This window comes from Streptomyces lasiicapitis (assembly GCF_014646335.1).
Taxonomy (GTDB): domain Bacteria; phylum Actinomycetota; class Actinomycetes; order Streptomycetales; family Streptomycetaceae; genus Streptomyces; species Streptomyces lasiicapitis.
The window spans coordinates 4,532-89,112 of the sequence record NZ_BMNG01000026.1 but is presented as its reverse complement, the minus strand read 5'-3'; the positions used below and the strand labels follow the sequence as shown (position 1 = coordinate 89,112).

Below are 84,581 nucleotides of genomic sequence, written 5' to 3'. Positions count from 1 at the left end.
AGGCCCCGGTGGAGTCGCTGATGCCGCTGCGCCTGGCGCGCTACGGCGTCCCCCTCGCGGAAACCGCCCCCGCGGGCCTCGCGGCGGCCGGCATCGAATCGCCCGTCCAAGCCGCTGCCCACCAGCCGGAGATGACGAAGGCCGAGTCGGCCAAGGCCGAGCTGCGCCAGCCGGAGGCGGCGCAGCGGGAGTTGCCCCAGGACCAGCCCGCCACCGCGGCCACGCCTGCCGCCCTCGTCAAGGATCCGGCCGCCGAGCCCGGGGTCATCCCGGAAGCCGCCCAAGAGCCCCCGGCCAACCACGCCAGCCCCTGGTTCGCCGCCCAGCACCCACCTCAGCCCCACACCGGCGAGGGCCCGGTCCTGTACGACCCGGAGGCCCCGTACGACGAGTGGTACGAGGATCAGCGGGCGTATGAGGAGCAGCACGTCCCTGAGCCCGCCGAGCAGCAGGCGAACACGGACGCGCAGCGGCGCCCGTCCGCCGAGCAGGAGCAGTACGCGCGGCAGCGCGGCTACGAGCACCCCGAGGAGCAGTTCGCGGAAGAGCAGTACGGACAGCAGCTGCACGGCCCGCAGCGGTACGCCGACCAACAGGGTGACGACCCGCAGCAGCGCGGACAGGACCGTGCGGAAGCGGCCGCGGACGGGGGAGCGCTGCAGCGCGACGTGCCGCATTCCAACCCGCACTGGAATTGGAACGATGCTCGGGGCACTGCAGAGCTGCAGGTGGAACATGGCCCCTCGTTCCAACAGCCCGACTCCGAGCGGGCCGGGGCGTCCGCCGACCGCACCGGAGGCAGTGGCCGCACCGTCGTGCAGATGAGGATCTCCGGCGACTCCGAGGCCGAGGCACCCCACAAGGAGCGACCGGGGGAGACGCCGAGCGGTGCCACAGAGCCGCAGGACGGCGAACCTGACGAGGCCGAACCGACGGTGCCGCCGAGCTCGCTCAAGGGGGTGGAGCTGGTGGCGCATCACTACCGCGCGATGCCGCAGGAGGTCGAGCAGATGTCAGCGAACGAGCTGGCCCCTGAGCTCGCCAAGCTGACCGGTTACAAGGTAGGCACCGTCCGCAAGTACATCGGGCAGATCCGCGCACAGGCCTCCGTCCGGGCGTGAGCCTCACTCCGGCACGCTCATTCCAAGACCGCCCGACACGGTACGCACAGCAGGACCCGAGGCGTTGGAATCGTCGGCCCACCTGGAGTTGGAAGCGCTGACCTGCGATTTTCCAACTAGAGAGGGACCTTGTAGATGAGGAGCGGCCTGGCCGCTCGCAGCCCCTGCAGCCACGCGGACGGGTTGATCCAAGCCGTCACACGGCAGCGGAACGCCGACCGTTGGGGCTGTGGCCGGGCGACCATGGGCATGAGGTCGATCGTCGTTGGAACGCGACCGGGCCCCGGGTTGGAATTCCACGGCCGGTGACACGCCCACGGCACCGGTCACCGGCCGTGCCCGAAGGCCGCCGGGGCGAAGCCGCCGCCTGTGATCGACCTGCACCGGCCGAGCACCGCTCCTCTCAGGTGCTGACCGGGCGGCCATATTCCGGTGCTCGCGCCTGACGTTCGCGAGCCCACTGGCCGAGCTTCCGTGTTCCCCGATCCACGCTGTGCGCTGCCTCGCGCTTGTGCCCTCGGGGGCCTCCTCGGCGGCGTGACCGTCACCGCCATCAGCCCGGGGGGAAAAAGAGAGAGCCCGCTGCCGCGCGGGCAGTAGGCGAGCCCGGCACCGGCGCTGACCTGCGGTGGTGAACAGGCGGATGGCCGCACTTACCACCGCGAGACCTTCCTTCCGCTCCACTTACCACCAGGCCATGGGCACTTACCACGCCTGGTGGCGCCAGGAGTTATGGCCCTGTGACGGTCACCGGGCCCTGGTGGCAAGCGAGGCGGTAAGGGACGCGTCGAAGAGTGACGGCACCACCTCTCATCGGTACTTCGAGGAGCCGTCCATGCCCGTCCCTGTCCCGCGCCGATCACGGCGCGAACCCCAGCCAGACGAATCGCCCGGTGCCCCGGGCCCACGATCGCTGCCCGTGCGCCGTACCCAACTGGTGCGCCTGGCGGTATGGGTGGCGGTGGCCGCCGGACCGCTCGCTCTCGTCGCCAGCTGCGCCCGCCCCGATGCGGTGGTGCGCACCCGGCCGGCACCGGTCACGCAGGCCGACACCGCGACGGAGCCCATGACCGATCCGGGCGGCTACGCCGAGCTGGTTCTCGACGTGTGGCTGCGTGCCGGTCACGGCGAGGAGAGCGCTGCCGCGCGGCAACTTCGTGCGATGGCGCCGTCCGTCCAGCCGCCGTCGTGGGGCGAGCACGCCCCGGCCGCCGAGCGTCTGACCGTGGTGCGCAGCGTGCGTCAGGGCACTGCCGCATGGTCGGTCACGGTCGCCGCCCGGTTCAAAGCGTCGGCCGGTCACAGCGGAAAGAGCACTGCGGCCGAAGGGACGGACGGCCTGCGGTACTTCGCGGTGCCGCTGATCGTGAAGGACCTGGGCACCGCCTCCGCGCCCGGCGCCGCCCGGGGCTTCGTCGTTCCTGCCGCGCCGATGGAGGTGGGTGCGCCGAGCACGCTCGAGGAGCCGGACTCCCCGTATGGCACCGAGGTGCCCGCCGAATCGCCCCTGGCGGTGACGGCCGGGGAGTTCCTGACCGCCTATCTGGGGGCGGCGGAGGGCGCCGACCGCTACGTCGCCCCCGGCATCTCGCTGCCCGCCCTGCGCGGCTCGGCGCCGTTCGAGGAGGTCCGGGTCGAGGAGGTCCGGGCGCAGCAGCAGACGGATGGCCAGGCCGGCACTGACGGGGCCAGGGCCCGGCTGCTGGTGCAGATCACCGCGAGCGATGTGGACGGCGGGCAGTGGCCGCTGTCGTACGCGCTCCAGCTCAAGGCTCGCGACGGCCGGTGGGAGGTCCTCGCCCTGCAGTCCGGGCTTGAGGACGCCACCGAGGAGAGCAAGCACCACGCCAAGCCCACCGGCTCTGTCTCGACCACGGCCGTCCGTCCCGTCCGGGAGTCCGGCGTACGAACCCGCACCGTGAACGCGGCCGCTCAGGAGGCGCAGCGATGAACACGACCACCCTGGCCGCCGAGTTCTCCGACATCGGCGACAACCTCTTTGACGTCGGCACCAGCTGGGCGACCCAGGGCCTGAAGCTGGGGCTGCTGGCGATCGTCGTGATCACGATCATCCGGAAGTTCAGTCTGAAGGCCGGCATCGGCGCCTTGATCGGGCTGGTCGTCGCCACCGGCATCTACAACGGCCGCAACGACTTGAGCGAGGCGTTCACGAACGAGCTCCTCAGCGTCGGCGCACCGGCCGTGCACGCACCGCAGTACCCCGGCACCGACCCGGGAGCGGCCTCCTCTGCGGGTGGTGGGCGCGCATGAGCAGCCCCACCGCCATGGTGCGTATCGGCCGCACCTATACCCGCGCCCGACGTCACCCCTGGGTGCTGGGCAAAGTCGGGGACTGGACGCTGCCGCTGGGCCCCTACACGCCGGCCCAGTTGACCATTGCCGCCGTCGGAATCTTCGCTCTGATCAAAACCTTCTCATGGTGGGCGGCGAGCCTGGGGCCCGTGCCGGTGGTCGGACTTGGGGTCGCGGTCTGGCTGGCGCGCGCCTCGCGCGTGGGGGGCCGGGCCCCGCTGTGGGTGGCCTACGGCTGGGCCCAGCGTGCGCTGCAGCCTGCGAGCGGTCGGATCAACGGGCGGACCGTGCGTCCGAGCGGCCAGCGTGCCCTGCACGGCACCTTCCTCATCGAGAACACCACCGCGCCCGCGGCCGCCGAGCCCGCCACTGCGGCGTCCCGCAGCCGCCAGGTGCGCGGTGCGGCGGGCGCTCCGGCGAGCAAGAGCACGACGCGCGGCCGCCGCCGGTGGGGACGGGGACGGACGGCCCGGCCCGCGGCACCCGTCGCGCGTCCGGCGCCGACGGCACTGCAGCAGTTGCTGCGTGAGCGGCAGGAGGCGGGGCGATGAAGCTCGCGATCCGGCACATCGTCGACAACATCGTGTGGACCAACGCAGGCACGGTCTGGGCGATCTGGGCCGTGCCTACGCAGGGCTCGCGCTACATGGCCGAGCGCTCCCGCGAGGAGCTGCAGCACCGCATCACCTCGCTGGTGCGCTCGCTGCCGGGAGCGGCCCGCCTGTACGGGCTGTGCGCCCGCACCGATCCGGGCGAGGTCGTACGGCACACGATCGCCGGAATCAACCACCACAGCCGGCCGCACTGGGCCGAGATCGCAGGCGCACAGTTGCGCCTGCTGGCCGGGGAAGACCTGGCCCATCCGGTGGAGATGCACCGGCGCACCCTGTGGCTGGCCGTGCCGCTGGAAGTTGGCGGGGCGCGGGCGGAGCTGTCCGCGGCCGTCGCCTCGGCCTGGGGCGAGCTGTCGACGATGCTCGGGCTGCCGCCGGCCCCGGTGCCCGCCCACGAGGTTGACGAGCACCAGCAGCGCGCCCGTCAGGTGACGGCCGAGCTCGGCGGCGGCTTGGAGCTGGTCCCGGCCCGCCCAGCCGAGATTGTGTGGATGCACCAGCACGCGCTCGCGCGAGGACTGGACGAGCCGCTCCTGGCGGAGTCGGAACGCTCCTCCTTGCGCGGCAGCCGTCTGGTGAGTGGTGTCCTGCGGGCCCCCTCGCACGCCGACCTGGGCCAGGTGCGGCTGCTGGAAGGGGGCCAGGACGAATCGGCCCTGGGCTCCGGGGCCGCGAAGAAGCCCGCCCGCCCGCGCGGCAGGCGCGGCAAGGGGCGTGCTGGACATCAGGTGGGGCGCCGGTGGCTGCAGGTCGAGTCCGAGGCAGGCACCTCCTATCAGGCGCTCCTGGCGCTGGCGGAGATGCCGCGACGATTCTCCGCCGCGAGCGGCGACTTCCTCGCACAGATGGACCGGATGCCGTTCGGCGTCGACTGGGTGGTCGACCTCAAGTTGGTGCCGACTGAGAAGGTCGTCGAGGAGGTGCGGAAAAAGAAAAGGGACTTGGTCGACCAGGCCGAGCAGTACTCCGCGCAACGCGCCACTGGCCTGCCGGAGGACATCCACGATGCCGCCGAGGATCTCGGCGACCTCGGGGCGCGCGCCTCCCGCACCAGCGTGGAAGTCGAGGTCCAGTCCGTCACCGTCATGACGGTGTGGGCGGACACCCCCGCCGAATGCGACCGCCGGGCTGGCGCCTTGCAAGCCCGCCTGAAGGGTGCCAACTACCGCTTGGTGCGCCCGGTCGGCGGCCAGGAGGAGCTTTTCACGCTCACCCTGCCTGCCACCGCGACGCCTCCTGCCACCCGCCAGTACGTCCAGCACCAGCTCGGCGAGGACTGGGCGATGCACGGCGCGATCACTGGCCATGCGTTCGGCGATCCCACCGGCGTGATGGTCGGCTTCAGCCAGGACGTCGGCACCGTCACCCCCACCCTCCTGGACATCGCCAACGCCCCCCGCGCGAACGCGTCCGCGTCCTTCGGGGTCGCGGGGGACCTGGGCGGCGGCAAGAGCGTCCTGCTCAAGCTGATCGCGTCCGCCATCGTCGACCGCGGCGGCCGCGCTATCGCTATCGACCGCACCAAGCGCCGTGAGTGGGCGACCTTCGCGGCCGCCGCGGCCGCCGGGCGCAGTCAGGTGGTGGATGCGGCGAAGGCGGAGTTGTCCATCGACCCGCTGCGGGTTTTCGCCGACCCGGACGTCGGGGCGCGGTACGCGCTCAGCTATCTCACGGTGCAGCTCGGGGTGGGGCCGATGACCGAGCACGGCGCGCTGCTGAAGGCTGCCGTCAAGCAGGCCGCTGCGGCTGCCGTGCCGTGCATGGCCGAGGTGGTCGTCGCCCTGGAGGAGATCGCGGTGGGGGAGGGGCCGCGCGCTCTGCGGGCCGCCTCGCTCGTCGAGTGGCTGCAGGTCGCCGCCGACGAGCCGCTCGCCGCCAGCATCTTCGACCCCGAACTGCCCCCGCTCGATCTGTCCTCTGATGTCTCCAGCGACTTCGTGGTCATCACCACGACCGGGCTGACCCTGCCGCCCCGGGAAGCGGTGACCAACCCGGAGCTGATGCGCAACCAGCCACTGGAGGCTCTCATCGGCCGCGCCGTGCTCTACCTGATCGCCGCCATCGCCCGCGAAACCGCGTTCACCGACCCCCGGTTCACGCTGATCCCGCTGGATGAGGCGTACTGGCTCACCTCCTCCGCCGAGGGCCAAGCCCTGGTCGACGAGGTGGTCTTCGACGGCCGCAAGCACGGCGCAGGGGTGGGCCTGGGCTGCCATGACGTGCGCGAGCTCGGCACGAGTACGGGCCGCGGACTGCTCGCCTACCGGTTCCTGTCCCGCACCGCCGACCCGGAGCTCGCCGCGCGCGGCCTGGAGTGGCTCGGCCTGCCCGGCGACGACGAGGACCTCCTGAGCATGGTCACCACCAACCTGTCCCCGTTCGGCAAGACCGAGCGCGCCGGCGAATTCCTCGGCCGCGACCCGCGCATGCAGATCGGCCGCTTCAAGGCCCTCGTCCCGAGCGTGGACCGCCTCCTCGAGGCGATCTTCACCACCCCCGAGGACGCCAGCCCGCCGGACCAGGCGCGGCCGGACTCCCCCTTCTCTGACCTGTCCGCCCTGACGACCGTCGGGAGCCCGCGATGAGCGACACCTTCGCCACCCGCCCACTGCGCCACTGGGCCGGGAACCTGATCGTGGCCCTGGCGCTGGCCGCCATGGTGAGCGGCGTGATGCTGCTCCCGATGCTGCTGATGCACCAGATCCAGGCCTTCACGGCCGCTCCCGCACGGCCCGCCGCCACGCAGCAGCCCGCCAGGGACAGCGACGCCTGCGACTTGATCGTCGGACCCGCGAAGGACCACTGCCGCAGCCACAGCCGGGACAACACCGACGCTGCCCCGCCCGCGGGGGACGGGTTCGGTGTCGCGAGCGCGGTCCTGTTGGTGCCTGCGCTGCTTGGTATCGCCGTCGTGCTGGCGGGCCGCCGGAGCACGTCATGACGGCCGCCCGCCGCCGCTGGACGACGGCCGGGACCGTCGCCGCCCTGACCGTGCTGCTGCTCGCCGTCAGCAGTACGCCGTCCTTTGCTGCCGACGGCGGCGGCTCCTCGGGCGATCTGCTCAGCCCGCTCGACGTCACCACGAGCGAGGGCGTGCCGATCTCACGCTATGAGCTGACGGCCACCGAGGACGGCCCGATCGATACCGTCATGAAGTTCATCTTGAGCGGTACGTTCGCGGGCTCCCGCACTGTCGTCGGCTTTGCCAGTTGGCTGGTCGACTGGGCGTACCGGTTCCCGGTACTGGAGAAGATGGCCGGACCGGCGCAGAAGATCTCCGACGCGTACGAGACCAACGTGCTCGGCCCGCTGGGCATGGCCGGCACCTTCCTGGCATGGACGTTCGTCTTCGGCCTCATCCTGATCATGCGGGGGAGAGTCGCGCGGGGAGCGGGTGAGATCCTGTTGACCCTGCTGATCGCCGCGCTCGCCGCGAGCACCCTTCTCCGCCCCGCCATGCTGCTCGGGCACAACGGGCCGATCCAGCAGACCCAGCGCGCCGCCCTGGAAGCGGCCTCCATCACCGCCAACGGCGGCGACAAGCGCAAGGGCGCCGATCCGTGCGACCTGCTCGCCGGGCCCGCACAGAACACCTGCCGGCAGACGGATTCCGACTCCGGTGCCTCGGCGGCCGAGAAGAACAAGCAGCGCAAGCAGGCCTGCGACGCCGTCGCCGGCCCGGCCCACGACACCTGCCTGCGCGGCGAACGGCCGCTGGCCGCCGCGGATGTGTCCAAGCCCATCACCCGCACGCTCACCGACACCCTCGTCGTACAGCCCTACATGCTGCTGCAGTACGGCCGGAGCATCGACAAGAACAGCCCCCTCTACAAGGCCCACAAGAAGCTGATCAAGCCGCCCAAGGGCGAGGGCGAGGATGACCCCTGCGGCCTGATCATCGGGCCTGCCGAGGAGCACTGCAAGAAGGGCGAGTCCGAGCACGGCGCCCAACGCGAGCTGGACAAATTCGGCAAGGAAGGCAAGGCGGCCGCCGACTATATGGAGACGGTCACCTGGGAGCGCCTCCTGGGCGCCCTCCTGATCCTGGTCGTCGCCGTCATCATCACCATCGTCATCATGGCCATGGTCCTGGCCCTGATCGTCGCCCAGTTCGGCTGCGTGATCGCCGCCGCGTGCGCCGGCGTTGTCTTCGCCTGGGCCATGCTGCCCGGCCCCAACCGGGCCGCGCTGTGGAAGTGGGTCGGCTACTACGCCTCGGCGTGCGTCGTCCTGTTCGGCGTCGCGGTCTTCATTCCCCTGTTCGGCGTTGCCGCCCGCGCTCTGCTGGCCGACAACTCCACCCCGATGATGGAGCGGCTGCTCATCCTCGTCGGGCTCGCCGTCACCGCGCTCGCCGCGCACCGCATCATGCTCCGCAAGGGCAACGGGATCGGGCGCCGCTTCGCCGAGCGGATGCGCTACGCCCGCATCGGCGGCAGCCACACCATGGGCGACAACGCCGCCGCCACCGCAGCCGCGATGTCCTCCCTCGGCTACAGCGGCGGCATCGGCGGCAGTTCACCCGCGCACCAGTCCTTCCTGAGCCGCCACGCCGGACTCTCGCTCGGCCTGCGCGCCCTGGGCGATCCCACCGGCCTGCCCGGCCACCCCGGCGCTCTCCTCGCCGAAGCCCGCGCCGAAGGCCGCCGCGCCCTGGCCCCACTGGCAGTTGGCGCGCGTGCCGCACACGCCGCCCTGATCGGCCCGCCCCGCACAGCGCAGCAGCCCACCCGGCCCGGAGCCAAGCCGCCCGCACCCAACACCTGGCCCGGCAGAGAAGGTCCGGCGACCCCGACGGTGATCGACGGCCGTACCGGACGCATCATCAGCCGCGGCACCCCGCCACCCGACTTCACACCCTTCGGCACCCGCCTGGAAGCCGGCCTCAAGCGCACCCGCGGCGGCCGCGTCCTGGTCGGCACGACCAAGGCCGCCTACTACTCCACCGTCGGCCTGCCCGCCACCTGGACCCGGGCCCGCCGCGCCACGAGCACCCTGACCGGCGACCTGCACCAGGAACTCGGCCGCCAGCGCGCCCACTACGCCGACACCGCCACCCAGTGGACCTTCGACACCTACGACGGACTGCGCGGCCCCACGACGAGGCGCCGCCCCGACGAAGCCACCGCCCACGTCCCGCTGTTCGACGCCCGCTCCGAGCCGTACGGGGAGCGCGCCCACGGCGAGTCCCCCTACGGGGAACGCGGCTACTCCGAGCCGCCGGTTGTCAGCGAGCCCCGCACCGATCCGGTCAGCCGCTACCGCGACCGGTTCGAAGACACCGACGCCGCCTTCGCATGGTTGGACGCGAGGGACGAAGAGGACCGACGCCGCAGGGACGCTGCGGGCACCGACGCCTCCGGGGCGGACAGCGCGCAGCCGCCCCTCAACTTCCGTCCCCGGCCCGACGAGGACGGGGGAGAGGGCCGGTGAAGAAGAGGTTCGGCTGCGCCACCCTGCTCCTGGGCCTGCTCGCGGCCCCGGTCCTGCTCGTCCTGGTCGTCGCGGCCCGCGAGCCCGCCGCACCGCCGATGGAGACCGTCGGCGAGGTCTCCGGCATCCCGACGCGGATGCTGGCCGCCTACCAGACCGCCGCCAGCCGCCTGCCCGACGAAGTCCCCAAGTGCACGGGCATGCGCTGGCCGATCCTGGCGGGCATCGCCAAGATCGAGTCCAACCACGCCGGGGGCCGCAAGATCAGCGCGGGCGGCGACATCAGCCCCCGCATCCTCGGCGTCCTCCTCAACGGCTCCGGGGCTGGCGGCAACACGTCGATCTTCAGCGACACCGACAACGGTCGGTGGGACGGGACCAGTTCAGGGGAGCGAGCGGTGGGTCCTTTCCAGTTCCTGCCCTCCACCTGGAACGGATCGGGCCGCGACGCCAACGGCGACGGCGAGAAGAATCCGCACAACGCCGACGACGCCGCGCTCGGCGCCGCCGTCTATCTGTGCGGCAAGGGCCGCAACCTCGCCGACCGCTCCCAGCTCAAGAACGCGATCTTCCAGTACAACCGCTCCGGAGCCTACGTCGGCGACGTGCTGTCCTGGATCGACCGCTACAGCCAGCTCGGCAACGGCACCATCCGCATCGGCCAGAACGTCAAAGGCGACGCCCGCACCGTCATCAACACCGCCCTCAGTGAGAAGGGCACCCCCTACTCCTGGGGCGGTGGGACCGCCAAGGGCCCGAGCCGCGGCCACTGTTGCTCGCCGAGCGGCAAATCCGGGGCCGGCGTCACCGGCTATGACTGCTCGGGCCTGACCACCTACGCCTACGCCCAGGTCGGCATCAGCCTCCCGCGCACCGCCGCCGCCCAAGCCCAGCGCGGCAAGCGCATCCCCGCCAGCCGCGGCATCGGCGCGCTACGGCCCGGCGACCTGGTCTTTTTCGGCTACGGCAGTGACAGCACGATCTACCACGTCGGCATCTACCTCGGCGACGGACAGATGATCAACGCAGCCCGACCAGGAACCAAGGTCCGCACCGAAGCGATCTGGGACCACGGATTCGCGGGGGGAGCCCGCCTGCTGTGAACGCCAACCCCGACACCCCGAAGAGCTCTTCCGCGAGGTGGCCGCTCCTGGCGGCCGCCGTCTGCGCCCTGATCGGCCTCGTTCTGCTGCTCCCCGCCGACGGCCCGAACACCTCCCCGCGCAATGCGGCTGCCCCCACGCGCCCGGCACCCATTGCCGCCGACGGGACATCGGAGAAGACCACGCCCGCGCCCGAGCCGGACACCGGCAGCAAAGCACCGGCCACAGATGACATCCCGGTCCCGGGGGACGGCCCTGGGGGAGACCACGCGGTCCAGCATCTGCTGGACCGCTCCTCACCCACCGACTTGCCCCGACGAACCGAGAAGCAACTCGTCGCCCTGGCCTCACGCGTCTGGACCGCCGAGATCACCGGCGCCGAACGCTCCCAGTGGCCCGCCTACTTCGCCGAACAGCCGCTGCGGGCCCCCTACCGCGACGTACGGATCCAGGCCGGGATCGCCCGATCGGCCGGCGGCCGCCCCGACCGCGCCCGCGTCCGTCTGGTCTGGGCGGGGACCGACCCCGCCGGACAGGCCCAGGACGGCCGGCCCGCCCACGTTCTCCTGGCCCGCCACAACTCCCGATGGGAGCCCATACGGTGACCACCACGCCGACTCGCACAGCCCAAGACCTCCCGGAAGAGGCAAGCCGAGAGCTGCTGGCCTCCGAGACCGCCGCCCATCTGCGCACGCTCACCCCCAGCGACGTTCCCGGCCAACAGCTCGTCGCGCGGCTGCTCGCCGACACCGGCATCTCCCGGTCCATGGTCGAGGACCCCTTCCTTGCGGTGGGGACGCGCCTCGAGCGACTGGAGGTCGCCCTCTCCGGCGCGCGCGTCGACCTGGAGGAGGGATGCGACAGGGAAGCCCTCGACTGGAACGCCATGGTCCTGGCGCAGGCTGCAGCGCCCATCCCGCAGGTCTGCCGCTGCGGGCACCCGGCGCAGGAGTGCACCGACCGCGGCCGGATGGGGCAGTTGATCGATCCGGAGCAGCGGGTGCAGGAGGTGCCGCTCTGCCGGATCCGGGGTGAAGGGTGAGCGACACCGCTGACGCGACCTCGGTCGGCGCGGTGCTGGTGCCCTCATCAAGCGCGCGGCGGGCACGCCGCCTCCTGACGGGGTACTTCGCGGGCCAGGGCGTGATGATGGCGACGTGGGCGACGCGCCTGCCAGCCGTGAAGGAGACCGCCGATCTCACCCCCGGTCGGCTGTCCTTCGCGCTCCTGGCGGCATCAGCCGGGATGATCTCCATGCTGCTGGTCAGCGGACGTCTCGCCGAGCGACCTCACGGCACGGGTCTGCTGCTGGTCGGCGCGGCGCTCGTCCTCGGCGCGGCGCTGGTGGTGTTGGGCCAAGTTCGTTCCTTCATCGCGCTCGTGGTGGCCGCGGCGTTCTTCGGCGCGGGGCAGGGGCTGTTGCTGGTGCCGATGAACGCGGCCGGCGTCGAATGCGAAGCCCGGTACGGGCGGCCCGTCATGTCGAGCCTGCATGGGGCGTACAGCATTGGTGCGGTCTGTGCTGCCGGTGTCGCCACGGCCACCGCCACCGTTCCGCACGGGATCGTGCTCGCGATCGTGGGCGGCACCGTCATCGTCGCCGCGCTCCTGGCCGCGCCCGTCACCGTGTCGCTTGCCCCGGCGCAAGCGCCAACTGCCACTGAAGATCCGAAGGTTCGCACCACATGGGTGGTGTGGCTGTTGGGCGGCATGATCGCCGGAGGACTCATCGCCGAGGGCACAGCCCTGGACTGGTCCGCGGTCCATGTCCGCTCGCTCGGCGCCTCCGCCACCACCGCTGCCGCCGCCTACTGGCTATACGGCGCAGGCATGGCCGCAGGCCGGCTCATGGGTGACATCCTCACCTCACGGCTCGGCCCGCAGACGCTGCTGCGCACCGGAGCCGTGGTCGCCGCCGTCGGGTTCGGTGTCGGGCTCGCCGCCACCAACACCCCCGCGGCGACTCCCGCCGCGCTGACGGGCTGGGCCCTCCTGGGGTTTGGACTGTCCCCGATCGTCCCGCTGCTCTACTCGGCCACTGCAGGTTCGTATGGGCCCCGCGCTGTCGCTTCCGTGAGTCTGATCGGCAATGTGGGCCTGTTGGCGGGGCCGGTGGCGGTGGGCGGGATCGCCACTGCCACCAGCCTGCCGCTCGCCCTGCTTGTGCCGGTCGCTCTGGTTGCCGCACTTGCCCTCGCGTCGGGAGTGGTCACGCCGTCTCGGTGAAGGCGTGATGCGAGGCCGTCAGGCGGTGACTCGATTCTGAGTCTGCTGGCGCTCGTATTCGGGGGTGCTCATCGGGCGTCTGCGGTGTCGCTGCCGCCGTGTGTGACGGGCTTGCTGCTGAGGATGTCGTGGGCGATGCCGCGCTGGGTGGCCGCGCTGCGGCGGTGTTCGGTGCCCAGGGGGGCCTCGGCGGCGGCGAGCCGGTCGTACGCACTGGCCTGGTCGAGGTGATTGGCGGCCCAGGCGGCGCGTTTCTCGGTGGCGCCCGCGGTGCCGATTGCCTCGCAGGAGGCGTTGTACACCGCGGTGTTGGCGGTCTTCAGGGCCTGGATCTCGGCGCGGAGCCGGTCGGCCTCCTCGCGTCGTTCCTGGGCGGTGCGGCGCGCGCCGGGGTCGGTGAAGGAGGCGAGGGTGGTGCTGATGGCGTGCGGCCGGTCGGGGTGGAGTTCGGCGTACCAGTCGTCGAGGTTCGCAGCGACGTCGCCGGAGGAGCCGCCGGTGGTGATCCCGGTGCGGTGGCGGCCGGTCAGGGCCCAGGCGCCGACGGCCGCGCCCCACCGGTCGTGGGCGGACTGCCGGGAACTGCCCGCGTGCTCGCCGATGGTGGCCCAGCTCGCCCCGCGTTCGCGTTCGACGACGACCGCCTCGCGCAGCAGCCTCTGGGCGAGGTCGAGGAGGTACTGCGCGCCGCCGATCAGGTCGGCGCTGCCCGCGGCGGGCTGGGTGAGGTCTTTGAGGGCGGCCTCGGCGATCTCGGCGAGGGTTTCGGCGCGGGCGAGGTGGGCTTCGTCGAGCGGGGCGAGCGGGGCGAGCGGCAGTGCCCGCTCCGCGTCGATGATCTTGTGATCACTCTCAGGCATGCTGTCAGGCTAGACCTGACAGCATGGGGTTGTCAGGGAAACCTTGACAGGCGGCCGGTTTGGGGGAGACGAGGCCGGAGGGACGGGGTGCGTGAGGGTACTTCGATGACGTGACGGCTGCTCGGCCACGCGCGTACCGTTCTAACAGGTCAGATACAGAGCGGAGTTGAAGCGCGTATGCCGCAGGATCGTGATCCTCAGGCCAGGCTGTACATGCACCGACTGATGTGCGGTCACGAGCCCACCCCTACACATGCGGAGCGGCCGGCGCGAACACGGCCCAATCCCTCTCAGGTGCGGGAGGGGCGCCTGCACATGTACCGGCTCATGTCCGGAGGCGACGTGCCGGAGGGGCGGGGTGCGTGATTGGCAGGAGTGGTCCGGCTACACGAACGGGCAGCGGATCAAGCTCCTTCGCGGTAAGGCCATCACTCAAGCTCAGCTCGCGGAAATGACTGGCCTGTCCATCGTCACGATCCGCAAGGCCGAGCAGGACCAGGCCATGACCCTGCCCACCGTGTCGAAGGTCGCGGCCGCGCTCGGCGTCAGCGTGTCGACGGTGCTCGGGCAGACGACACCACACCGCGGAGCAACATTCCAGGAGCGGCAGCTCATCCGCCGCCTGTCGCACGCGGTGCATGATGCTGCGGCGGGAGATCATCCGCTCACGGTGGAGCCGGCGGATCTCAGCACCATGGGCCGGGTGATAGACGACGCCTGGGATCTGTACGGGGCGAGCAACTACGGTGAGCTCGGTGCGATCCTGCCCCCGCTCCTCCACAGCGTGCAGGCCGCCGTCGACGTCGCGAACGTGACGCAGCTCGAGCTGGCGACGGGTGCACTGTCCGACGTCTTCCTTCTCTCCACGTATCTGTCGAATCAGCTCGAGGCCCGGGACGTTGCCTATGCCGCTGTCTCCCAGGCGCGGGCTCTGGCGAAACGCTCGGCGGACCCCTTGCGCCTTGCGCGAGTGGAGGCGGCCCGCTCCTGGGTGTTCCGCAGGGACAACCGGGCAAGGGAGTCATTCGAACTCGTGACAAGGGCGGCAGCGGAGATCGAGCCGTCGTACTCGAATACGACGACGGAGCATCTGACGGCGTACGGAAACCTGGTCAACCACTGTGCTGTTGCCGCATCGCGGCTCGGCCAGCACCACGCCTCGACCGCCCGGGACTACCTGTCGCAGGCGCACGCGGTCGGCGCGCGGCTGGGGCAGGAACACCGCATTCACGGGGGAACGTTCGGCCCGGCCACCGCGACCGTGAAGGCCGTCGACGTGAAGCTCTACACCAACGACGTCGCCGGGGCGCTGAAGCTCATCAAGTCCCATCCGGATCTGTCGGGACTGCCGCCGACCGTGCGGGACCGGTACTTCCTGGACGTGGCGCTGGCTCAGTGCCGGGCCCGGATGTGGGACGCATCGCTCGACACCCTGGAGGAGGTGTGCCTGCGATCACCGCAGTGGGCCACGCACCAGGCCGTTCCCGCGTTGATCATCCAGTCCATCGGTGCGGCCTCAACGTCCCGTATCCGGCGCATCGCATCCGTGGTCGGTGTGCAGGCAATCCCCCGCGCCTGATCAGCAGTAGTGATACGCGGCGTATCACTACGTACTGACCAAGTGTCAGTAGTGATACGCCTGCTGCCTTCCACCCACCCTCCGCGAGCGGAAGGGTGTTGGCCATGCAGAGCAGCACGGGAGATCAAGCGAGCACACGGCCGACCAGCACCGTGTCCGGCGTGCAGCCCGCCGGCGTCCTCCTCTACCTGAACGTGTACGGCATCGAGGACATAGCTGACCGTCACACGTACATGCACGCGAGCTACGAGTACGCCCAGGCCCTGGACTGGCACATCATCGACGCCGTCAACGACAACGCCGCGACCGATGCTCCTCACGGCGACCGCCCGGGCTGGCGGGCCATCGTGCAGCACGTCGAGAACCCCGCGACGGCCGTCGACGGAATCGTCTTCCACAGCCTCGACGACCTGGTCCAGGACCCCGCACAGCAGGACGAGGTGCGGGCCTGGGCGGCCCGCCACGGGTGCTTCATCAGGTCCCTCCTCGCCACCGAGTCCGACGCCGCGGCAGTCGGCGACGACGGGGGTGAGTCGTCGTGACGGACGAGACCGCGTTCGAGGTGAACGTGGGCGCCACGATCCGGCGGTGCGGCAAGGCCTTGGACCTGGTCAACCCGAACGATCCGACGCAGGTACAGGCCATGGCCGACGCCCTGTTGGTGGACCTCAGCACGCTGTACACCTCTGATGTGCTGCAGCGGTCCACGCACCCGGACGTGCAGGACCAGATGCGGCGCGGGGGCCGATTCCTCCTCGACAATTCCAGCCCGCGCCTGACGCAGTCCGCACATGACCACCTGCGAGAACTGGCCTGGCAGGTGCGCTGCCTGGCATACATGCACCGGACCGAGACGGACAAGCCGCGCGCCGGGCGGGAAGAGCCGTCGTGAGCACGGCAGGCCGGCACCGGGCGCAGCGCGGCGACCCCCTGGAACGACTGCTGTACGGGGTGTCCACGCTGATGGGTCTCGGTGCCGTCGTCCTGCTGTGCGTGGTCGTGGACGACGAGGTCTCCGACGGCGACGGCGTTGCCGTCGGTCAGCATCCCGGACCGCGTCGTGGACGCGGTCGTGGACCCGTGACTGCGCCCGCTCCGCTCTCCCGGAGAGCCGAGCGGGCGCACCCGGGTGAACGAGCAACGAGCTGTTGCGAGGCCTCCCTTCGCGTAGGAGGTCACGCACGTGAGGAGCGACATGGCCGCGACCAAGGGCCCACGGCCGGACCCAGAAAGCAACGCACGGGAGCCGACACCGGACAGAGGCGCCATCGCCGACTGGTTCGCCAGAACACACCCCGTACCGCGTCAGGCCGTATCGGAGTGGTCCAACCACGGCATCACGCTCCTGCCGCTCGGCGAGCGCTTCGACGCCATCCGCGTCCCCGGCCGCCTCATCCACGCCGCGGTGGGCAGCAACCGGGCGGACGTGGTGGAGCAGGCGCTGGACGACTGGCTGCACGGCCCCGTCGTGTGCGACACGCGCACGGGCAGCGGCTGTTACTACGTACTCGTGGCACCGGACGCCGTGTGGGAAGGGCCCGGTGACCGGCTCAGGACTGGCACGTACCTCGCCGTGCCGCGCATCGGCAAGAAGGTCTCACCGGTCACGTACTGGGCAGTGCCGCCGCCCCGCCGCGGGCAGTTGTGCGACCCCGCGCACCTCGCCGCGCTGCTGTCCACGGCCGAGGCACTGAAGGCGATCGAGCCATGACCACCACCGACCACGCCCTGTCGCGCAGCGAAGAGCTGCACCGGCCCATCCTCCGCCACATCGACGACTGCCAGGCTCACAACGCCATGAAGGACAGCGAGACAGGCACCCTCCCGCGCCGCGCCCGGCGCACAGCCCAGGAGAGGACGCCGCGATGCACTCCATGAAGGACACCATGCGCATCCTCGTCGTGCCGACCGCCACCGCCCTCACCATCCAGCAGAACGCCGGCAACGTGTGCGTGTGGTGCCCCCGCCCGATCTTCCCCAGTGAAGGCGTCGACCTCGGCGGCGCCCGCGGCTGGGCGCCTCACGCTTACCGGACCTGCTACCGCCTCCAGACGCGCGCGCTGGTCACCTACTTCGACTGGGTAGACCACCTGCACGGCTGCGTGCCCTGCCGAGCCGCCCTGTGCGACACCTCCCGCAGCCACCTCCGAGTACACCTTGAAGCGCGGGAGAAGGCCAGGCGGCCCGCCCCGTACTGCGGCTGGTGCCGTCACACCGTGAGCCAGGACCGGCTGTTCATCCCCTACGTGTGGCGAGGCAACTCGAGGCCGATGCTCAGCTACGCGCACGTCCCGGACTGCTCCCTGCCCGCCGACGCCTGAGGCGAGGGCGGGCACAGGCCCTCGGCCCGCCCAAGGCACCACCGGCGGTTGGCACGACGCCCCCACATCGGGGCATCAACTCCCGTCACACCTGCGCGCGGACGTCACAGTCACAGGAACTGCGCGGGATCAGCTCCCGTTTACCGATCAAGAAAGACGCTGCCGACATGACGATGCGACACGTTCATTCCGATTCCGAGTGGTTGGCAGCGGCGCGTGCCGTCCACGAGCGGCCGGCGGCAGTGCGTGACGCGGTGCCGGACGTGCCCGTGGCGAGCGGCCCGGGCGACTACATCCGGTGCGTCCGGTGCGGCGGACGGGAGGGCGACTGCGTCTTTCCACAGGCAGGGACGCCACACCAGCTGGCCCCGCCCAACCGGCAGGGCATGGCTCCGCACTGCCGTACGGATTCCCCGGAGCCATACCGCAGCCAGGCGCCAGTCGAGTAGCGTCGACCTCAGCGACGAGGAGGTCACCGTGACCGCACAGCCCGACCACTCGGCCAGCCGGCCCGGCTTCACTCCGCCTATGGGCACGCTCTCCGATCTGAGGGAAGCCCTCGGCAATTGGGGGTTCCCCGGCGACCTTCGCCGGTTCGAGGAGGAGCTGGATGCCATCGACCTCGACGACCTGGCCGCCGTGCGCGAGCTGACCCAGGCGTACCGGCACCGCGTCCTGCTCCGGTACGACCCCCAGGGCATGGCTGCGCTCGCTCGGAGCACCGAGGACGTCACCGACGAACTCCGCCGCAAGCTGGCCGACCGGTGACCCATGCCTTCTACTCCGACACCGCCGAGAAGATCCGCACCGAACTGACGCTCGGTGAGCGGGCCGCCGTCGAAACTGTCCGCCGCTCGCTCGAGGACGACCCGACGCCCGAGCACGCTCGCGGACTGCCCGACGCCGACCCGAACAGCGAGTCCTACGCGATCGAGCTGCTTCCCGAGCGGACCGGCGGCCGCGGCATCTCAGTGGTCTACCGCCACAACCAGGACATGGACGCGTGCCTGATCTTGTGGCTGATCGCTGGTCCGTAGATGGACAACGCGATGTCAGCTCCCCGCCCTCGACGGCGTGAGGACGTCTCTGTGCGCCGGAGCGGTCGCCGATGTCATCGAACCTGGCCAGGGCGGGGCCGATCCCGCCGGAGAGGCCCAGGACGGTCGGCCCGCCCAAGTCCTCCTGGCCCGCCGCAACTCCAGATGGGAGCCCGTACGGTGACCACCGTGTCGACTCGCGCAGCCCAAAGCCTCCTGGAGGGGGCGCTGTGGGTTGTCAGCCGAGGCGTGCCGCGCCCTCTGGCCACACGACATCTACGGGAGGCCCGCCTCACGCGCTTCGAGGACCGTGTCAGCGGTGCCGCCGCCCTTGCCCGTGGGCGGCTCGCCGTTCCAGACCGCCATCAGCCGGTCTGCGCGCTGCAGCAGTGTGCGGTTGCGTCCTCGTATTCCGTCCGGCTTGCGGTCTCGTTGGGGAGCACCAGCACCTCCTCGGCAGCCTCCTGAGCCGGTCGAAGGTGTGCGCGTGATCAGGCTTGACCTTGTTCTCGCGGTAGTCCTGTGAGGGGATCACAACGGCCCCGCCACCAGGCGGCCGCCGAGCACGGCTTCCGCGAACAGAGAGTCGGAACCTGAGCAAGGCACGAGACTCCGACCAAGCTGCCGTCCGTCCAGGGCTTCAGAGCCGAGCGCAGGGCTTCTCGTACCAGCGCAACGCCGGCTTCGGTCAGGTCCATATGCCCGGTCACGGCGATGGTGGTCACATCTCTCCCTCAGCTCGACAGTAGGTCGCGGATCATGGTGCGTGCCTCGCCGACCGCCTCGACGAACAGCATGGCCAGGCCGCCGAACCGGGACCGCCCCATCACAGCCCGCCGGCGGTCGCGGCTGGTAGGCCTCCGGGCCCTCCGTAGCAGTGCCGCTCCGCCGATCTGATCGGCTGCAGCGTCATGGGTTTTCCCGTTGCTCCACAGCGCGGCCGATGAATTTGCGGCTCCCGGACGGTCCAAGCTCGTGACACCCCAGGAAAGGACACCGCCATGTCGGAGCTTCTCGTCGACTTCATCACCTCCCTCGACGGCCACGCATCGGGAGAGGGATGGCCCGGGTTCTGGGGCCTCGAGGGACCGGAGTACCTCGCATGGCTCGGCGAGCAGCCCGAGGCCACCTACCTGATGGGAGCGAACACCTACCGCCTGATGTCGGGCTTCGCCGCAGGCCAGGTCCCAAAGGGCCAAGACGAGTTCAGGCCCGAAGAAGAGGCGTCCGTCGACGAACTCACGCAAGCGTCCAAGGTGGTGTTCTCCTCCTCACTCGAGGAGCCACTGACGTGGGCCAACTCCACGCTCGTCCGCGACGACGCCGTCGAGGCGGTCCGCGCCATGAAGTCGAGCGGCTCGGGGCTCCTCAGCACGATCGGCAGCCTCAGCCTGTGCCGGTCCCTGCTACGTGCCGGACTCGTCGACCGCTTCCGTGTCGTGATGTTCCCGGTGATCACCGGGGCCACGGGCGAAGAACGCATCTACGACGGCTATCCGGACGTTGCCCTCGAGATGATCGAGCACCGCACCTTCGACGGCCGCACCCAGCTGGTCGAGTACAAGCCCCGCGTGCTCGAACACCCGCCGCTCGGCGTCCCTGCGTGACGTCGCCCGCCGCCAGGCTGGCGCCGACGAGCGCGGAGCAAGACCTCATAGGGGGCGAACGACCAACGCCAGGACGCCCGGCCACCGATCGCCGCCATCGCTCACCCCGAACAGCCTCGAACAGACCCCGGAAACGACGAAGATCCCGCTCGATCATGAAGATCGACGGGATCTCGTCAACCGAAAACGGACGCACCTGCACGTGGGTCCATGCATCTACCCGTTCCTCTCACCGCGTGGTGGGGAGGCCGGCCCGCATCTGGGCTACGGCCGTCGGCCACTGTGCCCTCCACCTGCCGAGGGCTGAGAGCCGCCGAAACTCTGGCGGTAAAGGGAACGTGTGCGCTCGAGGTTGCCAAGGAGAACTCCTGATCCGGCCGTGAGGATGGCGTCTGTGGCGCTGGCCTCCTGTGACCGGCAGAGTTAGGGCCGCCAGCTGCGCAGGTGTTCGGCGATGCGCGCGGCGGTGCACCGCGGGTCGTACAGCTCATGTGCCAGGGCGGTGAGTTGATCCCGTGTCGGGTCGGCGGCGATACCGCTGGCGTTGAGGTACATGACTGCGACGGCGCAGGCCACGGTGAGGTTGGAGCGCTCCAGCCACCGGCAGCGGCCGAGGGTGTGCACGAGGGCGGCGGCGCGGGCGTAAGGGCCGCCGTATACGGGCTGGTCAAGGAGTTCAGCTCGGTGGCGTGCGACGGCGGCGATCGGGACGCCGAGGTCGTCGGGGGCGGGGTCGCGATGGCCGGCACGCTGGGCGACTTCGAGGATCCAGGAGAGATCGACGTGCAGGGACATGCTCACGCAGCGGCGCCCCGGCTCGGAAGTGCCGGGGCGTGCTGCGCGTCGAGATCGGCCTCCAGGCCGACGAGGAAATCTCCGTGGGTGTCGATGAGGCGCTGGGCGGCGGCCATGCCCGCCGCGCGGGCGCCAGTGGTGTCCTCAGCAATGAGGCGCTCGACGTACCGGTTGAAGTCCAGGCCGCGCGCGGCAGCGGCGTCCTTGCCAGCGGCCAGTATGTCGGCTTCCAAGCGCACCTGGGTCTGCTTCCTGCTGCTCATGCCTTCAAGGTAGCAGGGTGGTAGCAGGTGGGACAGTGCCTCACAGTAGGCCCCACCAGTTGTTCAGTGGCTCCCTTCGTGCGGGTGGCTGATCGCAGGGAGATACACGGCAGGGGCACGATCGTGGTGAGGTGATTCGGTGCGCTGAGGGTCTGTGGGCGGTGTCTCGACGGCCGGCGGCCGCGGGTTCCCGTGGACCGAGCGGGCCGCGCGCAACCATTCCGGGCCCGCATGCATGTCGCTCAAGGGCATGTGTCCGCTCCTTCGGGGCTGTTGAGGCGACCGTGGCCGTCTCGCTCTTGGCGCGCTGGAGCGCAGTTGTGGAGGCAGGCCAGGCAGCGTGTCACCCAGGCCAGCTCCCGCAGGTGGTCCCACGCCGCTGTCTCGCCGATGTGCGGGGTGTCGCGCTGCAGGACCGCTCGGGCGCGCCGCAGTTCGCTGCGAACCAGGTCGTTCTGGCTGTCCCGCAGGGTCTGTGAACCGAGGAGTCCGGACAGGTCGGCCCGCAGCCTGTCACGGAGCTCCACGAACCTCTCCGGGTCGCACGGGTCGGGCAGGTCCAAGGCTTCTTTGACGCTCAGGAACGTCTCTTGCACGTCGAGGCTGTGAGTGACCGGCTCGGCGCGTTTGTCCAGGTCCACGGTTTCGGGTTCCTCGAGGTCCTCTTCTGGTATCCGGGGAGGCAGGCCACAGTCCACGAGGGCGCAGCGGTGACGGGCGGCCCAGGCTTCCAGGTCTTGGCGGTGCTCTGGCGGCCCGAGGTCCTCCGCGTCCGCGTAGATCACGGTGTCCACCGGCGACTGCGGTGCTTCGACGAGTTTGGTGAGACTGCGCCATCCCGACCGCGGCCGTGCCGTGAGGGGGACGTGTGCCGCGCAGTCATCCAGGTGGCACCGGCCGACGGTCAGGCCCTGGTCCTCGGCGACGGCGTATACATCCCTGATGCGGGTGCGGCGCTCGGTGGCGTCCAGGCCATACAGGTTCACGTAGAGCACCGCCACGGTGCCCCCGGCTTCCCGTACTTCGCCGGTGGGGTGCGTCATGACGTGGGCCTCTTTGCCTCGCGGCTGGCGATCTCAGCGACTCGCTGCAGGTGCGGGTCCAGGTCGCCGGCGCGGGGGAGTGGCTGACCTGGTTCGGGTGCGGTGTCCCAGCGCGTTTGGTGGCTGGGCGGCAGGGCGACCCACCCGTGTGTCCCGCTGCGCACCGTCACGCCCGCATACCCGCTCAGCTCCCGGGCGGTGCCCGGGGAGACGAGCAGGGAGGCGCGGGCTTGGCCGGTCATCAGGCAGGGCGTATGGACGGGCAGACGATCCAGGCGGACCATCAGGCCAGCTCCCAGGAGGTAGGGCAGGGTGATGACGTCGAAGAGGCCGCAGGCGGCGATGATGCTTGCGCCGGGCGCCTGGTCGAAGGCGGTGGCCACAGCGTCGGCCGCGAGAGGCTCGACGGGAATGGCCCGGGGATGTGCCCCGGGGGCCGGGCAGAGGCCGCCGGGGTCGGTGTCCTGGCAGGTGCAGCCGCCGGTGCGGCGGTAGCGGTGGCCGACGGCGATGGGCCAGTCCAGAACGCTGGCGTAGGTCATGGCGCATCCAGTGAGATCGCGGCTGTGGAGGGCGCGCACGCTCTCACCTCCCGATGTAGTCGTACTCTCACGGTCTGTGATGTACGAGGGAGGCTGGCCCCACAGCGCGACGGCGACCCCCAGGAATCCTGGGAGCCGCCGAAATGGCATATGCGCAAACGGTGTTGGCAGGGCCTACCCCGCGAGGGTCATGCCCTTGACCAGGCCGGACAGGGCGGCTGCCCGGGACGGGATGCCGATGCGCACCATGTCTCCGACCAGGGCCCGGGCCATGGGGTTGGCGTACACGTAGTGCGGGGCGTGCACGGCCGCCTGACGCAGCGTGGTGACGGCCGCGGCCTGGCGGCCCAGGCGCCAGAGCGAGCGGGCCTCGTCGATCCGGTAGTGGGTGACGCGCTCACGCGAGGGCGTGGCCGCCACGTTCACGTCGGGGACGAAGCCGAGCCCCTTGTCGGGCTCGTCCACCTCCACCCCGGCCTCCGTGGCGTGCACCGCCACGTTCGCGCGGCCAAAAACGGTCTGGTGCTCCAGGTCGTTGAAGCCCTCCGGCAGGCGCTCCGCCACCTCCAGGGCGTCGCGCAGGTGTGCCCAGGCCTCTTCCTTCTGCCCGCCGCGGGCGGCGGCCACGGCGTTGCGCAGGATGAGCGCCCCGTGCAGCGACAGCGCCGTCGCCCCGCCCTCTGCGACCGCGGGCTGCAGGTCCGTCAGGGCCGCGGTGACGATCGCCTCGGTCTCGCGCATGGAGCCCTGGTGCAGCATGGCCCCGCAGCGATCCCAGGCCACGGCGGCCTTGCAGATCGGGTCGTCGAGCTCGGTCGCAGCCCCCGCGGCCACTTCCGCGGCCACCCACGCGAGGTCGGGGTAGCCGAGCACGTTGAGGGTCTGGCGCGCGTTGCGGGCACCGTCGACGAGCAGCTGCAGCGCATGGGCGCGTTCCCGGCCGCTGCTGTGGGCCAGCAGTGTGGTGTTGAGCTCCTCCAGCAAGGCAGGCAGCGCCTCGGCGGCCGCCGGAAGGGCAGCGCCCTGGCGGGCCCGGTTGACCGCGGTCGCCTTCTCCCTCATACGCTCCATGTCGGCCGGGGGGCAGGAGGGGACCAGTCCGGGGTGCCCGGAGAGGATCAGGCCTGAGCGCCGCAGCACCGCGCGCAGTGCCGGTACGAAGGAGTGGGCGGCCGCCGCGCCCGTGCTGTTCAGGCAGTAGGGCTGGCCCAGCAGCCACACCACATCGACGTCGCATACGTCCGCGAGCGCGCAGATCATCGAGTAGCGGTCCAGGCCCAGACGGCCCGCCTCGATGTCCTCGATCCAGTGGGCGGAGCGGCCGACCAGGCCGGACAGCTCCCCCTGAGAGAGACCTGCGGCAATCCGCGCCACGCGGACCCGCCGCCCGATGTGCTGCTCCTGCCGGTCCTGCATGGGGCACTCCGTTCTGAGCTCGACACAACCGGAACGGTACGCGCGGTAGCCGCAAATCACACAGCGCCTCAGCTCGGCAACGTCTCGTCGGGGTCCCCTCGACAGTGCGAGCCCGTCAGCTTGCCAACGCTCGGGAGCGGCGAGCGGGGCGTACGTCGTGCGCTGAGGGCAGATCAGCGGACGAAGGGGTCGGCACGCTGACGAGGAGGAGCGGCGTCTCTCCGGTCGTTCGTGGCAGGAAGTCACCTATGCACAGAGCAACTTGTCGACTCCTGTACCCCAATGTGACCCGGTTCGACCCTAGTTGCGATCGATTACTTCTGATGGGAGCTGGGAACATGGCTGGCATATGCGTAACCTCATGGCTACTAAATGCGCATCAGTGCAGCTCGGCCAGGCCTAGGCGAGGGTATTGACAGGGCGTGCCCGCGCCGGCCGTCTGACCCCACGCGCCGAACGGGAGAAATGTGACACGCCACCACAGCACGGCTGTTCGCCACCGTAATCTCCTGGCTGCTGCCGGGGTCCTGGTTTCGCTCGGTCTGCTGACCGCCTGCAGCGACTCCGACGACGGGGCCACGTCCGCGAAGCCGTCCGTGACGGCTGCTCCGTCGACGTCGAGCACGCCCACCAAGGATCCCCAAGAGGCCGACAAGAAGGCCGCGCTCGCCGTGTACGACTCGTTCCTGACCGAGCAAGCAAAGGCGTACAGGAAGGCCTCCGCCAAGGGGACCGACTTGGAGAAGTACGCGAGCCTGGACGCGTTGAGCAAGGTCGAGGTCGACCTTGCCAACATGAAGAAGGCCGGGACGGTCGTCCGCGGCGAACTCGGCCACGAACCAGACGCGAAGCTGGACAGCAAAGCGGAAACACCGACGGCCACCATCAAGGACTGCGTCGACCTGTCGAAGTACCGGATGTACGACACCAAAGCGAAGAAGGTGAAGCCGCTTCCGCCCGAGCAGCCGTTGAAGTACATCACGACGGCGAAAGTCGAGCGCTGGGACGGCGGCCGCTGGATGGTGACCGACATCAACCCGCAAGGCGGGGCGGAATGCTAAGGCGCGCCGCCCTGGCCGCGGCCATCCTCGTGGCAGGCGTCGCACCCGTCGCGTACGCCGACGGCAAGAAGAGCAGCGGCCTGTGTGACGGTGCCGTGATGTGGGTCAAGGTCTGCGCCGAGGAGCCCGGTCGCGAGCCCGGCACGGGCGGCGGCGGAGGTGGTGGGGGTGCACAGAGCTCGGCGAAGGGCGGGAAGTCGGGACCGAAGTGCACGTACACGAAGGCCAAGCCGCAGCCTCCGGCGAACAACCTGGCGATGAAAGACGGCAAGCGCCGGGGCGGCAAGGGCGCGGTCTACCGCGTGACGTGCCCCTCCACCGGCCGCGTGGGAGTCGTGTGGATCCCGGACGCCGCCGGCGCTCCGGACGTACCGGCCATCGACCCGGAAGTCGTGGCGCAGCGCGCCGTCGACCAGATGAAGCTGGCCGGACCCGACATCGCGAGTCCGCGTGCTGCCGGGAAGTACGTGGTCGGGGTGCCGATGTGGCTGTGGGTGCGCAAGACGCCGACCACCTTCGGGCCGAACACGGCGACGGCCACGGCGGGCGGGGTGACAGTGACGGCGACCGCGAAGGTGAAGAAGATCGTATGGCGGATGGGGGACGGCGGCACGCAGACGTGTGCCGGTCCGGGCACGCCCTACAAGGAGTCGTACGGCATGAAGGAGTCACCGACCTGCGGCCACCGCTACACCAAGACGTCGGCGAAGGCTGCGGGCGGGAAGTTCGCGCTGACGGCCACCTCGACCTGGTCGATCGACTGGCAGGTCACCGGTGGTGGCGGTGAAGCAGGGGAGCTGACCGAGGTCCGCCAGAGCCAGGCTCAGGTGGCGGTCGGCGAAGTGCAGGTCGTCGGATAGCCCTTCCGAAGGGGAACGAACGTGAGCAAGACGAAAGACCGCGCCGCCGGGCCCGCCATGAACGGCATTCCGGCACAGGGCCCGGCCGGGCCGGTCGCACCGCCGCGGGTGTCCGCCCGTCGGCGCAGGCCGGGGCTCATCGCCTTGTCGCTGGCGCTGATCGCTGCGGGCGGTGCGGGCGTGGTGGTCCTGGTCATGCAGAGCGGCGATAGGACCGAGGTGGTCACCGTGACCCGGGACGTTCAGGTCGGAGAGGTGATCACGGAGGCCGACTTGGGACGCGCGTCCATGGCCCTGGACCCGGCGGTCAAGGCGGTGAACGCCGATGACCTCGGTTCCGTGGTCGGCAAGCGGGCCGCGGTGCAGTTGCGCCCCGGATCGCTGCTTGCCCGTTCGCAGGTGACCTCCCGCTCCCTGGTCAACGCCGGTGAGCAGGTGGTGCCGATCGGGCTGAAGCCCGAGCAGGTGCCCGCCACCGCGCTGACGCCGGGCCAGAAAGTGAGCCTGGTGCACGTACCGGCCCAGGGCGAGGACACCCCGTCGAAGCAGGACTCGACGCCGGAATCGGTGACCGCCCGGGTCGTCAAGGCGGGCAAGGCCGCACCGGGCACCGGCGTGGTCGTCGTCGACGTCGCCGCGCAGGCCGACGATGGACCGCGCCTGGCCGCCTGGGTCTCCTCGGAGACGGTGCGCCTCGTGCTCGATGCGCCGGGCGGCCGCAAGTGAGCGTGATCGCGCTGGCCGGGTGCAGCGGCGCGCCGGGGGTGACCACGAGCGCGCTCGCGCTGCTGCTGTCCTGGCCGCTGCAGCCGGGCCGCAAGCTGGTCCTGGCCGAGTGCGACCCCGACGGAAGCGGCGTGCTCTACGGACTGCTGCAGGGCAGCGTCGGCGACCGGTACGGGCTGCGGAATCTCTCGGTGGCCTCCCGCAAGGGCGAGCTGGTCGAGGCGTTCTGGCGGCAACTGATCGACGTGAGTGCCGAAGACGGCCGACAGGCATCACCGCGCGATCGGCTGGTCCTGCCCGGGGTGACCGACCCCGCGCAGTGGGCCGGACTCGGCCCGGCCTGGGAGGACCTGTCCAAGCTGTTCACCGGGATCGGGAATCAAGGCGCGCAGGCTCACGACGTGTTGGTCGACCTCGGCCGCAGCGGCGCCTTCGGCCCCTCGGCAGCGCTGGCACAGCGCGCGGACGCCCTCGTCGTCGTGGTCCGCAACACGATGCGTTCGGTACAGGCGGCGCAGATGCGCGTGGAGGCCCTGGAGGAGAAGGTCGGCAACATCGGCGTGCTGATGATCGACGAAGGCCCGTATCCCGCGGGCGAGGTGCAGCGCCTGCTGAGAGTCCCGGTGGTGGCCACCCTGCCCTATGCGCCGCGTGAGGCCCGGGTGTTGTCGGACGGCGCCGAGCAGCCCCGCAACTTCACCAGGTCGGCGCTGATGAAGGCGGCCCGCTCGGCGAGCACGGTGCTGGAGCAGCGGGCCGCGCTGCGCCGCGCCCGCCTGGCGCCCCGCTACGCCGGGCCGCCCGGAGGGGAGATGTCCCATGCAGGGTAGGCCGGTCCACGCCGACCCGACGGTGCGCCCGCCGGCCGGCGGGCACCCGCTCAGCGAACGCCTCCAGGCGCACGCCCAGGGCCGCCCGCACTCCGGGCACGGGTCGGCGACGAGCACGCCCGCCCCCGACGGCGCGGTGCCGCAGGCCACCGTCGACTACCGGGTGGCCCAGCACATCAAGTCCCAGGTCGCCAAGCAGCGCGAGGAACTGCTGAAGACCGACCCGACGCTGGATCGGGCCAGCGAGGAGCAGCGCTGCCTGGGCTGGATCAACGAGGCGGTGGCGCTGTGGTCGAACGCCGCGGCCGCCGAGCGCGGCGTGAGCCCGACCGCGGCCGAGGACCATGCGCTGCGGCGCGCGGTCTACGACCTCCTCTTCCGCGCGGGACGCCTGCAGCCCTACCTTGATGACCCGCGGGTCGAGGACATCTTCATCAACGGACCGAAGGACGTGTGGCTCGACTACGGCGACGGCGAGCGCCGCAAGGTCGGAGCGATCGCGGACTCCGAGGAGGAGCTCCTGGAGATGCTGCGCGAGCTCGCCCGCGACTCCGGACACGGCGAGCGGACCATCTCCACCGCGAACCCGCTGCTCGCGCTCTCCCTGAAAGACGGCTCCCGGCTGCAGGCCATCACGGACGTCGGCCCGACCACGTACGCGGTGATCCGCCGCCACCGGGTCCAGAGCGCGGACCTCGACGGCATGATCGCGCTCGGTGCCATCGATCCGATCCTGGCGGAGTTCCTGCGGGCCTGCGTGCGGGCCGAGAAGAACGTGATCATCGCGGGGAAGCAGAAGGCCGGCAAGACCTCGCTGATGCGCTCCCTGCTCAAGGAGCTCGACCCCGACGAGCGGTTCGCCACCATCCAGACCGAGGACGAACTTTTCGCCCACAGCAACGGCTACCACCGCCAGGCCATCTCCCTGGTGGCCCGCGAGGGCAACGGCGAAGTCGGAGCCGGCGGGCGCAGCGCCGGCGAGGTCAGCCTCCTGGACCTGATGCACCCGGCGCTGCGCATGTCGCTGGAGCGCATGGTCGTCGGAGAGGTCCGCGGACCCGAAGTCGTCGCCATGATGCAGGCGCTGACGAACGGCGCGGGCGGCAACCTGTGCACCATCCACGCACGCCGCCCCGACATCGTCTTCGACCGGATCGCCGAGCTGTACGCGCTCGCCCAGAACAACCTGTCCGAGCAGCTCGCCTACCGGCAGATCGCCAACGGCCTCGATTTCATCGTCTTCGTCTCGATGATCGACGAGACGAAGATCGGCGGGAGGCGGCACCGGTTCGTCTCCCACATCGTGGAGATCACCGGGGTCGGGGAGTCCGGCCGTCCGGCCACCAACGACATCTTCGCCCCCAACCGGGAGGTGGGGGAGGAGCGGGCCGTGCCCACCGGCACGCACCCCGAATGCATCGACGAGCTGCGCCGCGTCGGCTTCAACTCCGAGCTCCTGCAGCACCCGTACGGGGCGTGGGCGCAGCCGCTGCCGCTGAAGGTGGTGAGCGGCACGTGACGATGCTGTGGGCCCTGCTCAGCGGGATGACGGCGATGGCCGGACTGACCGCCCTGGTCTGGGGCGTGGTGGGCACCACCGAGCCGAAGAAGGACCGCCGCACCACTTGGCGCGGCCAGGGCCTCCGGGACTGGTTCGCCGGCTCGCACGAGAGGCGGATGCGGCGCCGCACGCAGGCAGGTGCGGCCGCCGTCCTGTGGGTGGGCATCTGGCTCGTGACCGGAAACTTCGTCGCGGGCCTCCTGATTGGCGTGGCCGTCCTGGGAGTGCCGTGGCTGCTCGCCCCGGTACAGGCCACCAAGGTCCGCATCCAGCAGCTCGAGGCCCTGAGCGAATGGACGCAGCGGCTGGCCGGACTGCTGCGCCTCGGCATGGGCCTGGAACAGGCGATGATCACCAGCCGGAAGGGCGCCCCCGAGGCGCTCGCCGAGCAGATCACCACGCTCGCGGACCGGTTGAACATGGGCTGGCGCCCCGAGGAGGCCCTGCGGGCGTTCGGCGACGAACTCGACGACATCACCGCAGACAAGATCGTGGCCGCGCTCATCCTGTCCGTCGCCGACCGCGGCCCCGGCCTGGCCCAGGCCCTGGAAGACCTGGCCGCCACCGTCCGCGCCGAAGTCGCCAAAAAGCGTGACACCGAAGCCGACCGGGAGAAGCCCCGCACCACCATGCGCTGGATGACCCTGATCACCCTCGGCGTCGTCGTGGCCGGGTTCTTCGTCCCCTCCTACACCGCCCCCTACTCCACCCTGCTGGGCCAGTTGGTGCTCGCGATGCTCACGACCGGGTTCATCGGCACCCTCGCGCTGATGCGCCACCTCGCCCACTACCGGCGCATCCCGCGCTTCCTCAGCCGCGACCCGCGCAGCACCGTCCGCCTCCCGGTCGCGGCCGCGACTGTGGCCGGGGAGCTCGAGCACGAGACGGCGGGTGCCCGATGAACCTGATGCCCATGGTCCTCACCGGCGCCGCCGTCGGCGGCGGCATCGCCCTGCTCACCCGCGAACTCCTGCGCCCCCAGCCCGCCCTGGCCGCCGCCCTGCAGCGCACCGAACAGAGCAGCCTCACCGCGCTGCCCGAGCCGGACCTGGACCGCGACGAGGTGTGGGGACGCTGGCTGCTGGCCCGCCTGGGGCGCCTGCCGGGCGTACGCATCCCGGCCCAGAACCTCGCCCTGCTCGGGCAGGGCCCGGGCCGCTTCATGCTGCTGAAGACCGCGCTCGCCGCGCTCGGCCTGCTGTGCCCGGTCCTGGTCTCGATTCCCTGGATCCTGGCCGGCATCTCCCTGCCCTTCTACGTGCCCGCCCTCTTCGGACTGCTCGTGGCCGGACTGCTGTGGATCACCCCGGACCTGTCCGTACGCGACCAGGCCAAGCGCGCCCGCGAGGAGTTCGCCCACGCCATGTCCGCCTACCTGGAACTGGTGGCCCTCAAGCGGGCCTCGGACGCCGGCCCCACCACCGCCCTGGAGAAGGCGGCCGAGGTCGGCCGCGGCTGGCCCTTCGTCTACGTCCAGGGCGCCCTGCTGCGGGCCCGCCTGGAGAAGATCCCGCCCTGGCAGGCCCTGACCGACCTGCGCGACGAGTACGACCTGCCCGTCCTGGGCGACATCGCCGAGATCATGCGCGGCTCGTCCACCGACGGCGCCGCCGTCTACAAACAACTCCGCTCGCGCAGCGCCGCCCTCAACCCCGAACTGCTCGCCGCCCAGGCCGCCGAGGCGAACGCCGCCAGCGAGAAGATGACCGCCCCCGGCGCGCTCCTCGCGGTACAGGTGATGCTGCTGATGGCCTTCCCCGCAGTGATCCGCATGCTCACCACCTGATCACCCCATTTTGGAGCACGTCATGAAGTACACCGCCCACCACACCTACCGCCTCCTGCGGGCCTGCACCGCCCATCTGGAGTCCCGCCTGCAGGAGATGAGGAAGCGCCCGGACCAGGGCGACATCAGCATCACCACCGTCATCATCTGGGTGGCCTCCATCACCGGCGCCCTGGTCATCGCCGGGACCATCGCGGTCATCGTCGCCAAGTACAACGGCAAGCTGAACGGCATCTGATGCCCCGGCGTATACCGCAGCTCGCCGCCTGGGTGCGCAGCCGGCCGTGGCGGGAGGACCGGGGGGATGCGTCCATCCAGATGGCGATCATCTACCCGTTCGTCCTGCTCCTCGCCGTCGCCGTCATCCAGGCCTCGATGTGGTACTACGCCCGCGAGATCGCGCTCACCGCAGCGCGCGAAGGACTCAGCGAGGCCCGTACCTACAAGGCCGGGCCCGGCGACGGAATCCAGCGAGCCCGCGAGGTCCTCGACCGCACAGCGGGCGACAGCCTGCTCAACTCCAGTGTCTCCACGGCAGGCAGCACCGGCCAGCGCATCCGGATCCAGGTCTCGGGAACGGCTCAGTCGATGCTGCCGGGCGTGCCCGGACTGCGCATCACACAGTCGGCGTCGGGAACGGTGGAGCGCTGGACAGTCCCAGGGGAGTGAAGTCGGTGTTCCACCAAGCCCGTTGCGCGCCCCGCGATGCCGGGAGCGCCGCGATCGAGGCGGCGATCGTCCTCCCGGCGCTGCTCGTCTTTGTGTGCATGGCGATCGCCGGCGGCCGCCTCGTCATGTCCGGCTCCAAAGTCGACGCGGCCGCGCAGGACGCCGCCCGCGAGGCCTCCATCCACCGCACCGTGGAAGCCGCCCAGGCAGCCGCGCGCAGCGCTGCGACCGAATCGCTGTCCGATCAGGGCGTCACATGCGCCAACACCAGCGTGTCCGTCGACACCAGCGGCCTGAACGTGCCCATCGGCCAGGTGGCCACCGTCTCCGCGACCGTGCGCTGCACCGTCAACCTCTCCGACCTTCTGCTTCCCGGAGTCCCCGGAGCCCGCACGCAGGAAGCGACCGCCACCTCAGTCGTTGATCAGTACAGGCAGAGGGGCGGACAATGACGCGCGCAACACCCCGCACCCGCCGCCTCGACGACCGCGGCGGCATCACCGTCTTCGTGGCGATCTGCGTCCTCGCGCTGCTCAGCATCATCGGCCTGGCCGTCGATGGCGGCGGCAAGATGCGCGCCACCGAACGCGCCGACTACATCGCCACCGAAGCCGCGCGCGCAGGAGGGCAGGCCATCGACCCGGCCCAGGCCGTGCCCGGCAAGACCATCACCGTCGACCCGCAGGCCGCCCAAGCAGCCGCCCAGGCCTACCTCAACGCCGCCGACACCACCGGGACCGCCACCGTGTCCGCCGACGGCAAGACGCTGACCGTCACCACACACGGCACCTACGACACATCGTTCCTGTCCGCAGTGGGCATCGGCTCCCTGAACGTGACCGGCCGCGGAAAGGCCAGCCTCCTGCACGGCGTCACCGCACCCGAAGGACCCTGAGATGCGCACCCCAGCCCCCACCGGCCCAGGCCGCACCCCCGTCGCAGTACTGCGGGCACTCGCCAGCCTCGCCGTCCTGGCGGCCGCTGTCGCAGGCCTGCCGCTGCTGCTCATCAGGGTCACCCCCGTGGTGTGGGACACCAGTCACGACGACCTGACCCACCTCCTGGACCGGCAGGACACCGGCGGCGCCTTCCTGCTCCTGCTCATCGCCATCGCCTGGATCGGCTGGGCGCAGTTCACTCTCTGCACCCTGCGGGAGATCCCCGCCCAACTCCGCGGCCGGACCTGGAAGGCACCGCGCGGACTGGGCTCCTCCCAACGCCTCGCCTCGGTCCTGATCGGCAGCATCATCGTCCTCCTGCCCACCGGCACCGCCCTGGCCAACCCCGCCACCGCAGCCCCGGCCGCCACCGCCTCCCTCCACCCCCAACAGGCCCCGCAGACACCCCAGCCGGGCCCCACGGAGCACACCGCACCAACCACGGCTGACGACACCGCATCCACCTACACCGTCCGCGACATCCGCCCGGCGGAAAGCCTGTGGAGCATCGCCGAGAGCCAGCTCGGCGACGGCGAACGCTGGCGCGACATCGCCCAACTGAACGACGGCCGCACCATGGCCGACGGAAGCACCTTCCACGCCAGCACCTTCCTGCAGCCGGGCTGGCAACTCCGCATGCCCGACACCCCGGCAAGCCAGAACAACGCCCCCGCACCGCAGGGCGAACGCACACAAAGCGTCACCGTCCGCCCCGGGGACACCCTGTGGAAGATCGCCGAGGACGAACTCGGCGACGGCACGAAGTACGGGCAGATCTTCGAGGAAAACCGGGGCGCACCCCAGCCCGGCGGCACCACGCTGACCGACCCGGACGACATCCGTGCGGGCCTGAAACTGGATATCCCCCACCCCGCTGCCCCCGCTGCCCCAAAGACCCCGTCCGACAAGGCCAAGCCAGACGCCGCCCCGCCCCGCAGCGGCGACCGGGACGACACTGAACGCGGCTCCGCATCGGGCGGCACGGGAGAAGCCTCCAAGGCTCCGAAGGAAGAGCACGAGGAGCACGACCGCGGACAGCAGCCGCCGCCGCCCGCGAAGCCGGACACGGCCGGGCCCAAGAAGCCGGCCGCTTCGCCGCCCGCCACCACGGCCCCCTCGAAACCCGCCAGCCCCGCACCCACCGCTCCGGCGGAGACGAAGCCGCGACCGGAGCAAAACCCCTCCGATGAGTCGGACGACGCGGCGGTCGGGGTACGCGAGGTAGCCGGGGTCGGGATGCTGCTGGCGGGCTGCCTGATCGCCGCCGTGGGCGTCAAACGCCTGCTGCAGCGCCGCCGTCGGCGCCCGGGCGAGACGATCGCCATGCCCGCAGAACCCGCCCGCCTGGAGCAGGTCCTCGAGGCGAGCAGCGAACCGGGCAGCGTCGAACTGCTGGACCGTGCGCTGCGCACTCTGGCCCACCACGCCGGCCCGCAGAACACGGCATCACTGCCCAGCGTGCGGGGTGCGCGGGTCACTTCCCGCACGGTCGAACTCCTCGTCGACACCGACCCGGTGACCGAGCCTTTGGCCCCGTTCACCACGGCGGCCGAGGGCCGGTGGACGCTGGACGAGGGGCACACCCTCCTGACCGACGACCAGGCCCGCGAGGCGCCCGCCCCCTACCCGGGGCTGGTCACCCTGGGCGCCGAGCCGGACGGCAGCCATCTGCTCCTCAACCTGACCGCTGCCCGCGTCCTGCTGCTCGACGGCGACGACGACGCCGTCCGCGACACCGCCCGCGCCATCGCCCTGGAGGCGGCCACCAGCACCTGGAGCGATCACGCCGAGATCCTCACCATCGGCCTGGGCACCGAGCTGCCCGCCCTGCTGCCCCAGGGCCGCCTGCGCGTGGTACCGCACCTGCGCGCGGCCCAGAGTGAGCTGGGAGAACTCCTCCTGGAGCACCACCAGGGCGGGTACGACGGTGAGGAGGCACCGGCGCCTCTGCCGTGGTTGCTGATCTGCTCCGCCGAGGCCACCGTCGAAGGCGCCCGGCAACTCGCCGATGCTCTCGCCGCCTCCCGGGACCTTCCCGTCGCCCTGGTGCTCCCGGCCAAGGGCGCCCGCGCCGCCTTCCCCGACGCCGTGTGCCTGACGGCCGGCGCGGACACACCACAGCGCGTCGACCTCCTGGACAGCGACCTCGTCGTGCAGTCGCTGACGGAGGAGGACTACAGGGCGTTCCTCGACGTGCTGCAGACCGCGGAGGAGCCGGCGCACCCAGCCGAGGGTCCCTGGCAGTTCGTGCCGCCCGTACCTCTCGATACGCCGAGCGAGCCGAACCGCCCCTCGCCAGAACCCCACTTCACCGGCCTGGCGGCCGTCCCCGAGACACCACCGTTCACGGCGCTGACCGCATCAACGACCTCGACCAGCACTTCGCCCGGCTCGGTGCCCGCCTTCACCTCGATCGCCCCAAACAAGAGCCGCGACGCGGACCACGATGACTCCCGCGGCAATGCCTGGGACGTCGTTGAGCCCGCAGGCGAGGCTGCTGAACCCGCCACCCCGGCGGGGGAGTCCCCCGAGCCGGTGGATCTGCACGCTCCGGAGATCCAGGTGCTCGGGCCGGTCACCGTCACCGGCATCCAAGCCTCCGGCCACGGCTTCAAGCTCGCTCTGCTCGCCGCCCTCCTCCACTTCAAGGACGGCTGCACCATCGACACCGCCCGCGAAGCCATGGACCCACGCAGCCCCTGGTCCAAACAGACCCTGCAGGTCCGCATCTCCGAGCTGCGCAACCGCCTGGGCGCCGACGCGGACGGCACCCTCTACCTGCCCAAGAACCGCGCCGGAACGTACCGGTTGTCGCCCAAGGTCCGCTGCGACTGGGACCGCTTCCAGCAGCTCGCGGAACGCGGCCTCGCCAAGGACTCCGTGGCAGGCATCGCCGACCTGGAAGCCGCGCTCGGACTCGTCCGCGGCGCCCCCTTCGGCGGCGCCGACCTCACCTGGGCCGCCGCCCGCATACAGGAGATGCTCGTTCGCATCACCGACGTCGCCCACACCCTGGCCACCTGGCACCGGAGCGCGCCCCGCCCCGACCTGGACGCCGCTCGCCGCGCCATCCGCATCGGCCTGGACGTCGACGACAGCGCCGAACTCCTCTACCAGGACTGGATGCTCATCGAGGACCACGCGGCCAACCGCGCGGGAGTCCGCACCGCCTACGAGACCCTCCGGGACATCAACAAGCGCCTCGACGTCGGGATGGAACCGGAAACGGAACGCATCTACGACACGATCATGAGCCGCAGCGCATGAGGTCTGTACACACTCTGAGCTTGTTTCCGAACCCTGGCTCGGCGGCACTGTCAGCGGCCTGCGGTAGCTTCCATTGAGCCGAGAACGAGAAGGGGAAAGCCTGTGGAACTCCTAGATTCGGTGACCGGTTGGCAGTTCCCCGCCATGGTCATGGTCATCGCGGTATCGGCAGGCCTGGTTGCGATGGCGTACGGCGGACACCGAGGGACGGGCTTCGGTGCGGGTTCATTGGTGATCTTCCTCGGGGTGATCCTGGGTTTCGTCCTGCCCGCCATCGGCTCCTTCGCTGATGAGGGAAGTCTGCCCTCGGCAGCCGCCATCTTCGGTCTCTTCGGCGGCGGGGCGGTGGGACTCGCGGTAGGGCTCATCGTCAGTCTTGGACTGCTCGGGTCCTGGGGCCGGGCCGTATCCGCGCCGAACGACTGAGCCGCACCCCCTCACAGACGCGGTCCTACGGCGAAGTGCCCGGCTCCTTTCAACCGGAGAGCGGCCGGGCGCAGTGATGTTGGGGGCTCGTGTCGTCTTGCCGGCCCGCCCCTCGACCGCATGGCACGTCCGCTCAGGGAGGCCACGATGCGGGCGCTGGAGATGATCCGCGACCTCGACGGCTTCTTCGGCGGGGAGCTCGGGCTCACGGCCGACGTCGCCCTCGCGGCTCGCAGGCGACGTACCCGCCGCAGGACTGGGCGGAGTACGAGCGCCAGCAGCACCACCGGCCGCGGTGATCCGGGTCGCCGGGCGTGTGATCGGGTACTTCAGCGGCAGCACAGCCTCGACGTCCGGCGGCCCGGCTCCGGCCGGAGCGTGGGAGGCGGCGCGGCCGAGCAGCGGTACCCCGGTCATGTCCGCCCGCTGCGCGCCCCCGGCGGTGTCGGGACGAAGGCTCGGCGACGCGGCGCAAAGCCGTCAGCCGGTTTCGTCGAGGAAGGTCCTCACGACAGGGGTGGAGCGGTGTCGGCTGAACTCGGTGCGCAGGCGGTTGAGAGTTTCGCTGCCGCGTGCGGAAGTGACGCCGCCCATGAGGCCGACGGCCTGCTGGCCGGTCTCGACGGCGCCGTCCAGGTCGCCGAGCGCGAGGTGGGCTTCGGCCTGTCGGGCGAGGTATATGGCGGTGCCGCGAGGCTCCTTGTCGGAGTCGTACGGGTCGTGGTGTGTGACGGCGGACGAGAAATAGGTCAGTGCCCGTCTCGGGTCGCCGAGGCTGAGCGCGGCGGAGGCGGCGGCCTGGAGGACTTCACCGGTGGTGATCCAGTACATCGACTGCAGGTCTTCGTCCGGCGGGGTTCCCCGGTCGTACGCGGCGAGTGCGTTGCCGATCGCCCTGTAGGCGGCTGTGGGTTCACCCGCGATCGAGTGGGCGCGGGCCTGCCTGATGTAGAGCATCGTCAAGACGCGGGGCGATGTGATGTCGGCGCGGTGGGTGAGGGCGCCGTCGAGGAGGTCGAGTGCCCCGCGGGGGTCGGGTGTGCTGTTGGCGTATCGGAGATTTGCCCAGAAGGCGAGTGCGGTGGCTCCCGCCGTGCGGTCGCCGGCCCCGGCGGCGGCCCGCAGTGACGTCACGAAGTGCCTTTCGGCGGCCGCGGTCTGGCCGCTGTCGAAGGCGCACCATCCGGCCAGCCGGGATGCTTCGGCGGCTGAGGCATGGAGGCGTCGTCCGGTGTTCTCGCTGTAGGAGTTGTCACGCAGCAGGCGTGTGATGAGTCGTTTCTCCGCGCAGGCGGCGTCATAGACGTGATCGCTGCCGAGGTCGTCGTCGAGGTGGCGAAGGTCGTCGAGACGGCTGTCGAAGCGGTCGGCGACGGCGGCCCCTATCTGACGTCCGCCCGATGCGGTGGCGGGTACGGGGTCGGCGGTCGCCCACTGGGCAAGGGTCGCCGCGAGCGTGGCGGTCGTGGCGATCAGGAATCCGCGGCGGTCCAGATCCACGAGTCCTCCGGCGTGGTCGAGTGCTTGGATGGTTCCCGCCGGGTTCCAGGGCGATTCCCAGATGGCCGTGTCGTCTCGCAGGGCGAGCAGGAGCCAGTGCGGCCAGGGCTGGGCACGGATCTCGCGAGCGTCGATGCCCAGGACCTCGGCCATGGCCACCTGCGTGGGCATGTTCGGGGTCTGCGGGTTGCCCGGGCGGGTCCAGCGGCTGACCTTCTCTTTCCGGATGGCCATGCCGCCGTAGCCGAGTGCCTTATGTCGGTCCGCCACCCGCCGCAGGCAGTATTCGGCGGTCCAGCCGCGCACGGTCAGCACCTGGTTGAGCGGGTGCCGTTCCTCCAGGATCACGCCCATACCGACCTCCCCGAGACGCAGGACCCAGTGTGGGGGACTCGGCCGCAGGCGGGCAGTGCCTTCCGGGGAAGAGGCAACCGGGGCAACTCACGGCAACCAAAGGCAACTTGACCGGTCTTCCCGGCAACGGGGGCCCGCGCTGTGATGTGGGGGCAGACGTCGCCCTCGACCCGGCGGCGCCGCCTCAGCCGGGGCCGGTTCACGTCCTCGGCCCGGCTGCATACGACACCACCGTCCACTGCACGCCCACCCGGGGCGGACAGGGACGCGAGATCAGGAGGCCACGCTCATGAAGCACCCCACCACCCCCACCATCCCGGTCTACCAGGCGCCTGTCGTGCTGGACGCGGGCGAGGTCGTCGAGGTCACGCTGGGCACCCAGCCCTTCGACACCGCCGACGACACCGAGTACAAGCACTGATCCACCCACCGCTGAGGGCCGGGCACCAAGCGACGTGCCCGGCCCCGGCTCCGGGAGGCGCCGGTCTGCACGACTCCGTGCTCGTGCGCGGGGCCGCGGGGCTGGCGCCTTCACCGTTGGGCACGACCCACGACGTCGAGTGCGTACGGGAGTTGAGGGACGATGAGGTGGAGTGCGGGGTGGTACGGCAATGCCGGCAGTGACCGGCGGCCTGCTGGCGGGCGGGCGGTGCGCGGCCTGCAAGGCGCGTGGACGTGCGGGTGGCCGGCGGGGCAGGTCCGGGCTGTCGGCGGCGGTCCGGTGGTGCTGGCGGTGATCGGCGAGTGCGGCGCGGGCGACGACCGGCTCCGGGCAGCGCTGCCGGTTGTCAGGGCGAAGGGCTGGCGGGCGCTGACCCGCTGGCCTGGCTCGTACCTCGTCCTCGCCCGCAGCGGCGACACGCTCGCCGTCATCGGCGACCTCGCCGGGCAGCACCCCCTGTACTACCGCACGGACGCGGGCGGCATGTGGTGGTCGACCGCTGCGTCCGCGCTCGCCGCCCTGGACGGGGCGCCCGTCGACGTGACGGCGCTCGCCGCCCATCTGGCCCTCGGGCAGCCCGACGTGCTGGCCGCCCGGAGCCTGTTCCGCGACGTGAAGCGGGTGCCGGGCGGTCACCTGCTGCTGGTCGGCCCGGACGGGGCAGCGGTTGAGCGGTACGAGCCGGTGACTTACCCGGCCGTCGATCTGCGCAGGCAGGCGCCGGTGGTGCGGGCCGCGCTCGCCCAGGCGGTAGCCGCCCGCATCGACGACCGGCCGGTCAGCGCTGACCTGGCGGGGCTGGACTCCACCACGCTTGCCTGCCTGGCCGCCCAGCGCGGCCCGGTGACCGCGGTGACGTTTGCCGACGAACGCCTGCGCGACGACGACCACGCGTTCGCCGCCCGCACTGCGGCCGCCGTGCCCCACCTGGGCCACCACGCGGTCCCCGGCTCCGCCGGCACCGTGTACTACGCGGGCCTCGATGACCTGTCGGCGCTGCCGGTGACCGACGCGCCGAACGCCTACGTGGTCACCGCCTCCATCAAGCAGGCCGTCCTCGACACGGTCACCGCCAACACCCCGGGCCCGGGCGTGCACTTCACCGGAGCCGCCGGAGACGCCGTGCTCTCCGCCCCCGCCTCCTACATCGCCGACCTGCTGCGCGCACGGCGCCACCGCCAGACGTGGCGGCACGCCCGCGGCCACGCCCGGCTCCGCCAGACCTCGAGCCTCGCGGTCCTCGCCCGCGCCCGCCCGGCCTCGCGCGTCGACCTGGCAGGCGCCTGGCGGCAGACCGCCGCCGAGCTGCGCCGGCCCGCACGGGACTGGATTCCCCAGGCCCAACGGCCCCTGGCCTGGACCCCGCTGCTGGCCTCGGCGGACTGGATGACCCACGACGCGCGACAGGTGCTTTCCACCGCGCTGGACGAGGCCGCAGGGGCGCTCAGCGAGGCGCCGGTCCGGTTGGCGCAGTGGTCTGACCGGCAGGACCTGGCACGGGTCGGCGCGAACACCAGCGGGTGGCGCGCCCTCGCGCTCGCCGGGCACGGCATCGAACTGGCCGCCCCGTTCCTCGACAACGAGGTGATCCGGGCCTGCCTCGCCGTCAGCGGCGACCAGCGCGGTGCCCCCGGCCAGTACAAGCCCCTGCTCAAAGCGGCGTTCACGAGCACGGGGGTGGTGCCCGGCTTCGTCCTGGACCGCACCACCAAAGGCGGCTTCAACGCCCTCGCCTACGCGGGGCTGCGCGACAACGCCCCCGTCCTGCGCGACCTGCTCGGCCCCTCGTCGCACCTGGCCGCGCTCGGGCTGGTCACCGAGTAGCCCGTCGCCGACGCGCTCGCCCGCGCCGCCGCGGGACTGCCCACCGCCCAGGGCGCCCTGCACCTGGTGGTGACCGCCGAGGTGTGGCTACGGCAGCTCGCGGCCGTACCCACGACCTGGTGGCAGGAGGTGGCGCCCCGTGCTGCGGCTGCGTGAGCACACCCACCCGGTCCTCACCGACGAAGGCGGCGCCATCCTGAGCGAACACACCGGCCGCTGGTCCTACCTGACACCGACCGCCGCGGCCGCGGTGATGCTCCTGCTGGACTCCACCACCGAGGAGGAAGCAGCCAGCCGCTTCGCCGAGCGCTACGGCATCCCCTCCGGGCAGGCCACCACCGACGTCCGCGCGGTCGCCCAGACACTGACCGGCCAGGGCCTCACCCACGACGCACCCGAACCGGCCCCACGCCGCCGCAGATGGCGGAGGTGGCGGCCATGACGAGCGTGGAAGCCTACTCCACCACCCCCACCGGCCCCCTCGGCGAGCGCCTGGCCGCCGCAGCCGGACTCGCGCTCGCCCTGGTACTGCTGCGTCTGCCGTTCCGGCACACGGTCCGCGCCGCCCGCCTCGCCCGCAGGATCGGCCAGCGCAACCTCGACCCGGCGCGGGCCGAGACACTGGTCAGCGCCGTCCGGCACACCGCCCGCCTGTGGCCCGGACGAGCTGCCTGCATGGAGACCTCGCTCGGCAGCGTGCTCGCCGCCGCCCTCCTCGGACGGCGTCTCACCTGGTGTCTGGGCGCCCGGTTCTCGCCCCCGCCGACCGAGTACCACGCATGGGCCGAACTGCCCGAGCACGGCCCGGTCGCCGAGTACACCGCCGCAGGCTGGCACCACCACACCGCCTTGACGATCTGAACGACCCGCCACGCCGCCGGGCGCGTGTCCCTCACCCGCCCGGAGCAGTTGAAGAACACGAGTGCCGCCCGCACCCCAAGGAGTGAAGCCGTGACCGCCGTCCCGCTGGCCGCCGAGACCGTCCCCGAACGCCACTACACCCACCACGAAGGCCGCGGCACCACCCCGCACCGCTCCAGCCCCAGGGCGATCCACCGTGAGCTGACCACGCTGGATGTCCAACCAGGGATGAACGTCGTGGAGTTCGGCACCGGCTCGGGCTACTCCGGCGGGCTGCTCGCCGAGCTCGTCGGTCCCACCGGCACGGTGACCAGCCTCGACATCGACCAGTACCTGACCGCGTGGGCCAACCTCATCCACCACGAGCGCGGCCTGGACACCATCCGCTGCTTCACCGCTGACGGCACCGCCGGTTTCGCCGAACGCGCCCCCTACCAACGGATGGTGGCCTGGTGCACCCCGCCGCTCCTGCCCAAGGCCTGGGTGGACCAGGCGGCCGACGGCGCCCTGATCGTCGCCCCGCTGCCCATCGCGGCCGTGCCCAACATGACCGTGGTCGCCCAGATCCGCGTCACCGGCGGGCAACCGACCGTGGAGGCGGTGTTCACCGGCGGCTACATCGAGGCCACCGCCTCACCCAAGGGCGACCTCGACCTGCCCGGCCGCTGGGTGGACTGGGAGAACCGCGTCCCCGCCCCCTCCTGGATCTCCATCGCCTGGCGCGAGCGCGACGACTGGCGGCACACCGGCGCTCGCACCGCGCTCAACCTGCTGCTGAAGGGCACCCACTCCGAGCGGTACGCGGGCGAGGCGGTCGACTGGCGGTCCTGGCGGACCTTCGCGGCCGCAACCGGCAACCCGCAGCTGACCACGGCCGGGCTGAGGCCAGACCTGTCATCGGTCGGGCACTCAACCCCGACCACGGCCGCCGTCCTCCAGCAGGACGGCACCATTCTGGCCGACGCCCCCACCTCCCCGTCCCTCGCCATCCTGCGCGGCTGGCTGGACGACTGGGAGAAGGCCCAGCGCCCCGCCCCCGAGACCTACACGTCGATCCTCGTCCCCCACGACGACCAGGACATCAGCGGCTGGAACTTGCTCCTGTCCCGATAGCTCAGGGCGGAGTGGATGGATGGCGGGAGGAATCAGGGTGAGGACTGCAGTCCTGTCGGCCGGATCATGGGGCACTACCTACGCCATGGTGCTCGCGGACGCTGGCAACGACGTCGTAGTCCACGCCCGCCGACCGGAGATCGCGGATGCGATCAACACCCGACACGAGAACCCCGACTACCTGCCCGGCATCACCTTGCCGACCGGCTTGCGGGCAACCACCGACCCGGCGGCCGCCCTCGACGGCGCCGAGGTGGTCGTGGTGTCAATCCCGGCGCAGTCCCTCCGCCCCAACCTCGCTGCCTGGGCCCCGCACTTCGGGGGCGACACGATCGTGGTCAGTCTCATGAAGGGCGTCGAGACAACCACCGGATCGCGCATGAGCGAGGTCATCACGCAGGAAGTCGGCCTGTCCCCGGAGCGCGTCGCGGTGCTCTCCGGACCCAACCTGGCCCGCGAGGTTGCCGCCCGCCAGCCCGCGGCCTCCGTCATTGCGTGCGTTGACGAGAAGGTTGCCCAGCAGCTCCAGGAGGCTGCGGCGACGCCGTACTTCCGCCCCTACACCAACACCGATGTCGTGGGCTGCGAACTCGGCGGCGCCGTCAAGAACGTCATCGCGCTCGCGGTCGGACTAGCCAGCGGGCTGGGACTGGGCGACAACGCCACCGCCGTCCTCATGACGCGCGGGCTGGCGGAAACCGCCCGCCTGGGCCAAGTGCTCGGCGCTGACCCGCTCACCTTCTCCGGCCTGGCCGGCGTCGGCGACCTGGTGGCCACCTGCTCCTCGCCGCTGTCCCGCAACCGCACCTTCGGCACCCACCTGGGCAAGGGACTGAGCGTAGAGGAGGCCACGGCGCAGACCCGGCAGACCGCCGAAGGCGTCGAGACGTCCACAGCCCTCCTCGCGCTCGCCCACCGACACGGGGTGGAGATGCCCATCACCGAAGTCGTCGTCGGCGTCATCGAAGGGAAGGTCACGGCCCGCGAAGCGGCCGACCTTCTCATGTCCCGGGCGCCCAAGCCCGAGCGTTACAGCTCCTGAACCCCGGGCGGTTCCTGGCACCCCAGGCGGGCGTTGTCGGGGCCTGCGGGTCGGTGCCGGTGGCACCCACTTTGTGGAGTTTCTGGGCGATGGCCAGGGTTGGCGAGTTGCGTATGTCGTCGGTGTCCGGATTGGCGGGATGCTGGCGGCCCCTTTTCCCTCGACTGGTCAAACTTCTTACCAGTCAAGGTTTTTACCGCTAGGGTGGCGGCTGAGCAGGACCGAAGGCGAACAAACAGGGGAGAACAGTGAGTGCAGCCGAAGACCCTGGTCCGATCGTGTTCAAGGGGCGCGTCGCCCGTCACTTTCAGCGCCTACTGGACCTGCTGCATGCTGAAGGACTGACCTGGCTCACGGTCGACGACGTGATCGAAAATCTGGGTGCGATCGGTGACTGGCGCACCATGCGGATCACCCCGCGCGAGGTGGTCTCGATCCCCGAGGGCACCACCACCGTCCGTGAGAGGGACGCTGGCGACACGAGATTGGATCTGCTGGGGCTGTGTGCTGCCACGGGCTGGCCGCTTCCCATGCCGGACGGTGGCCGGGACCACACGACACCTGCCGCCTGGGCGCTCCGCGACGCACGCAACCGTCTGATCGCAGCGATGGCCGCGGACAGCCGCGGCCAAGGAGCCACCGCCAACACCATCGCGTCCAGGGCGGCTCCGGCGCAGAGCCGACCCACCACGCTCAAGGACCTCGCCGGTGAGCTGCTGCGCCTCGACGTGGCCGACGCCCTGGGCGACCTGCACGAGGAAGTGCCGCTCAGGTACGACGTCAAGGAATCGGAGCGCGCGGTGGGACTGCAAGCCCTGTGGCTCGACGAGCCCGAGGCCGAACGGACTCGGGCTCTCGACGCCGTACAGCATGCGCTGGACCAGTCCGGGCTGGCTGTCCGGGACCCGGCCAGCGGCTCACCAGCCTCGGTGCGGTCCCTGACCGAGCCCAAGGCGACGGTGTACATCGTTCGCCCCTGACCAGACCGGTCCCCCCTGTGCGAAGGAGAGCCTGCCCGATGCCCGCCATCCACCCGGGATCCACGCCGTACTCGCCCGAGCGGGGTTTGGCTATGCCGGTGAGCCGAAGTCGCTCTGAACTGCACAACGGAAATGCGGGAGGGCGAGTGAACAACGACAACGACCAACCGACACGTCCCGAGGTCCCGCGCGCCGTCCTGGATCCCGAACTGCCCGAGGACACCAAGGCGCTACTTCGGCATGCCGAGCGTCATCCGATCTGGGCTGCCGGCAAGCCGATCAGCCCCTGGTGGGATGCTCAACCGGCCATCGGCTGGGGCGCGGCCGGCGCGACGGTGACAGGCCTTGCCTGGTGGTTCGCCTCGACCGTCGACCGGCCCGACGACCCGTCCCCCAACCAGGCCTTCCACATCTGGATCGCAGACATGATTGAGTCCGCGCTCCCTGTGGTCATGATGGCGGGCGGCCTGCTCGCGACCTACGTCGTGTTCACGGTCCTGATCGCCGGAGGCGACAACGACAAGCTGCGCATCGTCGCAGAGTCAGAAGAGCGATGGGTCCGCCCCAAGCAGCTGACCGACGACGCCCAGGCGCTCCTCGTCCGGGCGCAGCGGGCCGCCGACACGATCCTAGGGTCCTCCGTGCACCGCCTCTCCCTCCTGGACCGGCCGCGCAACGAGGTCATGCTCCCGGAGCACGAATGGGAGATCGCGACCGGCCTGCGCGACTACAGCCGCCTGGTGGAGCAGGAGCCAGCCACGCCCAGGAGCGAGAAGGTCACCGAGCTGCTCGGCGTACGGCGCAAGGCCCTGGACGTCAGCCGGGACAGCATCGAGCGGCGCGTGACCGCGTTGGAGGCTTACGCCGACCAGGTCACCGAGGCCGATGCCACGTACGAGGAGCTCCAGCAGATCCAGCAGTTGAGCGACGGGAGTTCCGACGTGCTCGATCTGCTCGCCCGCACCGCCCGTGATGACCTTGCAGCCGCCGAGCTGGACAGTCTCACCGGAGAAGCCGCGGTCGTGGCGAAGACCTTCGCCAGGGCGCTGGAGACCGCCAAGCGGTCCGCCGTCGCAGCGCTCCCCCCGCTTCGTAAGGGCGCGTAAGCAGAACGCCAGCTGCGCCGTCGGGCGGTCAGCCGGCCCGTCTCATCTCCTCAAGGACGCTGTCCGGCACGTCGCCGCCCACCGCGACCGGGACCACGCGCGCCACGGCACCTAGCTTCTGCAGTCTCTTCAACTCCGTCTCGGCGGCGACTTCGCTGTACGAGACCACGCTCACGTGGACGCGGCCGTCCGTCCGCGATACCACCTTGAAGTTCTTCACCTGGGCCTCCTATGCCAGTCGATCAAGCAAGAGCCTGCCAGACGCCTCTGACAACGCGCCGGTTACGCCCGACACCGACGGCTGAGCGCGCCGTTCACCCCGAGGTTGATGCGCCCGGGGCCGCGCCCCGCAGCCAGGGCTCACCCGTCCTGGTGGATCACGGCGTGCGCTCCACCTCGTCGTGGGACGAGTGCGCCAGGGTGGCCCGATGCGCCGCACCCTCCCGCTCCTCCTGGCCGCCGCCGTGCTGCTCACCACAGGGTGTACGGCGGTCGGACCGGCACAGCGGCAGGCCGCCGAGCGGCACGCGTCGCCTGCCGGCGACCGTGCCCCCTCGCCGCTCGTCTCACCGCAGCAGTCCACGCCTCGGCCAGTGCCGCCGCGCGGCACGGACCAGCTGGTGCGCACCGGGCCCGAACCTCGCCCGGCGCCGCGCCGCCGCGAGAAGGCAGAAGCGGCCGAGCAGCGGCCGGTGCGTGTACTGCCCCGGCCCCGGGCTCGTCCTACAGCCGGGGCGGGGGCGGTTGACGCTGCGCCTCGTCGAGCGGTACCGCGCCGGACGGTTCCTCGTCGGCGGGCGCCGCAGAGGGCGGTGCCGCGCGAGGGAGCGGGGCGCCCTCGCCCGGCGCCACGTCCGGGTGTTGACGTGGCGCCGGGGGTGGTGTGCTCGTGGGCGAGCAGCAGTGGTCTGGACCCGGCCGTCGTGGCGGCGTGCCGTACGCAGATGCGGCGGGCAGGGTGAGGCTCGCTCAGCTCGTCTGGAACGCCGTACGGGGTCAGCCCATCTGGGCTGACCCCGTACGCGTTTCGGACGTCAGTCTTCGTCGGTGTCCGTCTGGTGGGACGGGTGGGTCTGGTAGATGTCGCCGTTCTCGTCCACCATGCTCTGCCCGTCGGAGAGGATGATGGGCTCCGAGCCGTCCGGGGCGGGGGCGAAGTCGTCACCCACGAACCCAAAGATCTTGCGGGCCATGCTGATCTCCTAGTCCTGGTCGGTGGTGTCGTCACTTCTCTTGGCGGAGGCCCACGCTTCCCAGCGGGCGGCCGCGATGCGGCGAGGGCCGGTCTCATCCAGCGCCTCGCGTCGCCGTTGTGCGCTTGACCGTTGGGAGTCCATCGCCGCAGCGAGCTGGCCGGTGGTGCCGCCGAGCTCGCGGTGGCGGCGGATCGCGGCGTCACGGATGCCGCCCACCATCGGCACCAGGTGGGTGTGCAGCTCCCGGATCGCGATGTGCAGATCGTCGGCCGTGATCTCCGTCTGCGCCTCGGTGCGTACGCTGTGGCCGGTGCGCAGGATCGCCAGCGCCCACAGGGCCGTGTCCATGTGCTCTACGAGGCCCTCAGCCTCGGTCAGGCCGATCGCGTCTACCTCAGCGCCGGTCAGACGGATGGTCAGGTCGACGCCCCCGCCCGGTCCCCAGGTCGCGGTGTGCAGGGTCATGCAGCCCTCCGATTCACCTCTGTACGCAACTGCGTACAGGAGGGCAAGAGGGCTCAGAGGATGGGGGGCGTCGGCGGCGGGCAGGGCCAGGGCGGTGAGGAGCAGGGCGCAGGCGGTCAGCAGCGCGCGGGCGTCCACCGGCGCCGTGCGCCACAGGGCGAGGGAGTCAAAAGGGCCTCCAGGGGGTGATCAACAGTGAGTCACTGCGTCTATCGCACATCGGAGGCCGGCGGGCACGAGCGGGCCGGTTCGATCACCCGGACGATGCGCCCAACACCCCTTCGTCGCCGGGCTGTTCGTCCTCCCCGTCCCAGCAGAGAGCCCACGTTCACCGTGGGGCGGGTACTTGTATCTGTGTGGCGTTGGTGTGGGGTCGGGTGGTGGAGCGGGCGCGGGTGGTGGCGGCGGAGTACGGCACGGCGGTGACGCTGCGCCAGCTCTGCTACCGGCTGGTCACGTCACGGAGGGCGTGGTGCGCACCGGGCGTGGGCCTACCGGAAGCTGTCGTCACACCTGGCCGCGCCACGCCGCGCGGGGCAGGGTCCGGAGCTGGTGGACACGACGAGGGCCAGCAGGTGATCGACCTGGAGTTGAAGCTCCAGGAACGGGACGACGACCTCGCCGCCGCCCGCGGCGCCAACCGCGAACTCATGGCCCAGATCAACCGCGCGGCAGCCGCCGAAACCGACTAGCCCTGCGCCGGAGTACGCAGTTCCCACCGGAGTCCGCCCCAACGAGCGGACTCCGGTGGGACCCTGGACACACGACGGGCAGGGGAGCACACCATGGGCCTGGAGAACGTCACCCCGATCTCGATCGACCAGATGCTCAGGGCACTCGCCGCGCTGGGACAAGAACACGTTGTCGACCCCGAAGTACGTCCCAACGGTCTGATCAAACAGGACGTCCCCGAGCTTCTCGGGGCCCTGCTCGGCCTCATTGAGACCGAGGCCACCACCGTGGTCGACCCGACAGAGGAACCACCCCAATCCCTCCACGGGCTCCAGCAAGGGTGGCAACACACGAGCGCCGACAGGGTCGTCCACCGCGCTGTCCTTACCCACCGGCTCCGCCGCACGACATTCGACATCCCCATACTCCTCGCCGACGTTGACCCTGACGACGAGGACGCCGCCGAACCACTCGGCATCGCCGCGGCCGCAGCGACCACCATGGCCGCCGCAGAGTTCCTCGACGCCCAGGATCATGTCGACCAAGACCGGCTGGAGCACGCTCTTATCGCTCTGGACGGCGCCGAAGGCTCCCTCGCTCAGGCCCTGCTCACCCTGCACCTCCTCCGCCTCCAGATCCGCGCGATCCGGATGCAGGAGTGACGGTTCGCCGAAGCCGTGCACCACACTTGTTGCACCCGTAATGATCTCCCGGACCGCCTCTGAGCTGCGTCGAATTCGTGGCTTCGGGTACCGAACTGAGCCCCCGTGGTTCACCGCCCCCGTCGGCCAGGACATCCGGGCACGGCCGCTGACTCGGCGCGTGGTACGGCGGCGGAATTCACACCGGCATCTCGCGCGCGGTCAGCCGTAGCTGCGATGGTGGCCCCATGACAGAGAATCCGACTCCGCCGTCGAGGGCTACGTGGTCAGGCCGTCCCTCGCAGCCGACGTCAACGGTGGCCATCGGTCAGTCGTTGTTCCTCATCGGCAACATGGGGATAGATAAGCCGCTCCCACCGTCGATGAAGCTCTCCCCTGAGCAGCGAGACGAGATGCTGCGCACGGTGGGCGTGGAGCCCACCGACCGCTGAGCCGCTGCGCGAACGGCACGCTACTGCCATGTCTTCCGCCATCTGGATTCCCGGGGTCGCCGCAGCCCTCATCACCTGCGCTGGCGCCGTTTTCGCTGTCGTTTACACCAAGCGCAGGGAGAACCGGGGCTGGCGCAGGGAGAAGCTCCTCAACGACTGCCGGGCCTTCGAGAAGCAGTGCAACGCCCCCAGGACGACTTCGGCAAGCAGATCACCGCCATCGTCCGGCACAACGCCGGGTACAGCACCGACCTGAGTGTGGACACGGCGACCGGCCGGTCCTGGCATGCCGTCGGCACAGCGCTGAACGAGGTCGAGCGATCGGCCCGGATGATCGGGAACTTGGATGCTGTCCTCTTTGACAGAGCCCGATCCGTCCACCGGTCACTGATGGCGGAAGTGGACGCGATCAAGAGGGCAGGCACGGACGCCGGGTACCGGGAGACACACATCTTCGCGTGGGAGCAGGCCCGGGAGCGTTCTGATCGCCTCCGCGACGAATTCACCGCGTCGGTGCGCGCCAGGATGTGAGCCGGGGGATGGTCGTACGGCGCGGGCTGACCTGCGGGCGGTGACGCCTTTCGGAGGCCCGGCCTGGTGCCGGCCAGGCCGAGCCTCACCGGGAGAAGCCTAGGGGCGGCCGCCTGCGCACGGCTGTCCGGGCCGAGAGGCGACGGAGCGGCCCCAAAGACGCGGTCCGTGAGGCTTTGTGCGGACGGTCCCGGCGCGGGCCGTCCACCGGCGCCGGGTGCGCCGCCTACGCCCCGGCCCGCTCATCGAGCAGCGCGGCGTGCTCGCGGTTGCGGTCGGCCTCGTTGGCCGCGCGTGCGGCGTCGGCCAGGTGCTCCTCGGCGAGCGCGGGCTCGGCGGCGGCGAGTTCGGTGTACAGCTCGGCCTGTTCGTCGTTGAGGGCGGCGAAGGCGCGGGCGCTGGACGCGCGCGCGGCCCGGTCCGCCGGGGTGTCCGCAGGCCCCATGAACTCCTCGTGCAGGATGCTGGAGCGCTGCGCCAGGGCTTCGCGGCGGGCGTGCAGCACGGCGGCCCGGCCGCGGCGGGCGTGCTCGCTGTCCAGTGCCTGCGGGTGGCGCACCGCGTCCAGTCCGGCCGAGACGGCGTCGGCGCGCTCCGGGTGGGTCTGGGCGTAGTACGCGTCCAGCCAGGCGGCCCGCTCCGGGGTGGACATGATGTGTCCCGCGGTGGTGGCCCGGCCCAGCTGGGCCCAGACCTGGACGGCCTGCGCCCACTTGCGGTGCGCGGACTGCTTGGTCATGCCCGCGGTCTCGCCCAGCTGGGTCCAGTTGGTGCCGCGCTCGCGCTCGGCGACCACGGCCGCGTCCTGCATGCGGTGGACTGCCTTCTCCAGGGCGAGGGCGGCGCGCAGCAGGGCGCCAGGGGCCGCGTCGGGGTCGACCGGCATCAGCTCGGTGGCCGCGGCGGCCAGCCGCTGGGCCTGGACGGCGAGTTGGACGCGGGCCTCGTCGCGTGGGGAGAGGAAGCGGTCGGCGACGGCGGTCCGGTGGGCGGGCAGCTCGGTGTCGGTCATGGCGTCAGCTTAGGGCTGACAGCCTCCACGCGTCAGCCCTAAGCTGACGACTAATGTTCGTCAGGCAGGAAGTGACGGAAAAACACCCGTCAGCGAAAAGCTGACGGCCGAAAGGCGTCAGTGCGGGGCTGACGGACGCTTCCTCCCGGATAACCCCCGGCCTTCGCGGTCATGGCCCGCGAACACGACCTGGCCTTCCTACGCCTGGGCGGCGTCCGTGTGCTCGATCCACTGGCCAAACGCCGTACGGGGCACCTTGCAGGCGATCAGGAACGCCCGCAACTGCTCGACCGAGCCGGGCGCCCCTAGGGCCTCGGCCGCCCACCGCCGGACGGCCGACGGCCCCGGGCCCGCGGCGGCCAGGCGGACGAGCACCGCGGCCAGCAGCCCGGCCCCGCCGAGCAGCGCCGCCGCCTGCCCGAGCGGGAGAGTCGAGTCCACGGCACCCGCGAATGAGAGGCCGGATCAAAGGGCCCCAACTCGCCTATGCAGACACCGAATTGAGGCGGCATGTCCGGCCAGCATTCCGAAGCGTCGTGCTAGCCTTGACATAACGTCATGGGAAGGAGGCGGAGATGGATGCTTCCAAGGCACTTGGTGTCGCCCTTGGCACTCTCGTGAGCCCGGCAACCCTGGCGACTCTGACCACAGCCGGGCGCCTCTACATCCAACGCGCGGAAGAGAAGGCGAAACGCGCCCAGGCACCCCTCTCCTCGCAGGTGGCAGTCGCTGCAATGTTGAGCGATCTGAGCGACAGAGTGCTGGTGGCCGCTGTCGCCGCCGACCGCGCTCAAGGAGCTTCCTGGGCCGACATCGGCACCACTCTCGGCATCACCCGCTCGGCGGCTCACGCACGATTCGTCGAGCCAGTGGAGAAACTCAACAAGCAGGCGATGCAGGACGAGTCGGACCAGGCCTCCCCCTCAAGCGCAGTGACGCGCCTCAAGTTCATCTGGTCCGAGATCGAAGAACTCGCCGTGCAGGAACAGACCCGGGCTGCGGCCGAACTCGTCACCCAGAACCCACAACTTCCGCACGACCTGCAGGCGGCAGAAGCCCTCTACCGAGATACGGCCGGCGCTGAAGCTGCCGCGGGACTCTCCGGGCTCGCTCAGATCGGCCGCCATGCCGGGGACCTTAAAACAGCCGATGGCCGCCACCAACGCACCTCCGACACCAGTCCGAACCTCCATCCGCCCCCCGGAACCGCCGAAGGGCCCACCGCTCAAGACGAGCTCGCGAGCAGGATGGACCGGCTGGAAAACACAGTGAACCTCCTGCTGGAACGACTGACGCCTCAGCAGGAATGAGGGGCCTCGCCGCAGGCCTGCGACGCAGCCCCTCAAACGCAAGATGCCGCCCCTCGGCCAAGAGACAGCGGCACTCGCATGCAGAACCCCTCCCACGCAGGAAGGAAAGTCCTATGGAGCAGTATCTCCGACTCCACCCCGTTCGTGCACCCGTTCGCGTCAGTGATTCGATGAACATCTCTGCGTTCATCGCGGTTCTGGCCACTGGAGTGATCTTGGTTCTTGTCGGCCACACGCCTGTCGCAGGCGTGGCAGCCGTCGGCTTGATGGCCACGGCGGCCTACAAGGCTTGGAACGCTCGACGCATCAACTGAACATCGGCACGACCTGCCAGTGGCCGCACCCGCATGCGCGCGGTCACTGGCAGGGCCTCTACCTGTCTCATGAGACACGCCAAAGTCTGGAGAACAGCGGGCACCGCCTGGTCGTCTCCGACCTGTTCGGCATCCAGCCCAGAACGGCGGAACGCTGGGCAGCCTTCGCTGGCGCGAACTGGTCGGACTACCTGGCAGCCCGCCAGCCCCCGCCGTAGTATCGACCGCTGCGCCACCCGCAAAGCGAGGCCGATCACCAAGGCGACGCGACACGGGCGCCGCCGGACCCGGCCGAACGGATCAGCGCGCCCGCAAGGGGCGAAGCTCGTCCACGCTCAGCGCCTCGACGGTTGCGAAGAATCGATCTACGAGTTTGTCCAGCACGTCTGACTCCGGCATGCTGCCATTGAAGGTGACGTCCTCCGAGCAGCGGTCTTCGCGGTTACAGGCGTAGCCTCGCAGCTCGAACAGCACGAGACCGTCATTCTCGGGCGACGGCACTTCGAACGCTGACACGATGCGGATGAGTCCGGCGGCGTCGTCATCGGATTTCAGCGTCCATTCCATGGCGCCGTGCCGTGCGACGCCGTCATACATCCAGTCGTAGTTGGCGGTCTGGACGTTCTTCATGCCGTGTTCCAGCGCCGTGCGCAACGGATAACTGGTCATCGGACTTCCATTTCCATCTGGTCGAGGATGGCGTCAGCCGGCACGCCCTGCGGCAGAAGGAACTCAAGCCCTCCACCTCGCTGCACACGTTTCGGCCCTCTGAGTTCTGGCACCTTCGTAGGGTCGATCAGGATGGCGTGGGTGCGCACTACCCGCGGGCACGGGAACCGCAGGTAGCGCGCAGCGTCGACCGAGCTGTAGGGGGTGGGCGTCGCCCAGAGCCCGCCGTCGCCTCCAGCGAATCCCTCGCGGAAGTCATGCGGTGTCCCAGGCACGAGGTAGTGGACCAGGAGCCGACCGTTGAGACAGCTCGCGTCCGCCTTGGAGTGTGCATCCAAGCGCTCCCACTCGGGGAAGACCCGGTCGTCGAGCATGAACAAATCGATCTGTGTCGCGAGAAAGCCGCAGGTCCCCATGACGTCATCCCTTTTCAGCGCTGTTCTCAGGATGCGCTTCCGTCGAAGCGGCGGCGACTCGGCGACGAATACGAGCGGAGTGGTTGGCATCGGCGCCCTCGTCCTGACTCAGCCGCGGCGCCGGGTTCGCTGAGGGGAGAGGGGAATAGCGCAGAGTTGGATTACTGCCTCTTCCAGTGCCACTCCGAGACCGTCGACGCGGACGTCGTCGGATACACCGGCACACCCCAGAACCCCCGCGTCCTGGCCGTGCGGCTCCCAGACGGCCGCCGCGTGATGTCCCAGCGGCTCACCCCCGTGCTGTCCGCGCAGGCGCGAGCTCATCTGAAGCAGAGCGGGCCCGGGCGGCACGCCCGCACTGATACGGGGGAGCGGTACACAACGACCGCGGCCGGCCTCGTCGTTGAAGTCGAGGCGGGGACGACCCGACACGCGGTGGTCACCGTCAGCCGCGTGCGGTGATGACCGTTTCGCCAGGTCGGGTGGGACGGCTGTTAGCGGTTGATGCCGAATTGGTGGAGGAGCCCCTCAGCAAGCTCCTTGGCGCAGTCTCGCAGGGCCTGATCGTCGGCGTTGGGAGCGAGTTCGGTGGAGGCGGGCATCAGCCGCTTGGGTCGCCGCGTCGTTTCGACCGGCTGCGGACTGCCGTAGCCGTCTCCGTACGGTACGAGGCGTTGTTCGGTACCGGCGGTGGCAACCGTGGCGGTGATCTCCACCGTGGTGTCGGCAGCGCGGTCGAGGCGGTGGGCGTCGGCCGCGCAGACCGCTTCGCGGGCGAGGGTCCGCACCACCGAGGTGTCCACCGGAATGCCGGAGTCGATCTCCAGGCGCGTGCTCAGATCTGCAGCCACGACGACCGATCCGTCGTGGTGGAGTTCGACCATGACAGCGCGGCTGCTGGTGCGGTACTCCGGGATGAGGAAGGTGCTTTCGGTCCACCGCCGCAGCCCGACACGCACGTCCTGCGCCAGATACTCGCGCAGCACGGCAGACCCGTCGAAGCCATCTCTGATCCGGGCAGCGGTGGCGATCACCCGTCGGAGGACGGCCGTTGCCTCGCTGCGTGTCGGGGCGGGAACGAGGCGGGGGACCGGGCGGGTCAGCCGGGCGGCGATGACCAGCCAGGCGTGGCGGTCCTCGGATTCGCTCAGCACCGTCTCGGTCGCCTCGGCCAGCCGCTCCTTGAGCAGGGCGTCGGCGGCCGACTGGCGGGCGAACCGCTCCTGATACGCGCGGGCGACGTGGTGCTCGCTCATGTAGGCGGACGTGTCGCCGATGCGGTAGGGCGCATTGAAGGTGACCCGGCCCTTGTCCTTCTGCTCCCACCCGTACTGGAAGTGCGGCGCCATCTCACTGGGCGGCACATCAATGACCAGAACGTCAGGGCCCTCACCGCCCGGAGCAGGCAGGCGGATGACGTCGACGCCGGAGATGTAGGGCTGGATCCCGCTGTGCACGGTGGCGAGGATCTGCTCCGTGTTGGCCTTGGCCAGGTCGATACCAACCAGTTCGACCTGGTCACTGACGCCGTAAACGAGGAGGCCGCCGCGAGTATTGGCCATGGCGGCGACGTCTTTGCAGAGCTCGTTCCACCTGCCTGGCGTTCGGACGAAGCTGGGCAGGTCCTGCTTCCAGTCGAGGTCGTCGCTCTCCTGGAGGCCGCTGGCCACGGCGCTGACGATCATGTCGTAAGTGAGCGGACCGGGGCGATGGCCGAGGTGTTCGTGCAGGCGGGTCCAAGAGCGTGCCATTCGGCCACCCTAAGAGGATCTGGCCGCCCGCGAGCCCGATACGCCACATCCCTCTTCGCGCTGCTCGGCACGGCGCCGGTCGCTCACGTCGATGGCCCACTCCAGCGCCCAGGCGCAGGTCGGTGATCTGGTGGCCAGTGAGGCCGCAGGCGGCGAACTCGTCGTCTTCGTAGCAGTCGGCGCGCCGACCAGGCGGTCGCGGAGCCCGTCCAGACTGCGCACGGACTCTACTGGCGGTAGAGTGAAGGGATGGGAGACAAGGACACGAGCATCAAGACGACCAAGGACGTCCGTGACCGCCTGAAAGTCCTGGCCAGTGAGCGCGGCACCACCATGAACGATCTCCTCGAAGAACTGGTGAGCCGTGAGCTCACCGAAGAAGAGAAGGAAGAGCGCGCGCAGTACGCCATGGAAGAGATCCGGCAGGCGACCGGCGTGACGGTCAGCGACGAGGCACGCGCGAAGGCGCGGGCCTTCCTGCAGGGGCTTGGGCAGGAGAACAGCGCCGCGTGATCCGCGTACTGCTTGACCACACCTGTCTGCGGGCCCTCGCCGGGGGCGATGAGTTCCTCAACGGCCTGTACGTCGAGGCCAGTTACGGCTACGCCGAGATCGTGGTGCCTGCCGTGTCAGCCGCGGTCGCCGAGCGGGAAAAGCCGGGTGTCGGCCGGCATGTCCTGAACCGGCGCTTCACGACGGTCACCGACTTCACCGGTGATCACGCACTGGTGGCCGGGGCGTGGCGGAACGTGGACTGGCGGGTCCTGCACCCGGCTGCCTCCGTGGTTCTGTCCGAGCGGGCCGGAGAGGCCACCAGCCTGCTGTCCCTGGACCCCTTGCTCTACGCGGGCACCGGGGTGAGCCCGCTCAATCCGTTGGAGTAGTGCGCGCGGCCGCGGACCAAGCCCGTGGCGGCCAGCGGCTTGCGCATCGTCCCGCTCCATCCGGCGAGCGCCAGAAGGCCGATGGCGATTCACGTACGCGAGGCCATCAACCACGAGTGGTCACGGCCCGTCGTTTACGCCCCCGGCCAGCGCAGGTACCGCCGGGCGGCCAGCACGCCGAGCAGTCCTCCTGCGGCGGCAGGCAGGGCCCTGATGATCAAGGTGGCGCCGAGCAGTGCTCCCGCGCCGAGTCCCGCCATGACGCCGAGCATCGCCCCGCTGATGTACGTCTGGAGGGGCCAACGGGCAGGCGGGTCCCGACGGGCAAGAGGCTGCGCGGGTTGGCTGCGCGGCTGTTCCAGCCGTTCCCGCCGGCGCTCGGCCTGCACGATCGCCTCGAATGCTGCGGACGTCTCCGACGGCTCCACTGTGATGAGGCTCCCTGATCTTCGGTCGGAGGAACTCACCTGCGCCCCACTTGCTCCAGTTCTCAAACGAGTGGGGAGGGTGGGGAGTACGAGCACGTGTGAGGGGCCGGTGAACCTGGAGTCGCCCGGTTCAACGACGCTGTGATCCCTGCGTCACGTGGCGGCATCCACGGCACCTTCCCGCTGACGTAGGGCGACCTGCTGAACTCCTTCTGTCCGCCCTGCCCGGCCTGCTGGACGGGCGATCGCCCGGCAGGATGGCCGAGTTGGGGTACGTGATCCGGCACGGCAGGACGCCGCCTCCACTATCCTGGTGGGTGGGTCGACCCGCTGCGGTCGTCCCTGGCCCGAGTAGTCCGGCCCGTGACCGGACGGCGACGACAGCCCGAACCCGCCCAGCGGGAACCGCAGCAGAGTGTCTGTCTGCTTCCAGGTTCGCCCTGTACGCCAGGCGTGCCCGGGTCACGGGGCCGTGCGCGCAGCGAGGGGACGAAGTGGGAGCCAAGAACCAGGCCGTGAAGAACGCCGCCCGCCGACGCGCGGCGGAGACCGGCCAGTCGTACGAGGCCGCGCTGAAGGACGTGCGTCGCGAGTACGAGAGCGGCGGCCTCGGCGAGGACGACCACCAGGAGCCGATGGGCTTCGAGGAAGCGGCCGACGTCGGCGAGTACCGACCGAGGACCGGGGCGACCGGCTACGTCGTCGCCTGGGGGGTGCAAGAGCTACTCGGTACCGAACAGGTCCGCGAGGTCGTCGAGCACGGCGCGAAGTGCGGCCAGCCCGGCGCCGACGACCCGATCGTGTGCCACCTGTGCGACGGGCCCATCGACGTCACCCGGGAGCGGGAGGTCCACCTGGGCCTGGCGCTGATCGAGACCCCGGACCCCGGCCAGCCGCGGCCGAAGGAGACGATGGTGCCGGTGTGGACGCACGAGGAGTGCGGCCGCACTCGCGTTTGGGCCTGGTCCCAGCTGTCCCTCGAGCGCCGTCGGCGCGGCCTGCCCGTGGACACGGCGTCCCTCCCGCCCAAGCAGCGCCGCCGGGGCGCCCGCACGGTGGAGGACTACTACGTGTTCACCATGCCGGAGAACAGCCCGCCCCTCTTGTACCTCCAGCCCGGCAACGCCCACCGGCACGGCCCGGCCGGGTTCCGCGCCGACCGACTCAGCGACGGCCTGCCCCCGCTGGACCTCGCCCGAGAGGAAGCCCGCACGCTGCCGGAGTGGTCGATCGCCGCCGACCGCACCGGCCTGCTGCACATCGCCCGGCAGGGCAACGGCCGCTGGTACCAGCCGCCCCGCCCGTGGACCCCGCCCGCCGACTGGCTGGCCGCCGCGCACCACCACCGGGCCGTCGTCCTCCTGACCGCCCCGGCCGGTTCGATCCCCACCGCGCAGATGGACGCGGGCACCGGCAACCTGACCGCCCTGCTCGCCGCAGGCCGCGAGGAACTGCTGTTCGGCGCGCGCATGCCCGTCACCTTCACCACCCCGGCCACAGCCACCGGCGAGGGCGACCGGTGACCGCGCGGGAGCTGTACGGGTCGCTCTACGAGGGCGTCCCCGACTGCGCAGCCGTCCCTACCGCACTGCCGACGACGGACAACGGACTCCTGCCCGCGCTGGTCCTGATCCCGGACCCCTCCATCCCCGGCACCGAGGTGCGCGACTTCGCCGCCCGGCACTGCTTCGTGCCCCGCCAGGAGACCGCCCGCGCCGCCGACTCCCAGGCCCGATGGACGCTGGAGCCCGATGGCCGCGTGACCGTGACCTTCCTGTCCGACGAGGGAGCCGCGCGGATCGTGCTGCCGGCCGACGATCGCCTGACGCAGTGGACGGCCATCGCCCGGCTGAGCGGCGGCACCATCTCCGTGATGCTGCTCCCCGGGCTGCCGGGACATGACCTGCAGTCGATCGGCCGACGCCTCGCGCCGCGCGGCGGCGACTACTGGCACCTCAGCGTCGGCTGCACCCCTGCCTGACACACCACCCCGCCCTCGAGCGGCCTGCAGCCGTTACCGCAACGAGCGGATCTCCTGCGTGCCGGCCCGCCGACTCGACCACCACTCGCACGCCCGAAGGGAACGAACGTGAAGGACACCACCGCACACGAGTCCGCCGCCGAGACCGACACCGCCAGCCTCAGGGCAGGAAACGCCATCACGCTCGACGAGATGGCCGTGGAACTCGCCGCGATCGAACTGCGGCTGCGCCAGCTCGCCCGAGCCGCGGAGACACCGGCCACCCCGGTGGAGCTCGCGGACGTCATCGACTCGCTGCGCTCCACCGCGGCGACCGTGCGCGAGGCCAGCGAGCGGATGGGCTTCCTCGGCCGAGTCATCGACGGCGACGTGCCGCTCGTCAAAGTCTTCAAGGACTCCGGCGACCCGTGGGGCGCAGCCGCACGCGGCACCAACCGGCAGGGCTACGGCGGCCCGGCGATCATCCCGACCGTCTGGCAGTTGCTCCGGCTCGCGCAAGACGCCAAGCGTGCGGACGCGGACGGGCGGGAGACCACGACGTACCCGCAGGCCATGGAGGACGTTGGCCGGGGCTGGGAGTCCAAGGCCGCTTCCGCCCGCCGCCGGCGAGAGCGGGACGCAGCGGTCGACGTGGAAGTCCTGCGGCTCGAGTGCGAGAAGTGCGGCGCCGGGGTCGCCGAGTATTGCCGTACCGCGAAGGGCTGGGCAGCCGACAGGCCCCACGTCGGCCGTCTGCGGGAAGCAGAGACCATCGTGGACGCACGGCTGGGCTACGTCGGCGAGAACCCGGTATCGGTCCCGGACGCCTGATCCGGGCCCGCGCGCCCGGGCCGCAGCGCAGCCGGGCCCACATGAGCAGGTGTCCACACCAGGCAGCCAGCATGGAGCTGCTCGCGAGGAACGCGCGCCGGTGACGAGGAGGACGGGCAGACCCGGACGACGGCGCGGTTGGTAGGCGCTGCAGCCCTGACTGCGCGTGCTACGCGGTCCCTCCGCCCGTCCCGTCCGATCTAGCCGTCGTACGGGTCTTCTTCGCCCTCGTTCTGCTCGGTGTGCAGGCGGGTGCCGAGGTCGGTGGCCCACTCCAGCGCCCAGGCGCGCAGGTTGTGAATCTGGTCGCCGGTCAGTCCGTAGTCGGTGAAGTCCTCGTCGTCCCACCACTCGGCGCCGGTGAGGCGGTCGCGGAGGTTGCGGAGGCTGAACTCGGTGCGGGCGTGGCGGCGGCCGAGGGTTTCCAGGTCGGCGGTGGTGCGGTGTTCGGAGGCGGCGTGGACGTCGATGAGGTCGCGGACGGCGCCGCGGTCGGCCAGGGCGCGGACCTTGGTGCCGATGACGTCGTCGAGGGCGAGGACCGGGCCGTGCTCGGTGTCGGCGGGCGGAGACCAGAACGCTTCTTTGAGGACGTCGACCTCGCATTCCTCGCCGGTGTCCGGTTCGGTGACGATGAGCCGGCCGGAGAGTGGGTCGGTCTCGATCTGCCGCACGCCCCAGCCCCGCTCGGTGAGGCCTTCGCTGAGCGTGCGGATGATGTCGTCCATGGGGGCGGGGTTTTCGGTGGCGACGTCGAGGTCCTGGCTCAGGCGGTCGACCAGGCCGTGGGCCTTCACGGCGTAGCCGCCGGTGATGACCAGGGGATAGGGCGTGCCGATGGCCAGGACGTCGGCCAGGAGTCGACGGTGCAGGTCGTTCAGGTTCATGCAGCGGTCGCTCTGGCGGTGCCCAGCTCGGGGAAGGCGTCTTCCCACACGTCGCGGATCACGCTGCTGATCAGTGTCCGCAGCACCGGCCACTGGCCGATCAGCAGGTCCCGGTTGAGGAAGCCGGTCAGGTCCTCGCGCTGCCCCTCGGCCAGCACCGTTCGGTACAGGCCCATGCGGGCCCGGGGGCGGTCGACATCGAAGGAGCGCCGGCCGGACCAGACCACGTGCAGCGGTAGGTCGACGGTGCCGTGCGCGGGGCCCGTCAGGTCCGCAAGGCGTCCGGGCAGCCGCCTGGTGTACCGCGCGCGCAGGATCTCGGCGGCGTTGGGGACCGGAGCGGTCGTGGACGTCGGGGCCATGGCGCCGATTATCCCCCATCGCCCCGTCGGGCGGGCCGTGTGGCTGCAGACGGCTCTGCCGGGCGGCGGCCAGGGGGCGTCACCGCAGCCGGGTGGCGACTGCTGATGTCGAGCCGCGGCGCGGGCCTCGCGTACGGGCCCGGTGGCTGCGCGGCGCTCGTCGTGTGGGGACAGCGCCCCGATGGTGGATCCGGGCGCCCGGGCTCGACGGCAGTGCCTACCGGCCGGTGTGCAGGAGGTCGCGCCGGGCGGTGACGAGCGCGCGCCACCGGGCGCGGGTGGCCTGGTCGCCGTCGAGCCACCGGGGCGGCGTGTGGTCGGCGGGCAGGGGCAGGCCGGCCATGAAGGATGCGATGTCGGTGTAGTAGGTGTAGTCCCCGCCGCGGGTCTGCTCGCGGAGCCGGTCGATGGTGGCGGCGAGCCCGTCCTGGTCGTCCAGGACGGCCTGATGGAAGGCGAGGGCCAGCTCCAGGGTGGGGGCGGAGGAGGTGAGGCCCGCGATGTCGATCTCGGTGCGCAGGGTGCGGACGCGGTCGCCGAGCGCGGGGTTGCCGGCGTCACGGATGAGGGCGCCGATGGCCGCGTTGATCCCGGTGGCCCGCAGGTCGAGGCCCGCGAGGAGCTGCTGGGCCAGGTCGAGTTCGTCGTCGGCCTGGCCAGGGTCGAGGAAGGCGACGGCCAGGGCGCGCAGGGCCTGGTTGTGGGCGGCTTCGCCGGATGTGGCGTGCTGTTCGGCTTCGGTCCGTCCGGCGAGGTAGGCGGCGGCCGCGCGGGCCGGTTCTCCCTGGACCCACCACAGGTCGCCCAGGACCCGCTGGTGGCGGCCTTCCCAGCCCAGCGTCTGGGCGGCGGCGAAGGCGGTGGGGAAGTCCCCGGCCAGTCGGGCGGCTTGGGCCAGTCCGCGCCGGGCGGCGGGGGCCAGGCGGCCGCCGCCGTCGGCGACCTGCTGGTAGCCGCGGCGCGATTCGGTGCTTTGCCCGATGTCGCGCAGTGCTTTGGCCCGGTAGTAGAGAGCCATCTGGTGCAGTTCTTGAGGCAGCAGGCCGGAGTCGATGACCGCGGTGAGACGGTCGGCGGTGCGGGAGCGGTGTTCGTGCTGGCGGCGGGTGAGCGCGCTGAGTAGCTCCACCAGCGCATCGGACGCCGAGACCAGGCCGCCCGCGGACCCGGGACGCTCGGGCGGGGCCAGCGGCTCCCACACCGAGTCGCCCACATACGTGAAGGCCGCCTCGGTGAGCCAGTCCAGCTCGAGGCGGAAGTCGGCGGCCAGGGCGAGGCCTTGGCGCAGGCAGCCGATCAGCAGGGCGCGGTCGCGCCGCGCTCCGGTGCTCCACTCCTGGCCCAGGGCGGCGAGGGCGCGCTCGGCGGCGCGCCGCCAGTCCTGTTCGGACCAGCGGTCGTCGGTGTGGTCGGCGGCGTGACGGATGGCGGAGCGGACCACTTGGTGCAGGTGGAAGGGCCACAGGGCGGTCGGTATCTCGCGGATGAAGGGCCGCTCGGACAGACGCAGCGCGGCCGCTTCGTGCGCGAGGCCGGCGGCCTGGGTGGCCAGGGGCACGGAGAAGGCGTCCAGCAGGCTCACCGAGCGCAGCACGTGCCGCTCATCGGGGGTGAGGTCGGCCAGGGTGCGGGCAATGAGGGCGGGGAAGTCCCCGAAGTCGTCCGGTTCGGGGCGGCGGCCGGAGCGCCGGATCTCCAGAAACCGCATGACGGCGAGGTCCAGGGCCAGCGGCAGGCCGTGGGAGCGGGCCGTGATGACGGCCCTCAGGTCCGCGCCGATCAGGGGCTGTCCGCCGCGGCTCAGCCGGCGGGCGAGATGGTCCTCGCAGTCCTGGGCGGAGAAGTCACCGATCAGGATCTGCCGCGCGCCCCGGCGGTGCGCCATCGCCGCGGCCGGGGCCGGGGCGGCGAGGTCGGGCCAGGCGTTAGGGCCGGTCCAGTCGAGCTGCCCGCCAAGGGCGGGGTCGGCCCACTGCAGCCGGTTGCGGCCGCTGATGATGAAGAGCGCGTTCGGCATCAGCCACACGATGCGCTGCAGCAGCCGCTCCAGGTCGCGGTGGGTGCGATCCCCGGTGTCCTCCCAGGTGTCGAACAGGATGACGGGCAACACGGCCTTGTCCGCAGGGAGTTGGGCCAGATCCCAGGCCAGCAGATGAGCGGCGAAGGACAGGGTGTCCAGGTCGGGGTCGGCTTCGAGGAGGTCGGCCAGGCGGGAGCAGCCGGCCAGCGCGCGCACCGCCTGGCGCCGCTCGCGCAGCGCGGTGACGAGCGAGCCGGTGAGCTGGCTGAGCGCGCCGCCCACGGTGCCCGGCAGCGCCAGGGCCTGGGCGGCATCGGCGAGCGCGGACTGTATCTGCTGCGGCAGGGCCACCGCATTGGTGAAGCGGGAGAGCAGTCCGCCGCGGCGCACGTACTCATCGAGTGGTTCGCCGGGATGGTTGTGCTCCCAGTAGCGGCGCAAAACGAGATCGAAGGCCGGCATAGGGCGTCCCAGCGAGGCGACGGCGAGCCGCAGGCAGAGCACGATCTGCTCGAAATCAGCGCCTGCTGACCGGGCGAGGTCGATCCGTACGGGCAGCAGCCGCTCCGCCGGCCAGGCGGGCGCGCCCCACTGCGGCGGCCGGTGCTCGGCGTGGGCGAGCGCGGCCTCGATCTTGCGGGAGAGCGTGGACTTGCCGATGCCGCCCACGCCGTGGAAGACCAGCACGTTGCGGCGACCGCTCTCCAGGTCCTCGACGTCGAAGTCCGGCCCAGAGGTGTGCTGCTGGTGGGCGGTGAGTGCGTCGGTCACGGCCTGCCACTGGAGCTGGCGGTTCGTGAACGCCTCATCCGCGTCCAGCCCGCGGTCGTTCGAGCTGAACAGCGCGCGCAGATCCCGCCCTGCCACGACACCCCCCGAGTTGATCACCTGCGGTCAATCTAGGTGCCCCCGGGGCTAAGCCGCCAGCATCGCTTTGGCCATGCAGCCGCCGATAGGCCAGAAGGTGGGCGAGCACGCCACCTGCCTTGCCGGTCCGGTGCGAGCGGCCGACAATGTCCGCACCCGTCCTGAACAGCAAGGTGAGCACCGTGTCCGACCCGAACCCGCGACAGCCCCCGGCCGGCAGCAACGGGTCGTCGCCCGGCTCCGGTCGGCTGGTCGGTACGGAACTCGAAGCGGCCAAGGACATGGTGCGGCGGGTGATGGCCCTCTACAGCGAGCAGCTCGCGCAGGAACGCCGAGCGCCCCAAGGCCCGGAACCGGCGCACCTGCAGGAGCTGACCGACCAGCAGCGCGCCTGCGTGGCGGACCTCAAGCGACTGAGCGCGGCGGAGGCGGATGAGGCGGCGCGCATCGCGGCCGCGTACGCGGCCCGCTACCGGGAACTCACCAGATCCTGAATCACGACCCGGGCGGGGGCAGCGGCACGGGCAGCGGAGCAGCGAGGGAGGGGCGGCTGAGTCGCCGGGGCTGCATCGCGGCGGGCATCAGCGGCCGCGCCAGGCTCAGCATGTCGGCCAGTTCACCGCGGTACTGCGGCAGCACGGCCCACAGGAAGCGGTGCAGGTTGAGGAAGCGGACGGCTTCCTGCTCGGTGTAGGCAAGGCGCCGCTCCTCGTCCAGCACCATCGCCGCGGACGCTGACGACGACCGCCAGGTCCCGTCGGGCAAGCGCTCGTTGCGGTAGCGCGCCTCCCCGCTGCGCCGCATGACCGACACAGAGTCGACGGCCCTGTGTCCCTCGGCGATCCGGGCGACCTCGGCGGTGGCGGCGAAGCACTGGTCGTGCCCGCTGCGGGAGGTGAAGCGGCCGGGAAGCCCTTCGCTTTCGACCAGGGCGTAGCGGTGAGCGGTGCTCTGGCGGCTGTCGGCCGCGCGCACGCTGAGCAGGACCACCTCGACGCGGTATCCGGCCCGGCGGGAGGCGATCGCGCTGTCCAGGAAGTCCGCCGCGCTGCCCGGGGCGAGCTCGATGATCAGGTCCCCGCGGCGCGCCCGCACCCAGTCCTCGGCCTGAGCCATCCACGAGCGGTAGTCGGCCCGGATGGCGGCCCCGGCCCCGCGCGGATCATTCTGCAGCCGCCGCAAGTAGTCGGGGTGCAGCGCCTTGAAGTCGTCCCCGGTGAGCCGCTTCGCGTGGGGCATGGTGTGCTGGATGAGGTCGGCGGCGTACGTCTTGCCCGCCCCAGGCTGGGCGATCACATACACGGCCACCGGCTGCTGCCGGGCGACGATGTCGCTCAGGAACAGCGGCACGACCTGCTCGTCGAAGATGGCCTGGTGCTCCTCGCGGGACAGCCGGTGGTAGTCCACACCGATGCGCATCGGCCGCGCCTGGGCCATGCGGCGCACCGGCTCCGCCCACGCGAAGGCCCGCTCCAGGCATCCGGTCACGGCCAGGCGCTGTTCGTAGGACATCCGCTCATGCCGGGTGGACCGCTCGGCCTCGGACAGTTCCCTGCGGAACCGCGCGGTCTCCATGGCTGACCAGGGGCGGGCCTGCTCGTCGGCCACCACGTCGACGGCGCGCGGCGGCCGCAGCCACCCGGTGCCCGTCAGCTCGTTGCTGTAGAGCATCTCCAAGCCGCGCCTGAACACGGTGACCCGGTCGGCGAGCTGCTCGGCCTCGATGGCCGTGAGGGTCTCCAGCAGTCCGCGGCAGCACGCGTCGTGGTTGTCGAGCGACACATAGCGCCCGGTCCCTGCGGCGCCGATGCGCTTCATGTAGCGCCCCAGCACACTCAGTTGACTCAGCGCCTGCGGCGTGGCCACGACCGCTACCTCGATGCGGTGGCGGGCTCGGCGGTATGCCGCCGACAGCGCGCGGAAAACGGAGGTGTCGGCCAGCGCCGTCTCGATGACGGCGTCGAAGCCTGCGTGGCGGGCGCGCTCCTCCAGATCTTCCTGCCAGCGGCGGGTGTCGGGCCGCACCCGCGCCCCGGCCGTCCGGTCATCTCGGGCCAGGAGCCCCGGATAGCCCGGGTGCGACGTCTTGTAGAGGTCGGCGCCGATGCGGACCGCGCCGCCGCGAAGGTGCAGGACCTCGTGCAGCAGATCAGCAAGATGGGACTTTCCGGCTCCGGGCTGGCCGGCGACGAACACCGTGACGGGCCGCTGCTGGGCTACGGCGCCTTTGAACGCGGCGGGCAGGATGAGGGTGGTGAGGATGTCCTGGTGCTGGTCGTCAGGCAGTACGACCGGCACGACGTCCCTTTCTCGCACTGCCCCTCCTGGCACGATAGGCCGAGATGCGCACTCACCGTTCAGGTATGCGCTTCGGCACGGTCGCACACTACCAGCCGTTGCAGATGTGCGAGACAATGCGAGAAAGTGCGTTGGGTGGCAGCCCGCTGACGCTGATGGAGGAATGTTGGGACGCCCACGGAAACCGCGTGACCTCTCCGGCCCCGTGGCCGAGTTCGCGCGCGAACTCCGCGAGCTGCAGCAGCGCTCGGGGATCAGCGCGCGCGACACCCACGCTGCCACGGGCATCCCGGTCTCCACCATCTACGCCGCCACCAGCGGAACCCGACTGCCCACAGCCGACGTGGTGTCAGCACTCGCACAGGCCTGGGGAGACGAGCCGGCCCGCTGGCTCCGTCAGCGAGAACAGGCGGCGGCCCGCCGGGAAGGCCGGAACGCTACCGACCCGAAGCCACCGTCTGCTCTGGTGCGCCAGAGCGAACCGGGCCAGCCCGGAGGAGCACTCCGGGATCTGGACGCACGAGCGGACCTCGCCTTCCGGCTGCAGGAACTGCACGAGAAGAGCGGCCGATCGCTGCGTGCACTCAGTGCGACGGCAGGACTGGACACCGCCTCGGTCAGCCGGGCTTTCTCCGGCATCACTGTGCCCACCTGGGAATCGATGCAGGCGATGCTCAGGGCCCTGGGGGCGCCACAGGACCTTGCCCCGTGGCGCACCGCTTGGGGCAGAGCCCGGGAGGAACAGGCACGTCGAGCTCCGAGTGCGCTGCGCACCGAGACCATCAAGCTGCTGTTCGCCAGCGCCACCTCCTGCGCCGCTCCCGACTGCGCCGAGCCACTGATGCGCTGGAGCGAGGGTCGGCCGATCGTGGCCGCCGACATCGTTCACATCAGCGCTGACTCCAGGCTTGAGATCAGCGACCGATTCGAGAACCTTCTGCTGTTGTGCCCCAACCATCGCCGGCTGGTCAGCAGCCCCGGCAGTCCTTACACCATTGCGGATCTCAAGCAGTGGAAGACCGCGCAGGTCGCCCAGTCGGGACAGGCCCTCACCGACCCTTCCGACGACATCGCCCATCAGGTGAGCCAGACCCTGCGAATCTTCACCGAACTCGACATCACGGTCGAGCTGATCGGCGGGCAGGAAACGGGCAACCACGGCATCGCTGCTCACGCACTCGCCCAGTTGGCCACAGCAGCACCCGCAGACTCCGACCCGGAGGTGTACCTGGGTGTGCGCGTGTCGAATCACGGACGGCAGGCGATGACGGTCGCCGGCGTGGGGGTCGACTTCAAGCTCGGCTCGAAGGAGACGCAGTACGCCTCCTATAACTTCCCTTACGCCCTACCGGTCGGGGAGGGCATCTGGCGGCAGCCCTCGGCAAAGCTCGCTCCGCAATCCCACGGCGTATGGTTCGCGCCGGCCTCGGCCATCGCCGTTGGCGTTCAGATCCTGATGGAACGCACCGGGCGCACCCCGCAGCAGATACGCCCCTACGCCAACAACGGCCCCAGCAACGTCCAACACGGCCCATGGCGCCCATTCGAGGAGATCCAGCAAGCCCTCGTAGCGCCCCTGCAGGTGAAGGAACAGGGTTAGGGTGTTCCGCCTTTCCCTGTGCTCCTGCCGTGAGATCGCCCCGTTTTCGGCGCGGAACAAGACAGTTGAGGGGCGTCGGCGAGCAACTGCGAGGCCGATTGCGACGGGCGATCGCATAACGCGGGCAGGCCATTGCGGTTGGCGGGTAGGTGACGGAGCGAACGTTCGCGTGGGTTCAGCCTGAAGTGGGCAGGGCCGCCAGCCTGTTCAGTTCGTCGCTGTACTTCGTCAGCTCGGGGGAGACCAGGGTGGCGCCCTCGACGATCTCGCGCGCCTTGCGCGCCTGCTCCCTCACACAGGCTGGTTTCACGAAGCCGGTGCCATCACTCATGACCTCTTCTGCCGCATCGAGCACCGACGCCGTGCCCTGAGGGTTCATGAGGACCACAGGGGCGGTCGTCAGGCGGCTCTTGTCGTCTGCGGAGAGGGTGACGGTGAAGCTGTATACCCTCGGCAAGGAGCCATCCGGGACGGTCTCAGGGCCCACGGTGAACCCGATGCGCTCGTTGTCGTGCGGCGGCACCTCGAACTTCAGCGGCCGAGTCACCGTGAACGGTGGTGTGCGCAAATCGGGGATCTTGATGTCGTACCGGGCCTTGACCACCGATCCACCCGCACCGTACGGGCATCCCAGCTGAGTGACCGCGTTGATCGCGAATTCCGCCTCCGTGACAAGCACCTTGTCCTCGGAGCGGTTGCGCAGGGCGATCGAAAGAAGCGAGGACGTCCAGTCGTTCATGGCCGGTCGCGGTTCGTCCCCCGAGGTCCAGTCGGCCGCAATGTCCTTCTCCCGGGCGACATCCACGTCGGACAGTTCAAGCTTGGGAGGAGGCGGCTGCCGCTTGCACCCCAGGAAGAAGCCGAACACCAGGCCCAGACTCGCGACCAGGATCGCAACGGCTCCTCCTGCCACGGAGATCACCGCCTGTGGCTTCTCCAGGAACCGCTTGTCTCGGTCTTGTGCTGGCCCGTCGCCCCGCTGACTTCGCATCGCGCCTCCGTCGTGTCACGGACCAGATCAGCATTTGAAGCAGGCTCGCGCGCCAAGGCGCGCCGTCGCCACGACCCCTCTGGTTCGGATGCCGGGGACGCAACCTCGCCGTAGTCTGGAACCGCTCGGGGCTGTCTCGGAGGTTCGTCATGCCCCGCCCTGTGTGGACCGGCGCCATCTCGTTTGGCCTGGTCACGATCCCGATCAAGGTGGTCGCTGCCACGGAGGACCACAGCATCAGGTTCCACCAATACCACCAGAGTGACGGCGGCCGGATCCGCACCCGAAAGGTGTGCGAGATCGAGAACCGTGAGGTCAGCCAGGGCGAGATCGGCAAGGGGTACGAGATCAGCAAGGACACACTCGTGGCCGTGTCCGACGCCGAGCTGCGCGAGATCCCGCTGCCGACGGCGAAGGCCATCGAAGTCGCCGCCTTCGTGCCCTACGACAGCATCGAACCCATCCGTATCGGCGAGGGCTACTACCTTGAGCCCGACGGGAAGGTCGCCGCGAAGCCGTACACGCTGCTGCGCAAGGCTCTGGAGCGCAATGCAAAGGCGGCGATTGCGAAGTTCGCGTGGCACGGACGCGAACGCCTCGGGCTGCTCCGCGTCCGCGGCGATGCGATCGTCCTGCACGCGATGCGCTGGCCCGACGAGATCCGCTCCCCAACAACACTGGCCCCGAAGGAGATCGACCTCACCGACGAGGAGGTCGACGAGGCGGTGCTGCTCATCGAATCGATGACACGCGAGAAGCGCATCGAGGGCGCGGAGTGGGCCACCGACCGGTACACACAGGCCTTGGAGGAGGTCATCCACGCCAAGGCCGAGGGTAGGAAGCCGCCTGTGGTGGAGGCGGAAGAAGCTCCGGGCGGGAAGGTTGTCGACATTTTGGCCGCGCTGGAGGAATCCGTGCAGCGGGCCCGCGAGAACCGCGGCGAGTCCGACGCGGACGTGCATGAACTGAAGCCGAAGAAGAAGGCGACGGCGGCGAAGAAGACCAGCGCGAAGAAGGTCTCGGCGAAGACGGTCAAGACGACGACGGCGAAGGCGAAGAAGACGTCGTCCAAGCCCAGCAGGAGTGCCTGACCAGCCACCGCCACAGCACAGTCCGGCCGTTGGACGACGATGGCCCTCCACCAGGCGAACGGGTGATCCGGTGCCGTGCGTACCGGGCTGCTGCGTGTCGCGGGTACATGCCGGGCTACGGTGTTCCGCACAGCCGTGGCAGACCGGCTGGCTGCCGCGCAGTTCGCCCCGGACGAACTCACAGGCCCAAGGGTGCGATACCCAGTCGCCACTCCACCGATCACCCGCCGTACCGCGGAACTCCCCATACCGCTGCTGATCCGGGCGCAGCTGACGAGGGAACCGCTATGCCCTTCTCCCAGGACAAGATGCGCCTGGCGACCTGCCGCGAACTCCTGAACCTCCCGGATCGCGACCTGCGGGTCATCCGCCGCCCCAGCGGCCGCATCGTGCTCGACATCGCGCACGCAGGGCAGCAGGCCTTCCAGGCGATGCTGTTCGACTGCTTCTTCAGTCCCGTCCGCGAGCACCCCTTCGACCGCAGCCGCGGCCGTTCCTTCGCCGATCTGGAGACGTACTTCAACTCCGTGAGCCCTCGGACCGACCGACTCGTCATCCGCACCAACACCGCGGCGCGCGTCGCCCTGTACCTCTTGCCCACCGTCCGCGAATTCGCCGACGGCACCATCGAACTCGCCGGCCTGCCCGGCGTACGCCTCGCCGATCTGGGCAAGCGCCGCCTGCTCCTGCACCACCTGCCCACCGGCGGTCAGGTCGAACTCCTCGACACCCGCAGCGGACTGGACGTCAACGACGTGGACCTGCTGATGGGCGATCGCGCGATCGACACTGACGACCACCAACCGGCCATCTGGATCCACCGGCTGGTGTGGCGCGAGCGCGGCCTCACCCCCAGCGAAGCCACCGCGGCCCCGCACTGGGCCACCACCGCCCACACCTCTCTGCACAGCGCTCTGATGACCCGCCTCCACCTCTGGCCCGGCGGGTACAACCGCCGCGCCAGCACCGCGCCCGCCCGGCGCGCTAACGCCCGCCACTGCCTGACCTGGAGGTACGGACGGGCCACCGACGACATCGCCCGGCTCCTCACCCACTCACCTGTGGCTATCCCCGGCGCCGTCTACACCCCCTCCAGCACCTGCGGCCGGGACCGGGCTCTGCTGCGGCTCAACGGCGCGGCCATCGAACTCGACGGCCCGCTGCCGGACGAGGCCGCACGTCATGAATGAGCGTTTCAGGTGTCCAACTCAGGCAGTTGAGAGGCGTTGGCGAGCAGCTGCGAGACCATCCGCGACGGGGTGCTCGGGGCCCGCCGCCCTATGCCTGCGGCCAGCGCAGATACCGGCGGGCGCCCAGCACGCCGAGTAGTCCCCCCACGGCAGCGGGCACCGCATTGACGATCAAGCTGGTGCCGAGCGTTGCTCCGGCGCCGAGCCCGGCCATGACGCCGAGCATGGCCCCGCTGATGTACGTCGGGAGGGCCCGGCTGGCGGGCCCATGACGGCGGGCGCGCAGCTGCCCCGGTTCGCCGCGTAGCTGTTCCTGCCGCTCCCGCCAGCGCTCGGCCCGCACGATCGCCTCGAATGCGGCGGAGGTGTCCGACGGCTCCACTGGGCCCCCTCGGTGGTTGGGGACCGCCGGGGGTAGCGAGGACGTGGTCGCCCCGTGGCGGTCTTCCGTCGCCGGGCACCTTGCCCAGGGCAGGGCGGTGAACCGGGTGTCGCACGGTTCAACGGCACTGCGGGGCGTGATGTCACGGGGGTGGGCGCCTACGCATCCTGCGGTCTCGGCCGGGTTCCGTCCTGCTCTGCTGGCCGGGAGGGGCGGCCGCCACGGTCTCCTGCCGACAGCATCGCTTCGTGACCTGCGTATCTGCGCGCTACTATTGTTCGAACAGAGATTCGATACCAGTGGGGCGTCTCGTGAGATAGCGGGTGAAAGGGGTGGAGATGGGAGGCATGGTGTGCCCAGTTTTAGCCACCTCCATGTCGCTTCCGGGTACTCGGCCCGCTACGGCGCCTCGCTCCCCGACGCCCTCGTACGCGCGGCCGCCGAGCGCGGGATGACCACGCTGGCACTGACCGACCGCGACACCGTCGCCGGTACCGCGCGCTTCGCCAAGGCCTGCGCGAAGGAAAATGTCCGGCCCGTGTTCGGCGTCGACCTGGCCGTCGCCGCCCACGCTCCCGCGCAGCTGTCCCGGAGGCCGCGGACCCCGGTACGCGGTGGCGCGCACGTGCCCCAGGCGCCGCTGCGCATCGTGCTCCTGGCCCGGTCGGCGGCCGGGTGGGCGCGGCTGTGCCGCCTGGTGTCGGCCGCGCACGCGCACCCCCTGAACGGTCAGCCCGTCGCCTCCTGGGATGCCCTGTGCGAGCACGCTGCCGAGGACCTGGTCGTGTTGCTCGGTCCGGCCAGCGAGCCGGTGCGCGCGCTGTCCGCGGGCCGCCCCGACGTCGCCGAGCGGCTGTTGGCGCCGTGGCGGGAGCTGGCCGGCGACAACCTTCGCCTGGAGGCCGTCTCCTACGGACAGGCCGGGCTCGGTGCGGGCACCACTCGGCTGGCCGCCCACACCCTCACCCTCGGCGACCGCCTCGGCATCCGCGTGGTGCTCGCCAACGCCGTCCGCTACGCCCACCCCGCGCAGCACCGCCTCGCCGATGTCCTGGACGCCGCCCGCCTGCTGCGCCCCATCCCGCACCGCGGGCCGCTGGATCCCGGCGAGCGCCACCTGAAGGACAGCGTCGCGATGGCGCAGGTCGCCGATCAGATCGCCGCAGCCGCCGGTACCGGTGCCGATCGCGCCGCGCGCCTGCTCGCCGAGACCGCGGGCACGGCGGAGGCGTGCGTCGTGGACCCCGTCGCCGACCTGGGCATCGGCAGGCCCCACTTCCCCGAGCCGGAGGTGGTCGGTGCCGGGCGCGGAGCGGGGGAGGGGATGCGACTGCTGCGCCAGCGCTGCGAGGCGGGCATGCTCGCCCGTGGCCTGGACCGCGATGTGCGGGCCCGCACACAGCTGGAGTACGAGCTCGGCGTGATCGGGCGCCTGGGCTACGAGGCGTACTTCCTCGCGGTCGCCCAGGTGGTGGCGGATGTACGGGCGATGGGCGTGCGGGTCGCCGCCCGCGGCTCCGGCGCCGGGAGCATGGTCAATCACACCCTGTTCGTTGCCACGGCCAACCCGCTCGACTTCCGGTTGCTCTTCGAGCGGTTCCTGAGCGAGCGCAGGACGTCGCTGCCGGACATCGACCTGGACGTGGAGTCCGCGCGCCGCCTGGACGTCTACGACGCGATCATCGAGAGATTCGGGGCCGAGCGGGTCGCGGTCACCGGCATGCCCGAGACCTACCGCGCCCGGCACGCCTTGCGCGACACCGGCCTTGCCCTCGGGCTGGCGCCCCAGGTGGTGGACCGGATTGCCAAATCGTTTCCGCACATCCGCGCCTGCGACATCCCGCACGCCCTCAAGGAACTGCCTGAACTACGACAACTGGCTGCCGAGGCGGACGAGTTCGGGCCGCTGTGGGAGCTCGCCGCGGGCCTGGACGGGCTGCCCCGCGGCTACGCCATGCACCCCTGCGGCGTGATCCTCTCCAACGCGTCCCTGCTGGACCGGCTCCCGGTGCAGCCCACCCCTGGCGGCTACCCGATGGTGCAGGCCGACAAGGAGGACGTCGAGGACCTGGGCCTGGTCAAGCTCGATGTGCTGGGCGTGCGGATGCAGTCGGCGATGGCCCACGCTGTCACAGAGATCCGCCGCACCACCGGCCGCCAGCTCGACCTCGACAGCCCCGACCACGTCCCCCTCGACGACCCGGACACGTTCGCGTTGATCAAGCGGGGCAACGTGCTCGGGTGCTTCCAGATCGAGAGTCCGGGCCAGCAGGACCTGATTGGCCGCCTGCAGCCGGCCGACATGCAGGACGTGATCGCGGACATCTCGCTGTTCCGGCCGGGCCCGGTGGCCGGCGGTATGCCCGCGAGGTTCATCGCCGCCCGGCACGGCGCCGCGGCGCCGCACTATCCCCACCCTGACCTGGAGCCGATCCTCAACGACACCTACGGCGTGGTGATCTGGCACGAGCAGATCATCGCCATCCTGGCGAAGATGACTGGCTGCGACCGCGCCGCCGGCGACGTCGCCCGTCGCGCCCTCGCCGATCCCGACCGCCTGCCGCGCGTCGAGGTCTGGTTCAAGACCACCGCGGGCGAGCGCGGCTACAGCACCACGGTCGTCGACGAGGTGTGGTCGGTCATCAAGGAGTTCGGCGCGTACGGGTTCTGCAGGGCGCACGCGGTGGCGTTCGCCGTGCCGGCGGTGCAGTCCGCGTGGCTGAAGGCCCATCACCCCGCGGCGTTCTACGCCGGGCTGCTGGAGCACGATCCGGGGATGTGGCCGATGCGGGTGATCGTCTCCGACGCCCGCCGCAACCACGTCCCGATCCTGCCCGTAGACGTCAACGCCTCCCGCATCGCCCACAGCGTCGAGCGGACCGCCGCCGGGTGGGGGGTCCGTCTGGCGCTGTCCACGGTCCGCGGCATCAGGGAGGCCGAGACCGCCCGGATCGAGGCCGGCCACCCCTACACCAGCCTCCAGGACCTCCACCAGCGGGCCCGCCCGTCGCTGCCCGTGATCCAGCGCCTGATCCAGATCGGCGCCCTCGGCGCGCTGCAGGGCCGGGCGAGCCGCCGCGACCTGCTACTGCAGGCCACCGAACTGCACCGGCACACGGCTCAGCGGGCGGCCGCGGACGGGCAGTTGCCGCTTGGCGGCGACCTCGTCACCGCCGGGTCCAGCGGGCTGCCGGAGATGAGCGGCCGCGAACGGCTGGCCGCCGAGCTCGACGTGCTGTCCATCGACGTCACCCACCACCTGATGGAGCACCACCACCGCCTGCTGCGCGAGCTCGGCGCCACCACCGCCACCCAGCTCCAGTTCCTGCACCCCGGCCAGCGCGTCCTGGTCGCCGGTGTACGGGCCTCCACCCAGACCCCGCCCATCCCCTCCGGGAAACGCGTCATCTTCACCACCCTCGAGGACGGCACCGGCCTGGTCGACATCGCGTTCTTCGAGGACTCCCACGACGCCTGCGCCCACACCGTCTTCCACTGCGGGCTGCTCCTGGTCCGCGGCACCGTGGAGCGCCGCGGCCGACGGCGCACGGTCGTCGGCGACATGGTCTGGGACCTGGAAGAGGTCGCTGCCGCCCGCCGCGACCACGGCCCCGCGGCCGCCCTCGAACTCCTCGGCCGCACCACCCTCGCACCCACTCCGGCCCAGACCGCCGGTGAACGCCCGGAGAGCGACCGGACCTTGAAGGACGGGACGGCCGGCGCCGAGCTCCACCCCTACGCCGACCTGCAGCCCGCCGGCAGCCGCGCGGCCGACGTACGCCGCCTGGGCCACCGCAGTCCCGGATCCGCGGGGTGATGGCCATGAACGCGCCCGCGCGCAGCATCCTCCACGTTCACCTCCACGGCCTTGGTCCCGCGGACACGGACCTGTACGAGGAGGTCCTCGCCCTGCTCCGCGGCATCACCCCGTTCGTCCAGCCCGTGCCGCCGAACGCCGCCGACCTCGATGTCACCGGCGCACTGCGCTACTTCGACCGCGACACCACAGGCCTGGCCGCCGTGGTCAGGCTGCGCGTGCTCGCCCTGTACGGCCTCCACACCACCCTCGCGGCCGCCCCCAACCGCATGCTCGCCACCATGGCCGCCGCCGCCACCCCGCCCGGCAGAACGACCGCCGTGCCCGCCGACCCTGCCGGCATCGACGCCTTCCTGCGGCCCCGCCCCGCGGCCGCCCTGTGGGGAGTGGGGCCCGCCACCGCACGCACCCTGACCCTCCACGGCCTGCACACCATCGGCGACATCGCCGACACCCCGCTGCTCACCCTCCAGCGCCTGCTCGGCACCGCCACCGGACGCGCCCTGCACGAACGGGCCCACGGACACGACCTCCGGCCCGTCACCCCAGAAGCAATCCTGCGCTCCACCAGCGCCGAACACCGCTTCCCCCGCGACGAACTCGACGCCACCGAGCACCGCCGGGTGCTGCTGGACCTGGCCGGACAACTCGGGGCCCGGCTGCGCGAAGACCGCCAGGCCGCCGCCGGCCTCGCCCTGACCGTCCGCTACGCCGACAACACCACGACCACGCGCAGCCGCACCCTGCCCGAGCCCACCGGCCACACCCGCATACTCGCCGACGCCACATACACCCTCTACGACAGCCTCGCCCTCCAACGGGCCCGCGTCCGGGCGATGAGCCTGCGAGGGGAGAACCTCCGCCCAGCCGAACACACCACCCGGCAACTGACCTTCGACGCCTCCCTGGACAAGGCGCTGCTCCTGGAAGCCGTGGCCGACCGGGCGCGACAGCGCTACGGCAGCGACGTCATCCAACCCGCGGCCCTGGCGAAGGCACCCGGTCAGCTCCGCTTGGCCCACGGTCAGTAGCCGCGCCCTCTCACCCGGAACGGCGCTGGCTGCACCCGCCATGGAGAGGGTGCAGCCGGCGCCGTGCTCGTCGGCTGGGGAGGCGTGCGCGGGCCCAGGGCTTAGCGGGCGAGCTCCACCTCGATGGGGGTGTTCGGGCATGCGGCCAGGGAGTTGTTGAGGGCTGCTGCTTCGTTGGGGTCGACGGCGAGCCTCCAGCGGGTCTTGATCGCGACCCACTGGGTCGCGTACTCGCAGTGGTTGCCGGCGGCCGGGGGCATCCAGGTGGCCGGGTCCTGATCGGCCTTGGAGCGGTTGCTGGCGGCGGTGACCGCGATCAGCGCGCGGGGGTCGTTGAGGTCGTTGGCGTAGGCCTGGCGCTCGGCGGCAGTCCACCACTTCGCCCCAGAATCCCAGCCTTCAGCGAGAGGGACGCGGTGGTCAATGTCGATGGTGCGGGGCCCGTCGACCCACCGGTCGTCGTACGGCGAATACCAGAGGCCCCCGGTCAGGGTGCAGCGGGCGCCCTGCTCAGGTGCGGTGACGGCTTCTTCGAGGAGAACCTCGGCGCGCGTGTTGCAGCCGTCGCGGTCGGCATCGATCCAGTGGCGGAACTTGTCGCGGGTGTAGCCGGTGCGGTCCTCGTCCGCGACGGCCAGGGCGCTGAGGGCCTCACGAACAGGCAGGTTGACGGTGTCACCGGGGTCGGCAGCGTGCGCCGTGGTGGTGGGGCCGAGCAGGGCAGCGAGGGCGGCAAGGGTGACTGCGGCGCGGATGCGCACGATCTCCTCCGAAGAGCACGACAACAGGGTCGTGATCTTCGTAGCGGGAGCCGGAGGTGCGCCGCGCCGGATTCCGGGGGTGCGCCACCCGTGTGGGCGGTAAGTCGGATGGTCGGCGTGACCTGCGGTGAGGCTTAAGATCTGGCCATGTGAGCGATTTCAAGCCCCCAGTCGAGCTGATCAAGAAGGAACGTTCCGCCGAGGAGGCGCGAGCCAGGCTCGCGGGCCTCGAAGGCGAGGCCTACGAGAAGCAGTGGCGCACCTGGCGCACGGCCGCCGAGGACTTCCAGGCCGCGGTTACCGAGTACGCCGCGCGCAATGACGTGACCATGGCCCGAAACGACCTGGAGCAGGCGGTGAAGGCCGCCGTCCGGCACGCGGAGGAGGACCCGGCCGAGTAGACGGCTACGGCCAGCTCTTCAGTACACGCCATTCGTCGCCGTCGCGTTCGGCGAGCTCGATGCGGGTGCCGGGGCGGCCGCCGTGGTCGCCCCACCAGCCCTGCGCGATGCGGGTACCGGAGCGGGTGAGGGTGACGCGGTAGCGCTGCGGATCGGGCACGGGTGCATTTTAAGCCACTGCGCCATGGAAATGATCTTTCTCCCGGCCCACGCTCACTGACCCCCCTCTTCCTTTCCAACACGGGGGCGTGATCAGGTGAGTTCTCTGAGTATCGGTGGCTGCGGAGGGGGAGGAGATGCACCGGGCCCGCGTGGAGAAGACCAAGCGTCACGTCTTCGCGTACCAGATCGCCGGCGAGTACGCAGAGGCGCTGAAGCGGACCCCGCTCATCTGCTGGAAGTGCGCGAGCGCCGTCGTATCGGTGGTCGGCTACACCAAGCGCAACGGCAGCACCTACCGGGCACAGTTCCGGCTCGCTCCGAGCACCGAGCACGAAGGAACCTGCCCGCTGAACCCGACCACGGTCATCACCGCGATCGCCCACGGCGCCCACGACCTGGCCCACGTCGACGACTCCGGCGTCCTGCGCCTGACCCTCCCCAAGGACCTGACCGGCCTCCCCGAAGCCCCACCGCCAGGTGACGGCACGGTACCCGGAGAGACCGCCGGGCAGAACATCACCACGGTGCGGCCGCTGCTGCCCCCGCTCATCAACAGCGCCGCGAAGGTCGCCCGCTTCCTGCAGCTGCACGATTTCGACGAAGAGATCGTCAACCGCTTCCGTGTCCAACCCCACGGCCGCAAACGCCCCATCCCCTGGGGAGAGTTCTGCTACGGCCCCGCACCCACCTCATACGCCCGGCTGTACGAGCTGCGCCGCGCGAAGACACCGATCACCCACCCGATCGCCTTGTACGGAACCGTCCAGCGCATCGGGCACGAAGCCAAGAGCGGCCGCCCCTACGCCGTCCTCGGCGCCGACGTACCCGCCGGCGCCGGGCGCTTCGATGTGCTGCTGCGCTCCGCCTTCGACACCCTCATCAAGCCCCTCGGGATCGGGATGCACGTCCTGGCCGTCGGCGACTGGGACATCTTCGCCAAGGGCCGGACCCCACAATTGCGCCTGTTCGCCACAGAGCACTGGCAGGTCGCGTACTGGAGTCTCGATGAGGAGACCGGGCAGGTCTCCGAGCCGACCTGCCCACCCTCCGTCACGGCCCGCCAACGCGTCATCGCCCAGACCGAGGAGCGCGCACGCCGCCCCAAGCCGCCCAAGCGCCCTGCTGTCCCGCGCCGACAACCCGCTCCTCGGCCGCTTGGCAATCCGCCCGCAGGAGTCGAGCCATTCCCTTCCCCAGCAGTAGCGCCGCCGCCTCCGCTGAGCAGTCCACCGCCCGGCAACGCTCTCGCATCACCACCGCCCGGCGGGCCTGTCGCGCCCCATGAGCCCTCACCGGCAAAACCTGAGGAGGGCCCCGCCTCCGCCGCCCTTGCACCGCCTGCGAATCCGCCGCGGCCGTCCAGGCCCCCGCAGCCTGAGACTCGGCTTCCTCCACCGCACCCGCGCCGCCGAGGTCTGGGCCGTTGGTTCCGCCGACGCAAGTGACAGACCTGCTCATCATCCGGCAGGAGCGAGGGGATGGGCGGGTGGGTTGCCGCGCGGTCCAGGCCGGTAGCTCAGTCCAGAGTCGGCATGCGTCCGGCGAGCTGGACGACGAAGGCGGCCGCGAGCTCGCCGGCCTCGCCGTCATCGTGAGTCCTGATCCACTGCGCCAGTGTGAACGCCACTCTCACTTCGCCCTGGCTCATGAGCGCCACCCGTTCCTCCTGGTCCTCGAGGAAGTCCCACACCCTGCTGAAGTCGATCACTGTGTCGTTCATCGCATCGGACAACGCAGACCGGGCGACCGGGTTACGGACAACCGGATCCCGCCAGAGCTCAACTCCCCGCTCATATGAAGGGGCATGATGAACCCCTTGGTCATTTGAGGAGGGGGATCTCCATGGCGGACGTCTGGGTGCTCGACACGCCCCTGCAGGAGCGCAGAACATCCATCCTGGTGCGGGCCGACGCCATCACCTATCTGAGTTGCGATCGGCACAAGCTCATCGCGTCCCGGCTGGAGTCGGAGGAGACCGTCGCGCTGGCCCAGGAGGGCACGTACATGGGGAAGCGCACCCCACCGCTGCCCGAGAACTTCCACACCGCGCTTCTGGCGGCGATAGGCCAGGCGCGGAAGCAGGCAGACACCACGGGCGAGGACCAGGTCCTCATGGCCGAAACCGACGACCACGACGAGTGGAGCTGGGGCGTCTTCCCGCTCGCCGACATGGCGGTGTAGTTGGTCGAGGTGGGGGATGAGTCGGCCGGCGCCCAATCCGCCGAAGCGGGTGGCAAGAGCGCCGGCCTCGAAGACCACTACCTGAAGGCGAACCTGAAGGACGTGGACGGTGTCGAGTGTAGCGAGGCGCCGCGGAGAACGGGGCCGTTCCTTGCCCTCATTCTCGAAAGCCCGATAGTTTTCTTTCGTCGGCCTGGTGGCCGGCGGCCCCGAATCCCGTGCCTCGCCAAGGAGTCCACCCATGCCGCACGTAGAGGTGCGCCGCGTCCCGCACAGTGCTGATTCGCCGTGCGCAGTGCTGCGGCCGGGGTGGCCGGTGTGATCCGGGCCGGACGCACCGAGTTCGTGCAGACACGGGACGAGCTGGCCCATGCCGCGTACCCGGTCACGGGCATGAAGCCGAGCACGTTCGCCAAGCACAAGCCGTACACCGCCGAGGACTTCCCCGCACCGATCAGCTCGGACGACGCGAGAGTGCTGCTCTGGGACAGCGAGCAGACCGCGGCCCACTACGCCGACGAGCCCGTTCCCGCGCTCCCGGACACGGACGACGACCAGGACCTGCTCGACCGCAACGAGGCGGCCGCCCTGCTGCAGGTGTCGCCGAGGTCCTGGGACACCTATAAGACGGACCCCCAGATCAAGCCGCACCTGGTCAAGATCAAAGGCGTGGAGCACTGCCCGCGGCACATCGCGGCCGCGTACCAGGCGGCACGGCAGGCCGGACCGGGCCGCGCAGGCAATCCGGGCCGGCCGCGCGGCAGCGGCGACATGGTGCCCCGCGACGAAATCCCCCAGAGGGTCAGCGCGCTGCTCGATGTCGATGCCGCGGTCACCTCGAAGACCGTCATGGCCGAACTCGGCCTGTCGTACGTGACGGCCACCCGATCCCTGTCCCGCCTGCGCGGCGAGCGCGTCGCCGACCTGCTCGCCACCGATCCGACCCTGACGCCGGCAGCGGCCGCGAGCCAGCTCGGCTACCCGACGGCCGTGCACCGCACGGCGATCGCCTACGCACGCACCGAACTGCGGGCTCGGGCAGTGCGGCCCTACGTCCAGGACGTGGCCGACGCGCTCGCTTCCGACGGCCTGGCCCAGCACCAGGACGTCGCCGTGGTGCACGTGGCCGATGACGTGCTGGCCGCAGCCGTGGTGCTCGCCTTCAACGCGCCGGTGCCGGCGTTGGTGTGGGACGAGCGCTTCGGGTGGCGGACAGCGACGAGCCGCCGGCACCCGATCGGCCGGGAGTCCGGGCGGCCGCCGGAGGGGGAGGGCACCCGTTACCTCAGCGCGGAGCAGCAGCCCTCGCCCCAGGAAGTGCTCGCCGCGGTCCACGACGGCCGACGCGGCACGCGCCGCCCGGCTCAGATCCACTCGCCGCCCGTATAGCCCGACGCGTTGTGCGCTCGGTAGAAGTGGGGCCGTGCACTGTCCGCTGCCGATCAATCGATGGGGATCTGTGAACTCGAAACTGCGTGACACAGCCGCCGTTGGCTGGCCTGCTCTGCGGGGACGCCGGGTCGTCCTTGACGACCGATGGGCAAGCAGCGAGGACGAGCGGCCCAGCCGCGACTCAGTGCACCAGGGCGTCGTCACCGATGTCCGGGAGGACGGGGTCAGCGGCACGGTCGAACTGACCTTGACCCGGTACGACGGCAGCACACGATTGCTGCGCCCCATCGGCCAGTTCACCGTCACCGACGAGGACGACGGCCACATCGTCTACTCGCCCGCGCGGCACGCCGCACGAACCCTCCCCTTGACCTTCATCGAAGCCGCCCGCCTCCTTGCCCCGGAGCAGTGGAAGGCCATGGACGAGCTCCTGCAACACACGCCCGCCGACCGACTCCCGCCGGAAGGCGCCTTGGCCTTGGCCACGCTGGCCGCCCAGATGTGGTGGGAGTGCACGAGCGACGAGGACACCCTCGACGACGAAAGATCACCAGCCGCCCGCTACGCGCGGGCAGCCGCGTACGTGTGGCAGGCCTGGGCCGCAGACGCCGACCTCGGCGATCGGCCGACCCCAAGGTGAGTTCTGGACACGCCGTCCTCGCTGGATGCCCGCCGGCACGCACGGTATGACCTACCGTCGGGAGCGTGGCCACGATGGGGCCGCGCTTCTCCTGGACGTCTCGGCCCATTCGGCATCCAGGGGCTGAAGCGAAGGAGCTCGGCTTCACCGCGTCACCGCAATACGTCACACGCACGGTCTTCGTCATGCCCACCGTGCTGCACGGGCCGAGCAGCACGGGGACGGGACCCTGACATGCGCACTGACCGCCTGAGCCGCCTTGCCACCCGCCGCGGCCTGTTCACCGGCGAGTCCTACGACCAAGCCCGCGCGGCGCTGCAGCAGACGCGTGCGCTCATCCCCGAAGCAGTGGGAGACCAGCAGGTCTTCGAGACGTATGCGCTGCGTGAGCTCATCAGGTGCCGCTACGAGTTCACTGCCTACACCTTCGGTATCCGCCGCGTCATCCCACGCAGCGAGTCGCTCACCCTGCACGTCGAGAGCGAGGCACACGCCGAGCGGGTCCTGCGCGCCCTCCTGCCCTCCCACGATCCGACCAGCGAGGTCTTCGGTATCACCGGCGTACGGATCCGCCAGTACACCGACCGGGCGATCGAGCTGCACCGCCTCGGCCAGCACACGTCGCTCGTGCTGACCGGGCCCGCGGTATCGGTGTGGAAGCGGATCGAGCACGACAAGCTCACCGAGACGCTTGACCGCGGATGGGAACCGACCTGGCGCAACCGCGCTGCCTGGACCGATGCTGAACTCCTCTTCCATCAGGAGTACTACACCGATGAGTGGTCGCGCCGCTTCCTGCGCGGAGCATGGTGCGCCAGCGCCCTGCTGCGCCGCCTGCCGGTCTTCCACCAGGTCGCATGCGCCGACGACGTCAGCGCCTACATCGGACACCCCTTCGGCGCCGGCACCTGCCGCTCGAAGGCGATGCGCTGGTGCTTCGACCTCGACCATCGGCCGGGCATCGCCTGGCAGGATGATCGCCTGGCCGACGCCCTCTCCGATCCCGACTTCGGCCTTCCGCTGCGGCGCACCCCGTTCGGCATCGACTTCTACGACACCGCCCCGCACATGCTGCGCCTGGGCGACGTGGAGCAGACCGCTTTCGTCGATCTGCGCTTCACGCACCTCGCGCCCTCGTCACTCAGGCGCGGCCCGCACGCCGCTGTCGTACGCGAGCGTGTAGCAGCCGCTGTTGCCAAGCCGGGTGAATGGCGCCCGGCCTAGTCGGGTGAGCCGGCCCCGCAGCCGGTCAGAGGGCGGGGCCGGATTCCGCGCTCTTCAGCGTGATGGGCACACCAGGGGCAGCGTCCGAAGCGCGGCGTCGGCGGCCACGGCGTGCGCCGTCACGAACGGGTCGTCTCCGGCCAGTTCGGCAGACGGAACATGCGGCCTGAACTTCCGCGGCAGGGTCACCCAGCCCAGCAAGGGCAATCCGCTCTCGGTCATGTCGAGGCTCACGCTGTCGTAGAAGGCGGGGGCGACGTCGCGAACAGCCGTGGCGCCATGGCAGATCACACCTCGCACCGCAACCTGGTGACGGTGATCCTGATCGTGTAGGAACGACAGATGGCGATCGCGCAGGATCGCCGCGCTCTGTCTGGGAGTGAGCTGTCGTTCGAGTGGCAACTGCTCACTGCCGTTCAGCGCCAGTCGGCGCTCCGAGCGGGGCAGATCACCAACATCCGTGAGCGCGAACAGATGGTCGGCTTCGGCGAAGGGCCGCCAGAGGTATGACTCGAAGCACGGGACGAGCACGACGAGATCAAAGTCCCTGCGGGCGGTGACGAGGGCCTCCCGAAGGTGAACATCCCAGCCGTTCGAGCCTTCCTCCTCGGCGTCCCAGTGCATCAGCATGTCGGAGAGCTGTCCGGTTCCCTCCTGGGCACTCCACAGGACTTCGGTCTTCGGACCTGACCGCGGAGCCGGATCCTCCACGACCCAGGACGGAAGGCGGCGCCCCTTTCGGGGAACCATCCGCATGCGCGGGCGAGGCGACTCCCACCTGCGCTCCCGCAGGAGCAGGACTCGCAGACCCTGCCGAGCCCACGCTGCCCCGATACCGCTGACAACATGGACGTGCTCGCACAACACGGGTGCCAGGAACTGCACCACCTGGCCTTCGCCCCCGCCGGCCTGCTGCCGCCGGAGGGCGATCGTGTACTTGGATCCTTGCCGGGCTTCTCGCCGGGCGTGCTGCGCTGCCGTGGACTGTCCCTTGGGCACGACGTTCTCCTCACGGGCAGAGCCACGCCCTCTGCCCATGCAACGACGGGCCGAAGTTTCAGGAGCTGCTGCGCGGGACTCGAAAGACCTTGACCACGTGAGTGCCTTGAGGCGGCGTGGGCCCGAGGGCGGTGGCGAACGGCGGTACGCGACTGGCCGTACCAAGACGGTAGCCCGCCCGCGGCAGAACACGCAGGCCACACGCCGATAGGACCGGACGACGAGGCACGGTCGGCGTCGCGTGTCGGTGGCGGCGGCTACGGTGCTGCGGGTGATCGTGGGAAGTAACAAGACCCGGCTCGTGGTCGTGCGCGGGAACTCGGCATCAGGCAAGTCGTCAGTGGCAGCAGGGATCCGGGACCGGTTTGGCCGCGGCCTGGCCCTGGTCGGTCAGGACAACCTCCGGCGCATCGTGCTGCGTGAACGGGACGTGCCGGGCGGCAAGAACATCGGGCTGATCGACCTGACCGCCCGCTACGCGCTCGACGCCGGCTACCACGTCGTGGTCGAAGGGATCCTGTACGCCGACCGCTACGGCGACATGCTCGCGCGCCTGGTCGCCGACCACCGCGGCACCTCCCGCTGCTACTACCTCGACATCCCGCTCGAGGAGACGCTGGTCCGACACGCCTCGAAGGCCGACCCGCAGTACCTGGCGCAGGTGAACGAGCGCCACCTGCAGGAGTGGTACCGGGAGCGCGACCTGCTCCCCGGCCGACTGGAGACGGTGATCGGCGCCGACGCCCCGCTGGAGGCCACAGTCGAGCGCATCATGAACGAGACCGGGCTCGCCCGCCTGCCTGCCACGGACGACTGAACCGTCAGCCGGTGAAGTCGGCCATCGCTCCTGCGCCCGGCCCGCTCGCGAGGGCTGTTGTTGTCGTGGCCGTTGTGCGGGGGGCCGACCGGCACTGGTGCGCGGTGGGGCGCAGCGGGGTGGGGTGAGGGCGCGCGGCGACCGCGCCGCCGGACGGCGAGGGGCGCCGCTCCGCGCCGCCCCTCGCCTGGCCGCGTGCCTGCCCGCCACTCCGTGCCGGGCAAGCCGGGCGCTCCGCGCCCTCACGCGCTGCGGGAGTCGGCGGATGGTCCCGTGCGCTCCGCGCCCGTGCCCACGCTCCGCGCCGCCGACCCCCT

92 protein-coding genes and 2 pseudogenes are annotated in these 84,581 nt (G+C 70.8%); 67 read left to right on the top strand and 27 right to left on the bottom strand.

Going from position 1 to position 84,581, the window contains the following annotated elements; translation table 11 throughout:
* The 11 genes and pseudogenes from IEY91_RS39410 to IEY91_RS39360 form a co-directional block, all read left to right on the top strand.
* Positions 1-1,121, top strand: a pseudogene (locus tag IEY91_RS39410) (hypothetical protein); the annotation flags it as partial.
* Between the two features lie 919 nt (positions 1,122-2,040).
* Positions 2,041-3,072, top strand: coding sequence for a conjugal transfer protein (locus IEY91_RS39405; protein WP_189177597.1), 1,032 nt, complete (start codon positions 2,041-2,043; stop codon positions 3,070-3,072).
* Positions 3,069-3,392 carry a hypothetical protein gene (locus IEY91_RS39400; RefSeq protein WP_189177596.1) on the top strand — a complete coding sequence of 108 codons (324 nt, stop codon included), beginning with the start codon at positions 3,069-3,071 and terminating at the stop codon, positions 3,390-3,392. Before IEY91_RS39405 ends, IEY91_RS39400 begins: the two co-directional genes overlap by 4 nt.
* Positions 3,389-3,985, top strand: coding sequence for a hypothetical protein (locus IEY91_RS39395; RefSeq protein ID WP_189177595.1), 597 nt, complete (start codon positions 3,389-3,391; stop codon positions 3,983-3,985). The genes IEY91_RS39400 and IEY91_RS39395 overlap by 4 nt, the downstream gene beginning before the upstream one ends.
* A complete protein-coding gene (locus IEY91_RS39390) occupies positions 3,982-6,633 on the top strand; it encodes an ATP-binding protein (protein WP_189177594.1) in 2,652 nt (883 codons plus the stop codon). The genes IEY91_RS39395 and IEY91_RS39390 overlap by 4 nt, the downstream gene beginning before the upstream one ends.
* Positions 6,630-6,989 (top strand): hypothetical protein, encoded by a 360-nt coding sequence (locus IEY91_RS39385; protein WP_189177593.1) that lies wholly within the window; start codon positions 6,630-6,632, stop codon positions 6,987-6,989. The genes IEY91_RS39390 and IEY91_RS39385 overlap by 4 nt, the downstream gene beginning before the upstream one ends.
* Positions 6,986-9,481 (top strand): hypothetical protein, encoded by a 2,496-nt coding sequence (locus IEY91_RS39380; RefSeq protein WP_189177592.1) that lies wholly within the window; start codon positions 6,986-6,988, stop codon positions 9,479-9,481. Before IEY91_RS39385 ends, IEY91_RS39380 begins: the two co-directional genes overlap by 4 nt.
* Complete coding sequence (locus IEY91_RS39375) at positions 9,478-10,584, top strand: C40 family peptidase (RefSeq protein ID WP_229697667.1); 1,107 nt, start codon at positions 9,478-9,480, stop codon at positions 10,582-10,584. Before IEY91_RS39380 ends, IEY91_RS39375 begins: the two co-directional genes overlap by 4 nt.
* Positions 10,581-11,189 carry a hypothetical protein gene (locus tag IEY91_RS39370; protein WP_189177591.1) on the top strand — a complete coding sequence of 203 codons (609 nt, stop codon included), beginning with the start codon at positions 10,581-10,583 and terminating at the stop codon, positions 11,187-11,189. The genes IEY91_RS39375 and IEY91_RS39370 overlap by 4 nt, the downstream gene beginning before the upstream one ends.
* Entirely contained in the window at positions 11,186-11,626 is a 441-nt protein-coding gene (locus tag IEY91_RS39365; protein ID WP_189177590.1) for a hypothetical protein, read from the top strand. The genes IEY91_RS39370 and IEY91_RS39365 overlap by 4 nt, the downstream gene beginning before the upstream one ends.
* Complete coding sequence (locus IEY91_RS39360) at positions 11,623-12,810, top strand: MFS transporter (protein WP_229697665.1); 1,188 nt, start codon at positions 11,623-11,625, stop codon at positions 12,808-12,810. The genes IEY91_RS39365 and IEY91_RS39360 overlap by 4 nt, the downstream gene beginning before the upstream one ends.
* A 68-nt stretch (positions 12,811-12,878) precedes the next feature.
* Here IEY91_RS39360 and IEY91_RS39355 read toward each other — a convergent pair whose 3' ends face one another.
* A complete protein-coding gene (locus tag IEY91_RS39355; RefSeq protein WP_189177589.1) occupies positions 12,879-13,670 on the bottom strand; it encodes a hypothetical protein in 792 nt (263 codons plus the stop codon).
* A gap of 358 nt (positions 13,671-14,028) precedes the next feature.
* Here IEY91_RS39355 and IEY91_RS39350 point away from each other — a divergent pair, with 358 nt between their 5' ends.
* The 8 genes from IEY91_RS39350 (at position 14,029) to IEY91_RS39315 (ending at position 18,607) form a co-directional block, all read left to right on the top strand.
* Positions 14,029-15,249 carry a helix-turn-helix domain-containing protein gene (locus IEY91_RS39350; protein ID WP_189177588.1) on the top strand — a complete coding sequence of 407 codons (1,221 nt, stop codon included), beginning with the start codon at positions 14,029-14,031 and terminating at the stop codon, positions 15,247-15,249.
* Positions 15,250-15,353: 104 nt separating this feature from the next.
* Positions 15,354-15,791, top strand: a complete 438-nt coding sequence (locus tag IEY91_RS39345) for a recombinase family protein (protein ID WP_189177587.1) — start codon at positions 15,354-15,356, stop codon at positions 15,789-15,791.
* Positions 15,788-16,141, top strand: a complete 354-nt coding sequence (locus IEY91_RS39340) for a hypothetical protein (protein WP_189177586.1) — start codon at positions 15,788-15,790, stop codon at positions 16,139-16,141. Before IEY91_RS39345 ends, IEY91_RS39340 begins: the two co-directional genes overlap by 4 nt.
* A 303-nt stretch (positions 16,142-16,444) precedes the next feature.
* Positions 16,445-16,960: a hypothetical protein gene (locus tag IEY91_RS39335; protein WP_229697663.1), complete on the top strand. Its 516-nt coding sequence runs from the start codon at positions 16,445-16,447 to the stop codon at positions 16,958-16,960.
* Positions 16,957-17,127 carry a hypothetical protein gene (locus IEY91_RS42185; protein ID WP_189177585.1) on the top strand — a complete coding sequence of 57 codons (171 nt, stop codon included), beginning with the start codon at positions 16,957-16,959 and terminating at the stop codon, positions 17,125-17,127. The genes IEY91_RS39335 and IEY91_RS42185 overlap by 4 nt, the downstream gene beginning before the upstream one ends.
* Positions 17,115-17,570, top strand: a complete 456-nt coding sequence (locus IEY91_RS39325; RefSeq protein WP_189177584.1) for a hypothetical protein — start codon at positions 17,115-17,117, stop codon at positions 17,568-17,570. Before IEY91_RS42185 ends, IEY91_RS39325 begins: the two co-directional genes overlap by 13 nt.
* A 477-nt stretch (positions 17,571-18,047) precedes the next feature.
* Positions 18,048-18,338: a hypothetical protein gene (locus IEY91_RS39320; protein ID WP_189177583.1), complete on the top strand. Its 291-nt coding sequence runs from the start codon at positions 18,048-18,050 to the stop codon at positions 18,336-18,338.
* The gene (locus IEY91_RS39315; protein ID WP_189177582.1) at positions 18,335-18,607 is read left to right on the top strand and encodes a hypothetical protein; all 273 of its coding nucleotides are present in this window, start codon (positions 18,335-18,337) and stop codon (positions 18,605-18,607) included. Before IEY91_RS39320 ends, IEY91_RS39315 begins: the two co-directional genes overlap by 4 nt.
* Before the next feature lie 238 nt (positions 18,608-18,845).
* Here IEY91_RS39315 and IEY91_RS39310 read toward each other — a convergent pair.
* Positions 18,846-19,332, bottom strand: a pseudogene (locus IEY91_RS39310) (hypothetical protein).
* Positions 19,333-19,608: 276 nt separating this feature from the next.
* Between IEY91_RS39310 and IEY91_RS39305 the strand changes: the two are divergent.
* Positions 19,609-20,214, top strand: a complete 606-nt coding sequence (locus tag IEY91_RS39305; RefSeq protein ID WP_189177581.1) for a dihydrofolate reductase family protein — start codon at positions 19,609-19,611, stop codon at positions 20,212-20,214.
* Positions 20,215-20,637: 423 nt separating this feature from the next.
* On the opposite strand, the gene IEY91_RS39300 is transcribed toward IEY91_RS39305, so the two are convergent.
* The 5 genes from IEY91_RS39300 to IEY91_RS39280 form a co-directional block, all read right to left on the bottom strand.
* The gene (locus IEY91_RS39300; protein ID WP_189177608.1) at positions 20,638-21,009 is read right to left on the bottom strand and encodes a fic family toxin-antitoxin system, toxin component; all 372 of its coding nucleotides are present in this window, start codon (positions 21,007-21,009) and stop codon (positions 20,638-20,640) included.
* Between the two features lie 2 nt (positions 21,010-21,011).
* Entirely contained in the window at positions 21,012-21,272 is a 261-nt protein-coding gene (locus IEY91_RS39295; protein WP_189177580.1) for a hypothetical protein, read from the bottom strand.
* A 242-nt stretch (positions 21,273-21,514) separates the two neighbouring features.
* The gene (locus IEY91_RS39290) at positions 21,515-22,315 is read right to left on the bottom strand and encodes a hypothetical protein (protein WP_189177579.1); all 801 of its coding nucleotides are present in this window, start codon (positions 22,313-22,315) and stop codon (positions 21,515-21,517) included.
* Positions 22,312-22,857, bottom strand: a complete 546-nt coding sequence (locus IEY91_RS39285) for a hypothetical protein (RefSeq protein ID WP_189177578.1) — start codon at positions 22,855-22,857, stop codon at positions 22,312-22,314. The genes IEY91_RS39290 and IEY91_RS39285 overlap by 4 nt, the downstream gene beginning before the upstream one ends.
* Positions 22,858-23,031: 174 nt before the next feature.
* Entirely contained in the window at positions 23,032-24,273 is a 1,242-nt protein-coding gene (locus IEY91_RS39280; RefSeq protein WP_189177577.1) for a helix-turn-helix domain-containing protein, read from the bottom strand.
* 467 nt (positions 24,274-24,740) lie between these two features.
* Between IEY91_RS39280 and IEY91_RS39275 the strand changes: the two genes are divergently transcribed.
* The 13 genes from IEY91_RS39275 to IEY91_RS39215 all read left to right on the top strand — a co-directional run bounded on the left by IEY91_RS39275 (position 24,741) and on the right by IEY91_RS39215 (position 36,397).
* Positions 24,741-25,334 (top strand): hypothetical protein, encoded by a 594-nt coding sequence (locus IEY91_RS39275; protein WP_189177576.1) that lies wholly within the window; start codon positions 24,741-24,743, stop codon positions 25,332-25,334.
* A complete protein-coding gene (locus IEY91_RS39270; protein ID WP_189177575.1) occupies positions 25,328-26,194 on the top strand; it encodes an ATP/GTP-binding protein in 867 nt (288 codons plus the stop codon). Before IEY91_RS39275 ends, IEY91_RS39270 begins: the two co-directional genes overlap by 7 nt.
* 21 nt (positions 26,195-26,215) lie before the next feature.
* Positions 26,216-26,920, top strand: a complete 705-nt coding sequence (locus IEY91_RS39265) for an SAF domain-containing protein (RefSeq protein WP_229697661.1) — start codon at positions 26,216-26,218, stop codon at positions 26,918-26,920.
* Complete coding sequence (locus IEY91_RS39260; protein ID WP_189177574.1) at positions 26,917-27,750, top strand: CpaE/TadZ family protein; 834 nt, start codon at positions 26,917-26,919, stop codon at positions 27,748-27,750. The genes IEY91_RS39265 and IEY91_RS39260 overlap by 4 nt, the downstream gene beginning before the upstream one ends.
* Positions 27,740-29,269, top strand: a complete 1,530-nt coding sequence (locus IEY91_RS39255) for a TadA family conjugal transfer-associated ATPase (RefSeq protein WP_189177573.1) — start codon at positions 27,740-27,742, stop codon at positions 29,267-29,269. Before IEY91_RS39260 ends, IEY91_RS39255 begins: the two co-directional genes overlap by 11 nt.
* Entirely contained in the window at positions 29,266-30,213 is a 948-nt protein-coding gene (locus IEY91_RS39250) for a type II secretion system F family protein (protein ID WP_189177572.1), read from the top strand. The genes IEY91_RS39255 and IEY91_RS39250 overlap by 4 nt, the downstream gene beginning before the upstream one ends.
* Positions 30,210-31,097 carry a hypothetical protein gene (locus IEY91_RS39245; protein ID WP_189177571.1) on the top strand — a complete coding sequence of 296 codons (888 nt, stop codon included), beginning with the start codon at positions 30,210-30,212 and terminating at the stop codon, positions 31,095-31,097. The genes IEY91_RS39250 and IEY91_RS39245 overlap by 4 nt, the downstream gene beginning before the upstream one ends.
* Positions 31,098-31,119: 22 nt before the next feature.
* Positions 31,120-31,335 carry a hypothetical protein gene (locus IEY91_RS39240; protein ID WP_189177570.1) on the top strand — a complete coding sequence of 72 codons (216 nt, stop codon included), beginning with the start codon at positions 31,120-31,122 and terminating at the stop codon, positions 31,333-31,335.
* A complete protein-coding gene (locus tag IEY91_RS39235; RefSeq protein WP_229697660.1) occupies positions 31,335-31,766 on the top strand; it encodes a TadE family protein in 432 nt (143 codons plus the stop codon). Before IEY91_RS39240 ends, IEY91_RS39235 begins: the two co-directional genes overlap by 1 nt.
* 5 nt (positions 31,767-31,771) lie before the next feature.
* Positions 31,772-32,218, top strand: coding sequence for a TadE family protein (locus IEY91_RS39230; protein WP_164328993.1), 447 nt, complete (start codon positions 31,772-31,774; stop codon positions 32,216-32,218).
* The gene (locus tag IEY91_RS39225) at positions 32,215-32,661 is read left to right on the top strand and encodes a TadE/TadG family type IV pilus assembly protein (protein WP_189177569.1); all 447 of its coding nucleotides are present in this window, start codon (positions 32,215-32,217) and stop codon (positions 32,659-32,661) included. The genes IEY91_RS39230 and IEY91_RS39225 overlap by 4 nt, the downstream gene beginning before the upstream one ends.
* 1 nt (position 32,662) lies before the next feature.
* Positions 32,663-35,971 carry a LysM peptidoglycan-binding domain-containing protein gene (locus tag IEY91_RS39220; protein WP_189177568.1) on the top strand — a complete coding sequence of 1,103 codons (3,309 nt, stop codon included), beginning with the start codon at positions 32,663-32,665 and terminating at the stop codon, positions 35,969-35,971.
* A 120-nt stretch (positions 35,972-36,091) separates the two neighbouring features.
* On the top strand, positions 36,092-36,397 hold the full coding sequence (locus IEY91_RS39215; RefSeq protein ID WP_189177567.1) for a hypothetical protein: 306 nt from the start codon (positions 36,092-36,094) through the stop codon (positions 36,395-36,397).
* Positions 36,398-36,877: 480 nt separating this feature from the next.
* On the opposite strand, the gene IEY91_RS39210 is transcribed toward IEY91_RS39215, so the two are convergent.
* On the bottom strand, positions 36,878-38,251 hold the full coding sequence (locus IEY91_RS39210; protein WP_229697659.1) for an NsdA family TPR-like regulatory protein: 1,374 nt from the start codon (positions 38,249-38,251) through the stop codon (positions 36,878-36,880).
* 289 nt (positions 38,252-38,540) lie between these two features.
* On the opposite strand from IEY91_RS39210, the gene IEY91_RS39205 reads away from it, so the two are divergent.
* The 8 genes from IEY91_RS39205 to IEY91_RS39170 all read left to right on the top strand — a co-directional run bounded on the left by IEY91_RS39205 (position 38,541) and on the right by IEY91_RS39170 (position 45,619).
* A complete protein-coding gene (locus IEY91_RS39205; RefSeq protein WP_189177566.1) occupies positions 38,541-38,672 on the top strand; it encodes a lasso RiPP family leader peptide-containing protein in 132 nt (43 codons plus the stop codon).
* 162 nt (positions 38,673-38,834) lie between these two features.
* Positions 38,835-40,517 carry an albusnodin/ikarugamycin family macrolactam cyclase gene (locus IEY91_RS39200; RefSeq protein WP_189177565.1) on the top strand — a complete coding sequence of 561 codons (1,683 nt, stop codon included), beginning with the start codon at positions 38,835-38,837 and terminating at the stop codon, positions 40,515-40,517.
* A 139-nt stretch (positions 40,518-40,656) separates the two neighbouring features.
* Positions 40,657-40,959, top strand: a complete 303-nt coding sequence (locus IEY91_RS39195) for a PqqD family peptide modification chaperone (protein ID WP_189177564.1) — start codon at positions 40,657-40,659, stop codon at positions 40,957-40,959.
* Complete coding sequence (locus tag IEY91_RS39190; RefSeq protein WP_189177563.1) at positions 40,956-41,378, top strand: lasso peptide biosynthesis B2 protein; 423 nt, start codon at positions 40,956-40,958, stop codon at positions 41,376-41,378. Before IEY91_RS39195 ends, IEY91_RS39190 begins: the two co-directional genes overlap by 4 nt.
* 90 nt (positions 41,379-41,468) lie before the next feature.
* Entirely contained in the window at positions 41,469-42,491 is a 1,023-nt protein-coding gene (locus IEY91_RS39185; RefSeq protein ID WP_229697657.1) for a protein-L-isoaspartate O-methyltransferase family protein, read from the top strand.
* Positions 42,492-42,528: 37 nt separating this feature from the next.
* The gene (locus IEY91_RS39180) at positions 42,529-43,533 is read left to right on the top strand and encodes an NAD(P)H-dependent glycerol-3-phosphate dehydrogenase (protein ID WP_373288119.1); all 1,005 of its coding nucleotides are present in this window, start codon (positions 42,529-42,531) and stop codon (positions 43,531-43,533) included.
* A 248-nt stretch (positions 43,534-43,781) separates the two neighbouring features.
* Positions 43,782-44,513 carry a hypothetical protein gene (locus IEY91_RS39175; protein ID WP_189177560.1) on the top strand — a complete coding sequence of 244 codons (732 nt, stop codon included), beginning with the start codon at positions 43,782-43,784 and terminating at the stop codon, positions 44,511-44,513.
* Positions 44,514-44,659: 146 nt separating this feature from the next.
* Positions 44,660-45,619, top strand: coding sequence for a hypothetical protein (locus IEY91_RS39170; RefSeq protein WP_189177559.1), 960 nt, complete (start codon positions 44,660-44,662; stop codon positions 45,617-45,619).
* A gap of 28 nt (positions 45,620-45,647) precedes the next feature.
* On the opposite strand, the gene IEY91_RS39165 is transcribed toward IEY91_RS39170, so the two are convergent.
* From IEY91_RS39165 to IEY91_RS39155, 3 genes are all read right to left on the bottom strand, one after another.
* Positions 45,648-45,839 carry a hypothetical protein gene (locus IEY91_RS39165; protein ID WP_189177558.1) on the bottom strand — a complete coding sequence of 64 codons (192 nt, stop codon included), beginning with the start codon at positions 45,837-45,839 and terminating at the stop codon, positions 45,648-45,650.
* Positions 45,840-46,653: 814 nt separating this feature from the next.
* Complete coding sequence (locus tag IEY91_RS39160; protein ID WP_189177557.1) at positions 46,654-46,812, bottom strand: hypothetical protein; 159 nt, start codon at positions 46,810-46,812, stop codon at positions 46,654-46,656.
* Between the two features lie 9 nt (positions 46,813-46,821).
* A complete protein-coding gene (locus IEY91_RS39155) occupies positions 46,822-47,280 on the bottom strand; it encodes a hypothetical protein (RefSeq protein ID WP_189177556.1) in 459 nt (152 codons plus the stop codon).
* Between the two features lie 356 nt (positions 47,281-47,636).
* Between IEY91_RS39155 and IEY91_RS39150 the strand changes: the two genes are divergently transcribed.
* The 4 genes from IEY91_RS39150 (at position 47,637) to IEY91_RS39135 (ending at position 49,576) form a co-directional block, all read left to right on the top strand.
* Positions 47,637-47,972, top strand: a complete 336-nt coding sequence (locus IEY91_RS39150; protein WP_189177555.1) for a hypothetical protein — start codon at positions 47,637-47,639, stop codon at positions 47,970-47,972.
* Positions 47,973-48,065: 93 nt separating this feature from the next.
* Entirely contained in the window at positions 48,066-48,614 is a 549-nt protein-coding gene (locus IEY91_RS39145) for a hypothetical protein (RefSeq protein WP_189177554.1), read from the top strand.
* 227 nt (positions 48,615-48,841) lie between these two features.
* Positions 48,842-49,045, top strand: coding sequence for a hypothetical protein (locus IEY91_RS39140; RefSeq protein WP_189177553.1), 204 nt, complete (start codon positions 48,842-48,844; stop codon positions 49,043-49,045).
* A 177-nt stretch (positions 49,046-49,222) separates the two neighbouring features.
* Complete coding sequence (locus tag IEY91_RS39135) at positions 49,223-49,576, top strand: hypothetical protein (protein WP_189177552.1); 354 nt, start codon at positions 49,223-49,225, stop codon at positions 49,574-49,576.
* Positions 49,577-49,802: 226 nt separating this feature from the next.
* Here IEY91_RS39135 and IEY91_RS39130 read toward each other — a convergent pair whose 3' ends face one another.
* Together IEY91_RS39130 and IEY91_RS39125 are read right to left on the bottom strand one after the other, a co-directional pair.
* Positions 49,803-50,588 (bottom strand): hypothetical protein, encoded by a 786-nt coding sequence (locus tag IEY91_RS39130; RefSeq protein WP_189177551.1) that lies wholly within the window; start codon positions 50,586-50,588, stop codon positions 49,803-49,805.
* A gap of 198 nt (positions 50,589-50,786) precedes the next feature.
* Positions 50,787-51,029, bottom strand: a complete 243-nt coding sequence (locus IEY91_RS39125) for a hypothetical protein (protein ID WP_189177550.1) — start codon at positions 51,027-51,029, stop codon at positions 50,787-50,789.
* Positions 51,030-51,163: 134 nt separating this feature from the next.
* On the opposite strand from IEY91_RS39125, the gene IEY91_RS39120 reads away from it, so the two are divergent.
* From IEY91_RS39120 to IEY91_RS39110, 3 genes are all read left to right on the top strand, one after another.
* Positions 51,164-51,898, top strand: a complete 735-nt coding sequence (locus IEY91_RS39120) for a hypothetical protein (RefSeq protein WP_189177549.1) — start codon at positions 51,164-51,166, stop codon at positions 51,896-51,898.
* Between the two features lie 113 nt (positions 51,899-52,011).
* A complete protein-coding gene (locus IEY91_RS39115) occupies positions 52,012-52,212 on the top strand; it encodes a hypothetical protein (RefSeq protein ID WP_189177548.1) in 201 nt (66 codons plus the stop codon).
* Positions 52,188-52,430 carry a hypothetical protein gene (locus IEY91_RS39110; RefSeq protein ID WP_189177547.1) on the top strand — a complete coding sequence of 81 codons (243 nt, stop codon included), beginning with the start codon at positions 52,188-52,190 and terminating at the stop codon, positions 52,428-52,430. Before IEY91_RS39115 ends, IEY91_RS39110 begins: the two co-directional genes overlap by 25 nt.
* A gap of 82 nt (positions 52,431-52,512) precedes the next feature.
* Here the strand turns inward: IEY91_RS39110 and IEY91_RS39105 are convergent, their stop codons facing one another.
* Complete coding sequence (locus IEY91_RS39105) at positions 52,513-52,881, bottom strand: hypothetical protein (protein WP_189177546.1); 369 nt, start codon at positions 52,879-52,881, stop codon at positions 52,513-52,515.
* Positions 52,878-53,387: a hypothetical protein gene (locus IEY91_RS39100; RefSeq protein WP_189177545.1), complete on the bottom strand. Its 510-nt coding sequence runs from the start codon at positions 53,385-53,387 to the stop codon at positions 52,878-52,880. The genes IEY91_RS39105 and IEY91_RS39100 overlap by 4 nt, the downstream gene beginning before the upstream one ends.
* 66 nt (positions 53,388-53,453) lie before the next feature.
* Here IEY91_RS39100 and IEY91_RS39095 point away from each other — a divergent pair, with 66 nt between their 5' ends.
* Entirely contained in the window at positions 53,454-53,759 is a 306-nt protein-coding gene (locus IEY91_RS39095; protein ID WP_189177544.1) for a hypothetical protein, read from the top strand.
* A gap of 32 nt (positions 53,760-53,791) precedes the next feature.
* Here the strand turns inward: IEY91_RS39095 and IEY91_RS39090 are convergent, their stop codons facing one another.
* Complete coding sequence (locus tag IEY91_RS39090; protein ID WP_229697655.1) at positions 53,792-54,982, bottom strand: AlbA family DNA-binding domain-containing protein; 1,191 nt, start codon at positions 54,980-54,982, stop codon at positions 53,792-53,794.
* 315 nt (positions 54,983-55,297) lie between these two features.
* Here IEY91_RS39090 and IEY91_RS39085 point away from each other — a divergent pair, with 315 nt between their 5' ends.
* Together IEY91_RS39085 and IEY91_RS42180 are read left to right on the top strand one after the other, a co-directional pair.
* Complete coding sequence (locus IEY91_RS39085) at positions 55,298-55,561, top strand: ribbon-helix-helix protein (RefSeq protein ID WP_189177613.1); 264 nt, start codon at positions 55,298-55,300, stop codon at positions 55,559-55,561.
* Complete coding sequence (locus IEY91_RS42180; RefSeq protein WP_229697653.1) at positions 55,558-55,932, top strand: PIN domain-containing protein; 375 nt, start codon at positions 55,558-55,560, stop codon at positions 55,930-55,932. Before IEY91_RS39085 ends, IEY91_RS42180 begins: the two co-directional genes overlap by 4 nt.
* A 134-nt stretch (positions 55,933-56,066) precedes the next feature.
* Here the strand turns inward: IEY91_RS42180 and IEY91_RS39075 are convergent, their stop codons facing one another.
* Positions 56,067-56,360, bottom strand: a complete 294-nt coding sequence (locus IEY91_RS39075) for a hypothetical protein (protein ID WP_189177542.1) — start codon at positions 56,358-56,360, stop codon at positions 56,067-56,069.
* Between the two features lie 494 nt (positions 56,361-56,854).
* Between IEY91_RS39075 and IEY91_RS39070 the strand changes: the two genes are divergently transcribed.
* From IEY91_RS39070 to IEY91_RS39060, 3 genes are all read left to right on the top strand, one after another.
* Positions 56,855-57,883 carry a DUF8842 C-terminal domain-containing protein gene (locus tag IEY91_RS39070; RefSeq protein ID WP_189177541.1) on the top strand — a complete coding sequence of 343 codons (1,029 nt, stop codon included), beginning with the start codon at positions 56,855-56,857 and terminating at the stop codon, positions 57,881-57,883.
* Positions 57,880-58,341: a hypothetical protein gene (locus tag IEY91_RS39065; protein ID WP_189177540.1), complete on the top strand. Its 462-nt coding sequence runs from the start codon at positions 57,880-57,882 to the stop codon at positions 58,339-58,341. Before IEY91_RS39070 ends, IEY91_RS39065 begins: the two co-directional genes overlap by 4 nt.
* Before the next feature lie 108 nt (positions 58,342-58,449).
* Entirely contained in the window at positions 58,450-59,151 is a 702-nt protein-coding gene (locus IEY91_RS39060) for a zinc finger domain-containing protein (RefSeq protein WP_189177539.1), read from the top strand.
* Between the two features lie 200 nt (positions 59,152-59,351).
* On the opposite strand, the gene IEY91_RS39055 is transcribed toward IEY91_RS39060, so the two are convergent.
* The 3 genes from IEY91_RS39055 to IEY91_RS39045 form a co-directional block, all read right to left on the bottom strand.
* On the bottom strand, positions 59,352-60,038 hold the full coding sequence (locus IEY91_RS39055; protein WP_189177538.1) for a nucleotidyl transferase AbiEii/AbiGii toxin family protein: 687 nt from the start codon (positions 60,036-60,038) through the stop codon (positions 59,352-59,354).
* Positions 60,035-60,400, bottom strand: coding sequence for a hypothetical protein (locus tag IEY91_RS39050; protein WP_189177537.1), 366 nt, complete (start codon positions 60,398-60,400; stop codon positions 60,035-60,037). The genes IEY91_RS39055 and IEY91_RS39050 overlap by 4 nt, the downstream gene beginning before the upstream one ends.
* Before the next feature lie 217 nt (positions 60,401-60,617).
* Positions 60,618-63,308 (bottom strand): ATP/GTP-binding protein, encoded by a 2,691-nt coding sequence (locus tag IEY91_RS39045; protein WP_229697652.1) that lies wholly within the window; start codon positions 63,306-63,308, stop codon positions 60,618-60,620.
* A gap of 161 nt (positions 63,309-63,469) precedes the next feature.
* Here IEY91_RS39045 and IEY91_RS39040 point away from each other — a divergent pair, with 161 nt between their 5' ends.
* Positions 63,470-63,781, top strand: a complete 312-nt coding sequence (locus IEY91_RS39040; protein ID WP_189177536.1) for a hypothetical protein — start codon at positions 63,470-63,472, stop codon at positions 63,779-63,781.
* A gap of 1 nt (position 63,782) precedes the next feature.
* On the opposite strand, the gene IEY91_RS39035 is transcribed toward IEY91_RS39040, so the two are convergent.
* A complete protein-coding gene (locus IEY91_RS39035; RefSeq protein ID WP_229697650.1) occupies positions 63,783-65,603 on the bottom strand; it encodes a zeta toxin family protein in 1,821 nt (606 codons plus the stop codon).
* A 187-nt stretch (positions 65,604-65,790) separates the two neighbouring features.
* On the opposite strand from IEY91_RS39035, the gene IEY91_RS39030 reads away from it, so the two are divergent.
* Positions 65,791-67,185 (top strand): helix-turn-helix domain-containing protein, encoded by a 1,395-nt coding sequence (locus IEY91_RS39030; RefSeq protein WP_189177534.1) that lies wholly within the window; start codon positions 65,791-65,793, stop codon positions 67,183-67,185.
* A gap of 175 nt (positions 67,186-67,360) precedes the next feature.
* Here the strand turns inward: IEY91_RS39030 and IEY91_RS39025 are convergent, their stop codons facing one another.
* Positions 67,361-68,176, bottom strand: coding sequence for a hypothetical protein (locus IEY91_RS39025; RefSeq protein ID WP_229697648.1), 816 nt, complete (start codon positions 68,174-68,176; stop codon positions 67,361-67,363).
* Between the two features lie 149 nt (positions 68,177-68,325).
* On the opposite strand from IEY91_RS39025, the gene ku reads away from it, so the two are divergent.
* Entirely contained in the window at positions 68,326-69,267 is a 942-nt protein-coding gene (ku, locus tag IEY91_RS39020; RefSeq protein ID WP_189177532.1) for a non-homologous end joining protein Ku, read from the top strand.
* Between the two features lie 287 nt (positions 69,268-69,554).
* Positions 69,555-70,457 (top strand): hypothetical protein, encoded by a 903-nt coding sequence (locus tag IEY91_RS39015; RefSeq protein ID WP_189177531.1) that lies wholly within the window; start codon positions 69,555-69,557, stop codon positions 70,455-70,457.
* A gap of 88 nt (positions 70,458-70,545) precedes the next feature.
* On the opposite strand, the gene IEY91_RS39010 is transcribed toward IEY91_RS39015, so the two are convergent.
* Positions 70,546-70,839: a hypothetical protein gene (locus IEY91_RS39010; protein WP_189177530.1), complete on the bottom strand. Its 294-nt coding sequence runs from the start codon at positions 70,837-70,839 to the stop codon at positions 70,546-70,548.
* Between the two features lie 352 nt (positions 70,840-71,191).
* On the opposite strand from IEY91_RS39010, the gene IEY91_RS39005 reads away from it, so the two are divergent.
* Positions 71,192-74,656 carry a DNA polymerase III subunit alpha gene (locus IEY91_RS39005; protein WP_229697647.1) on the top strand — a complete coding sequence of 1,155 codons (3,465 nt, stop codon included), beginning with the start codon at positions 71,192-71,194 and terminating at the stop codon, positions 74,654-74,656.
* Between the two features lie 5 nt (positions 74,657-74,661).
* The gene (locus IEY91_RS39000) at positions 74,662-75,687 is read left to right on the top strand and encodes a DNA polymerase Y family protein (protein ID WP_189177529.1); all 1,026 of its coding nucleotides are present in this window, start codon (positions 74,662-74,664) and stop codon (positions 75,685-75,687) included.
* Between the two features lie 101 nt (positions 75,688-75,788).
* On the opposite strand, the gene IEY91_RS38995 is transcribed toward IEY91_RS39000, so the two are convergent.
* Complete coding sequence (locus tag IEY91_RS38995) at positions 75,789-76,448, bottom strand: HNH endonuclease family protein (protein ID WP_189177528.1); 660 nt, start codon at positions 76,446-76,448, stop codon at positions 75,789-75,791.
* Positions 76,449-76,597: 149 nt separating this feature from the next.
* Between IEY91_RS38995 and IEY91_RS38990 the strand changes: the two genes are divergently transcribed.
* Positions 76,598-76,849, top strand: a complete 252-nt coding sequence (locus IEY91_RS38990) for a hypothetical protein (RefSeq protein WP_229697646.1) — start codon at positions 76,598-76,600, stop codon at positions 76,847-76,849.
* 4 nt (positions 76,850-76,853) lie between these two features.
* On the opposite strand, the gene IEY91_RS38985 is transcribed toward IEY91_RS38990, so the two are convergent.
* Entirely contained in the window at positions 76,854-77,009 is a 156-nt protein-coding gene (locus IEY91_RS38985; protein ID WP_189177527.1) for a hypothetical protein, read from the bottom strand.
* Between the two features lie 136 nt (positions 77,010-77,145).
* Between IEY91_RS38985 and IEY91_RS42450 the strand changes: the two genes are divergently transcribed.
* Complete coding sequence (locus tag IEY91_RS42450; protein WP_189177612.1) at positions 77,146-78,456, top strand: hypothetical protein; 1,311 nt, start codon at positions 77,146-77,148, stop codon at positions 78,454-78,456.
* Positions 78,457-78,527: 71 nt separating this feature from the next.
* Here IEY91_RS42450 and IEY91_RS38975 read toward each other — a convergent pair whose 3' ends face one another.
* Positions 78,528-78,731 (bottom strand): hypothetical protein, encoded by a 204-nt coding sequence (locus tag IEY91_RS38975; RefSeq protein ID WP_189177526.1) that lies wholly within the window; start codon positions 78,729-78,731, stop codon positions 78,528-78,530.
* Between the two features lie 122 nt (positions 78,732-78,853).
* Here IEY91_RS38975 and IEY91_RS38970 point away from each other — a divergent pair, with 122 nt between their 5' ends.
* From IEY91_RS38970 to IEY91_RS38955, 4 genes are all read left to right on the top strand, one after another.
* Positions 78,854-79,192: a hypothetical protein gene (locus IEY91_RS38970; RefSeq protein ID WP_189177525.1), complete on the top strand. Its 339-nt coding sequence runs from the start codon at positions 78,854-78,856 to the stop codon at positions 79,190-79,192.
* Positions 79,193-79,480: 288 nt separating this feature from the next.
* Positions 79,481-80,581 carry a DUF6292 family protein gene (locus tag IEY91_RS38965; protein WP_229697644.1) on the top strand — a complete coding sequence of 367 codons (1,101 nt, stop codon included), beginning with the start codon at positions 79,481-79,483 and terminating at the stop codon, positions 80,579-80,581.
* A 187-nt stretch (positions 80,582-80,768) separates the two neighbouring features.
* Positions 80,769-81,224, top strand: a complete 456-nt coding sequence (locus tag IEY91_RS38960; protein ID WP_189177524.1) for a hypothetical protein — start codon at positions 80,769-80,771, stop codon at positions 81,222-81,224.
* 234 nt (positions 81,225-81,458) lie between these two features.
* Positions 81,459-82,448: a hypothetical protein gene (locus tag IEY91_RS38955; protein WP_189177523.1), complete on the top strand. Its 990-nt coding sequence runs from the start codon at positions 81,459-81,461 to the stop codon at positions 82,446-82,448.
* 54 nt (positions 82,449-82,502) lie between these two features.
* On the opposite strand, the gene IEY91_RS38950 is transcribed toward IEY91_RS38955, so the two are convergent.
* Positions 82,503-83,447, bottom strand: coding sequence for a hypothetical protein (locus IEY91_RS38950; RefSeq protein ID WP_189177522.1), 945 nt, complete (start codon positions 83,445-83,447; stop codon positions 82,503-82,505).
* Between the two features lie 274 nt (positions 83,448-83,721).
* Here IEY91_RS38950 and IEY91_RS38945 point away from each other — a divergent pair, with 274 nt between their 5' ends.
* Positions 83,722-84,264, top strand: a complete 543-nt coding sequence (locus tag IEY91_RS38945; RefSeq protein ID WP_373288120.1) for an AAA family ATPase — start codon at positions 83,722-83,724, stop codon at positions 84,262-84,264.
* Positions 84,265-84,581 lie beyond the last annotated feature (317 nt).

Bases quoted from the DNA above. Each gene is read 5' to 3' on its own strand.
- IEY91_RS39120 (WP_189177549.1), top strand. From the start codon at position 51,164: ATGGATGCTTCCAAGGCACTTGGTGTCGCCCTTGGCACTCTCGTGAGC.
- IEY91_RS39390 (WP_189177594.1), top strand. From the start codon at position 3,982: ATGAAGCTCGCGATCCGGCACATCGTCGACAACATCGTGTGGACCAAC.
- IEY91_RS39025 (WP_229697648.1), bottom strand. From the start codon at position 68,176: ATGCGAAGTCAGCGGGGCGACGGGCCAGCACAAGACCGAGACAAGCGG.
- IEY91_RS39400 (WP_189177596.1), top strand. From the start codon at position 3,069: ATGAACACGACCACCCTGGCCGCCGAGTTCTCCGACATCGGCGACAAC.
- IEY91_RS39385 (WP_189177593.1), top strand. From the start codon at position 6,630: ATGAGCGACACCTTCGCCACCCGCCCACTGCGCCACTGGGCCGGGAAC.
- IEY91_RS39105 (WP_189177546.1), bottom strand. From the start codon at position 52,881: ATGACCAGTTATCCGTTGCGCACGGCGCTGGAACACGGCATGAAGAAC.
- IEY91_RS42185 (WP_189177585.1), top strand. From the start codon at position 16,957: ATGACCACCACCGACCACGCCCTGTCGCGCAGCGAAGAGCTGCACCGG.
- IEY91_RS39130 (WP_189177551.1), bottom strand. From the start codon at position 50,588: ATGACCGACACCGAGCTGCCCGCCCACCGGACCGCCGTCGCCGACCGC.
- IEY91_RS39225 (WP_189177569.1), top strand. From the start codon at position 32,215: ATGACGCGCGCAACACCCCGCACCCGCCGCCTCGACGACCGCGGCGGC.
- IEY91_RS39235 (WP_229697660.1), top strand. From the start codon at position 31,335: ATGCCCCGGCGTATACCGCAGCTCGCCGCCTGGGTGCGCAGCCGGCCG.
- IEY91_RS38975 (WP_189177526.1), bottom strand. From the start codon at position 78,731: ATGAACGACACAGTGATCGACTTCAGCAGGGTGTGGGACTTCCTCGAG.
- IEY91_RS39295 (WP_189177580.1), bottom strand. From the start codon at position 21,272: ATGAGCAGCAGGAAGCAGACCCAGGTGCGCTTGGAAGCCGACATACTG.
- IEY91_RS39255 (WP_189177573.1), top strand. From the start codon at position 27,740: ATGCAGGGTAGGCCGGTCCACGCCGACCCGACGGTGCGCCCGCCGGCC.
- IEY91_RS39200 (WP_189177565.1), top strand. From the start codon at position 38,835: ATGAGGTGGAGTGCGGGGTGGTACGGCAATGCCGGCAGTGACCGGCGG.
- IEY91_RS39055 (WP_189177538.1), bottom strand. From the start codon at position 60,038: ATGAACCTGAACGACCTGCACCGTCGACTCCTGGCCGACGTCCTGGCC.
- IEY91_RS39290 (WP_189177579.1), bottom strand. From the start codon at position 22,315: ATGACGCACCCCACCGGCGAAGTACGGGAAGCCGGGGGCACCGTGGCG.
- IEY91_RS39220 (WP_189177568.1), top strand. From the start codon at position 32,663: ATGCGCACCCCAGCCCCCACCGGCCCAGGCCGCACCCCCGTCGCAGTA.
- IEY91_RS38955 (WP_189177523.1), top strand. From the start codon at position 81,459: ATGCGCACTGACCGCCTGAGCCGCCTTGCCACCCGCCGCGGCCTGTTC.
- IEY91_RS39270 (WP_189177575.1), top strand. From the start codon at position 25,328: ATGCTAAGGCGCGCCGCCCTGGCCGCGGCCATCCTCGTGGCAGGCGTC.
- IEY91_RS39100 (WP_189177545.1), bottom strand. From the start codon at position 53,387: ATGCCAACCACTCCGCTCGTATTCGTCGCCGAGTCGCCGCCGCTTCGA.
- IEY91_RS39240 (WP_189177570.1), top strand. From the start codon at position 31,120: ATGAAGTACACCGCCCACCACACCTACCGCCTCCTGCGGGCCTGCACC.
- IEY91_RS39205 (WP_189177566.1), top strand. From the start codon at position 38,541: ATGAAGCACCCCACCACCCCCACCATCCCGGTCTACCAGGCGCCTGTC.
- IEY91_RS39355 (WP_189177589.1), bottom strand. From the start codon at position 13,670: ATGCCTGAGAGTGATCACAAGATCATCGACGCGGAGCGGGCACTGCCG.
- IEY91_RS38970 (WP_189177525.1), top strand. From the start codon at position 78,854: ATGGCGGACGTCTGGGTGCTCGACACGCCCCTGCAGGAGCGCAGAACA.
- IEY91_RS39210 (WP_229697659.1), bottom strand. From the start codon at position 38,251: ATGGGCGTGATCCTGGAGGAACGGCACCCGCTCAACCAGGTGCTGACC.
- ku (WP_189177532.1), top strand. From the start codon at position 68,326: ATGCCCCGCCCTGTGTGGACCGGCGCCATCTCGTTTGGCCTGGTCACG.
- IEY91_RS39245 (WP_189177571.1), top strand. From the start codon at position 30,210: ATGAACCTGATGCCCATGGTCCTCACCGGCGCCGCCGTCGGCGGCGGC.
- IEY91_RS39050 (WP_189177537.1), bottom strand. From the start codon at position 60,400: ATGGCCCCGACGTCCACGACCGCTCCGGTCCCCAACGCCGCCGAGATC.
- IEY91_RS39325 (WP_189177584.1), top strand. From the start codon at position 17,115: ATGCACTCCATGAAGGACACCATGCGCATCCTCGTCGTGCCGACCGCC.
- IEY91_RS39190 (WP_189177563.1), top strand. From the start codon at position 40,956: ATGACGAGCGTGGAAGCCTACTCCACCACCCCCACCGGCCCCCTCGGC.
- IEY91_RS39145 (WP_189177554.1), top strand. From the start codon at position 48,066: ATGGGCCTGGAGAACGTCACCCCGATCTCGATCGACCAGATGCTCAGG.
- IEY91_RS39140 (WP_189177553.1), top strand. From the start codon at position 48,842: ATGACAGAGAATCCGACTCCGCCGTCGAGGGCTACGTGGTCAGGCCGT.
- IEY91_RS39395 (WP_189177595.1), top strand. From the start codon at position 3,389: ATGAGCAGCCCCACCGCCATGGTGCGTATCGGCCGCACCTATACCCGC.
- IEY91_RS39160 (WP_189177557.1), bottom strand. From the start codon at position 46,812: ATGGCCCGCAAGATCTTTGGGTTCGTGGGTGACGACTTCGCCCCCGCC.
- IEY91_RS39280 (WP_189177577.1), bottom strand. From the start codon at position 24,273: ATGCAGGACCGGCAGGAGCAGCACATCGGGCGGCGGGTCCGCGTGGCG.
- IEY91_RS39015 (WP_189177531.1), top strand. From the start codon at position 69,555: ATGCCCTTCTCCCAGGACAAGATGCGCCTGGCGACCTGCCGCGAACTC.
- IEY91_RS39115 (WP_189177548.1), top strand. From the start codon at position 52,012: ATGGAGCAGTATCTCCGACTCCACCCCGTTCGTGCACCCGTTCGCGTC.
- IEY91_RS39345 (WP_189177587.1), top strand. From the start codon at position 15,354: ATGCAGAGCAGCACGGGAGATCAAGCGAGCACACGGCCGACCAGCACC.
- IEY91_RS39090 (WP_229697655.1), bottom strand. From the start codon at position 54,982: ATGATCGTCAGCGCCGTGGCCAGCGGCCTCCAGGAGAGCGACGACCTC.
- IEY91_RS39305 (WP_189177581.1), top strand. From the start codon at position 19,609: ATGTCGGAGCTTCTCGTCGACTTCATCACCTCCCTCGACGGCCACGCA.
- IEY91_RS39380 (WP_189177592.1), top strand. From the start codon at position 6,986: ATGACGGCCGCCCGCCGCCGCTGGACGACGGCCGGGACCGTCGCCGCC.
- IEY91_RS39000 (WP_189177529.1), top strand. From the start codon at position 74,662: ATGAACGCGCCCGCGCGCAGCATCCTCCACGTTCACCTCCACGGCCTT.
- IEY91_RS39300 (WP_189177608.1), bottom strand. From the start codon at position 21,009: ATGTCCCTGCACGTCGATCTCTCCTGGATCCTCGAAGTCGCCCAGCGT.
- IEY91_RS39155 (WP_189177556.1), bottom strand. From the start codon at position 47,280: ATGACCCTGCACACCGCGACCTGGGGACCGGGCGGGGGCGTCGACCTG.
- IEY91_RS39285 (WP_189177578.1), bottom strand. From the start codon at position 22,857: ATGACCTACGCCAGCGTTCTGGACTGGCCCATCGCCGTCGGCCACCGC.
- IEY91_RS39085 (WP_189177613.1), top strand. From the start codon at position 55,298: ATGGGAGACAAGGACACGAGCATCAAGACGACCAAGGACGTCCGTGAC.
- IEY91_RS39335 (WP_229697663.1), top strand. From the start codon at position 16,445: ATGGCCGCGACCAAGGGCCCACGGCCGGACCCAGAAAGCAACGCACGG.
- IEY91_RS42450 (WP_189177612.1), top strand. From the start codon at position 77,146: ATGCACCGGGCCCGCGTGGAGAAGACCAAGCGTCACGTCTTCGCGTAC.